Annotated in this window: 99 protein-coding genes and 1 tRNA gene (2 of these 100 running past the window's edge); 45 read left to right on the top strand and 55 right to left on the bottom strand. The window is 68.0% G+C overall.

The genetic code is table 11. The features are described from left to right. Nucleotides 1-396, top strand: the 3' end of a protein-coding gene (locus OG804_RS04915; protein WP_328394302.1) for a PucR family transcriptional regulator. It extends 729 nt beyond the left edge of the window; 396 of the gene's 1,125 nt are visible here — the last part of the coding sequence; its start codon lies beyond the left edge, outside the window; it ends in the stop codon at nucleotides 394-396. A gap of 113 nt (nucleotides 397-509) precedes the next feature. Here the strand turns inward: OG804_RS04915 and car are convergent, their stop codons facing one another. Then, the gene (car, locus tag OG804_RS04910; protein WP_328394300.1) at nucleotides 510-4,025 is read right to left on the bottom strand and encodes a carboxylic acid reductase; all 3,516 of its coding nucleotides are present in this window, start codon (nucleotides 4,023-4,025) and stop codon (nucleotides 510-512) included. A gap of 306 nt (nucleotides 4,026-4,331) precedes the next feature. Between car and OG804_RS04905 the strand changes: the two genes are divergently transcribed. Continuing rightward, complete coding sequence (locus OG804_RS04905) at nucleotides 4,332-5,180, top strand: LLM class F420-dependent oxidoreductase (RefSeq protein WP_328394298.1); 849 nt, start codon at nucleotides 4,332-4,334, stop codon at nucleotides 5,178-5,180. Between the two features lie 35 nt (nucleotides 5,181-5,215). On the opposite strand, the gene hydA is transcribed toward OG804_RS04905, so the two are convergent. The 4 genes from hydA to OG804_RS04885 are packed head-to-tail and all read right to left on the bottom strand — an operon-like array spanning nucleotide 5,216 to nucleotide 9,102. Then, nucleotides 5,216-6,604, bottom strand: a complete 1,389-nt coding sequence (gene hydA, locus OG804_RS04900; protein WP_328394296.1) for a dihydropyrimidinase — start codon at nucleotides 6,602-6,604, stop codon at nucleotides 5,216-5,218. Continuing rightward, nucleotides 6,601-6,987 carry an allophanate hydrolase-related protein gene (locus OG804_RS04895; RefSeq protein WP_328394294.1) on the bottom strand — a complete coding sequence of 129 codons (387 nt, stop codon included), beginning with the start codon at nucleotides 6,985-6,987 and terminating at the stop codon, nucleotides 6,601-6,603. Before OG804_RS04895 ends, hydA begins: the two co-directional genes overlap by 4 nt. A gap of 11 nt (nucleotides 6,988-6,998) precedes the next feature. Further along, on the bottom strand, nucleotides 6,999-8,147 hold the full coding sequence (locus OG804_RS04890) for an NAD(P)/FAD-dependent oxidoreductase (RefSeq protein WP_328394292.1): 1,149 nt from the start codon (nucleotides 8,145-8,147) through the stop codon (nucleotides 6,999-7,001). After that, entirely contained in the window at nucleotides 8,137-9,102 is a 966-nt protein-coding gene (locus OG804_RS04885; RefSeq protein ID WP_328394290.1) for a dihydrodipicolinate synthase family protein, read from the bottom strand. The genes OG804_RS04890 and OG804_RS04885 overlap by 11 nt, the downstream gene beginning before the upstream one ends. Nucleotides 9,103-9,279: 177 nt before the next feature. Between OG804_RS04885 and OG804_RS04880 the strand changes: the two genes are divergently transcribed. The 4 genes from OG804_RS04880 to OG804_RS04865 all read left to right on the top strand — a co-directional run bounded on the left by OG804_RS04880 (nucleotide 9,280) and on the right by OG804_RS04865 (nucleotide 12,884). Continuing rightward, nucleotides 9,280-10,326 carry a LacI family DNA-binding transcriptional regulator gene (locus OG804_RS04880; RefSeq protein ID WP_328394288.1) on the top strand — a complete coding sequence of 349 codons (1,047 nt, stop codon included), beginning with the start codon at nucleotides 9,280-9,282 and terminating at the stop codon, nucleotides 10,324-10,326. A 155-nt stretch (nucleotides 10,327-10,481) separates the two neighbouring features. Then, on the top strand, nucleotides 10,482-11,339 hold the full coding sequence (locus OG804_RS04875; protein WP_328394286.1) for an ABC transporter substrate-binding protein: 858 nt from the start codon (nucleotides 10,482-10,484) through the stop codon (nucleotides 11,337-11,339). Between the two features lie 28 nt (nucleotides 11,340-11,367). Next, nucleotides 11,368-12,108: an amino acid ABC transporter permease gene (locus OG804_RS04870; RefSeq protein ID WP_328394284.1), complete on the top strand. Its 741-nt coding sequence runs from the start codon at nucleotides 11,368-11,370 to the stop codon at nucleotides 12,106-12,108. A 26-nt stretch (nucleotides 12,109-12,134) separates the two neighbouring features. Then, entirely contained in the window at nucleotides 12,135-12,884 is a 750-nt protein-coding gene (locus tag OG804_RS04865; protein ID WP_328398239.1) for an amino acid ABC transporter ATP-binding protein, read from the top strand. Between the two features lie 25 nt (nucleotides 12,885-12,909). Here the strand turns inward: OG804_RS04865 and OG804_RS04860 are convergent, their stop codons facing one another. Continuing rightward, entirely contained in the window at nucleotides 12,910-13,800 is an 891-nt protein-coding gene (locus OG804_RS04860; RefSeq protein WP_328394282.1) for a hypothetical protein, read from the bottom strand. A gap of 473 nt (nucleotides 13,801-14,273) precedes the next feature. On the opposite strand from OG804_RS04860, the gene entS reads away from it, so the two are divergent. Then, nucleotides 14,274-15,557 (top strand): enterobactin transporter EntS, encoded by a 1,284-nt coding sequence (gene entS, locus OG804_RS04855; RefSeq protein WP_328394280.1) that lies wholly within the window; start codon nucleotides 14,274-14,276, stop codon nucleotides 15,555-15,557. Nucleotide 15,558: 1 nt separating this feature from the next. Here the strand turns inward: entS and OG804_RS04850 are convergent, their stop codons facing one another. The 4 genes from OG804_RS04850 to OG804_RS04835 are packed head-to-tail and all read right to left on the bottom strand — an operon-like array spanning nucleotide 15,559 to nucleotide 19,508. Further along, nucleotides 15,559-16,533, bottom strand: a complete 975-nt coding sequence (locus OG804_RS04850; RefSeq protein WP_328394278.1) for an ABC transporter substrate-binding protein — start codon at nucleotides 16,531-16,533, stop codon at nucleotides 15,559-15,561. A 37-nt stretch (nucleotides 16,534-16,570) separates the two neighbouring features. Further along, a complete protein-coding gene (locus tag OG804_RS04845; protein WP_328394276.1) occupies nucleotides 16,571-17,401 on the bottom strand; it encodes an ABC transporter ATP-binding protein in 831 nt (276 codons plus the stop codon). Next, complete coding sequence (locus OG804_RS04840) at nucleotides 17,398-18,492, bottom strand: FecCD family ABC transporter permease (protein WP_328394274.1); 1,095 nt, start codon at nucleotides 18,490-18,492, stop codon at nucleotides 17,398-17,400. Before OG804_RS04840 ends, OG804_RS04845 begins: the two co-directional genes overlap by 4 nt. Beyond that, nucleotides 18,489-19,508 (bottom strand): FecCD family ABC transporter permease, encoded by a 1,020-nt coding sequence (locus OG804_RS04835; RefSeq protein WP_328394272.1) that lies wholly within the window; start codon nucleotides 19,506-19,508, stop codon nucleotides 18,489-18,491. Before OG804_RS04835 ends, OG804_RS04840 begins: the two co-directional genes overlap by 4 nt. Before the next feature lie 194 nt (nucleotides 19,509-19,702). Between OG804_RS04835 and OG804_RS04830 the strand changes: the two genes are divergently transcribed. Next, entirely contained in the window at nucleotides 19,703-21,079 is a 1,377-nt protein-coding gene (locus OG804_RS04830; protein WP_328394270.1) for an NAD-dependent succinate-semialdehyde dehydrogenase, read from the top strand. 8 nt (nucleotides 21,080-21,087) lie between these two features. On the opposite strand, the gene OG804_RS04825 is transcribed toward OG804_RS04830, so the two are convergent. Continuing rightward, nucleotides 21,088-21,996 (bottom strand): IS5 family transposase, encoded by a 909-nt coding sequence (locus tag OG804_RS04825; RefSeq protein WP_328391131.1) that lies wholly within the window; start codon nucleotides 21,994-21,996, stop codon nucleotides 21,088-21,090. Between the two features lie 283 nt (nucleotides 21,997-22,279). On the opposite strand from OG804_RS04825, the gene OG804_RS04820 reads away from it, so the two are divergent. Together OG804_RS04820 and OG804_RS04815 are read left to right on the top strand one after the other, a co-directional pair. Then, the gene (locus OG804_RS04820; RefSeq protein ID WP_328394268.1) at nucleotides 22,280-23,014 is read left to right on the top strand and encodes a DUF7873 family protein; all 735 of its coding nucleotides are present in this window, start codon (nucleotides 22,280-22,282) and stop codon (nucleotides 23,012-23,014) included. Between the two features lie 281 nt (nucleotides 23,015-23,295). Continuing rightward, a tRNA-OTHER gene (locus tag OG804_RS04815) sits at nucleotides 23,296-23,369 on the top strand. Nucleotides 23,370-23,516: 147 nt separating this feature from the next. Here the strand turns inward: OG804_RS04815 and OG804_RS04810 are convergent. Continuing rightward, nucleotides 23,517-24,125, bottom strand: a complete 609-nt coding sequence (locus OG804_RS04810) for a TetR/AcrR family transcriptional regulator (RefSeq protein WP_328394267.1) — start codon at nucleotides 24,123-24,125, stop codon at nucleotides 23,517-23,519. A 95-nt stretch (nucleotides 24,126-24,220) separates the two neighbouring features. Here OG804_RS04810 and OG804_RS04805 point away from each other — a divergent pair, with 95 nt between their 5' ends. Both OG804_RS04805 and OG804_RS04800 read left to right on the top strand, forming a co-directional pair. Beyond that, nucleotides 24,221-25,048 (top strand): SDR family oxidoreductase, encoded by an 828-nt coding sequence (locus OG804_RS04805; protein ID WP_328394265.1) that lies wholly within the window; start codon nucleotides 24,221-24,223, stop codon nucleotides 25,046-25,048. A 71-nt stretch (nucleotides 25,049-25,119) separates the two neighbouring features. Further along, nucleotides 25,120-26,145 (top strand): NAD(P)H-dependent amine dehydrogenase family protein, encoded by a 1,026-nt coding sequence (locus tag OG804_RS04800; protein WP_328398237.1) that lies wholly within the window; start codon nucleotides 25,120-25,122, stop codon nucleotides 26,143-26,145. 207 nt (nucleotides 26,146-26,352) lie between these two features. On the opposite strand, the gene OG804_RS04795 is transcribed toward OG804_RS04800, so the two are convergent. The 3 genes from OG804_RS04795 to OG804_RS04785 form a co-directional block, all read right to left on the bottom strand. After that, entirely contained in the window at nucleotides 26,353-27,096 is a 744-nt protein-coding gene (locus OG804_RS04795; RefSeq protein WP_328394263.1) for a hypothetical protein, read from the bottom strand. A 255-nt stretch (nucleotides 27,097-27,351) separates the two neighbouring features. Next, complete coding sequence (locus tag OG804_RS04790; RefSeq protein ID WP_328394261.1) at nucleotides 27,352-28,572, bottom strand: Dyp-type peroxidase; 1,221 nt, start codon at nucleotides 28,570-28,572, stop codon at nucleotides 27,352-27,354. Continuing rightward, nucleotides 28,565-29,119 carry a copper chaperone PCu(A)C gene (locus OG804_RS04785; protein WP_328394259.1) on the bottom strand — a complete coding sequence of 185 codons (555 nt, stop codon included), beginning with the start codon at nucleotides 29,117-29,119 and terminating at the stop codon, nucleotides 28,565-28,567. The genes OG804_RS04790 and OG804_RS04785 overlap by 8 nt, the downstream gene beginning before the upstream one ends. 293 nt (nucleotides 29,120-29,412) lie before the next feature. On the opposite strand from OG804_RS04785, the gene OG804_RS04780 reads away from it, so the two are divergent. The 3 genes from OG804_RS04780 (at nucleotide 29,413) to OG804_RS04770 (ending at nucleotide 31,724) form a co-directional block, all read left to right on the top strand. Continuing rightward, nucleotides 29,413-30,006 carry a hypothetical protein gene (locus OG804_RS04780; protein WP_328394257.1) on the top strand — a complete coding sequence of 198 codons (594 nt, stop codon included), beginning with the start codon at nucleotides 29,413-29,415 and terminating at the stop codon, nucleotides 30,004-30,006. Nucleotides 30,007-30,301: 295 nt separating this feature from the next. Further along, on the top strand, nucleotides 30,302-30,928 hold the full coding sequence (locus OG804_RS04775; protein WP_328394255.1) for a sigma-70 family RNA polymerase sigma factor: 627 nt from the start codon (nucleotides 30,302-30,304) through the stop codon (nucleotides 30,926-30,928). Between the two features lie 103 nt (nucleotides 30,929-31,031). Then, nucleotides 31,032-31,724 carry a PhzF family phenazine biosynthesis protein gene (locus OG804_RS04770; protein WP_328394253.1) on the top strand — a complete coding sequence of 231 codons (693 nt, stop codon included), beginning with the start codon at nucleotides 31,032-31,034 and terminating at the stop codon, nucleotides 31,722-31,724. A gap of 879 nt (nucleotides 31,725-32,603) precedes the next feature. On the opposite strand, the gene OG804_RS04765 is transcribed toward OG804_RS04770, so the two are convergent. The 7 genes from OG804_RS04765 to OG804_RS04735 all read right to left on the bottom strand — a co-directional run bounded on the left by OG804_RS04765 (nucleotide 32,604) and on the right by OG804_RS04735 (nucleotide 38,495). Next, nucleotides 32,604-34,184 carry an MFS transporter gene (locus OG804_RS04765; RefSeq protein ID WP_328394251.1) on the bottom strand — a complete coding sequence of 527 codons (1,581 nt, stop codon included), beginning with the start codon at nucleotides 34,182-34,184 and terminating at the stop codon, nucleotides 32,604-32,606. Next, nucleotides 34,181-35,254: an ABC transporter substrate-binding protein gene (locus tag OG804_RS04760; RefSeq protein WP_328394249.1), complete on the bottom strand. Its 1,074-nt coding sequence runs from the start codon at nucleotides 35,252-35,254 to the stop codon at nucleotides 34,181-34,183. The genes OG804_RS04765 and OG804_RS04760 overlap by 4 nt, the downstream gene beginning before the upstream one ends. 29 nt (nucleotides 35,255-35,283) lie before the next feature. After that, nucleotides 35,284-36,012: an ABC transporter ATP-binding protein gene (locus OG804_RS04755; protein ID WP_328394247.1), complete on the bottom strand. Its 729-nt coding sequence runs from the start codon at nucleotides 36,010-36,012 to the stop codon at nucleotides 35,284-35,286. Then, nucleotides 36,009-36,755 (bottom strand): ABC transporter permease, encoded by a 747-nt coding sequence (locus OG804_RS04750; protein WP_328394245.1) that lies wholly within the window; start codon nucleotides 36,753-36,755, stop codon nucleotides 36,009-36,011. The genes OG804_RS04755 and OG804_RS04750 overlap by 4 nt, the downstream gene beginning before the upstream one ends. Before the next feature lie 254 nt (nucleotides 36,756-37,009). Further along, the gene (locus OG804_RS04745; protein WP_328394243.1) at nucleotides 37,010-37,474 is read right to left on the bottom strand and encodes a MarR family winged helix-turn-helix transcriptional regulator; all 465 of its coding nucleotides are present in this window, start codon (nucleotides 37,472-37,474) and stop codon (nucleotides 37,010-37,012) included. A gap of 320 nt (nucleotides 37,475-37,794) precedes the next feature. Continuing rightward, on the bottom strand, nucleotides 37,795-37,998 hold the full coding sequence (locus tag OG804_RS04740; RefSeq protein WP_328394241.1) for a hypothetical protein: 204 nt from the start codon (nucleotides 37,996-37,998) through the stop codon (nucleotides 37,795-37,797). A 128-nt stretch (nucleotides 37,999-38,126) separates the two neighbouring features. After that, nucleotides 38,127-38,495 carry a MerR family transcriptional regulator gene (locus tag OG804_RS04735; RefSeq protein WP_328394239.1) on the bottom strand — a complete coding sequence of 123 codons (369 nt, stop codon included), beginning with the start codon at nucleotides 38,493-38,495 and terminating at the stop codon, nucleotides 38,127-38,129. A 112-nt stretch (nucleotides 38,496-38,607) separates the two neighbouring features. On the opposite strand from OG804_RS04735, the gene OG804_RS04730 reads away from it, so the two are divergent. Continuing rightward, entirely contained in the window at nucleotides 38,608-39,681 is a 1,074-nt protein-coding gene (locus OG804_RS04730) for an alkene reductase (RefSeq protein ID WP_328394237.1), read from the top strand. Between the two features lie 35 nt (nucleotides 39,682-39,716). Here OG804_RS04730 and OG804_RS04725 read toward each other — a convergent pair whose 3' ends face one another. Further along, nucleotides 39,717-40,256 (bottom strand): GtrA family protein, encoded by a 540-nt coding sequence (locus OG804_RS04725; protein ID WP_442941740.1) that lies wholly within the window; start codon nucleotides 40,254-40,256, stop codon nucleotides 39,717-39,719. A gap of 176 nt (nucleotides 40,257-40,432) precedes the next feature. Here OG804_RS04725 and OG804_RS04720 point away from each other — a divergent pair, with 176 nt between their 5' ends. Continuing rightward, complete coding sequence (locus tag OG804_RS04720) at nucleotides 40,433-41,086, top strand: TetR family transcriptional regulator (RefSeq protein WP_328394235.1); 654 nt, start codon at nucleotides 40,433-40,435, stop codon at nucleotides 41,084-41,086. Nucleotides 41,087-41,225: 139 nt separating this feature from the next. Here the strand turns inward: OG804_RS04720 and OG804_RS04715 are convergent, their stop codons facing one another. Further along, nucleotides 41,226-42,098, bottom strand: coding sequence for a TIGR03619 family F420-dependent LLM class oxidoreductase (locus tag OG804_RS04715; protein WP_328394233.1), 873 nt, complete (start codon nucleotides 42,096-42,098; stop codon nucleotides 41,226-41,228). 112 nt (nucleotides 42,099-42,210) lie between these two features. Between OG804_RS04715 and OG804_RS04710 the strand changes: the two genes are divergently transcribed. From OG804_RS04710 to OG804_RS04690, 5 genes are all read left to right on the top strand, one after another. Then, nucleotides 42,211-42,885 carry a hypothetical protein gene (locus OG804_RS04710; protein WP_328394231.1) on the top strand — a complete coding sequence of 225 codons (675 nt, stop codon included), beginning with the start codon at nucleotides 42,211-42,213 and terminating at the stop codon, nucleotides 42,883-42,885. 171 nt (nucleotides 42,886-43,056) lie between these two features. After that, nucleotides 43,057-43,878 (top strand): class I SAM-dependent methyltransferase, encoded by an 822-nt coding sequence (locus OG804_RS04705; RefSeq protein WP_328398233.1) that lies wholly within the window; start codon nucleotides 43,057-43,059, stop codon nucleotides 43,876-43,878. A 422-nt stretch (nucleotides 43,879-44,300) separates the two neighbouring features. Further along, entirely contained in the window at nucleotides 44,301-55,184 is a 10,884-nt protein-coding gene (locus OG804_RS04700) for a non-ribosomal peptide synthetase (protein WP_328398231.1), read from the top strand. Between the two features lie 216 nt (nucleotides 55,185-55,400). Continuing rightward, the gene (locus OG804_RS04695; protein WP_328394230.1) at nucleotides 55,401-55,817 is read left to right on the top strand and encodes a DUF7144 family membrane protein; all 417 of its coding nucleotides are present in this window, start codon (nucleotides 55,401-55,403) and stop codon (nucleotides 55,815-55,817) included. A gap of 74 nt (nucleotides 55,818-55,891) precedes the next feature. Further along, nucleotides 55,892-57,100 carry a cytochrome P450 family protein gene (locus OG804_RS04690; protein WP_328394228.1) on the top strand — a complete coding sequence of 403 codons (1,209 nt, stop codon included), beginning with the start codon at nucleotides 55,892-55,894 and terminating at the stop codon, nucleotides 57,098-57,100. 8 nt (nucleotides 57,101-57,108) lie between these two features. On the opposite strand, the gene OG804_RS04685 is transcribed toward OG804_RS04690, so the two are convergent. Then, nucleotides 57,109-57,828: an MBL fold metallo-hydrolase gene (locus OG804_RS04685; RefSeq protein WP_328394226.1), complete on the bottom strand. Its 720-nt coding sequence runs from the start codon at nucleotides 57,826-57,828 to the stop codon at nucleotides 57,109-57,111. A 118-nt stretch (nucleotides 57,829-57,946) separates the two neighbouring features. On the opposite strand from OG804_RS04685, the gene OG804_RS04680 reads away from it, so the two are divergent. Then, nucleotides 57,947-58,555, top strand: coding sequence for a DUF4126 domain-containing protein (locus OG804_RS04680; RefSeq protein ID WP_328394224.1), 609 nt, complete (start codon nucleotides 57,947-57,949; stop codon nucleotides 58,553-58,555). A gap of 63 nt (nucleotides 58,556-58,618) precedes the next feature. Here OG804_RS04680 and OG804_RS04675 read toward each other — a convergent pair whose 3' ends face one another. After that, nucleotides 58,619-59,581 (bottom strand): zinc-binding dehydrogenase, encoded by a 963-nt coding sequence (locus OG804_RS04675; protein ID WP_328394222.1) that lies wholly within the window; start codon nucleotides 59,579-59,581, stop codon nucleotides 58,619-58,621. An 84-nt stretch (nucleotides 59,582-59,665) separates the two neighbouring features. Here OG804_RS04675 and OG804_RS04670 point away from each other — a divergent pair, with 84 nt between their 5' ends. Both OG804_RS04670 and OG804_RS04665 read left to right on the top strand, forming a co-directional pair. Then, a complete protein-coding gene (locus tag OG804_RS04670) occupies nucleotides 59,666-60,301 on the top strand; it encodes a TetR/AcrR family transcriptional regulator (RefSeq protein ID WP_328394220.1) in 636 nt (211 codons plus the stop codon). A 10-nt stretch (nucleotides 60,302-60,311) separates the two neighbouring features. Further along, a complete protein-coding gene (locus OG804_RS04665; protein ID WP_328394218.1) occupies nucleotides 60,312-60,794 on the top strand; it encodes an NUDIX hydrolase in 483 nt (160 codons plus the stop codon). Between the two features lie 37 nt (nucleotides 60,795-60,831). Here OG804_RS04665 and OG804_RS04660 read toward each other — a convergent pair whose 3' ends face one another. The 6 genes from OG804_RS04660 to OG804_RS04635 all read right to left on the bottom strand — a co-directional run bounded on the left by OG804_RS04660 (nucleotide 60,832) and on the right by OG804_RS04635 (nucleotide 68,801). Next, nucleotides 60,832-61,746, bottom strand: a complete 915-nt coding sequence (locus tag OG804_RS04660; RefSeq protein ID WP_328394216.1) for a D-alanyl-D-alanine carboxypeptidase family protein — start codon at nucleotides 61,744-61,746, stop codon at nucleotides 60,832-60,834. A gap of 149 nt (nucleotides 61,747-61,895) precedes the next feature. Continuing rightward, complete coding sequence (locus OG804_RS04655) at nucleotides 61,896-62,942, bottom strand: hypothetical protein (RefSeq protein WP_328394214.1); 1,047 nt, start codon at nucleotides 62,940-62,942, stop codon at nucleotides 61,896-61,898. Beyond that, entirely contained in the window at nucleotides 62,939-65,245 is a 2,307-nt protein-coding gene (locus tag OG804_RS04650; protein WP_328394212.1) for a hypothetical protein, read from the bottom strand. The genes OG804_RS04655 and OG804_RS04650 overlap by 4 nt, the downstream gene beginning before the upstream one ends. Nucleotides 65,246-65,315: 70 nt before the next feature. Next, entirely contained in the window at nucleotides 65,316-66,212 is an 897-nt protein-coding gene (locus OG804_RS04645; protein WP_328394210.1) for a hypothetical protein, read from the bottom strand. 252 nt (nucleotides 66,213-66,464) lie between these two features. Beyond that, nucleotides 66,465-68,276: an MFS transporter gene (locus tag OG804_RS04640; RefSeq protein ID WP_328394208.1), complete on the bottom strand. Its 1,812-nt coding sequence runs from the start codon at nucleotides 68,274-68,276 to the stop codon at nucleotides 66,465-66,467. A gap of 75 nt (nucleotides 68,277-68,351) precedes the next feature. Continuing rightward, entirely contained in the window at nucleotides 68,352-68,801 is a 450-nt protein-coding gene (locus OG804_RS04635) for a MarR family winged helix-turn-helix transcriptional regulator (protein ID WP_328394206.1), read from the bottom strand. A 389-nt stretch (nucleotides 68,802-69,190) separates the two neighbouring features. Between OG804_RS04635 and hrpB the strand changes: the two genes are divergently transcribed. After that, the gene (gene hrpB / locus OG804_RS04630; RefSeq protein ID WP_328394204.1) at nucleotides 69,191-71,647 is read left to right on the top strand and encodes an ATP-dependent helicase HrpB; all 2,457 of its coding nucleotides are present in this window, start codon (nucleotides 69,191-69,193) and stop codon (nucleotides 71,645-71,647) included. 277 nt (nucleotides 71,648-71,924) lie between these two features. Further along, a complete protein-coding gene (locus OG804_RS04625; protein WP_328394202.1) occupies nucleotides 71,925-72,617 on the top strand; it encodes a GTP pyrophosphokinase in 693 nt (230 codons plus the stop codon). 26 nt (nucleotides 72,618-72,643) lie between these two features. On the opposite strand, the gene OG804_RS04620 is transcribed toward OG804_RS04625, so the two are convergent. From OG804_RS04620 to OG804_RS04610, 3 genes are read right to left on the bottom strand one after another with little or no spacing between them, the layout of a single operon-like run. After that, complete coding sequence (locus OG804_RS04620) at nucleotides 72,644-73,909, bottom strand: saccharopine dehydrogenase family protein (RefSeq protein ID WP_328398229.1); 1,266 nt, start codon at nucleotides 73,907-73,909, stop codon at nucleotides 72,644-72,646. A 60-nt stretch (nucleotides 73,910-73,969) separates the two neighbouring features. Further along, nucleotides 73,970-75,304 carry an FtsX-like permease family protein gene (locus OG804_RS04615; RefSeq protein ID WP_328394200.1) on the bottom strand — a complete coding sequence of 445 codons (1,335 nt, stop codon included), beginning with the start codon at nucleotides 75,302-75,304 and terminating at the stop codon, nucleotides 73,970-73,972. After that, the gene (locus OG804_RS04610) at nucleotides 75,301-76,089 is read right to left on the bottom strand and encodes an ABC transporter ATP-binding protein (RefSeq protein WP_328394198.1); all 789 of its coding nucleotides are present in this window, start codon (nucleotides 76,087-76,089) and stop codon (nucleotides 75,301-75,303) included. The genes OG804_RS04615 and OG804_RS04610 overlap by 4 nt, the downstream gene beginning before the upstream one ends. 350 nt (nucleotides 76,090-76,439) lie before the next feature. On the opposite strand from OG804_RS04610, the gene OG804_RS04605 reads away from it, so the two are divergent. From OG804_RS04605 to OG804_RS04575, 7 genes are all read left to right on the top strand, one after another. Further along, a complete protein-coding gene (locus OG804_RS04605) occupies nucleotides 76,440-77,075 on the top strand; it encodes a TetR/AcrR family transcriptional regulator (protein WP_328394196.1) in 636 nt (211 codons plus the stop codon). A 282-nt stretch (nucleotides 77,076-77,357) separates the two neighbouring features. Further along, nucleotides 77,358-78,602 (top strand): cytochrome P450, encoded by a 1,245-nt coding sequence (locus OG804_RS04600; RefSeq protein WP_442941739.1) that lies wholly within the window; start codon nucleotides 77,358-77,360, stop codon nucleotides 78,600-78,602. A gap of 106 nt (nucleotides 78,603-78,708) precedes the next feature. Continuing rightward, on the top strand, nucleotides 78,709-79,227 hold the full coding sequence (locus tag OG804_RS04595; RefSeq protein WP_328394194.1) for a DUF4232 domain-containing protein: 519 nt from the start codon (nucleotides 78,709-78,711) through the stop codon (nucleotides 79,225-79,227). 116 nt (nucleotides 79,228-79,343) lie between these two features. Beyond that, on the top strand, nucleotides 79,344-81,080 hold the full coding sequence (poxB, locus tag OG804_RS04590) for a ubiquinone-dependent pyruvate dehydrogenase (protein WP_328394192.1): 1,737 nt from the start codon (nucleotides 79,344-79,346) through the stop codon (nucleotides 81,078-81,080). A 177-nt stretch (nucleotides 81,081-81,257) separates the two neighbouring features. Next, a complete protein-coding gene (locus OG804_RS04585) occupies nucleotides 81,258-82,064 on the top strand; it encodes an alpha/beta fold hydrolase (RefSeq protein ID WP_328394190.1) in 807 nt (268 codons plus the stop codon). 93 nt (nucleotides 82,065-82,157) lie between these two features. Beyond that, on the top strand, nucleotides 82,158-83,909 hold the full coding sequence (locus OG804_RS04580) for a non-ribosomal peptide synthetase (RefSeq protein WP_328398225.1): 1,752 nt from the start codon (nucleotides 82,158-82,160) through the stop codon (nucleotides 83,907-83,909). After that, nucleotides 83,906-85,126: a cytochrome P450 gene (locus OG804_RS04575; RefSeq protein WP_328394188.1), complete on the top strand. Its 1,221-nt coding sequence runs from the start codon at nucleotides 83,906-83,908 to the stop codon at nucleotides 85,124-85,126. Before OG804_RS04580 ends, OG804_RS04575 begins: the two co-directional genes overlap by 4 nt. Before the next feature lie 60 nt (nucleotides 85,127-85,186). On the opposite strand, the gene OG804_RS04570 is transcribed toward OG804_RS04575, so the two are convergent. Continuing rightward, a complete protein-coding gene (locus OG804_RS04570; RefSeq protein ID WP_328394186.1) occupies nucleotides 85,187-85,537 on the bottom strand; it encodes an ArsR/SmtB family transcription factor in 351 nt (116 codons plus the stop codon). Nucleotides 85,538-85,597: 60 nt separating this feature from the next. On the opposite strand from OG804_RS04570, the gene OG804_RS04565 reads away from it, so the two are divergent. After that, nucleotides 85,598-85,945 (top strand): putative quinol monooxygenase, encoded by a 348-nt coding sequence (locus OG804_RS04565; protein ID WP_328394184.1) that lies wholly within the window; start codon nucleotides 85,598-85,600, stop codon nucleotides 85,943-85,945. A 68-nt stretch (nucleotides 85,946-86,013) separates the two neighbouring features. Further along, on the top strand, nucleotides 86,014-86,472 hold the full coding sequence (locus OG804_RS04560) for a hypothetical protein (protein WP_328394182.1): 459 nt from the start codon (nucleotides 86,014-86,016) through the stop codon (nucleotides 86,470-86,472). A gap of 70 nt (nucleotides 86,473-86,542) precedes the next feature. Here OG804_RS04560 and OG804_RS04555 read toward each other — a convergent pair whose 3' ends face one another. Continuing rightward, nucleotides 86,543-87,646: a GGDEF domain-containing protein gene (locus OG804_RS04555; RefSeq protein ID WP_328394180.1), complete on the bottom strand. Its 1,104-nt coding sequence runs from the start codon at nucleotides 87,644-87,646 to the stop codon at nucleotides 86,543-86,545. 396 nt (nucleotides 87,647-88,042) lie between these two features. Here OG804_RS04555 and OG804_RS04550 point away from each other — a divergent pair, with 396 nt between their 5' ends. Further along, a complete protein-coding gene (locus tag OG804_RS04550; RefSeq protein ID WP_328394179.1) occupies nucleotides 88,043-90,823 on the top strand; it encodes an AAA family ATPase in 2,781 nt (926 codons plus the stop codon). 105 nt (nucleotides 90,824-90,928) lie between these two features. Here OG804_RS04550 and OG804_RS04545 read toward each other — a convergent pair whose 3' ends face one another. The 8 genes from OG804_RS04545 to OG804_RS04510 all read right to left on the bottom strand — a co-directional run bounded on the left by OG804_RS04545 (nucleotide 90,929) and on the right by OG804_RS04510 (nucleotide 98,967). Then, entirely contained in the window at nucleotides 90,929-91,828 is a 900-nt protein-coding gene (locus OG804_RS04545) for an ATP-grasp domain-containing protein (protein ID WP_328394178.1), read from the bottom strand. A 205-nt stretch (nucleotides 91,829-92,033) separates the two neighbouring features. Beyond that, entirely contained in the window at nucleotides 92,034-93,338 is a 1,305-nt protein-coding gene (locus OG804_RS04540) for a DUF1254 domain-containing protein (protein WP_328394176.1), read from the bottom strand. A gap of 106 nt (nucleotides 93,339-93,444) precedes the next feature. After that, nucleotides 93,445-93,714: a chorismate mutase gene (locus OG804_RS04535; RefSeq protein ID WP_328394174.1), complete on the bottom strand. Its 270-nt coding sequence runs from the start codon at nucleotides 93,712-93,714 to the stop codon at nucleotides 93,445-93,447. Beyond that, nucleotides 93,683-95,074: an FAD-binding oxidoreductase gene (locus OG804_RS04530; RefSeq protein ID WP_328394172.1), complete on the bottom strand. Its 1,392-nt coding sequence runs from the start codon at nucleotides 95,072-95,074 to the stop codon at nucleotides 93,683-93,685. Before OG804_RS04530 ends, OG804_RS04535 begins: the two co-directional genes overlap by 32 nt. Nucleotides 95,075-95,076: 2 nt before the next feature. Beyond that, nucleotides 95,077-96,069, bottom strand: coding sequence for a class I SAM-dependent methyltransferase (locus tag OG804_RS04525; protein WP_328394170.1), 993 nt, complete (start codon nucleotides 96,067-96,069; stop codon nucleotides 95,077-95,079). Beyond that, the gene (locus OG804_RS04520) at nucleotides 96,066-96,440 is read right to left on the bottom strand and encodes a RidA family protein (protein ID WP_328394168.1); all 375 of its coding nucleotides are present in this window, start codon (nucleotides 96,438-96,440) and stop codon (nucleotides 96,066-96,068) included. The genes OG804_RS04525 and OG804_RS04520 overlap by 4 nt, the downstream gene beginning before the upstream one ends. Then, nucleotides 96,437-97,528: an alpha-hydroxy acid oxidase gene (locus OG804_RS04515; RefSeq protein WP_328394166.1), complete on the bottom strand. Its 1,092-nt coding sequence runs from the start codon at nucleotides 97,526-97,528 to the stop codon at nucleotides 96,437-96,439. The genes OG804_RS04520 and OG804_RS04515 overlap by 4 nt, the downstream gene beginning before the upstream one ends. Continuing rightward, on the bottom strand, nucleotides 97,525-98,967 hold the full coding sequence (locus OG804_RS04510) for an amino acid permease (protein ID WP_328394164.1): 1,443 nt from the start codon (nucleotides 98,965-98,967) through the stop codon (nucleotides 97,525-97,527). Before OG804_RS04510 ends, OG804_RS04515 begins: the two co-directional genes overlap by 4 nt. Before the next feature lie 160 nt (nucleotides 98,968-99,127). Between OG804_RS04510 and OG804_RS04505 the strand changes: the two genes are divergently transcribed. Continuing rightward, nucleotides 99,128-99,712, top strand: a complete 585-nt coding sequence (locus tag OG804_RS04505; protein WP_328394162.1) for a TetR/AcrR family transcriptional regulator — start codon at nucleotides 99,128-99,130, stop codon at nucleotides 99,710-99,712. Here the strand turns inward: OG804_RS04505 and OG804_RS04500 are convergent. From OG804_RS04500 to OG804_RS04490, 3 genes are all read right to left on the bottom strand, one after another. Further along, complete coding sequence (locus OG804_RS04500; protein ID WP_328394160.1) at nucleotides 99,680-100,882, bottom strand: hypothetical protein; 1,203 nt, start codon at nucleotides 100,880-100,882, stop codon at nucleotides 99,680-99,682. The genes OG804_RS04505 and OG804_RS04500 overlap by 33 nt on opposite strands. A gap of 223 nt (nucleotides 100,883-101,105) precedes the next feature. Further along, nucleotides 101,106-101,660, bottom strand: coding sequence for an oleate hydratase (locus OG804_RS04495; protein WP_328394158.1), 555 nt, complete (start codon nucleotides 101,658-101,660; stop codon nucleotides 101,106-101,108). Between the two features lie 61 nt (nucleotides 101,661-101,721). Beyond that, the gene (locus OG804_RS04490; protein ID WP_328394156.1) at nucleotides 101,722-102,387 is read right to left on the bottom strand and encodes a TetR/AcrR family transcriptional regulator; all 666 of its coding nucleotides are present in this window, start codon (nucleotides 102,385-102,387) and stop codon (nucleotides 101,722-101,724) included. 104 nt (nucleotides 102,388-102,491) lie between these two features. Here OG804_RS04490 and OG804_RS04485 point away from each other — a divergent pair, with 104 nt between their 5' ends. From OG804_RS04485 to OG804_RS04475, 3 genes are all read left to right on the top strand, one after another. Next, nucleotides 102,492-103,367 (top strand): NmrA/HSCARG family protein, encoded by an 876-nt coding sequence (locus tag OG804_RS04485; RefSeq protein WP_328394154.1) that lies wholly within the window; start codon nucleotides 102,492-102,494, stop codon nucleotides 103,365-103,367. Between the two features lie 121 nt (nucleotides 103,368-103,488). After that, nucleotides 103,489-103,971: a hypothetical protein gene (locus tag OG804_RS04480; RefSeq protein WP_328394152.1), complete on the top strand. Its 483-nt coding sequence runs from the start codon at nucleotides 103,489-103,491 to the stop codon at nucleotides 103,969-103,971. Between the two features lie 51 nt (nucleotides 103,972-104,022). Next, a complete protein-coding gene (locus OG804_RS04475; RefSeq protein WP_328394150.1) occupies nucleotides 104,023-104,493 on the top strand; it encodes a site-specific integrase in 471 nt (156 codons plus the stop codon). Between the two features lie 159 nt (nucleotides 104,494-104,652). Here the strand turns inward: OG804_RS04475 and OG804_RS04470 are convergent, their stop codons facing one another. The 4 genes from OG804_RS04470 to OG804_RS04455 all read right to left on the bottom strand — a co-directional run bounded on the left by OG804_RS04470 (nucleotide 104,653) and on the right by OG804_RS04455 (nucleotide 109,152). Beyond that, on the bottom strand, nucleotides 104,653-104,850 hold the full coding sequence (locus tag OG804_RS04470) for an oleate hydratase (RefSeq protein ID WP_328394148.1): 198 nt from the start codon (nucleotides 104,848-104,850) through the stop codon (nucleotides 104,653-104,655). A 175-nt stretch (nucleotides 104,851-105,025) separates the two neighbouring features. Next, complete coding sequence (locus OG804_RS04465; RefSeq protein ID WP_328394146.1) at nucleotides 105,026-106,696, bottom strand: bifunctional 3'-5' exonuclease/DNA polymerase; 1,671 nt, start codon at nucleotides 106,694-106,696, stop codon at nucleotides 105,026-105,028. A gap of 190 nt (nucleotides 106,697-106,886) precedes the next feature. Continuing rightward, nucleotides 106,887-107,828, bottom strand: coding sequence for a hypothetical protein (locus OG804_RS04460; protein WP_328394144.1), 942 nt, complete (start codon nucleotides 107,826-107,828; stop codon nucleotides 106,887-106,889). A 184-nt stretch (nucleotides 107,829-108,012) separates the two neighbouring features. Further along, nucleotides 108,013-109,152: an acyl-CoA dehydrogenase family protein gene (locus OG804_RS04455; protein WP_328394142.1), complete on the bottom strand. Its 1,140-nt coding sequence runs from the start codon at nucleotides 109,150-109,152 to the stop codon at nucleotides 108,013-108,015. Between the two features lie 99 nt (nucleotides 109,153-109,251). On the opposite strand from OG804_RS04455, the gene OG804_RS04450 reads away from it, so the two are divergent. Further along, complete coding sequence (locus OG804_RS04450; RefSeq protein ID WP_328394140.1) at nucleotides 109,252-109,830, top strand: TetR/AcrR family transcriptional regulator; 579 nt, start codon at nucleotides 109,252-109,254, stop codon at nucleotides 109,828-109,830. Between the two features lie 183 nt (nucleotides 109,831-110,013). Here the strand turns inward: OG804_RS04450 and OG804_RS04445 are convergent, their stop codons facing one another. Next, nucleotides 110,014-110,349: a cupin domain-containing protein gene (locus tag OG804_RS04445; RefSeq protein WP_328394138.1), complete on the bottom strand. Its 336-nt coding sequence runs from the start codon at nucleotides 110,347-110,349 to the stop codon at nucleotides 110,014-110,016. Between the two features lie 71 nt (nucleotides 110,350-110,420). On the opposite strand from OG804_RS04445, the gene OG804_RS04440 reads away from it, so the two are divergent. Continuing rightward, nucleotides 110,421-111,356: a GlxA family transcriptional regulator gene (locus tag OG804_RS04440; protein ID WP_328394136.1), complete on the top strand. Its 936-nt coding sequence runs from the start codon at nucleotides 110,421-110,423 to the stop codon at nucleotides 111,354-111,356. A 116-nt stretch (nucleotides 111,357-111,472) separates the two neighbouring features. Here OG804_RS04440 and OG804_RS04435 read toward each other — a convergent pair whose 3' ends face one another. Beyond that, nucleotides 111,473-112,201: a TetR/AcrR family transcriptional regulator gene (locus tag OG804_RS04435; protein WP_328394134.1), complete on the bottom strand. Its 729-nt coding sequence runs from the start codon at nucleotides 112,199-112,201 to the stop codon at nucleotides 111,473-111,475. A gap of 97 nt (nucleotides 112,202-112,298) precedes the next feature. On the opposite strand from OG804_RS04435, the gene OG804_RS04430 reads away from it, so the two are divergent. Then, nucleotides 112,299-113,270, top strand: coding sequence for an alpha/beta hydrolase (locus OG804_RS04430; RefSeq protein ID WP_328394132.1), 972 nt, complete (start codon nucleotides 112,299-112,301; stop codon nucleotides 113,268-113,270). Then, a complete protein-coding gene (locus OG804_RS04425) occupies nucleotides 113,267-114,835 on the top strand; it encodes a carboxylesterase/lipase family protein (protein WP_328394130.1) in 1,569 nt (522 codons plus the stop codon). The genes OG804_RS04430 and OG804_RS04425 overlap by 4 nt, the downstream gene beginning before the upstream one ends. Nucleotides 114,836-115,063: 228 nt before the next feature. On the opposite strand, the gene OG804_RS04420 is transcribed toward OG804_RS04425, so the two are convergent. After that, on the bottom strand, nucleotides 115,064-115,343 hold the final stretch of the coding sequence (locus OG804_RS04420) for a phosphotransferase family protein (protein ID WP_328394128.1). The gene runs 746 nt beyond the window's last position; only the last 280 of its 1,026 coding nucleotides appear in the window; the start codon falls outside the window, past its right edge; its stop codon occupies nucleotides 115,064-115,066.

Here is a 115,343-nt window from a genome sequence, read left to right as displayed (position 1 = left end):
GCACCCGCCGCGCTGGACCAGGCACGCCTCGCGTTCCGGTGCCTGAGCCCGGCGGATACCGGAATCCATACCTACGCTTGCGCGCCCGAGCGTGCGCTCATCGCGGCCGACCCCGCACTCGCCGCCGACGTCTTCGCCGATGTACTCGCCGCTTTCGACCGGCTCCCGCCCGACGAGGCCGACCTTCTCGTGCACACCGCCCTGGCCTGGTACGAACTGGCCGGATCCACGTCGGCGGTGGGGAGACGCCTGCACCTGCATCGCAACACCGTCCTGCACCGCCTCAAACGAATAGAGCGGCTCACGGGCGCGGCCTTCGCGGTGCCCGCCGACGCGGCGCGGCTGTATCTGGCGCTGCACACGCGGTTGCTCCGGTCGGCCGACGGTTCCTCGTGACCGATCTCGGCGCTGTCGGCCGCCTCGGCTCGTCCACTCGCTCCGGAGGCGCCGCGTCACCTCCCCGTGCCACCCCGGACGTCAACGGCGAGGCGGAATGGACTCGAGCCGTCTCAGTCCGATGAAGCGGGATCCACGGTAACCAGACCCATTTCACGCATATCGGTGAGGTACTTTTCCAACAGCGCGCGGGAGATCTGCGGAATCGTGCCGGATCGACCGAGCCCGGCGGTGCGGACGGCCGCCGCGGTGTCGATGGTCGCCGCCGGGGAGCCGGGGACCAGCAGCGCCGGTGTCCGGTAGGCATCGAGTACCGGGAACGCCGAACGCTGCCGTTGCCGTTCGGGGAGGGCGTGCAATGCGATGCCGAAGCGGTTCAGCCAGTCGTCGTAGTCGTCGATTCGGCGCATCGGGTAACCCGCTTCGGTGAGCCAGTCGACGACGGTGTCGAGTGAGATCCCGTCGTCGTGCGGGTTCACGACGTGGTAAGTGGTGTAACCGGCGGCCCGGTTGCCGAGTCCGGCGACCGCCGCCGCGACGAAATCGACCGGCAGTCCGTCGTAGTGGGCCGCCGCGCCCTCGGCTCCGGCGCGGTAGAAGGAACGCGGCGCCAGGCCGGTCACCGCCAGGCTGATCACCAGACGTGTGAACATATCCGAGGCATTGAGCTGACCGGGAAAAGCGCTGTGCGCGAGGATCATGCTCGGGCGCAGCACGGTCACCGGCAGCCCGCAGGTGGCGTGCGCATCGCGCAGCAGCACCTCCCCCGCCCATTTGCTCGTCGCGTATCCACTGGCATATCCGGCGTGCAGCGGCCGTATCGGGCCGCTCGACCGCACATCGGCCTGCTCGTCGGCGAGCGAGGCCGGATCGGCGGCGGCCACGGTGGAGACGTAGGTGAACCGTTTCAACCGCTGCGACACCGCGAGCCCGATCAGTTCGGCGGTGCCCGCCACATTCGGTTCGAACAGTTCGCCATAGGGAAGGACGTGGTTGACCAGAGCGCCGACGTGCACGACAGCGTCGGCCTCGGCCGCGAGCCGCCGCCAACGACGCTCCGTCAGTCCCAGGCGCGGCGCGGTGATATCAGCGGCCACCACCTCCAGCCGGCCCGCCGCGAGTTCCCGGTACCGCGCCGTGAGTTCGGTTGCGCCGCCGAATACTTCGTCCAGTCGCTGCGCCGCGGTCGCGTCGTCGCCACCACGGACGAGGCATATCACTGTGCCGTCTTCGGGCAGCTGAGCGAGCAGTTCCAACAGGACGAAGCGGCCGAGGTAGCCGGTCGCTCCGGTGAGCACCACGGTCTGTACGCGCTCGGCGACAGTGCCGGGATCGGCCGCGAACGTGCTCACGTCGTCCCCCAGCACCCGCGCAACAGTGATATCGGCTGCTCGGACCTCGGCGGCGTTCGCACCGTGCACATCGGCGCAGCCGGGCCGCGACGAGTGTTCGCCGCGCCGGGCGTCGAGGTATCCGGCCAGCGCGCGCAGATCGGTATCGGGTGACACGATGACGTGCACCGGTACCGTCACGTCGAAGATCTCGTGCAGGAGTTCGGCGAACAGCACAGCCGTCAGGGAATCACCGCCCAGTTCGCCGAAACCGGACTCGGCTGTCACCGCCAGGTCCGCGCGGGCGAACTGCAATTGCACGGCCCGCACCAGGGTGTCCAGGGTCGGCCCCGCCGATTCGTGCAGTTCCCGCAGTCGCTCGGACCGCCGCGCCGACGCATCCGCGTAGAGTTGCGCGAACCGGTGCGCGTAGCGCCGTTCGAGGTTGGGCCGCAATACTTTCCGCGAGTCGGACAGCAGCCCGTTGGCCGGACTGAACGGCTCCGGTTCGACTAGGAAGTCCCCGGGCACCTCGTAGTTCTGCAGGTCGGCCTGCTCGGCGGCGGCGCGGAGTTCACCGGCCAGCCGCGCGCGCAGCGCCGGTTCATCCGCCGCCTCGCGCAGGGCGTGCGCGGTCGGCACGATCGCGGCCACGAGATAGGACCGTGCCGAATCGCCGTGCAGGAAGATCTGATGGATCGACCGGCACCCCGTGAAGACGGACTCCAAGTGTGCCACCGCCACGAATTCGCCGTTGGCCAGCTTGCGCACGTTCGATCGGCGGTCGAGATAGGCGATCTGCCGGGGTCCGAGCTCGGCCACGATATCGCCGGTCCGGAAGAATCCGTCCGCGTCGAACATGGTCGCGTTCAGTTCCGGACGTTGGTAATAGCCCGGGATGATATTCGCGGTCAGCAGCAACAATTCGCCGCGTGGATGCGGTAGATCGGTGCCGAAATACCCCAGCTCGGGCATATCGACGAGTTTGTAGTCGACAACCGGGGGCAGCAGCCGGGTGTCGATCATGATGCCACCGGCTTCCGTGGAGGCGTAACCGTCGTGCAACTCGAGGTCGAGACACGCTTCCATGAAGGAGGCGGTCTCGGCGGCCAGCGGCGCTGTCCCGCATACCGCGCGCACGACCCGCCCGCCCAGCACTTCCTCGCGCAGGCGCGTCCGCACCCGGTCGGCCGCCTCGGATTCCGCCGTCCCGCCGACCGATCCACCCACCTCGCTCTGGTAGAGCTGATAGAGCATGTCGCAGATACGCGGAACCAGATTCAGTTCGGTGGGCCGAGCGGATGCCAGATCATCGAAGAGGGTCGACAGATCGCTCGCGGTGGCGAAGTAGCCGGTGCCGCCGCGAGCGAGGGTGCCGATGAGCGACACGTGCCCGGCCAGATGGCTCATCGGAAGATAGTTGAACCCGATCACCGGAATCCGGTTCACACTGGACTGGAATCCCCGCCACAGTGCCGCGACCAGCCGCTGCGGGTACATCGCGCCCTTGGGCGTACCCGTACTCCCGGAGGTGTAGATCAACATCGTCAGCGCGTCATCGGATCCCGTGTAATACGGCATCGGGGTGCGCGCGGCGGATCGCGCGGACGCCTCGGCGAGCGTCTCCACCGTGACCGGATGCGGCACGTCCGACAGCTGGGCGCGCGCCCGGGCGAGGGCTGCGCGATCGGCGTCGTGATCCGGGTGGTGATCGAATACGACGATCCGGCGCAGGGTCGGCGAGATCGCCGCGACGCCGGCGGCGATCGCGAGGTACTCGGTACTGGTGGCCAGCACCCTCATCTCCGTCTCGGCCACCACCGGCTGTAGCTGCGCGGCCGGCGCACCGCACTGGAGCGGTACGGCGACCACCCCCGAGTACACACACGAAAGCACGAGTGTCGCGTATTCGATGCTGGTGAACCCGAGCAGACCGAGAAAATCGCCGGGGCGCAGCGGGTCGTCGGCGCACGCCCAACCGGTCGCGACGGCAGCCGCCCGATCCCACAACTGGCGGTAACTCACCGTGTCGAAGTGTTCGAGCGGATGCAGTGCGGTCCGGCCCGTCCGCTCATCGGTGACCAGTTCATGTGCGCGCCGCGCGAGCGCCGGACGGTCGGCGTAGCCGTCCATGACGGCGGCCACCACCTCGGCCAGTGGCATACCCTGCCGTTCGAGCACCGCGGTGACCTCGTCCAATGGTGCGGCATCCCGGAATTGACGGTCGCGTTCGAACAACTCCGCTATTCGGCGCTCCTGGCGTGTGGGGAACGGCCGCTGCGTCTGTTCTGTTGTCACGCTGCCTCTTTCGGGTCGGCGCCGGACAAGTGCTGCCGTCGCAGTGCAGCGTCTCACTGGCGATGTGGTCCGTTGTGCCCGCGAGGCAAGTCCTCGGGACAGCGATGCTAGCCAGAGCCGACATCGGCGACAAACAGCGCGCTGCCCACCGATGGCAACGCCGACGAACCGGCTTGCCGAACATCGGAAGCCTTGTCCTCGGTTCCCGGTCCACCCACCTGAGTCGGACGGGGCCGGTCGCGACCCGAGGCGACACGCCGAGATTCGACTTGACCTGGAGTGCACTCCAACTTCTAGCCTGTCGTCATGCGATTCGCATTCAAAACCTCACCGCAGGAAACCACCTGGGCCGATATGCTCGCGGTCTGGCGGGCCGCCGACGATATCGAGATCTACGAATCCGGATGGACCTTCGACCATTTCTACCCGATCTTCTCCGACTCCACCGGACCGTGCCTGGAGGGCTGGACCACCCTGACCGCGCTGGCACAGGCTACCGAGCGCCTGCGGCTGGGCACGATGGTGACCGGCGCGCACTACCGGCATCCGGCGGTGCTGGCCAATATGGCCGCCGCCCTCGACATCATCTCCGGCGGCCGTCTCGAACTCGGGATCGGCGCCGGATGGAACGAGGAGGAATCCGGGGCGTACGGCATCCCACTCGGCAGTGTCACCGAACGCCTCGACCGATTCGAGGAGGCCTGTCAGGTACTCATCGGACTGTTGAGCCAGGAGACGACGGATTTCGACGGCAAGTTCTATCAATTGACCGGCGCGCGCAACGAACCCAAGGGCCCGCAACGCCCGCATCCCCCGATCTGCATCGGCGGCAATGGCGAGAAACGCACCCTCCGCATCACCGCCCGCTACGCCCAGCACTGGAACTTCGTCGCCGGAACCCGCGCGGAATTCGCCCGGAAGCGCGATGTGCTGGCAGCCCACTGCGCCGATATCGGCCGGGACCCGAAGGAGATCACGCTCTCGGCGCAGACCAGGCTGGACCCGCTGGCCGGCTACGGGCAGGTCGTCGATTGGGCGGCCGGGCTGGGCGAGGAGGGTTTGGACCTCGCGATCATCTACCTGCCGACCCCGCACGACCCGGCCGTACTGGAGCCGCTGGCCGAGGCCATTCGGGATTCCGGGCTCGCATCATGAGCCCCGCCCGGCGAACAACCCGGGCGACCGCGGACTCACATGCGGAACGCACCGCTGAAGTCCAGGGGGGCCGCCGGTAGGTGCCGGCCGTGCGGCGTCGGATCGATGAGTCGCCCACCGTCGACGACAACGCGCCCGCCCACCAGGACAGTCACCGGTTTACCCCGGAGACGTCGTCCTTCGTACGGGGTGTAGTCGGTGGCCATGTGCAGCTCATCGGAGGTGACCGTCCACTCGAGTTCAGGATCCCAGATCGCGATATCCGCATCGGATCCCGGCATCAGCGAGCCCTTCCGGGGGTACAGGCCGTTGGTGCGCGCGGGGTTCGTCGCGGTGAGCTCGACGAATCGGCTGGGCGCCAATCCCGAACCGGCTACGTAGTGGGAGAACACGACGGGGAGCCGTGTTTCGACGCCAGGCAGCCCGTTGGGCATATGCCGTACGTCGTGCCGGTGTGATCGCTTCTGCGCGGTGTCGTAGCAGCAGTGATCGGACCCGATCGTGGTGATGTTCCCGGTGAACAGCTGACGGCCGAGACCTTCGACGATCCCCGCCGGGCGCAGCGGCGGGCAGCAGACGAAACGTTCCGGTTCCGCGCCGGCGTACGCGGTGTCATCGAGCGTGAGATGGTGGGCGACCGCCTCGGTGAACGCGACCACTCCGCGTTTGCGTGCGTCGACCACCAGTTCGACTGCGGCCGAGGTGGACTGATGCACGAAGTAGACCGGTGCGTCCTGTGATTCCGCGATGGCGAGTATCGCTGCGACGGAAGCGGTCTCGGCGAGCTCCGGTCGAGTGCGCGACATATGGGAGGCATCGATGTCGTCGGTCGCCGCCGCGCTGTTCTGCGCATCGGCGACGATGGCGTCGGATTCACAGTGGATGATGACCATCCCGCCGAGATCCCGGGTGGCCTGCATGGTGTTCAAGATCGTGTGTTCATTCGCCATCGTCTCGCCGGCGTAGGTGGTGAACATTTTCACCGTCCGAATTCCGGCGGCGGCCATGGTCGCCAGTTGCCCGCCGGTCGTCTCGTCCCATTCGACGACACAGGCGTGCAGAGCCGAGTCGCACAACCCCTCCCCCGCTTTGGCGCGCTGCTTCTCCGCGGCGTCGAGCGGAGACTGGCCCGGGCGCGGTATGGCGAAGTCGACGATGGTGGTGGTCCCACCGAAAACGGCGGCGGTGGTGCATTCGAGATAGGAATCCAGCGAGGTGAACTCGCCGGAGGTGAAGCCGACGTGGCAGTGCGGATCCACGCCACCGGGCATCACGAGTTTTCCGGTGGCGTCGATGACTTCGGCGGATTCGTCGACGCTGGTCCCCGGTGCGAGCAGGGCCACGACCTTGCCGTCATCGATCACGAGGTCGGCCGGCGCGGACCAGTTCGATTCCACGACGGTACCTCCGCGCACGATTCTCATCGGGTGCCCTCCAGGTAGGCGAGCCAGCCGCCCCGGTCACTGATATCGGTGACATCGGGTGCGCCGAGCGCGGTCTCACGCATTCGCATGGACAGCGATCCACTGCCGTCGGCCAGTTCGATGACACCGAGTTCGAGTTCGGCCGGTTCGCGTGGCAGCAGTTCCTCACGCAGGACGTCGTACTCGACTTCGTACAGTTCACCCGGTATCGCGGCACCGCCCTCGGCGACGGGGTGCAGGCCGGGAAATTCGTCACGGACGGAGTAGAACCGGTATCGGGGGGCGGTTGTCACTCTGCCGAGGAATCGCGCGTTGTCCAATGCGTCGTTGAGAGTGCCACCGGACATTGCCTGTCCATTGACGAACATGGTGACCAGAGCCATGAGAAGAACCTTTACTGTGTCGGAAGTCGAACGAGGCGGGAGGGAGAGAAGGCCGATACGTCGAGCCCGGTGGCTTTCCCGAGTACCAGCGCCGTGAGCAGTTCTGCCCACAGTGGAGCGAAAGTGAACGAATACGTACCGCCCGCGACGAAAAGCCCCGGCGCCCGGTCGAGTTCACCGATGACCGGCATTTCGTCGGGTGTCGTGACGACCGGCCCGGTCCACGTCTCGAGCAGTCGCCCACCCGACAGCGGCGGCAGCAGCCGGGCCACCTGCGCGAGGTTGCCGGTGGTGCTGTCCGCGAGGATCGGCGCGCTACCGCTCGGGTGGAACGGTCCCGCGGGCCATCCGCCCCCGAGTACGAGGCGGTCACGATGGTCCTGCTTGATCGACATGCCTTCACCGACGTGCTGCACCAATACGTCGAGGGTGCGCGGGGCAGCGGCAAGGGAATGCATCTGCAGCGACATCGGCGTCAGATCGAGTCGAACCCCGGCCAGTGCGGCGATATCGGCCATCCACGGGCCGGCGGCGTCGATCACCGCAGGCGTATGCCACCTGCCGGCAGGAGTCACGACCTCCCACTTCTCATCCGCTCGGCGCAGGGCGGTCACCGGCGTATTCGAGTGCAGGGCCGCGCCTTCGGCGACAGCTCGACGCAACACCGCCGGGGCCGCCGCGGCGGGCTCGGCGAAGCCGTCCCAGGCACACCAGGTGGCGCCTTCGATCGTCGGACCCAGCAGTGGTAGCGCGCGACGCGCCTCATCCCCGGTCAGCACCTCCGTCGGTATTCCGGCGGCGCGTTCCCATTCGTATTTGGCCCGCAGCCGGAGTACTTGCTCCTCGGTCTCGGCGACCATGAATCCGCCGCACCGGGTGAGACCGAGATCGGGCACGGAGTCGGCCAGCACGTCCCACAACCCACTGGTGGCCTTCTGCAGCGGGAGCAGGCGTTCGACATCGACCGCGACGCCCTGGCCCGGGCGGCGCGCGTGGATGGTCTGGATGTGCAGGTTGCCGGCGGTCGTGCCAGAGCCCGCCGTGTTCGGTGTCGTCCGGTCCAGCACGGCCACTCGGGATCCCGCTCGGGTGAGGGCCAGTGCCGCTGCGGCGCCGACGATTCCGGCGCCGATGACCACTGCGTCGACCTCAGCATGCACGGTCGGCTCCCAGGGTCCGCGCCGACGCTTCGGCGATGCCGGAGTCGTCGATGATGTTCTGGAGCGCCGCCAGGGCCGCCGCATCCGTCACCGGGAGCAGGGGTTCACGCACGGTGCCGCCGGGCTGGCCCAGCAGGTTCATCACCGCTTTCAGTTGCGGAATGGGTGAGGCGAACACGCCGCTGTAGTCGCCGCCGATCAGGCGTCCGGAGAACGCGCGGTACTTGTCGGCCCAGCCGCGCGCGGATTCGACGTCACCTGCCGCGACCGCACGATAGAACGGTACGGCGAACGGCGCTCCGACGCCGCCGCCGTCGATATTGCCGTCTCCACCCAGTTCGAGCAGCGCCGCCAGTCCGCGCCGGTGCAGAAAACTCCCGAACACCCGGACCCGGCCCGCCACCGCTTCGACGGTGTCCAGCATCGACAGCCAGTTTCCGGTGCTGTCCTTGATCGCGACGACATTGTCGAGATCGGCCAACCGGGAGAACAGACCCGGACTGGTGCCGATATCGACGGAAACACCCCGCGGCCAGTTGTAGACCATGAACGGCAGCGATGTCGCGGTGGAGACGGTGTCGTAGAACCGCAGCGTCTCGTCCGGCGAGGTGTGGACGTAGGGCGGAGGTGTGGCCAGCACGCCGTCGGCTCCGGCGGAGTGGGCGTGCACCGCCAATGCCGACGATTGCTGCGCGGTGTACGCACTGATGCCGACGACGACGGGGAATCGGCCGGCGACCGCATCGACCGCCACCTCTGTCACCGTTCGGCGCTCGTCCTCGGTCTGGCTGAACCATTCACCGGTACTGCCGTTGACGAGTACCCCGTCCACACCCATACCGGCGTACAGATCCATCAACGATCCGAGCGCGTCCGTATCGAGAGCGCCCGACGCAGTGAACGGTGTGGGGGCCGCGGGCCAGTATCCGGACCACGAGACGTCATCGCGATTCATGTGGTGATGCCTTTCGAGCGGAAATCCACCGGAGATGGTCATTTTCCCAACGATGATGGGATCGATTGCATACACTGCCGTCAGGCAGCCACCGCCGTCAAGCCGGAAACCTGGTCGTAACGCCGGCGGTGTCGAATATCGGTTGCCCGGATATTGGAATCGAGACAAGAGGGGTCGATGGCGGTCACTTTGATCGATGTGGCGGTCGCCGCGGGGGTTTCCCGCAGTACTGCGTCGCGCGCATTGAGTGGATCCAGGTTGATCTCGGCGGAGACGCGGGCCGCGGTGGAAACCGCGGCCCGCACACTCGGGTATCGACCGAACCGCGCGGCGAGCGCACTCCGTTCCAACCGATCGCACCTGGTCGGGCTGGTGATGAACAACCTCCTGAACGCGACATTTCACACTGTCGCGGAGGTGGTGCAGAAAAGGGCCTCGGCCAGCGGGTTCCAGGTGATCCTGTGCATCACCGACGCGGATCCCACGCGGGAGAACGACGTCTTGGCGATGCTCGGCGAGCATGCGGTGGACGGGACGATCATCATCGGGAGCGGTCGCAGCGCAACTGCCTCCAACGCGCTGCTGACACAGGGTCGAGCGGTGGTGAACCTCATCCGGTCGGTGCACGGCAGCAAGGCCTCCACCGTGCTCGCCGACGACCTCGACGGCGCCCGGGACGCGACGGCGCATCTGCTGAGGCTGGGACACCGCCGCATCGGATATATCGGCGGCACCGCGGACGCGACCTCCGGCCGGGAGCGATTCGAGGGTTACCGGCTCGCGCTCGCGGAGGCGGGGATCGAGGTCGACCACGAACTCGTTCGCAAAGGACCGTTCACCACCGAGTTCGGCGCCCAGGCGGTGAACTCCCTGCTCGACGAGCCGGAGCCGATGACCGCGCTGTACGCGGCCAATCACGAGGCGGTGTTCGGAATCCTGCCCACACTGTCGGGGCGGGGTGTATCCCTACCCGATGAACTGTCCCTCGTCTGCCATGAGGACATGCCCTGGCTGGCACTGTGGAAGCCGGCGATCACCGTCGTGGACAACGGCGCCGGCCAGCTGGCGAATGTGGCGATGGATCTGCTCTTCCAGCAGATCAACGAGGCGGCCGAACCGGACGGCCGGACCTACCGGATCGGCGCGCGATTGATCGAACGGGAATCGTGCCGCGCCCGCCACGGCGTCCACACGAGTTCGTCGACCGATCCGCCGTCTCGTTAACAGTTGATGACCCCGGTGCCGGATGTGTAAACGGCGTTGACGGTCCTCTCCGGTTTTGCCACTCTGTATGCAATCGATCCCACAACACGGGCGAATCGATTTCGACTTTTCCGAAACCTCGGCTGCGGGTGCAGTTCATCTCGAAAGGCTCGTCAATGCGCAAGATCATCGGATTCGCGGCAGCGGTCGTCGTTGCCGCCGCCGTCACAGGGTGCAGTTCATCCGAGGAGGTCGCCGCCCCGACGAATTGTTCACCGACCCTCGGCGCCGCCGATCTCGCGCAGGAGGGCGCGCTGACCATGGCCACCAACGCCACGCTTCCGCCGATGCAATATGTCGATGCCGACGGCGACGTCATCGGCATGCGGGTCGATCTCGGCAAGGAGATCGCCGCGCGCCTGTGTCTCGCGCCGAAGTTCGTCAACATCGACTTCGACGCCCAGATTCCGGGTGTTCAGAGCGGTCGATGGGACATGATCGACACCGGGATGTTCTACACGCCGGCCCGCGCGGAAACGATCGACCTCGTGCCCTACGAGGTCCAGGCGGTGTCCATCTCGGTGCCGTCGGGCAATCCCGAATCGATCTCCACTGTCGACGACCTGGCGGGCAAAACGATCGGAGTCGAAGCGCCCGGATACGAATTCGACACTCTCACCGCGCTCGCTCAGCGATTCGCCGACACGGGCAAACCCGCGCTGAAGGTTCAGACGTTCAAGACGAACGCCGACGCCTACCAGGCATTGTCCGCGGGTCAACTCGACGGGACCTCCATCGTGGAGTCGGTCACGTCCTTCTACCAGAAGGACGGCCGTTTCGAGACCGCGGTCGGCGGTATCAACGAAGCACCCCTGGCCATGGGCTTCGCCAAGGACAGCAAGGCCGCGACCGAAGTGGCCCGCGTTCTCTCCGAGATGCGCGCCGACGGCTACCTCGCGAATCTGTTCGACCAGTACGGCGTCACCGGTTACGAGGGCGACATCACCGTGAGCACGGGTCCGCTGGACAGCTGATCCGCAGCTCTATCCGAAAGGCATTCCCATGTGGTCTTGGGACGCATTCTTCTCCATCCTGACGAGTCGGCAGTTACTCGAAGGCGCGTGGGTCACGATCTGGCTCACCGTCGTCAGCATGATCCTCGGGCTGATACTCGCGGTGCTGGTCGCCGCCGCCCGCTCTTCGCGATTCATTCCGCTGCGCGCAGTATCCGGGTTCTACGTCTGGTTGATGCGCGGCACCCCGCTGCTGGTTCAACTCGTCATCATCTATACCGGGCTGCCGCAGGTCGGGATCAAACTCGGGGTGATCGAAGCCGCACTCCTCGGATTGGTGCTCAACGAGGCGGCCTACCTCTCCGAGATCGTGCGTTCGGGGATCATGTCGGTCCCCGCCGGTCAGACCGAAGCCGCACGGGCACTCGGAATGTCTCCGGCCAAGGTGTTCCGGGTGGTCGTGCTGCCGCAGGCGCTTCGCGTGATGATTCCCCCGCTGGGGAACAGCTTCAACGGGCTCCTGAAAACCACGACACTGGTGTCGGTGATTTCTGTTCAGGAACTGCTCCGGCGGACACAGTTCCTGGTACAGGTCAATTTCCGAGTGCTCGAAGGACTGTGCGCGGCCGCGTTGTACTTCCTGGTGTTGACCACCCTGTGGGGCTTGATCCAGCGGCTGCTCGAGGCCCGGGTCGGCAGAGGTTACGACCGGAACTACACACACAAGAGCTCTCGGGAGTCGCAGATTCCGGACGAGAGCGCACTCGAGGCAGAGGCGGTGAATCGATGACCGGTGTCACGGAGAAATCTCCGATGATGGTCGAAGTTCGGAACATGACCAAAGCGTTCAACGACCTGGTCGTGCTCGACGGAATCGACTTCTGTGTGGCCAAGGGAGAGGTAGTTCTCCTGCTGGGGCCGTCGGGCAGCGGAAAGAGCACACTACTGCGAACGTTGAACTGCCTCGAGACGATCGAATCGGGCACCGTGCGCGTCTGCGGCGAGATGATCGGGTTCACCGACGACGGGCGGCGGCGCCCCCTCTCGGAAGCCCAGATCGCGAAACAGCGCCATCACACCGGAATGGTGTTCCAGAGCTTCAATCTCTTTCCCATGATGAGTGCCCTGGACAACGTCGCGTCGGGTCCGCGGCATGTACTGGGCACCCCGAAGGAGGCCGCTCGCCGGCAGGCTCGGGAACTGCTCGAACTGGTGGGTCTGGGAAACAAGGGAGAGAACTATCCTTCCCAGTTGTCGGGCGGGCAACAGCAACGGGTAGCCATCGCCCGGGCCCTCGCGATGAAACCGAAGGTCATGCTGTTCGACGAGCCCACGTCGGCACTCGACCCCGAAATGGTCAAAGAGGTGCTCGAGGTGATGGTCCGCTTGCGCGACGAGGGTATGACCATGGTCGTCGTCAGCCATGAGATGGGCTTCGCCAAGGCGGCAGCCGACCGCATCGTTTTCATGAGTGAGGGAAAAATAGTCGAGGACGCGGATCCGGATCAGTTCTTCGATAATCCGCAGAGTCCCCGGACTCGACAGTTCCTGCGTCAGGTCCTCTGACTCCGCGCACGGGCAGGCCCGGGAGCTAGACCACCCGGTGCACCACCGCCTGTTCGAAAAGTCCCCCACTACACCATCCTTCGCCACCGAGCAGGATGAAATCGTCGTACACGCCGAGGACGGGTCCCGCGGTGTCGACCCGGCCCGCGGGTACCCAGAATCCGCCGACTCGTGAACGCATCGATACCGTGTGGGCGGTGTCGTCGGCCAATTCCAGCCGAGCCCAGCGGAACTGCGCGGCGGCGTCACGGGCGAAGGTGATATCGGTGATCGCTGTCGACCCCCGGGCGTCGATCACGTGGCCCTCGACCTTCAGTGCACCGTCGGGACCGCGGAATTTGGTGGCGGAAACGAATCGCGACGAATCCACCGAGGACAGGGCGGCGAACTCGACCCAGCGCGCCGCCGCGGAACGGAAACCCCAGGTACGGTCACGCACACCGTGCCCCACCGTGGCGATGGTCTCGCCGTCCAGCCGCACCACCCCCTCGACGACACACGCCTGCTGACTGTGCCCACCCGGCCGGCCGGACGGAATGAGGAGCGGGTTCGGCGCGTACTCGACGGGCAGGAACAGCGGGATACCGGCGAGATCGGCCTGCACGGCCGGATGATCGATCACCACCCGCCCGGCGAGGTCGAAGTGGACAGCGGCACCGGTGAACGTTCCTTCCGCCAACGGTTCGACGATCTCGACGACCCGGCCCCCGACCGAGATGCTGACGCGGGCTCGCCGGGAATCGGGCCCGTTGGGCGAGGTGCACACGTGCACGGTCCCGAACACCTCGGCGAGCGGGTCCCAGAACGAGAGGCACGCAGTGTCCTGCCAGACCGGATCACCCGCGCCGGTGGCGGCGGTACGAATCGGCTCGGCCAACGCGCCCCACTCGAGCTCGGCCGACATGGCAGATGACATCGAGGTCCCTCCGGGTCGGTGACCGCCGTGCACCACTGCGGTGCCGGCATCGGAGCAAGTTTCCGACGCCCACCGCGCACGGCACAACACCTGCGGGCCGCTCCTGCCCCCTACCGGAATTCGGCCGGCACCAAAACATAAGTTTTCGCCTGTTTCCCGGCTCGGGCCGACCGCCGGCGCGCTGCGACAGGCCTCGGTCCGCGCCGCGGCGCTCACCGTAACGCCCGCCGCCGCGAGTCCGCACCGCCGCTCTGTTCTGCTGTGGGAAGACCCGCGCGTGGGGTGACGGCGGCGCTGAAGCGCGCCTGGCGGGCCGGTCGCCGCGCGCGGGGTCGATCATGCCCCGAACCCGGCAAGCCTGGCCGATACGGTCCGACCTGCACCGCATCGATCGGGCCCACCCGGCGCTCGGTACCCTCGACCAGCCGTGACCGTGCCCGACCGGCCAGGCAGAGCACAGACAGGAGCCGCCCGTGCCCGGGGGAGAACACAGCCGCCGTCGCATCGGGACGGCGAGATCGTCGAACAAGATCGCCATCGACCTGGCCCCGCTGCGGACCAGTCGTGACTTCCGCACGCTGTTCCTGGCCCGCACCATCTCGGTGTTCGGTATCGGATTCCTGGTGGTCGCGCTCCCGATCCAGGTCTATCAGCGCACCGGGTCGACCGCCATGGTCGCGGCGGTCGCCACGGTCATCGGAATCTCGGCCTTCGCGGGCACCTTGCTCGGCGGTACGGCGGCAGACCACTACGACCGGCGGGCGGTGATCGTGGCCTCCCGTGCCGCCGCGACCCTCGGATTCGCCCTGCTCGCGGTGAACGCGATGCTCCCCGACCCGCGGCTCTGGATCATCTTCGGCTGCGCGGTGATCGACGGACTGACCGGAGGAATCTCCGAAACCGCGCTGGTCGCGGCCGTGCCGGGGCTGATCCCGCCCGATAAGCTCGCCGCCGGAGCCGCGCTGATGGCCTTGACGGCCGACCTCGGTTCCATGGCGGCGCCCGCGCTCGCGGGTCTGCTCATCGCGTGGGTCGATATCGCCGCAAATTACTGGCTGGCCGCGGGAGCGAGCCTGGTGACGACCGTGCTCATCGCCCGGCTCGGCCCGATGATCGCCGAACGCGGCCACGACGAATCACCGATCCGGGCCGCGCTGTCCGGCTTCCGCTTCGCCGCCGGGCACCGGATCGTCGGCGCGACGCTGCTGGTCGGCTGCGTGACCATGCTGCTGTCCGGGTGGAACGTACTGGTCCCGGAATACGTGACCGAGGTACTGCACGGCGGGGAGGCGACCGCGGGCCTGCTGTTCGCCGCGCCCGCGGTCGGCGCGGTGCTCGGCTCGCTCACCTCGGGCTGGACCGGGTCGATCCGGCGCGGCGGTCGGGTGATCTTCGTGGCGACGCTCGTCTCGGCCGCCGGGATCGTCGGCGCCGGTCTCGTCGGCGCCACCGTGGCGGTCTTCGCCGGCCTGGCCGCGCACGGCGCCGGCCGGGTGGTGAGTGACATCGCGCGGTTCGCGGTGGTGCAGGCCGGCACCCCGGACGCGTTCCGCGGCCGGGTCTCGGGTCTGTGGACCGCGCAGCTCACCCTCGCACTGTCACTGGGCTCGGTGGTCGCGGGCGTGGTGTCGAGCGCGGTCCCGACCCGGGCGGTCTTCCTCGTCTACGGCGCGGGCGGCTGCCTGCTGGCCGTCCTCCTGTGGTGCGTGCTCGCCACCCTGCGCAACCTCGACGACAGCGCAACCGTTGCGCGGTGACTCACCGCGCCGCCGCGACCAGCTGCGGGGTGATGCGGTCCAGCGCGAAACTCAGGGAATTCGGTGTGCCCGCGGACAAGGCCAGAACGACCGGATCGTTCTCGGGCAGCCGCACGGCGTGACCGTCGCGCACCACGGCCAGCGAGTTGATCAAGGTGTCGTTCTCGAGGTCGGTGAACGGCAGTCCGATGGTGGTGAAGACGGCGACCTGCGCATCCAGGTCCCCCACCCGCTCCACCGGGACCTGCGCGAAGAATCCCGAACTCTGCAGCCGGGTGACCGGCGGATTCTGCACGAAACCCAGGTCGGCGAAGAAGTCGAACCGGGCATCGCCCGCCAGGTAGGCGCCATAGGCGGTGCCGTACTTCGCGGCGTAGACGAACGTCTTGCCCGCGAACTCCGGGTGCTCGCCGGCGACGGTCCGCTGCCGGTCCGTGGTCGCGGCGATGATCGTGTCGGCCGCGTCGCGCTCACCCAGGGCAGCGCCGATGATCTCGGCCTGGGTCTGCCAGTTCACCGCGTAGTCGCCGGTCCCCTCGGGCGCGGTGACCACCGGTGCGATCTTGCGCAGGTTGTCGGTGACAGCGCTGTCCGCTTTGGCCCGCACGTTGAGGATCAGGTCGGGGGCGAGTTCCTCGATCTGCTGCATGTTGAACTCACCGGCGCTCTGCGCGGACAACAGCTCGGGCGTACTGTCGCCGAACGCCGCCACATCCCATTCACCGACTCCTTTGGTGGTCTCGCCCAGGCTCATCCAGTCATAGATCGCCACCGGTTTCACCCCCAGCTCCACCGCGACCGCGCCGTCGGACCAGCCGAGCGCCACCACGCGCGGCTGATCCGGCAGCGAGTAGCCGGGCGTGCCGTCGGGATCGTCGAAGACCTCGTATGTGGTGTCATCGGACTTCACACAGGCCGCCGCCAGGATCACGCTCGCGAGTACCGCCACGACCACCCGGATACGCCGTCTCGACATGGTTCTCCCTCTCGGTTGGGTGCCCGATGGGCACGGTTCACGCGCTGTCGACCCGGACCGCGCCCCGCGCGAGCGGCACCACCAGCGGCGTTCCGGTCTGCGGATCATCGATGACCTGCGTGTACACGCCGAAGACCCGGTCGACCAGCTCGGCGGTGATGATCCGTCCGGGCGGACCGACGGCGACGATCTCACCACCGCGCATGGCGATGATGTGCGACGCGTAGCGGGCGGCCTGATTGAGGTCGTGCAGCACCGCGACGAGCGTGGTGCCCCGCCGATTGAGTTCGCCGCACAGTTCGAGCACTTCTATCTGGTGACCGAGGTCGAGGTAGGTCGTCGGCTCGTCCAGCAGCAGGATCGGCGTCTCCTGAGCCAGCGCCATCGCGATCCACACCCGCTGTCGCTGACCGCCCGACAGCGCCTCCACCGGCCGCGTCGACAGCTCGGTGAGCCGGGTGACCTGGAGTGCGAAATCGACGGCGCGCTGGTCCTCCTCGGTCCATTGCCGGAACATCTTCTGGTAGGGGAACCGACCGCGGGAGACCAGGTCGATGATCGTGATCCCCTCCGGCGCGATCGACTGCTGCGGCAGCAGCCCCACCTCCCTGGCGAACTCCTTGCCGCCGTAGCCGGCCACATCGCGCCCGTCGAGCAGCACCGCACCGCGCTGCGGTCGCAGTAGTCGCGACAACGTCCGCAGCAGCGTCGATTTGCCGCACGCGTTCGGTCCGACGATCACGGTGAACGAGCCGTCGGGCACGACGACATCGAGATCGGCGAGCACGGTGCGCTCGCCGTAGCCGACCCGCAGATCCGTGCCGGTGAGCCGCCCGGCGCCGTCCCCGGAAATGGCGTTGCTGGTCACGGGCGGGCCTTTCGGGACTGGGCGAGCAGCAGGAACAGCAGGTAGACACCGCCCAGCGAGGTGGTGACCACACCGACCGGGAGCTGGGTCTGCGGCGCGAGGATCGTGCGGGCCACCACTTCGCTGGAGACCAGCAGGGTGGCGCCGACGGCCGCCGAGGTGACCAGCGGGATCCCCGCGCTCGGGGTGATCCGCGCCGCGACCTGTGGCGCGACGAGTGCGACGAAGGCGATGGGCCCGGCGATCGCGGTCGTCGCCGCGGCGAACCCGACGCCGATCACCAGCAGCAGTATCTGGGTTCGTCCGGTATCGACACCTTTGCTGCGGGCCGAATCGGTGCCGAGCTCGAACATCCGCATCCGGGGCGCCACCGCCATCAGTGCGGGGACGAGCACGGCCAGCGTGACGAACACCGGAATGGTGTCGGCCATCGTCAGATCGCGCAGATTGCCCATCCCCCAGGCGGCGGCCGCGCCCGCGTTCTGCACATCGGCGGTGGCGACCAGATAGCCGTTGAACGACAACAGCATCGCCGACACGCCGATGCCCACGATGATGAACCGGAAATTACCGGTGCCGCCGCGCATCCCGAGGAAATACACGGCCACGGCAGTGAGCAGACAACCGGTCAACGCGCCGACTGTGGCGCCGCCCGACCCGAGCCCGAACACCAGCATGGCCACCAGCGCGCCGGTATTGGCTCCGGTGGTGAAGCCGATGATGTCGGGGCTGCCCAGCGGATTACGGGTGATGGTCTGAAAGATCGCACCCGACAACGCGAGCGACGCCCCACCGAGCACCGCGGTGACGACGACCGGCAGCCAGGTCGCGACATGGTTGGCCGGCGCACCGCCGATCCGGCCGGTGAGCACCTCGACGACCTCGACGAACCCGAGCCCCGGCGTGCGGGTGGTACTCGCACCCAGCGACCGGATGCCGACCACCGCGGTGATCACCAGCAGCATGAGGGTGATCGCCAGCGAGACGATGTCGACGCGCAGGCTCAGCCCGATCGCGGACACCCGCAGGAACCGCACCCGGCGGGGCCAGCGAGCCGACGGGACCGGTATTGCGCCTGCGCCCGGGGTCACCACTGCGCCCCTTCCTCCCGGCGGGCGAGCCAGATCAGCACCGGCGCTCCGAGGAACGCGGTGACCATTCCCACCGGCAGTTCGCTGGCGGTGGCAACGCGGGCGATGAGGTCCGAGCCGACCAGCACGATCGGTCCGACCAGCAGACACAAGGGAATCATCCACCGGTGATCCGGCCCCACCACCATGCGTACCGCGTGCGGCACCATCAGTCCGACGAAAGTGATGGGCCCGACTGCCGCGGTAGCCGCGCCACACAGCACGGTGACCACCACGAAGCCGACAGCGCGCACCGCGGTCACCGGCACACCGAGTGCATTGGCGCGGTCGTCGCCCAGCGCGAGCGCGTTGAGATAGCCGGCCAGCGCGACCGCACCGGCCGACCCGAGCAGCACCAGCGGCCAGGTGGCCGACAGTTGCGGCCAACCGCGCCCGTCGAGCGTTCCGATCAGCAGTCCACGGATGGCGTCGAACGTTCGCGGATGAATCATGGTGAGGCCGAACGCGAGTCCGCTGAGCATCGAGGCGATCGCGACACCGGTGAGCACGAGCTTGGCCGGACTCGCCCCGCCGATCCCGCGGGAGCCGACGAAATAGACCAGCACCGACGCGGCGAACGCACCGCCCAGCGACCACCAGAGATAGTCGCTGCCCCCGGCCCCGGCCACCACGGAGCCGAGCACCATCGCGAAATAAGCACCGGAGTTCACGCCGAGGATGCCGGGGTCGGCCAGCGGGTTACGGGTCAATCCCTGCATCACCGCACCTGCCACCCCGAGCGCCGCGCCGACCAGCGCGGCCAACAGTGTGCGGGGTATTCGCTGGTTTCGGATCACGCCCAGGGCGGTGGGGTCGCCTTCGTCGAACAGCGCGAGCCGGACATCGTTCGCCGAGAAGTCGCCGCTGCCGACGAAGAGGCCACCGGCCAGCAACGCCGCCAGCAGAGCCGCCAGTATCAGCAGCACGACAGCCCGCGACAGTGACGTCCGCGGCGGAGTCAGGGTGGCTGTGGACACAGCGGTCGATCCTCGATTCGCGACGATCCGGTCGATGGCCGAGAAGTTGCTGACATCACCTGGAGGTTAGTTTAGCCTCGGGTTACCCGAGGATGGCGGAGCCGCGCTGGGGCACCTCGACACGGCTCGGCGGTGAGTGGACTCTTCGACAGACGACCACTGCCTGCGCCGTCCTGAATCCGTAGCATTACGTCATGAGTACTTATGTGACGACGAACCCGGCCACAGGTACTACTGAACACGAATTCCCGGGACTGGCCGACGACCAGCTTTCCGGCATCGCCGAACGTTCCGCCGCGGGGTACGCGATATGGCGACCGACCCCGGTGGCGGACCGTGCCGGCGCGCTGGCGCGAACCGCGGATCTGTACGAGAAACGGTCGGCGGAACTCGCCGCCGCCATTACGACGGAAATGGGCAAGCCAACTAAGCAGGCGGCCGGGGAGGTGCAGCTCGCCGCCGATATCTATCGCTGGTACGCCGAGAACGGACCCGATCTGCTGACGACCGAGCACCTCGATCCCCAGGGCGCCGACGAGTCGGTGGTCCAGAAATTACCGATCGGACCGCTCATCGGAGTGATGCCGTGGAACTATCCCTACTACCAGGTGGCTCGTTTCGTCGCGCCGAACCTGTTGCTCGGCAATACGATAATTCTCAAACACGCCTCGATCTGTGCGGCGTCGTCGAACCTCATGGCCGACATCTTGCACGACGCGGGGGTTCCGCAGGACGCGTATATCAATGTGTACGCGAGTTCCGCTCAGATCGCCGAACTGCTGGCGCATCCCGCGATCCGCGGTGTGTCCTTGACCGGTAGCGAACGAGCGGGCGCCGCGGTCGCCGCGGAGGCCGCCAAGAATCTCAAGAAGTCCGTTCTCGAACTCGGCGGTTCCGATCCGTTCATCCTGCTGGACACCGACGATATGGCGAAAACGGTGCGGCGCGCCGCGCAGGCGCGGCTGTCGAATGCGGGCCAGGCGTGCAACTCGCCGAAACGCTTCATCGTCCTCGACGATCTGTACGACGACTTCGTCCGAGGTCTGGTGGACGAATTCGATCGCGCGGTCATCGGCGATCCGGCGGACCCCGAGACAGAAGTGGGGCCATTGTCGTCCGTCTCCGCACGAGACACCGTCGCCGGCCAGATCAGCACCGCCGTACGACAGGGAGCGACGCTGCACACGGGCGGCTCGCCCATGGACGGTGCCGGAGCGTTCCTCCGACCTGCCGTTCTCACCGGGATCACGCCGGAGATGGATGCCTACTCAGAGGAGATCTTCGGTCCGGCCGCGATGGTCTACCGGGTGTCCTCCGCCGACGAAGCGGTGCGACTGGCCAATGACGTCGACTTCGGCCTGAGCGGGTCGGTGTGGAGCGCCGATACCGCACGAGCCGCGGAGATCGCCGACCGTCTGGAAGTCGGAATGGCCTACATCAACGAACACGGGACGACATTGCCCGGCTTGCCCTTCGGTGGTGTCAACCACTCCGGGTACGGACGTGAACTGGGGCGCTGGGGGATGGGCGAGTTCGTCAACAACAAACTCCGGCGGACCTCGGCACACTAGGCCGCGTTTCATAAGTCGTGGCCGGATAACCACAGGTTGATTGCGGCGACGCGGACCGTGGCCAGGTAGCGGACAGCGAGTTTGTCATAGCGGGTGGCGACTGCGCGGTGCTGTTTGAGGCGGCTGATCGTGCATTCCACGGCGTGGCGCAGTTTGTAGAGGTTCGGGTCGAACGCTGGCGGCCGGCCGCCAGCGTTTCCTTTGGCCACGCGATGCGCTGCCTGGTCCGCCTTGATCGGGATGGTTGCCTTGATCCCGCGTTGCCGCAGGTAAGCACGGTTGGCCGCCGAGGAATAGGCTTTGTCGGCCAGGACCCGATCCGGTCGCGACCGGGTGCCACCGACCCCGAGTCGCGGCACCCGTATTTCGCCGAGCACCGTCGTGAACTGCGGGCAATCGGCCCACTGACCAGGTGTGATCACCAGAGCCAACGGCCGCTGGCCCTGGTCGGCGGCCAGATGCAGCTTCGTGGTGAACCCACCCCGCGACCGTCCCAGACCGTGGTCAGCGGGTTCGTCGTCGAAACCACCCGCCGGTTCGACCTGACCGTCGAAGTCGCGGCGGGCACCCGCCGCATGCTGGTGCGCACGGGCGATCGTGGAGTCCACGCTCACCGTCCACTCGATCTCGCCGCCCGCGTCGGCGTGGGCTTGCAGCGCGGTCAGTATCGATTCCCACGTGCCGTCACGCTGCCAGCGGCGGAACAACCCGTACACCGTCTGCCACGGCCCATACGTTGTCGGAATATCACGCCACGGGCTGCCGGTCCGGATCCGCCACCGGATCCCGTCGATCAACCGGCGTTTCGACCACCGCGGTGGCCGACCCGGCTTCATACCAGCAGGTAGTAGCGGTTTCAGTTTCGCCCACTGAGCATCAGTCAGATCCGCACGGCACGTTGCCGTTACGCTGTTCACGAGGTCTCCGGTTGGTTTCCGGTTGTGCTTGGTCGTTCAACCAACTACCGGAGACCTCGCCACATCACCAACTTCTCAACCCGGACAACGGGTTCCATCCCACACCATCGGGCTTATGAAACGCGGCCTAGACGGCCGGGCTCCTCGGCGGAACCGATCCCGCTCTGCCCGAACGACTTCCGCCCCCGAACGGCTTCGACGGTGGATATTTCGGTGGCGGGCTGCCGCCCTGCCCGGTTACGGTGACTCCGGTCGCGACGAGGTGACCGAAGGAGGAAAACCCGTGTCCACCAAGCTGAATCAGCTCATCGCCATCGAGAAGGGCGCGAAGTCGCAGGCGACCGCGGATGTGACAGCCGCTTACCAGCGGGTGGGCAAGGTCGACCTGCTGGCGGGCATCTCGCGCACGTACCGGCCGCTCGACGATATGGGCGAAGAGTTGCCGTCGGAGTCGAAGCGGGTCCAGGTGCGAGCGCGCGAGGTGATCGCCGATGTGAAGAACACCCTGACCCGGCTGTTCGATGTGACCGCGACGAAGGACACCGCGAACTGCTCGGCGAAGGCCGACCTTGTCGTCGACGGCGTCACCGTCGCCCGCGACCTGCCGGTCACCTACCTGCTCTTCCTCGAGAAGCAGCTCAGCGAGCTGAAAAAGTTCGTCGCCAAGTTGCCGACGCTGGATCCGGCCGAGTCGTGGTCGTTCGACGAGGTCACCGACTGCTACGCCACCCAGCCGTCGCAGACGGTGCGGACCAAGAAGGTGCCGCGCAATCACGTGCTGGCGCCGGCCACCGAAAAGCACCCGGCTCAGGTGGAGGTGTACCACGAGGACGTCGTGGTGGGTCGTTGGACCACCACGAAGTTCTCCGGCGCGCTGCCCGCGAAGGAAGTCGGCGATCTCGCGGAGCGACTCGGCAAGCTGCTCGACGCGGTGCGCTACGCTCGTGAAACAGCGAATTCGACGCCGATATCGGATGTCGAGCCGGGTCAGGCCATTCTCGGCTACCTCTTCGGTTAGCCGGGAACACAGACTCCCCCTGCGGGGGGATGGAGCACAAACTGAGACTGAAGTTCACACTGACACACGGGCGGGCACTGCCAGGGCCTGCCGACAAATTCAGCTTCTTGCTCCAAGCTCACAACTCCATCGATCGCACGACGTGTGGGTGTGCTGCGACGCACCCCCGAGATCCGGGTTCAAGTCCCGGTGGCGGCTCTACCTGCCGCTGTGGCGTAACGGCAACGCGCGGGGTTACTCACGATGACTCACGCCCGCGCACTCGGCGATCACAGGTGGGGCAGACGATAGCTCATCTGGTAGAGCATCGGACTTCATTCCGACGGTAGTGGGTTCGAATCCCACTCGTTGACCAGGAGGGGCCGGGAAGGGTATTCCCGGCCCCTCCGCCTGTCTCATCCGGGCGAGCTCCCGGCACCCGAACCGCGACCGGCGCCGGTGTGAGGTGTCCGTCCCACCCGATGCGGCCGTGCCCGTCCGCCCACCGACGCCGCGGCCTCGTTCAGTGACTTTCGAGTTCGTCTTCGCCGCGGCCGCCGGGCTCGCCATTTCTCCCCACGATGCCGTAGAGCACCAACTCCTCCAGCGATCCGGCGAAACCGTCCAGATCGTCGATATCACGGATGCACATGGCGAACAGGGCCGCTCCCGCGATGGTGTCCAGCAGCGTGTTCGCATCCGGTCCCGCGGCAGTGCGCGACGACAGGTAGTCCGTCAACTCGTCCCGGGTGGGCGAGTCCAGCCGCGACGAAAGTTTGCGGTAAAGACTGGGATCCGCTCGCATATCCGCCATCAGACCGGGCATGGCCGCGCGTGCCTCTGCCGAGCCGAACAGCTCGATCGTCCCGCGGATCACCTTGCGCACCTCGGTGACCAGATCGGGGGCGACCTCTTCGGTGCCGACGTCGGGGAACACGGCTTTCGCGATCAGATGCGCCTTGGAGGGCCAGCGCCGGTAGATCGCGGGCCGGCTGACGCCCGCGCGCGTGGCGATCGCGTCGATGGATGTCGCGCCGTAGCCTCGCTCGACCAGGAGTTCACGGGCGGCCTCGAGCACAGCCCGGTCCACCGCGGGGTCGCGGTGCGGGCCCAGGCGATGGCGTGCGGTCACGAAATCCGTCCTTGTCCAGGCGAGCAGGAGTCGTTACAGTCTGTCACAACAAAGCCGTTACACCGTGTAACCGCTGGCTGCTCGGAGGAGGAGACGTGCCCGCTGACCCCGCTGTCGCCACGCCCGATCGGACCTATCGGCCGGTACCGCTGCTCCAGGACAAAGTCGTCGTGATCTCCGGCGTCGGCCCGGGCCTGGGTACCGCGCTCGCCACGGAGGCGGCCGGGATGGGCGCTCATCTGGCACTGGTGAGCCGTACCGAACGGAAGCTCGAGCGGCTGGCCGAGAAGATCCGTCCGGTGGGCTGCACGGTGCTGCCGGTCCCCGCCGACATCACCGACGAGGAGCAGCGCGCCGGGCTGGTCGAACGGGTGCTGGCCGAATTCGGCCGGGTCGACTGCCTGATCAACAACGCCTTCGCCATTCCGCCGATGGACCCGATCACCGGAATCGACCTCGCCGCGTTGCGCACCGCGAACGAGACGAATGTCTTCGCACCCTTGCGTCTTTCGGCCCTGTTCGCGGACGCGCTGGCAGCGGCGCAGGGCTCGATCATCATGCTCAACTCGTGCGTGTCCTACAGTTCGCAACCCGAGTACTCCGGATACAAGCTGTCGAAAGGCGCACTGGCGCATCTGGCCTCATCGCTGGCGACCGAACTCGGCCCGCGTGGCATCCGGGTCAACAGTGTCGCACCGTCCTACGTGTACGAGGACATCAACAAGGCGTACTTCGACTGGCTCGCGTCGCAGGCCGGCGTCACCCACGACGATATCTATCGTGAGAAGGCCGCACCCACGGATCTGCGGCGGCTCGCCGGACCGGAAGAAGTCGCGCGCGCCACGCTCTTCCTCGCCAGCGACCTCGCCACCGCGGTCACCGGGCAGATGCTGACCGTCGACTGCGGCGAATTCCACCGTTGACCCACCGAGGAGGAACCGTGACATACGACCGGAAGCGAATCGTTGTCTGGGGCACCGGCACCGTCGGATCGATGGTGCTGACCGAAATCCTGCGCCACCCGCTGTTCGAGCTGGTCGGGGTCGGCGTGAGCAACCCGGCGAAGGCCGGTCTCGATGCCGGCGACCTGTGCGGCGGCGCGAAGACAGGGATAACGGCAACCGACTCGACAGCGGAGCTGATCGCCCTCCGCCCCGACGCGGTGGTGCACTACGGACCCACCGCCCAGTTCGCCGACGAGAACATCCGGGTCATCGGTGAGTTCCTGCGCGCCGGGATCGATGTGTGTTCCACCGCCATGACCCCGTGGGTCTGGCCGACCATGGACAAGATCCCCGACGTGTGGCGCGATCCCATCTCCGAAGCCTGCGCGGCCGGTGGGGCGTCCTGTTTCACCACCGGTATCGATCCCGGATTCGCCAACGACTTGTTCCCGATGACCCTGATGGGACTGTGCGGCGAGGTGCGGTCGGTGCGCGCGTCGGAGTTGCTGGACTACACGGACTACGAGGGCGACTACGAATTCGAGATGGGCATCGGGAAACCGCCGGAGTTCACGGCCCTGCTCGAGCACTCCGATCTGCTGATCATGGCGTGGGGTCCCACCGTCCCGATGATCGCCGAGGCCGCCGGGATACAGCTGGATCGCATCACCACCACCTGGGACAAATGGGTGACGCCGGAGGATCGGCCGTCGGCGAAGGGTACGGTCCGGGCGGGCACGGTCGCGGCGATCCGCTTCTCCGTCAACGGCGTCTATCGCGACCGCGAGGTGATCACCCTCGAACACGTCAACCGGATCGGGCTCGACGCGGCGCCGGACTGGCCGGCGGGCACCCGTGACGACGTGTACCGGGTGGATATCCTCGGCACGCCATCGATATCGCAGGAGACCTCGTTCCGCTTCACGGACGGCTCGGGTCGCACCCCGGCGATCGCGGGATGCCTGGCGACCGGCATGCGCGCCCTCAACGCCGTCCCGGCGGTGAACGCACTCCCGCCCGGCTGGGTCACCCCCCTCGATCTTCCGCTGATCCCCGGGACCGGCACGATTCGCTGACCGGCCGGGCGCTTCGATCTCCGCCCGCCCGCGGCCCCGGGCGTCATCGTCACGACGGCCGAGGAGCCGGGCCGAACGCTACCGGCGGTTGTCCCGACGCGGGCCGGATCGTCGCGCCGCATCACCGGCCCAGTCGATGCCGCGGATCCGCATCGGGCGGATCGCCCCTCCGGCGATCCACCCGATCGTGGTGCGGTACAGCGACTGTCAGGCCGCCGCGGGCGCATTGATCCGGTTGAAGTACTCGACGGCGACAGCGATTCCGGCGACACCGCCGACCGTGACCAGACCGGCCGCGGCGCCCAGCGGAGCACCGATGGCCGCACCGCTCAGGCAGCCGCCGATCCAGCCCGGGATCACCAGGAAGGGCGTGCCCGCGATAGCACCCAGCACGCAGCCGCCGGCCAGGCCGATCACGGTCCCCACGAGCGTGCCGACCCCGGTGGCGAGCGCGAACTCGGTGCTGGCGTTCGACAGCGCGTTGTCCGTATCCTCCTGCGAGGCGACGTCGTGCAGCATCGGCGCCGGAGCCGCGGCCGCCGGGTCCACACTCGGGGTCAGAGTCACCGCATTGGCCCCGTCGGCTACCGCCGCGATCGGATATTCGAGGCCGTCACGCAAATAGCTCAGCGGAAACCCGGCCACGACGTTTCCGTAGTTGTCGCGAACCTGAAGTTGATCGTTCTCTGTTGTCAGTGAACCGGAATCGGTCCGCACCACCACGGACTTGTCCACCACATCGGCGGTGTAGTGGATATCCGGATTGTCGACGGCCGCGGGCTGCGCGTAAGACGTACCGGCGCCGACTCCCATAGCCACGGCGACCAGTGCGGATACCGCGGCGAACTTCCTTAATTTCATATCCTTCGAAACTTTCTCCAGCAGGTGCGTCACCAGCCTCCGGCGCGCAGGCTCCTCGAAGAACCCGCTAGTAGGATCATCCCGGATCATTACCGATATGTAACAGATTCATAAATGACTACTCGAGTCACAGAAAATCGGTTAACAGTTGGCTAACCCGCTTTGAAGAGCCCCCGCTAGAACACGGAAAAGTGGATCGTAACTATTTGGTGTGATGTGCGTTATTGCAGCATCTGACCTGCTCATGTCATATGACCGAGGTTTCACGAGTCTCGACCGTTATCCCGGAAGCTCCGCTACAGGCACGCAGTAAGCGCGGCTCGAGCAGGGCTTGTCACTGGCCGACTAGCCGCCGAGCAACCCTTCACCGATATAACTGTCCGAGCCGATTCCCGGCGGAACGGCGAATACAGCCGAGCCCACCGGAGTTGTCCACTCGTTCAGTGCATCAAATTCGTTGAGGCGCTTCTGAACGGGCAGAAATTGGCGTGCGACATCACGCTGGAATGATACGAACAACAATCCTGAATTCGACACCGATCCGCGGAGCGGTGGGTCGTCGTAGTTGTAGACACGACGGAAGATTCGTTCGCCTTCGTGTGTGTGCCGGGCACGTGCGATATGCGCGCCGGGCGCGATGATCGGTATGCCGTCTGGGTCGACGGCGGCGAAGTCGGGTTCGTCGGTTTCGCCGGTCCCGGTGAGCGGTGCTCCGCTGTCGAGTGCGCGGCCCACGCTGATCTCCCGTCCGGGTCGGTCGAGTCCGTCCCAGGAGTCGAGATCTATTTCGATGCGCCGCAACACCATCGAGGTACCGCCGCTCAGCCACGGCAGATCGGCGCCGTCGTCCCACACCAGGGAGTCGAAATCCCCGGTACCGGGAACCGGGTTGGCCGTACCGTCGACCTGCCCCATCAGATTGCGCATCGTGGTGCCCGGGGCCTCGGTCCCCCGGGAACGCCGAAATCCCCGCTGGGTCCACTTCACCGTGACCAGCGAGCGGACGTTCTTCACCATCACCCGTACCGTGTGCGCAACGGTCACCGGATCGTCGGAGCACACCTGAAGGACCAGGTCACCGCCGGTGAAGGCCGGGTCCAGCCGGTCGATGGCGAAGGGCGGCAGCGGTCCGAGCCACACCGGCGCCGATTCCGGTCTGCCGATCGCGGTGAAGACACCCGGCCCGTAGCCGATGGTGACGGTCGATCGCGCCGGCGATACGGCGAGCTCGGGCTCGGTGTCGGCGAGCGCGGGAAGTCCCCGGGTCAGCCTGGCGATGTCGTCGGTCCAGACCTTCATGATGCCGACCATCTCGGCGCGTCCGACTCGGGGAAGCAGGTCGAGCCCGACGAATACCGCGTGTGCCTGTGGTGGCGCGGTCGCGATTCCGGCCTGGTGCGGGCCGTTCCAGGCGACGATATCGGCTCCGGCAGCGCCACTGCCCGCACCCTGTGCACGGACCGCGGCGCCGACTCCCACGGCCCCCGCGACACCGAGCGCGGCGGCGCTCGACCCGAACAGCCGCCGTCGGCTCAACCCTCCTCGATCGGGTGGCAGGTCAGCCATCGTGCGCCATGGTCGTAGAAGCAGCTGGGACGGTGGAGGCGTCGCCGCCTGCCGGTTCGTAGTGTTCCTGTGCACCGGCGAAGTCGCGCACCTGCGCGGTGAACGTTTTCGTCGATCCGTCCGCGAACTCGAGGGTTATCTCGGTTTCGGCGCCGGGTGTGAGCGGCGCGGCGACGTCCATGAGCATCAGATGATCTGTCCCGGGGGCCAGAACACAGGTGGCGCCGGCGGGTACGAAGAACCCACCGGCTTTCGGCCGCATGACAGTCGAACCTCCGTCGCTCGGGGCGATTTCGTGGAGCTCGGTCCGGCGCGCCGCGGGCGAAGATGCGGCGACGATACGGACGTCGCCCGCGGCGGAGTTCCGGATCTCGGCGAAGGCAGCGGTCATCCCCGAATCGGTGGCCTTGACCCATTGCTCGTGCACGACCACCGAATCGGCCTGCCGCCCGGTGGATTCGTGCGCGGCCTGCGAACAGGCTCCCGACAACACCGCGGCGGTGAGCACGGACGCGGCGAGAGCGGTGCGGCACGGTGCGGTTCTCATGATGATCACTCTCGAATCGAATAGGCGTGTTTCGCGGCGTCTCGCCGGTCCCGCGACCCCGAGCGCCCTCCGGGGCGACGGGGTCGCACGAGTCCACCGGACTCCCCGACCTTCGGGTTTCGGGTAGCGAGCCCCTCGTCGGCCCGCTACCCACCCCACAAGTCGCCTCCGCCGTCCCGACAGTTCCCGTGGCGTACCTCACAGCGAGCGTCGTCTCCGGCTCGAGCGTCCCCATGGCGGGGTTACCGGCCTGTTGCCCAGCGGAATTCGGGGGTGCGACCATGGACGGTGCGATGAGATCACTGCACCCGCCCGCCGCCGTCAGGGTGACCCGTGCGCTGGTCTTCGCGTTCGTCTGCGTGCTGGTTTCCGCGGCGGGACACACGACCGTCTCCGGTCACTCTCTTTCGCCGTCGGCCATAACGCTCGCCACCGCGGCCGTCACCGCGATCGTGTGGGCCACCGCGGCCCGCCAATGGAACCTGCTCACCATCACCTCTGGCCTGATCGCCGCCCAAGGGCTCCTGCACCTGTGGTTCACCATTGCCCCGGCACCCGGCACACCGCACCCTGATCATTCCCACGCGCTGTCGGATTCCCGGTCGCCGGCCATGCTGGCGGCTCACTGTGCGGCGGCGATTGCCTGCTCACTGTGGTTGTGGTGCGGGGAACGCGCTGTTTTCGCGCTGATGCGCGCGGTCTACGGCCAGATCCTGCTCCCGTTCCTGCTGCTGATGACCGCTCGACCGGTCACCGCGGCCGAACGGTCGGGCCTCGACCGCCGAGGCGGCGTTCCTCTCGTCGGCCCCGGCAACACCCTCCTGAAATATTCGATGGCCCGCCGCGGTCCGCCGCTCTGCTCGGCGAGTTTTCCGACAATCCGCTGACCCGACTACGTGCCGAACGCTTCCGAGGAAACGGGCGTGATCGGCGCCGGTCCGGCGGACACACGCCCTCGTCACCACTTCTCCGAGTGACCAGGGTGTCGCAATCCGACGTTGTCGAATCGGCGACCGTCCCGACCGGCACGCCCGCGACACGTCGACATTCCGCTGCGCCCCGCGCATCCCGAACCCCGAGAAACGACTATGAACTGCATATCTTCCCCACGGCGAGAATTTCGCCCCACCGCTGCGGCGGCCGCCGAGCGGCTCCGGCCCGTAGCCGACCGAATGGCCGCCGATGTCGGATGAACGCCTCACCGCCCTGGCGCTGGCCGCGGGCGCCGGCGACCGCGGCGCCCTCGAGGAGTTCATCCGCGGCACCCAGCACGATGTGTGGCGGTTCGTCGCCCACCTGACCGATGTGCAATCCGCGGACGACCTCACCCAGGAGACCTTCCTCCGCGCCCTCGGCAGCCTGCCGCGGTTCGCCGGGCGATCCCCGGCTCGTGTCTGGTTGCTCTCGATCGCGCGCCGCGCGGTCGTAGACCGGCTCCGGCACACGGCGGCCCGTCCCGCGATCTGCCGGACCGACGACTGGCAGCACGCAGCCGAACAGAGCCGCGCGCGCCATGATGTCGATCCGGGAGAGGAGATCGTGGTGGCGCATATGCTGCGCCACCTGTCCAGGGAACGGCGGGAAGCCTTCGTGCTGACCCAATTGCTCGGGCTCTCCTACGACGAGGCCGCACGCACGGCCGCCTGCCCGGTGGGCACCATCCGATCGCGGGTCGCGCGGGCCCGCACGGACCTGATCGCGCTGTGGCGCCACACCGAGGAGGAATCCCGGATCGGGCGCGGCAGACCCATCCGACCGGCCGCACAACACACGGCGGCGCCGCCCCGCGTCGCGGCTGCCGGCGTGTGAGAACAGGCGGGGCGGGCCTCGACGCGGCCCGCCCCGCATCCGCCCTTCCGGCGGTGATCGTCACTGCGGCCCGGCAGGTGGACACCCCGGTAGGCTGGCCCCCGTGAACGCTCCCGAGGACGACGGTGCGCAGGTCGAGGTGGTTCGAGTATTCACCGATGCCGTCGGGCGGTGGGGTAACCCACTCGGCATCGCCCGCGCCGGCGATGTGGTCGGCGTCGATCATCAGGCGCTGGCGGCGCGCCTCGGTTACAGCGAGACGGTGGTCGTCGAGCCCCGCGACGGCGCCACCGCCCGGATGCGCATCTACACACCCGCTGTCGAACTCCCCTTCGCCGGTCATCCCACCGTCGGGGCGGCCTGGTGGCTGGCCGATCAGGGCACGCCGGTCGACGTGCTCCAGGTACCCGCCGGGCCGGTGGCCGTCGACGCGGCCGACGGACTCACCTGGGTGCTGGCCAGCGCCGCATGGACACCCGATTTCACTTTCCACGAATTCGAGGACGTCGATTTCCTCGGCACCGTGCATCCCACCGACTTCGACAGCGGCCGGCACTATCTCTGGGCCTGGACGGACCGAGACCGCGGCGCGGTACGTTCCCGGATGTTCGCACCCGCCATGGGCATCGCGGAAGACGAGGCCACCGGCGCCGCCGCCGTCGCCCTGACCGCTCGTCTCGACCGGAGCCTGGTCATCACCCAGGGGCAGGGCTCACAACTGTTCACCCACAGCCGTCCCGACGGCTGGGTCCGGCTGGGCGGACGCGTGGTCCCCGATCATCCGGTGGTGCTGTAGCCGAGGTCGGCGAACCCGGTCACCGTGCGACCGGGAGTGGTGCAGCCCGCGCTCACACCACTCCCGATGTCCTCGGATCAGGAAGACAACGCTCGGTTGTCGACCAGCTTCTTGAAGTCCGAGCCCGGCTCGATCAGCCCCCATTTGAGCAGCCAACGGTAGGTCTGGTCGAACTGTTCGGGCGCGTAGGGCTGCGGGTCGGCGAAGCGCAGCCGCCAGGTGCTGATATCGGACTCGTCCAGGGTTCCCAATTCCTCCGGAATCTCCTCGGTGAAGTAGTGCAGGTACGGCGTGACGTCGGAGTTGATATCGGCGACCGCCCGGCGGACGCCGCGGTCTATCGCCGCGTAGACATCGGGATCGACCTTCTCGTCGGCGATCTCGGCGCCGGTGTAGAACGCCTCCGCGATCAATCGATAACCCTGTTTCAATGCCAGGCTGATGTAGGGCTCCATCAGTGCCGCGGCATCGACAGTGCCGTCGCGCAGTGCCTTGAACCGATCGGCCGGACCTCCGACGTGCACGACCTCGAGCTCGTCGGGCTCGACGAACCCCTCGAGTGTCTGGATCGCGAGGTAATGGGAGCCGTGGTGGAAGTTCACGGCCACCTGCTTGTTGCGGAGGCTCTGCGGGTGGAGGACCTCGGAGTCGGGGCGCACGAAGATCGCCTGGCTGGCGATCGCCGCGCGCTGGGTCACGATCTGGCCGCCGCGGCACGAATCCTGCGCACGCCGGACCTGTCCCCATTCGCAGGCGCGGTACAGCGAGACCGCGCCGTCCTCGAAGCCGCGGGATATTCCGCCGAACGAGCTCACCAGGTGGTGGTCTTCGATCGGCTTGACACTCACGTTGTAGGCGCCGGGCGCGACGAGCTCCAGATCAACGCCCTCGTCGAGAAAGTAGCCCTTCTCGAGGCCGACCAGGTACGGGAGTGTGAAGATCGCTCCGGTCCGGACGCTGGTGATCTTCGGCAGGGGCGCCGTCGTGTCGTTGGTGGTCATCTGATTGTTCCTTTCGTCGAGTGCCGTCGAGCACTGGTTCGAACGTTTTCCGGTGTGCCGGAAAGCAGCGATTCGCGGCGAGCAGGGCGAGTACGGCCACGACCGCGGTGGCCGCGTAGGCAATTCGCATTCCGGAGGTGAAGTCGTGCGCCGAGACAGGGTCCGGCCGGGCGAGAAATCCGGCGATGGACACGGTCACCGCGCCGAGAGTCGCCGTGCCCAGGTTCATTCCGACCTGCCGGGAAGTGCTGGTGATCGCGCTCGCCGACCCGGCGCGTTCCCGCGGCAGCGCGGCGACGGCCGAGGACGTGGCGGGCGGGTTCGCCATACCCATTCCGATGCCCAGCAGGGCGAAGGCCACCAGTACCCAGGCGATCGACGACGTCGTCGACGCCGCGACCGCGAGCGATGCCATGGCGGTGGCCAGGAAGAGGTACGCGACGAGTATCGGTTTCCGCGGGCCGTGCCGGCCCAGCAGACGCCCGGACGTCTTCGCGGCGACGAGGGTTCCGACCGTGAGGGGCAGCGCCATCAGTCCGGCCTCCCACGCGGTGTATCCGCGCACTTGCTGGAGGTAGAGCGTGTTGACGAAGTTCATTCCGGTGAGGCAGAAGTAGGAGAATCCCGCCGTCAGCACGGCGCCGCGCAGCTGCGGGCGGCGGAACACCGTCAGATCGAGGATCGGATCGGCGGCCCGGCTCTCGACCCGTACCACGATCACCGCCGACAGCACGGTCGCGACCAGCGCGAGGATCGTCGTCGCCGACATCCAGCCGTCGCGCGCACCGCCGGACAGTGTGAAGGTGACGAAGAACAATGTCGCGGCGATCGACACGTGACCGGCCGAATCGATATGCCGACGCAACCGGGGCACCGGAGACTCGGGGACCCACCGCAGGCTGAACACGACGAGTGCCGCGAACGGCAGACAGAGCAGGAAGACACTGCGCCACCCCACGGTCGCGACGAGCACGCCACCGATGACCGGCCCGAGTGCCGTCGACACGCCGGCCGTCGCGCTCCAGGAGCCCAGTGCCCTGCTCCGTGCGATCGGATCCTGGAAAGTCCCGGTCAGCAGTGAGATCGACGCGGGAGTCATCAGCGACCCGCCGATGCCCTGCAGTACCCGCCAGACGATCAGTTCGACGAAGCCGGACGAGAGGAAGCACAGCAGGGAGGCGGCGCCGAACAGGACGACACCGATCCGGAAGATCCGCCGCGGACCGTAGCGGTCGGCCAGCGAGCCCGCGAGGAACAGCGTGCTGCCGCGGGCCAGTGCGTTGGCCACCACGACCCATTGCAGCCCCGCGACGTCCAGACCGAGATCTGCCTGCAGCGTGGGAAGCGCCACCACGAGCGCCGACGTGTCCAGCGAGGTGAGGAACAGGCTGGCGCAGCAGGCCAGCAGGGCCGTACGCGGGTGCCGCACGGTCGGCGAAGCCGCCTCCCCGACGCTCAACTCAGGCTTTCGTAGACCGGCCGCTGCGCGGTGCGCGAGAGCAGGCCGATATCGAGTGCGACCTGAATCTGCTTGTCCATGTTGGCGAACACGCTCTGGTCCCAGGCCGACGGGTAGATGTCACGCAGCCGCTCGGGCAGCAGCGCGATCGCGGCCTCTTCGTCCGCCGGGACGCCGAATGCCTCGTAATGCTCGGCCAGCAAGGCGGGATCGGCGGTGATGAGCGCATTCGCTTCCGAACGCAGTGCCACGAATCGAGCCGCGGTGTCGCGGTTCTGGTCCAGCCACCGCCGATTGAACGCCGCGCCGTTGAGGAACAACGGATTCGAATCGCCGGTGCCCTTCTGCCACAGCTCCGAGACCGTGGCCACCTGCCGGTTGCCCTGCGCGACCAGGCGGGTGGCGTTGGGTTCGATGGCGATGACCGCGTCGAGATCCCCGCGCTCGTACAGTGCGAGGTTGGCGATCGGCTGCCCGGGGAAGATCTGGAACTCGCGTTCGAAATCGATGCCGTTGACCGCCGAGCCCAGTGCGGCCGCTTTATAGGTGTCCGAGCCGGCCGGCTGGACACCGATACGTTTCCCGCGCAGGTCCTGAACCGAGGTGACGTCACTGTCCGCGGGTACGAGCCAGCGGCCGTGATTCCAGAGCTGCGGCCCCACTATCACCACATCGTGGCCGGAGACATTGGCCTCCGTGGCGCCGAGCGGTCCGAACGCGAAGGTGTCGAGCAGGCCGGTCAGCAAATTCTCCTGCCCGGTTCCGACACCGCCGCCACCGTCGCGGATCAGGTCGAGCCCATGTTTCGTGCCCAGGCCGAACTGGTCGGTGATCGGATCGATCACCGACCCCGCGGTTCCCGGTTGCACGACACCGATCTTGATCGGTCGCAGCGGATTGCCGTTCGCGTCGACGGCAGCCCGCCCGGCGTCGGCGCCGCACGCGACGAGGAACGCGCCGAGACCGAGTCCGCCGAACAACGCGGCACCGGCACGGAGGGCCTGCCGGCGATTCACGGCCGGCCCCAGAGTGGATTCTCGAGTGAAGATGTTGCCACGTGTGGTGGACACGGGGGCTCCGTTTCTGGATCGATTCGGTGTCAGGCGATGTGGGCGATGATGTCGCGATGCAGATCGAACAAGGTGGAGTCCTCGGTGGATCGCGGGCGCGCGAGGGTGATGTCGATGTCCTGCACGATGCGGGCCGGACGGTCGGCGAGCACGACGACCCGGTCGGAGAGGAAGGCCGCTTCGAGCGCGTTGTGGGTGACCAGCAGTCCGGTCACCGAGCGCTCGGTCAGCAGGGTCTGCAACAGCAGTCGGAGCTTTCGGCCGGTGAGTTCGTCGAGCGCGCTGAACGGTTCGTCGAACAGGACGATATCCGGGTCGACGGCGAAGGCCCTCGCCACAGCCACCCGCTGTCGCTGCCCGCCGGACAGGACCGAGGGGTAGGCATCGGCGTATTCGCTCAAGCCGACGGCGGCGATCAGTTCCCCGACAACCGAAAGGCTCTGTCCCGCCGATTTCGCGGCGATCTCGATGTTCTTCGCCACGCTTGCCCAGTCCAGGAGCCGCGGTTGCTGGAAGACCATTCCCGTCCTGGTCGGGGCGGCGTTCGCGCCCACCCGGATCACACCGGCATCCGGTTTCTCGAGTCCCGCCACCAAATGCAAGAGGGTGGTTTTGCCGGTACCCGAGGCTCCTACGAGTGATACGAGCTCACCGGCGGCCACGTCGAGCGAGAAGTCCTCGAAAACAGTTTGGACGGTGCCGTCCTTCTTGCTCACGAAGGATTTGGAGATACCGCGCAATTCGATGCCGGCGCTCATACCGAGGACTCCTTACGCCAGCGCGAGGCTCGCCGTTCCAGTATCTGCAGGATGCCGTACTCGATCGCCGTCATGACCAGTGCGAAGGCAACCGTCCAGGCGAGAACTCCCGCCACATTGTGATTGGAGAACTCGAGGTTGAGTTGATATCCGACCCCGCTGGACATTCCGAAGATCTCGACCAGGACGATCACTTTCCACGCCATGGCAATTCCCAGCCGCGCGCCGGTGAACAGCGACGGAGCCAGTGCGGGCAGCCATATTCGCCGCAGGCGGGTCCATCCGTTGAACTTGTAGACATGGGCCATCTCGTGCAACTGCGGATCGACCTCGCGCACGCCCTGGGTGATATTGACGATGAGTGCGGGTGCGGCCGCCAGGGCCACGGCCAGGATCGGGTTCACCACGCTTATTCCGAACCAGATGACGCACAGCAACGCCTTTACCAGGCCCGGCGTCACCAATCCGAGGAGTACCGCGGGCTCGAGGAAGCGCCGGATGTATTTGTTGCGCCCCATGGCGATTCCGAGCACTACCGCGACGAGGAACGCCACCACGAATCCCAGGAGTACGCGCGTCAACGTCACCTGCAGATTCGTCCACAGCGAACCATCGCCGGCCAGCGTCAGCAACTCGTCGGCGACGGAGCCGAGTGACGGGACCAGCGGGCTGTCCATCCGCGCGGCCATGACGTTCCACCCCACCGCGAGCAGGATGATCAGCGCCAGCGGCGGCGCCGTCACTCCGAGAAAGGAGGTGACACGGGAGCCGTTGGCCGGGCGGCGAATCGGAGGTGTCCGACCCGTCCGTTCGGCTGTGGGCTCTGCGCTCAGCACGGTCATAGGGATCCGTTCGATCGGCCGACGGCACAGTTGTGCCGTCGGCGGAGAGGGGTGCGACATTGTGGGAGCCGATCCACGGCCCCGGATAGATCAGGGGGTCGGATCGACGAGACGCGCAGGCGGCGGTGCGGTTCGGCACCGCCGGCGTGGAATCGCTACGACGAGTGCGGGCCCGTCGCCGACACCAGCAGTTCCAGCCCATCGCTGAGGGAGACGATCGCGGCTATCTGCTCCGGCGCGAGATTCGAGATCCTGCCCAGAATGATTTCGGACAGCTGTCGGCGGCTGCGCAGGAACAGTTCGCGGCCGGATTCGGTCACTTCGATCAAGTTGACGCGTCCGTCCGCATCCGAGGTACGGCGAACGACTTCCCCGGACTCCTCGAGCTTGCGGACCGTTCGCGAGACACTCGCCGGATCCACACCCTCGTGCGCGGCGAGATCGGACATCGACAGCGGCCCGAACTTGACGATCGCCGCGAGTGCGCTGCGCGCGGACTGGTTGATGCCCGCTCGATCCATCGTCCGGAATTGCCGGGCAGCCTGGATCAACGCGACCTGCATCCGCTCGACCGCTGCCACCAACTCCTCGCTGGTTGTCGACGGGTCGGGCAGTGTCATCGGCAGATCCTTCACACGTCGTCCTGGGTGGGGTGACCTGACACAGTGTCGTCATCGCCCAGGTTCCCTTCGCTCGCAGGTGCCGGTCGCTCGACTCGAACCGACGAGAAAAGGTTAACAACCGTCAAGTAAATAGCCGTGCGGCCGACCTGCTACCGACGACGCCCGATCACCGCGGATCACTGTTGCGACGCCGCGTTCAACCAGCTCACGACCGTCTTCCGCGGAGCGGGCCGCACCGCTCACACTTTGCAATCTCGACGATCCGAATGTTCGGTGCGGCGGCCGCACCCGGCCGCCGCACCCGGCCGGTAACGGGCTCAGCGGCGGATACGCCGCCAGTTCCAGGAGCGACCCCCCGAACCCACCCGCGCGCCGGTGCCGACGCCCGCGAGATGCAGGGCTGTCAACAACAGTCCCACGGTGACGAGGGTGCCGGCGGTGACGAGGGTGCCGAGGGCGGCATCCGCCAGATCGAAGACGAGCGCGAGACCGAACGCTACCGCGGCGGCTTTGGCGAGCATGAGAACCTCCTGATGTTCCACCGGAAACGATGACACCCGAACGGGTTCATCGAGTTCCTGTCTCGCACATACCCGCAAACCGCCCTCACACACGGTCGCGATGGGAATCAGACGGCCGGGTCCACCTGTTACGCGCCCGGCAGGGTCGCACGGTGCGCCCGGTTCACGGCCATCAGCCGATCGAGTGCCGCACGGGTACGGATCAGATCGTCGATATGCGCGGACAGCCGGTCGCGTTCCTGCGCCATCCGTTCCAGCGCGGCGTCGGAAGTCTCCTCGCTCGGAGCTTCGACACAGGGCAGCAACTCGGCGACGGTCCGACTGGACAGGCCGGCGGCATACATCCGCTGGATGAATTCGACCCGCTCGATCTCCTCGGCCGTGTAATGCCGCTGCCCACTGGCACTGCGGGTACTGGTGAGCAGCCCGTGTTCTTCGTAATAGCGCAGGGACCGGATACTGACCCCGGTTCGTGCCGCCAACTCTCCGATTCGCATCGCGTCCTCCCGCGTGACCCGCGCCACAGACCTTGCCTCTGACATCGACGTGAGGTTTTACGGTAACTGTCGCGTCCGAGAGGGACGCAGCGGACCATGAAGGAGTCCCGAGGTGACAACTCTTTTCGACAGCTACCGGCTCGGCCGGCTGGCATTGCCCAACCGCACGGTGATGGCCCCGATGACCCGGGTCCGTGCCGCCGCCGGTGGCCTGGCGACCCCCGCGATGGCGACCTACTACGCCCAGCGAGCGACAGCCGGGCTGATCGTGACCGAAGGGGTGCAACCGAACGCGATCGGCCAGTCCAATCCCGGCACACCGGGCCTGTACACCGCCGCACACGTCGCTTCCTGGCGTCCGGTGACCACCGCTGTGCACGCCAACGGCGGGCGAATCTTCGCGCAGATCATGCACGGCGGACGGGTCTCCCACCCCGACACCACCGGAATGCAGCCGGTCGGCCCCTCAGCCGTGGCCGCCGTCGGCGATGTCTTCGCCCCGACCGGGCGTATCCCCGCTCCCGTCCCCCGCGCCCTGGACACCGCCGAGATCCCCGGACAGGCCGAATCGTATGCCGACGCGGCGAGGCGCGCGGTCGACGCCGGTTTCGACGGCGTCGAACTGCACGGCGCCAACGGTTACCTGATCTCGCAGTTCCTCTCCTCGAACGCCAACCTGCGCACGGACCGCTACGGCGGCTCGGTGCGCAACCGGATCCGGTTCGCCGTGGAGGCGGCATCCGCGACCGTGGCATCCATCGGCGGCGCCAGAACCGGTATCCGGCTCTCGCCGGGCGGCGGGTTCTGGGGCGTAGCGGAGACCGACACCGCCGAACTGTACGCGGCGCTGCTGCCCGAGCTGGCCGCCCTCGATCTCGCCTACATTCATCTGGAGGCCACCATCGACGACGAGGTGCTGCTCGACCTCCGCCGGGCGTGGCCGGGCACTCTCGTGATGAACCCCGTGCACCCGTCGGGCCCCGCCCCGGCCGGACAGAGCGACGCCGACCGTTGGCTCGGACTGGGCGCCGACCTCATCAGTTTCGGCCGCGCCTTCCTCGCCAACCCCGACCTCGTCGAGCGGCTGCGCAACGCGCTCCCGATCGCACCCGCCGACGAGAACACCTACTTCCAGGGCGGTGACACCGGCTACCTGACCTATCCGGCGTACCGGTACCCGGCCTGACACCGGCGCGCCGCATCCGACGACCGGATCGCCGTTCAGAAGACGAAACCGCGCAGTGCCAGGAACCGCATACCCCCGACCCCCGCCATGAGGGCGATCACGGCGCCCGTCTGCCCGGCCGCGCCGAGGCCGGGTGCCCAGGACTCGAGACCGGCCAGCGCCACCGTGCTGATCAGCAGGCCGATCAGCGCCAGCCCACCGCCTTCCCACTGCGCGGCGAACCAGCCGACTCGTCCGGCCGCGTGGAAGGTGAGCCGCCGGTGCAATTCGTTCGCGATCACCGTGCTCACGATCGAACCCACGACATTGGCGACCAACGGACCGGTCCCGTTCATGATCGTGAACAGTAGGACGTAGGCCATGTTGCTGGAGCCGCCGACCAGAGCGAAGCGGATCAGCTGGGCGAACGTGTGATCAGTGCGCAGATACCGCGTCACGCGGACGAGTCGGTCCGGCCATTGCGCGCGCGGCATCGTATAGGGCCGGGCGGCGAGGGCCGGCTCGATGCCACCGTGGATCGTCATGACTCCGTACGCCCCCCGCATCCCGGAGACGGCCATCGCTGCGCTGTTCACCTGCCAACTGTCGCGAGCCCCGCTGACACCGATCTGACGCCGGCCTGACACGTCCATGCACGCGGTGGTCGCCCGCGGGCCCGCCGCCCTGTGCGGGGCCGGACCGGGCGACGGCCCCGCACAGGGCCGGTCGTGTCACCCTGAACCAGGACCGCGTCCTTTTATGCTGAATCGCTGTGAGCCGTGGTGAGCAGGCAAGGGCCGATATTCTCGACGCCGCCGAGCAGCTGATCGCCGAGGCGGGGGTGCAGGTGCCGCTGCGCGAGATCGCGATCGCCGCCGGACAGCGCAACAACTCCGCGGTCAACTATCACTTCGGCGACCGGCGCGAGCTGATCCGTGCCGTGATCGAACGGCGCCTGGAACCGATGGAACGCGAACGCGCCGACATGCTGGCGGCCCTCGCCCCGGACGCCCGCCACGATGTCGAGGCGCTGCTGCGGATTCTCGTGATTCCGCTGACCACGGTCGACAGTGACTACTACTCGAGGTTCCTGCAGTCGGCCGCGCGGTATCTGCCGACCGATCTCGACGGAACCCAGGGGACGGTGTGGCCGCGAGTACTGGACGAACTCGCCTCCGCGATCCCGACCGCCGACCCCGCCGCCGAGCGCCGACGGATCACCGCGGTCGCCACCGCGATGTTCGCGCTGCTGGCCGAGTGGGAACGCAAGGCCCGTCCCGAGGCGGCCCCCGCGGACTTCCTCGCGGAAATCGTCACAATGCTGGGGGCGATGCTCACCGCACCGGTTCGCACATCCAGCGATTCCACTGCGGCGGCCGCTGGTCCGGGTGCTCCCGAGGTACCGCGACCGGATCGCGCTCTATGAGTCGCGCGCGGCGGGAGCGCTATCGCGGCGGATCGGGCGATTCGTCGCTCAGCGCACCCAGACACCGGTCACCAGTGCCACTTTGTCGGACAGACCGGTCATTTCGACTCCCCTAGCTCTGTGGTCCCGGCGGAGGCGCTCAGTGCGCGCGAGCGATGACGCGGTCGGCGAACCGGGAGAGATCGGCTATCTTGGCGTCCAGACTCTCGGTGTCGCGCTCGCGGGTGTAGGGATTGCGGAAGCCGACGATGACATCGGTCACGCCCTTGTCCTCCAGACGCTTCACGCCGTCCACGGTGAAACCGTCGATCGAGATGACGTGCACCTCGAAGTCCGCGCGGGTGCCGTACTCGGCGCGCAGGGTCGCGAGTTCGGCGAGCAGGAGGTCGAGTTCGGCCGGATCGCCGCCCGCGTGCATCCAGCCGTCACCGCGCTGCGCGGCGCGGCGCAGCGCCGGCGTGCTGTGTCCGCCGATGAGCAGCGGGATCGGTTCGGTGGGCACCGGCGAGATCTTGATCGGCGGCAGATCGTAGAACTCGCCGTGGAATTCGAAGTACCCGCCCGCGGTGAGACCGCGAACGATAGCGAGGCATTCGTCCATCCGCTTGCCGCGCTTGCCGAACGGCACGTCGAAGATCTCGAAATCGTCGGGCCACGGACTGATTCCGACACCCAGCCCGAGCCGGTTGCCGCTCAGCGCCGCCACCGATGCCGCCTGCTTCGCCACCAGCACCGGCGGCCGGATCGGCAGTTTCAGCACGAACGGAGTGAAGCGCAGCGTGGTGGTCGCCGCGGCCAGCGCGGCGGCGAGGACGAAGGTTTCGACGAACGGCTTGTCCTCCAAAAACTCCCGGCTGCCGTCCGGGGTGTAGGGGTAGGTGGCATCGGAGTCCCGCGGATAGGCGATGCTGTCGGCGATCACCATGGAGGTGTATCCGGCGGCCTCCGCCGCCTGCGCCAACGGCACGTAGAAGGCGGGGTCGATCATGGTCTCGGCGTAGGTGAACCTCATCGTTCGGCCTTTCTGCGCGTGGGCTCCGAGTGCGCGGCGACGGCCCGCTCACATTAAGCACTATTGCTTAATTATTCGATCGGGGAGGTAGAACGCGTGCTATTTTTCCGCCATGACGAAGGTGATCCTCGCACTGCACGGCACCGGCCTCGGAGCCCGCCTCACGGCTCCGGCGTTTCGGACAGCGCTGGCCGCCGCGGGAGTCGGTGCGGTCCAGGTGAACCTCGACGACGCGGACGTGGCACCCGCGATCATGCGGTTCGGCCCCGCCGAGCCGATCACCGCGCTCGTCTCGGTGTGGACCGACGGCGACCCGGCCGCCGTCGTCCGCACGGTGGCCGACAGTGCGGACGAATCCACGCCACACGCCTACCTCGTCCGCGAGCGCGTGCGCCTCGACCCGGTGCCGGTGCCGGACGGCGTCCGCTGCGACGCCATGGTCAATATCGCCCTACTCCGCAGACCCGGATCGATGACCCGGGAAGAATACTTGCGGTACTGGCTGATCCAGCACACCCCGATCGCCATCCGCACCCAGAACACCGTCGCCTACATTCAGAACGTCGTCGAGGAAGTGCTGACCCCGTCGGCACCGGAGATAGCGGCCATCGTCGAGGAACACTTCCCCATGGGGGCGATGACCGACCCCCACCTGTTCTACGGCAGTCGCGGCGACGAGTCGGAACTCGATCGCCGAGTCACCGAACTCATGGCCAGCGTCGCCCGATTCGGTGCCGGCACCGGCCTGGATCTGGTGCCCACCAGCCGTTACCACTGGAACATCTGACGTAGATGCGACGCCCACGGTGCCGCGGGCGCGCGGCACGGCCGCTATCCGATCGAACAGCCGGTCACTCGGTGCGTATCCAGTACAGTTCTGCTGCCCGTTCTTCACCCGGGAATATCGCGAGGAGTTCGTACCGCGGTGGATCGACCGCCGCACGACCAGGAGGCGACCGTGACCCGAGCGGACAAGATCGATTTCAGTGCGGTCCGATGGGGTTCGGTGGAGTGGACCAACCTCGGCACACTGTATCTGCGGGCCTGCGACAGCCGCTCCCCACGACCGATTCTCGGTGACGTCGCCGCCGCCGATGCAGTGAACCGGATCGACTACGACTGGGCCCGCATGCACCGTGCGGTGCCGCCCGGACTGAACCGGTGGCTGGTCGCCCTGCGGGCCGTGCGGCTCGATACCTGGTCCACCGGCTTCCTCCGCGACCATCCGGACGCTGCCGTGCTCCACCTCGGATGCGGAATGGATACTCGGGCGTTCCGGCTGCATCCACCGCACGGGGTGCGGTGGTTCGACGTCGACCAGCCGAACGTCATCGAGTTGCGGCGCAAACTGTACGACGATCACGACGGCTACCGGATGATCGGCTCCTCGGTGACCGACCCCGACTGGCTCGAAGAGATTCCTGCCGACCGGCCCGCGTTGATCATCGCCGAAGGATTGCTCATGTACCTGCGTGAGCCGCAAGTCCGCACCCTGTTGCAGCGCCTCACCGATCGTTTCACCGGCGGGGAGCTTCTCTTCGATACCTTGTCGCCGCTGGGGCCGCGCCTTTCGAAGATCTTCCGCAAAGGCATTGTCACCTGGGGTGTCCGCGACGGACGGGAACTCGAAAGCTGGAACCCTCGGCTGCGCTTCCTCGAAGGCGCCTCCGCGCTGGCCGGTTCCGAGCGGATTCCCGATACGACACCGCGCCTGCTGTGCCGACTGCTGTGCGCGACCCCGGCCGGGAAATACGACGTACTCAACCGCTTCGCGTTCTGAACCGTCCTCGCCCACCACGAGCGAGCGGCCGGCACACCCGCGGATCCGGCCGGCGATCGCCTGCGCCGGCACGAGCACCGATATCCGATAACCCGATCTCACTGTCGTCGAAACTGACCGCCACCCATCCGACCTCACCTCGTCGTCCGCGAGCGTTGTCACGCGCAGGAGCCCATCGCCCGCGTTGATTCAGGGGCCCCACCCGTAGCGGCCACCCACTGTGGCGGGTATCCGTATGCCCCCGATCCTGGGGGCAAACGGAATCGGGGCAGATCATTTCACGGTTCCGCCATAGGATTTCACACAGTACGACGGTCGACGGAACCGAAACCGCCGGAATGATATTCGGCGTCCAGCATCTGTGAGCAGCAAGGCGAATGCCCGTACTTCGGGTTCATTCCGAACGGAATTTTGGTGGTGTGATGGAAGAAGGATGGTTTCCGCTGTCCTCGGCACAGTCCGCGATGTGGCAGATGCAGCAGTTCCACTCCGATGTTCCGATCAACATCGCGATGTATGTGGATATCCAGGCCGATATCGAGCCGGCCGTGCTACGTCGAGCCAGTATCGCCGCAGGGCGGGAACTGGGGTCGGGGTACATACGGATCGCGGATACCGGGGACGGCCTGCGTCAACGGGTGGATCCGGACCAGGACTCGACCCTCTACCTGGTCGATACGCGGGACACGAGCGATCCGGCGGCCGCAGCGCACGAGTGGATGCGCGCCGATCTCACCCGACCGCTGAACATCCTGCGCGACCGGCTGATTCGCGCCGCGCTGATCAGGATCGCCGACTCGCGCTGGTTCTGGTATCTGCGGGCCCACCATATCGTTCTGGACGGTTACGGCGCGCTCATGCTGATCGAACGGATCGCACAGCAGTATTCGGCGCTGGTGTCGGGGCAGGCCCCCGAACCCGCGCGGGCCGCGGCGCTCCCCGGCCTGGTGGCGGCCGACGCGGCCTACCGGGACGGACCGCGCGCGGCGGCGGACCGCGCCTACTGGGCCGAGCGGATGAACGGATACACCGCCGGGCCCGGTCTTTCCGAACGCGCGGGAGCGCCGTCCGCGGTGGGTTACACCGTGCGAGGTGAACTGTCCGAACAGGTCAGCGATCTGCTGGCGGCAGCGGCGCAGCGGCTGGGCTGCTCGGATACCGACCTCACCATCAGCGCGTTCGTGGCCTACCTCGCCCGGATGACCGGAACCCGCGATGTGCTGGTGAATCTGACCGTCGCCGCCCGCACCACGGCCGAGCTGCGCAGATCGGCCGGAGCGGCATCCAACGTCGTGCCGCTGCGCATCGCCGTCGGCGCGGAGGCGACCGTAGCCGACCTCATACGTTCGGTCCGGCTGGCCGTCGTCGGCGCGGTGCGTCATCAGCATTATCCGTACGCCGAAATCCGCCGGAACGCGGGGACAGAAGCACAGGATATCGCCGGCGTGCTGGGTCCCCGAATCAATATCATGCCTTTCTTCGCAGACATCCGGTTGGGCTCCGCGACGGGCCGTCTACATACTTTGTCCGCCGGAATCGTCGACGATATCGCGGTCGAGGTCCATCCGTCGGGAAACGGCAGCCGCTATCGAATCAATCTCGAGTTCAACCCATTTCGATATTCCGCGGACCGGGCACACGAACACCATCTGCGTTTCATGGAGTTTCTGAGGGAGGTATTGTCCGCCGACCCGGATCTACCCGTCGACGAGCTCGACGTCCTCGGCGCGAACGAGCGGAAACTGATCCTGGCCGAGTGGAACTCCACTGATCACCCGGTCGAGCCGGAGCTGCTGCACTCCGGATTCGCCAGGGCCGCGGCCGCATACCCGGACCGGGTGGCGGTCGCCGCCGAGGGCGTGTCCTGGACGTATCGGGAATTCGGCGCCCGAGTCGACCGCCTGGCCCGATCGCTGGTCGCCATGGGGGCAGGGCCCGAGTCCTTTGTGGCGGTGGCGGCACGCCGCTCGCCCGATCTGGTTGTCGGACTCTACGCGGCCCTCACCGCGGGTGCCGCCTACGTGCCGCTGGATCCGGAGCATCCGCGCGAACGCATCGAATATGTGCTGGACACGGTCCGTCCGATCTGTGTCCTCACCGCGGGCGAATACCCGGTTCCGGTGCCCGCGGATATCCCGGTGTTGCGTATCGATGCGACGGCACCGGGCGAACTCGAACCCGCTCCGGCGCGTCCGGTCGAACTCCGGCGGCCGGTGCGGCCGGAGAACCCGGCATACGTGATCTTCACCTCCGGATCGACAGGAAGACCCAAAGGGGTGGTGGTATCGCACGCCGCGATCAACAACCAGCTCGCCTGGATGCAGTCCGAGTACCGGATGAGCGCGGACGATATCTATCTCCAGAAGACAGCGACCACGTTCGATGTGTCGGTATGGGGCTATTTCCTGCCGTTGCGGGCCGGCGCGACGCTGTTCGTGGCCACCCCCGACGGACATCGTGATCCCGGCTACCTCGCGGAAACGATCGCGGCGCACAGGGTGACAGTCACCGATTTCGTGCCGTCGATGCTGGGCGCGTTCGCCGCGCATACCCCGCCCGGAGCCGTGCCGACGCTGCGGGACGTATTCGTGATCGGCGAACCGCTGCCGCCGGAAACCGCGGCGGCGCTCTCGGCGGTGTCCGATGCGCAGGCGCACAATCTGTACGGCCCGACCGAGGCTGCCGTATCAGTGACCTCCTGGCCCGTCGCCGACCTCGAGGACACGGGAGTGCCCATCGGTGTTCCGGCATGGAACACCCGGGTCTACGTCCTGGATTCACGGCTGCGGCCGGTACCTCCAGGGGTGGTGGGCGAGCTGTATCTGGGGGGAGTCCAGCTGGCCCGCGGCTATGCGGCGCGGCCGGATCTGACAGCGGACCGATTCGTCGCCGATCCGTTCGACGCCGGACTTCGCATGTATCGCACCGGCGATCTGGTGCGCTGGCGTACGCTCGACGGTCGCGGCGCGCTCGACTATGTGGGCCGCGCCGACTTCCAGATCAAGCTTCGCGGTCAACGTATCGAACTCGGCGAGATCGAGTCGGCGTTGCTGGTGCAGCCGACGGTGCGCCAGGCGGTGGTGGTGCTGACACCGTCGGAGTCGGGTGGTCGGCTGGTGGCCTATGTGGTTCGCAGTGCCGGCACCGGAATCGATCGGACCGAACTGTTGGACGCTGTGCGCGAGACGCTGCCCGCGTACATGGTGCCGGCGGCCGTGGTGGTGCTCGACGAGCTGCCGTTGACGCCGAACGGCAAATTGGACCGCCGGGCGCTACCCGATCCCGCGTTCGTTCCGCGGAAGTTCCGCGTACCCAGCGGTGAGTCCGAGGAGGTCATCGCGCAGATCTACGTCGAGGTGCTGGGGGTCGCACAGGTCGGCGCGGACGACGATTTCTTCGCACTGGGCGGCGACAGCCTGGGATCCGTGCAGGTGGTGGCCCGGGCCCATCAGCGGGGGCTGCGGTTCACCGGGCGGGATGTGTTCGAAGCCCGGACGGTGGCGGGCCTCGCCCGGCGGGCCTCGCCGGTCGAGCCCGCGGCGGCGACCCTCTCGGATGCCGAACCGATTCCGGCAGGTCGTCGGCCGGTCCTGGCTCCCGGGCCGCGTCCGGAGAACCTGCCGCTGTCGCCCGCGCAACGGCGGATGTGGTTCCTGAACCGGTTCGACGCCGACTCCGCCGTCGACAACATCGCGGCGGCCGTACGGCTGTCCGGATATTTGGATTCGAGGCGGCTGCAGCAGGCGGTGGCCGATGTGATCGGCCGGCACGAGGTACTCCGGACGGTCTACCCCGAACGCGACGGAATCGCCTGTCAGGAGCTCGTACCCGCAGACCGTGCCGTCCCGGATCTCACACCGGTTCCCGTGTCCGAGGACGAGCTCAGGTCGCAGGTCACCGCCGTGATCTCGGCGGGTTTCGACCTGACCGTCGCGGTGCCGCTGCGCGCAGTGCTGTACCAGCTCGTGGGGACGGACAGCGACGTCCCGGAACATGTGCTGGTGTTCGTGGTGCACCACATCAGTGCCGACGGCTGGTCGATGGCACCGTTGACCCGGGATGTGATGGTGGCCTACGAGGCCAGGCGGGCCGGCACGGCTCCGGCGTGGTCGCCGCTGCCGGTGCAGTACGCCGATTACACACTGTGGCAGCAGAAGTCGCTGGGCTCGGACGACGATCCCAACAGCCGGGGATCCCAGCAGGCCGACTACTGGCGGGCGGTGCTGGCCGGGATGCCCGACGAGCTGAACCTGCCCGCAGATCGGACGCGTCCGGCGGTTCGCTCGTTCACGGGTGGCCGGGTGAACTTCTCGATCGACGCCGATCTGCGTCACTCGCTCGGTGGGCTGGCCCAGGACAACGAAGCGACACTGTTCATGGTGGTGCACACCGCGTTCGCGGTGCTCCTGGCGCGTTTATCGGGCAGCGGCGATATCGTCGTCGGCACTCCGATCGCGGGGCGCGGGGCGGCCGAACTCGACGATCTCATCGGCATGTTCGTCAACACCGTGGTGCTGCGTTCCCGGATCACGGGCACATCGAGCTTCGTGGACGTGCTGAGCGCGACCCGGGAGGCCGATCTCGACGCGTTCGCGCATGCCGACCTACCGTTCGAACGGCTGGTGGAGCTGCTGAGCCCGCCCCGGTCCACCGCTCGGCATCCGTTGTTCCAGGTGGCACTGTCGTTCGAGAACATGCCGCGCCGGGATTTCGAGTTGCCCGGACTGCGGGTGCGGCCCCTCGATATCGATGCCGGTCACGCCCAATTCGATCTCATGCTGACCGTCCGGGAGCGGGATCGCCGCGACGGCGGTCTGGCCGCGGAATTCTCCTTCGCTCGTGACCTTTTCGACGCACCAACCGTCACCGGATTCGCGCGACGGTTCGTACGGCTGCTCACCGCGATCACCGTGTCGCCGCGGGTTCCGGTCGGTGACCTGCCGTTGCTCGACGAGGCCGAGGCGGCCCGGCTGACCCGGGTGCACGATCGTCGAGCGGTGCCCGCAACGCTGTTGCCGGACTTCCTGGCCCGCGGTGCGCGTCTGGACCCGGCGCAGGTGGCGGTCCGCTCTCGGGGCCGGTCGATCACCTACCGGGAGCTGGACGAGTATTCCTCGCGGCTGGCCCGCGTACTGATCGCCCACGGAGCCGGCCCGGAACGAGTGGTGGCGCTGGCGTTCCCGCGATCGTTCGAGACGGTGGCGGCCTTCTGGGCGGTGACCAAGACCGGTGCGGCGCATGTTCCGGTGGACCCGGCCTACCCACCGGACCGCGTCCGCTACCTGATCTCCGACTCCGGGGCGCTGGTCGGTCTCACCCTGCGGGCGATCGTGGATCGACTGCCGGGCAACACGCAATGGCTCGTTCTCGACGATCCGGTGCTCGACGAGCGGATCGCGACCCGCTCGCCTGCCTCGGTCACCGATACCGACCGGATCGCACCACTGGATCCGCGCCATCCGGCGTACGTCATCTACACCTCGGGGTCCACGGGCCTGCCGAAGGGAGTGGCCGTCACCCACAGCGGTTTCGGCAGTATCGTCGCGGAGGCCACCGAACGCTACCGGTTACAGCCACAGCATCGGTTCCTGCACATCTGCTCGCCCAGCTTCGACCCGTCGATACTGGAATGGGTGTGTGCGGCCGCCGTGGGCGCGACGTCGGTGATCGCGCCCGCGGACATCCAGGGCGGCCCGGCGCTGGCCGAGTTCCTGCGCTCCGAGCAGGTCACCCATGCCGTGATCACCCCCGGGGTGCTCGGCACTATGGACCCGTCCGGGCTCACGGATCTGGAAGTCGTATCCGTGGGCGGTGATGTCACCACCCAGGAGCTGCTGGCCGAGTGGGCGCCCGGCCGTCGGTATCTCAATAGCTACGGTCCCACCGAAGCCACGATCGTCTCCTCGTACGCACCGCTCACCCCCGGTAGGCGCATCACTGTCGGCACCCCGGTGCGCGGGGTTTCGGCCCTGGTGCTCGACGAACGTCTCCACCCGGTCCCGCCGGGGGTCGCGGGTGAGCTCTACCTGGCCGGCCCGGGGCTGGCACGTGGCTACCACCACCGGCCGGACCTCACCGCGCACCGGTTCGTCGCCAACCCCTGGGCCAAGCCGGGTGGCCTGATGTATCGCACCGGGGATGTGGTGCGCTGGTATGCCGAGCCCGAACCGGCGGGTGACGGCACAGCCGCGTCGGCGGGCCACGCCCTCGAATACAGCCACGCCCTCGAATACATCGGCCGCTCCGACTTCCAGGTCAAGATCCGCGGCTTCCGGATCGAACTCGGCGAAGTCGACGCCGCGCTGGGCAGACACCCCGCGATTGCGTTCGCCGTCACCGTCGGCAAGAAGACCACGACCGGCGAGACCGCGCTCGTCGCGTACCTGGTCGCCGCCCCGGGTCATCTCATCGATATCGGGGACGTGACCCGATTCGCCGCCGGCACGCTCCCGTCGTACATGGTGCCCGGCACGATCATGGTGCTGGACGAGATCCCGTTGACTCCGGTCGGCAAACTCGACCGGTCGGCACTGCCGGAACCCGCGCTCGGCGGGCGCGAATTCCGCGCCCCGGGAAGCCCTGTCGAATCGACGATCGCCGGCGTGTTCGCCGAACTCCTGGGCGTCACACGGGTGGGCGCCGACGACGACTTCTTCGATCTCGGCGGCAATTCGCTCAGTGCCCTCCGCCTGGTGGCGCGGCTCAACGACGCGCTCGCCATGGATTTCACGATCCGCGACCTGTTCGAGACATCCACGGTGGCCGAGCTGGCCACCCTGGCCGATCACCGTAGGGGTCCCGTCGACAGCACCGCGTCGTCCGGCGACGCGCGGCCGGTCCGTATTCCACTATCGCCCGCGCAGCAGCGGATGTGGCTCCTCAACCAGTCCGACCGCGATTCCGCGGCGTACAACATTCCCATCGCGATCAGGCTGACCGGTGAACTCGATGTCACGGCGTTGCGGGCAGCGATATCCGATGTCGTGGCCCGCCACCGACCGCTGCGCACCCGCTACCCAGAGGACGCGCACGGACCCGTTCAGGAGGTGCTGACGCCACTCGACGGAGCCCTACCCCTGGTCGCAGTGGCCGACGAAGCAGGACTACACGCAGGGATACACGCGGCCACCACCGCCGGTTTCGACGTCGCCGGTGAGGTACCGGTCCGCATCACCCTGTTCCGGCGCACCGGAGATTCCGAAACGGGTCCGGCGGGGGGCGACCATGTCCTGCTCCTCGTCGCCCATCACATAGCCGTCGACGGATGGTCGACGGTACCGCTGGCCCGCGATGTGGTGACGGCGTACACGGCCCGAGCGGGCGGCACCCGGCCCGGGTGGAGCCCGCTGCCGATGGATTACGCGGACTACACGCTGCGGCACCGCAAGCAGCTCGGCGACGATGACGATCCCGGTTCGCTCGCGGCCACCCAGCTGGCATATTGGCGCGCGGAGCTGGCCGAACTGCCGGAACAGCCTGGCTTCCCCGGCGACCGGCGCCGCCCGCCCGCCCCGTCCGCGGGGTGCGGAACCGTCGAGTTCACTGTCGGTTCCGACATCGTGACGGAACTGCGGTCGCTGGCACGCGCCCATCGCGCGACGGCTTTCATGGTGGTGCACACCGCCCTGGCGGTATTGCTGGCCCGATTGTCGAACACCGACGACGTGGCCATCGGGGTGCCGGTCGCGGGACGCGGCGACGCCGCTCTCGACGATCTGGTGGGGATGTTCGTCAACACTCTGGTCCTGCGCAGTCATATCGATCCGGCCGAGCGTTTCACCACGCTGCTGGAACGGCAACGCCGCACCGATCTGGCGGCGTTCGCGCACGCGGACGTACCGCTGGACAGCGTGCTGGACATGCTGCGCGCGAACCGCCCGAACCACCGAGCGCCGCTCTTCCGGGTGGCCCTGGCCTACCAGAACCTGCCCGCCGTCGAGGTCGAACTGCCCGGCCTGCGCGTCACGGCCTTGGACCTGCCGGCACACGCCGCGATGTTCGACCTCACGGTCACCGTTGTCGACGACGCGCCCAGCGGTGAGCTGCGCGGGCGCATCTCCTACGACACCGATCTGTTCGACGGCTCCACGGTGCACCGCATCGCCGCGCGGCTGGTGCGCATCCTGTCGACGGTGGTGGCGGACCCCGCAGTCCCCCTGGGTGATATCGATCTGATTCTCGATACCGAACGCACCGAAATTCTGCGGGACCGCGGTCGGATCGGCGTCGATACGGCGGCTACCACCCTGGTCGATCTCGTCGACGCGAGCGTATCCGCCCATCCCGACGCCATCGCCGTCACCGACGGCGCCACGACCCTGACCTACACCGAGCTCTCCCGGCGCGCGGATCTCGTCGCGGCGCGGCTGAACCGTTCGGGCGTCGGGCCCGGCACACTGGTCGCGGTCGCCCTCGAGCGCACCGCGCAGATGCCGGTCGCGCTGCTGGGGGTTCTGCGCGCGGGAGCCGGTTACCTTCCGCTCGACCCGCACTGGCCCAGCCGCCGACTGGAATTCGTGCTGTCCACGGCCGGTCCGGCAGTCGTGATCACCAGTACCGACCTGGTCCCGGAACTTCCGGTCGGCGACTGGACCGTACTACTCGTGGACTCCGACCTATCGACCGCGGCGGATCTCCCCACGCCGCCTCCGGTGCGCGCCACCGCGGCCCGAGCCGATGATCTGGCCTACGTCATCTTCACCTCTGGCTCCACCGGCACCCCGAAAGGCGTTGCCGTCACCCACCGCAACGCGGTGCAGCTGTTCGCGAACGCGCTGCCGAACTTCGACCTCGACCACACCGACGTGTGGACAGTGTTCCACTCGTTCGCTTTCGATTTCGCGGTCTGGGAACTGTGGGGTGCGCTCGTCACCGGCGCAACCGCGGTGATCGTCGACCACGCGACCTCGCGATCGCCGGACAAGCTGTGGGAACTGATCTTCCGGGAGCGGGTGACCGTTCTGGCCCAGACCCCGACGGCGTTCTACCAACTGGCCGACTCCGATCACGGTGTGGAAACGAGAGCCTCGCTGCTGCCGCGCTACCTCATTTTCGGTGGGGAAGCGCTGGATACGGACCGCTTGGCCGACTGGTACGACCGGCACGACGAAAACCGGCCACGGCTGGTGAACATGTACGGAATCACCGAGACCACCGTGCATGTCACGGTGCAGTCGCTGGCCCGGGGCACGGTCGACGAGCGGGCGCGGGGCAGTCTCATCGGCCGCGGACTGTCCGGCCTCACCACCCACATCCTGGATGGTCGGCTGCGACCGACGCCGAGCGGAAGCACCGGGGAGATCTATGTGGCGGGCGGGCAGGTCGCGCGGGGGTATCTCGGCCGTCCCGGCCTCACCGCGACACGGTTCGTCGCCGATCCCGCCGGCCCTCCCGGCGCACGCATGTACCGATCCGGAGACCTCGGCAGCTGGTCGCGGGGGCGGCTCCACTATGTGGGCCGCGGCGACCAGCAGGTTCAATTGCGCGGGTTCCGCATCGAGACGGGCGAAATCGAATCGGTGCTGTCCGCACACCACGGTGTCGGCGATGCGCGGGTGATCGTCCGGGACGGCAGGTTGCTCGCCTATGTGCGCGACACCGACCCCGCCGTGGTCCCGGGACTCCGGGACGAGCTGGCGCAGCAGTTGCCGGAACATATGATTCCGGCGGCGATCATCCGCGTCGAGGCATGGCCGACCACCGTCAACGGAAAGCTCGACGCGCGGGCGCTTCCCGAGCCCGACTTCATCGCCGGGGCAGCCCGCCGACCGCCGCGCACGGATCGAGAGAAGGCCCTGGCCGCGGCGTTTGCGGAAGTACTGGAACTACCCGCGGTCGGCATCGACGACGACTTCTTCCGGATGGGGGGCGATTCCGTGCGGGCTGTCCGGCTGCGCTCCCGGGTACGCACGATTCTCCGCACCGAGATCAGTGTGCAGGATGTGTTCGAAGCGCGCACGGTGGCGGCGCTCGCCGCCATATCGGCGCGCCCGATCGGGTTGCCCGCCCGCGGTGACGCCGTCCGTCCCGATACCGTCGCGCTGTCCTTCCCACAGCAGCGGCTCGCCGAACTCAACGAACATGAGCGGCTCGAGCCCGGCCCCGGTCGTGCCTACGCGTTCGCGCTCCGGCTCAGTGAACACATGGAACCGGAGACTGTTTCGGCGGCCCTCCTCGATCTGACCACGCGCCACGAGGTGCTGCGCACCGTTTTCCCGGGACAGCAACGGATACTTCCGCCGGGTTCGATCGACTTCGCCGTCATGACCGGCCAGGAGCTGCCGAGTCTCCTCGCGCGGCCGTTCGACGTGCGCAGCGAAGTACCGCTCCGAGTCCGGCTGATACCGGACCCCGACGAGGGAACGGCCCGCCTGCTGATAGTCCTGCACCATATCGCCGCCGACGGTTGGTCGATCGCGCCACTGGTGCAGGATTTCGCCGCCGCGTTATCGGCCCGCGCGGCCGGGGCGCGACCCGATCAGGAACCGCTGCAGATCCAGTACGCCCACCATTCGACCTGGCAGCACGACCTGCTCTCGGATCTGGGCCACGGCACCGAGATCGACCGGCAACTGTCCTATTGGACGGAAAGGCTCACCGCCCTGCCGGCGCCTCCCCCGATGCTCGTCCGCCGCCCCGGTGCGCCGCAGCCCACCGCCGGGGTGCGCCACACCTACCTCGACCCGAACCTGTATCGCGCGCTTCGCGGCTTCGCGGATCACCATGAGACGAGCGTCTTCACCGTCGTGCACACCGCCTTCGCGCTCACGCTGCGCGAAACCGGCTTCGGAGACGATCTCGCCATCTGCGCACCCACCGCGGGACGCACCGAAACCGCACTCGAGGCCGCGATCGGCAGGTTCACCAACTTCCTCGTACTGCGCTGCGATCTCTCCGCGAACACGGAGTTCACGAAACTGGTGGACACACTCGGCGGAATCAGGGTCGCGGCCCTGGACCATCAGGATATTCCGTTCGAATTCCTGGTCGATCGTTTCGACATCCGCGACCGTCTCCGTATCCGGCTGGCCTTCCAGAACATTCCGACCGCCGATCTGCGCGGCTCCGGACTGGCCGCGAGGTGGGAGCCGATCACCGTCTCGGCTCCCGCCGATTTCGATCTGTCGCTGATCCTGTCCGAACAGAAGAACGACCATGATCGAGCGGAGGCATTGTTCGGATCGGTGGAGTACGCCACCGACGTCGTCGACGCGGACCTGGCGGACCGGATCGCGAGGCGATTCGAGGAGATCCTCGCCGCGGGCATCGCGGGATACGGCCAGAACCCCGCTCTCAGATCAGCGTGAGCCTTCGTTCCGATCCGCGACCCCGGCGGCGGCAGCGTGCCGAGTTCGGCAACGAACGGGACGGGTACGTGGAGGAGGGCCGCACGATCGGTCTGCACCGGTAAGCGCTGGCCGGAGCTTCGGGCCGCCGGGTTCATCCGTTCCAGGTGAAGCGTCGGTCCGGGCACCCGGCGTAGGTGTTGTCCAGGAGGTCTATCCACTCAGGGAAGGCGAGAAATGACGGCCTACAGGACAGAACCCGAGCGTCCTTCGGTCAGCCGGGGCGTGGCGGCGGTGACCTCGATCGCCGCAGCGGTGCTGCTGCTCGCGGTGGGAGTGCTGTCGATCCTCGCGGGTGTGTCGGCGGTAGCGTCCGACGAGTTGTTCGTGACCGGCCCGGACTACATCCTGCAGTTCTCCACGACCACATGGGGCTGGGTCCATATCGTTCTCGGCGCGTTGCTGGTGATCGCCGCGATCGGCCTGATGACCGGCGCGATGTGGGCGCGCATCACCGCGGTGTTCCTGGCGGGGTTGTCGATCATCGCGAACTTCCTGTGGATCCCGTACTACCCGTGGTGGTCGATCGTGGTCATCGCCTTGGACATCGTGGTCATCTGGGCGGTGTCCACCTGGCAACCCGACAGGATGTGAGCCACCCACGGGCGCGTCGCGCCCACCTGTGCAAGCCTGGAGGCGTACCCGCCGCCGACTTCCCAGGACGGACGATGACCACCAGCCAGGACGCGCAACCGCTGCAACTCGACCGTTCGTTCTTCGACGACCCGGCCGCGCTCTATCGTGGCCTTCGAGTGGAGCGACCGGTGGTCCGCGCGATCGGGCCGAGCGGCCTGCAGTTCTGGATGATCACCCGCTACGCGGACGCGCGCGCCGCGCTCAACGACGCGCGAATGATCAAGGATGCCGATCGGATCCCGGGGTCCTTCACCCGCGACGGCGAGGCGCCCCAGGCGCGGGTCGTCACAGAGTCGCTGGTGCGGCACATGCTCAACGCCGACCCGCCGGACCACACCAGGTTGCGCAAGCTGGTCGGGAAGGCCTTCACCATGCGGGCGATCGCCCGGCTGCGTCCGCGGATCGAGGAGATCGCCACCGAACTCGCCGACGGTATGGACGCGGCGGGCCCCACGGTCGACCTGCTCGATCATTTCGCGTTCCCCCTGCCGATGACCGTGATCTGCGAGATCCTCGGCGTCCCGCAGGATCGCCGCGACGAGTTCCGGACGTGGTCGAACACGTTGCTCTCCGGTGGCCCCGACCACGAGCGCGCCGGCGCCGCACGCGCCATGTCGACATTTTTCGCCGAGCTGATCGACGACAAGTCCGCTCACCCCGGCGAGGACATGCTCTCCGATATCGTGCGGGCAGCCGAGGACGGTGACTCGCTCAGCCGCTCCGAAACGATGGCGATGGCGTTTCTGCTGCTCGTGGCGGGCCACGAGACGACGGTCAACCTGATCGGCAACGGGATGCTCGCACTGCTGCGCAACCCGGAACAGCGCTCCCGACTGCACAGCGACCCGGATCTGGTGCCGAACGCGGTGGAGGAATTCCTCCGCTACGACGGTCCGGTCAATCTGGCGACCATCCGGTTCACCACGGAACCGGTCGAGTTCTCCGGCACCACCATCCCGGCCGGCCAGTTCGTGCTCGTATCGCTGATCGGCGCGAACCGCGATCCCGAACGCTACGCCGACGCCGACCGCCTCGATATCGAGCGGGACGCGTCCGGCCACCTCGCCTTCGGCTACGGCATCCACCACTGTCTCGGGGCGCCGCTGGCTCGGCTGGAGGGCGAGATCGCCTTTCGCACACTGCTGGCGCGGTTTCCCGCCATGGCGCTCGACGACGAGCCCGGCCCACACCGCGAGAGCACACTGATCCACGGCCTGACCCGGCTGCCGGTCCGGCTCTGACCGGTCACTCACCCACCGAAGCGAGCCGCCAGCGCATCACGCTGCCTCCGCACGAAGCCGGCGTCCACCACCGCGCCGTGACCGGGCACGTACAGCGCGTCCGGCCCACCCAGCTCGAGCAACCGGTCGAGCGCGGCGGGCCAGCGCGACGGTACCGCGTCGGGCCCGGCCTGCGGCTCCCCCGATTCCTCGACGAGGTCGCCGCAGAACATCACGGTGGGATCACCGGACACGACGACCGCGAGGTCGTGCCCGGTATGCCCCGGCCCGATATGGACCAACGAGATTTCGCGGCCGGCGCTCGGCTGCAGCGTGGTCACCTCCCGGACGTACTCCTGGGGCGGCGCCAAGGCGTCCGCGGCCTGCTGAGCAGCGGTCGCGTCGAGACCGTTGCGGACCGCGTCGTCGCGCGACTCGTCGCGCCCGTCCCGGTACGCCCACTGCGCGCCGTCCGCGGCGAAGACCGGGGCGGGCGCGAACGCCGCCGCGCCGAACACATGGTCGAAGTGATGATGGGTGAGCGCGACGGCAGTGATATCGCGGCCCGCCAGCGCCTGTGCCTGCGCCCGCAGCCGCGCCCCCTCACCGAGACTCGACCCGGCGTCGACCAGCAGCGCGAAATCATCCCCGATGATCAAGCCGACCGTACAGTCCCACACCGGCAACCGGCACCGGCCCACTCCGTCCGCGAGCCGCTCCCAGCCCAACTCTTCCCACCGCACCGTCATACCGAAACGCTAGCGGCGCTCCGGAGTCCGATCGCCGCCGGCAGCGACCGGACCGCGTTTCACGGCGCGATATGCCGTCCCCGATCCACCGCGGAGCGCGCCACTTACACTCGAAACCATGAGTAGCTGGGTGCTTCCCGCATTTCTGGGACTGGGACTCGCGGCCGCGTGCGGATTCCGGGCTTTCCTGCCATTGCTCATCCTCAGCGCCGCCGCGCATTTCGGGGTGCTCGGTCTGCACCTCAACGAATCCTTCGCCTGGATCGGCTCCACCGGAGCCCTTCTCGCACTGTCGATCGCGGCCGCTGCCGAGATGTTGGGCGACCTGATCCCGTTCATCGACAACGCCTTGTCGATCATCGGCAACGTCAGCGGTCCGATCGCGGGGGCGATAGCGGCCGGGTCGGTGTTCGAGGCGGCAGACCCGGCCACCGCCGCGATCGCGGGAATCATCGTCGGCGCCCCTACTGCCCTCACCTTCAGCGCGACCCAGACCGGTGTCCGCGCGGCCAGTACCGCCACCACGGGCGGCCTCGCGAACCCGGTGGTCTCGGTCGTCGAGGACGTATTGGCGTTCGTCCTGGTCGCGTTGGCGATCGTGCTCCCGCTTCTTGTTCCGGTCGCACTGGGCGCGCTGCTGTTCATCGCGTGGCGCGCGGTGCGCAGATTCCGCCGCCGTGCCCGATCTACGCGGGCCGCGGCGACGCCGTTCGCACGATCCGGGTAGATCCGTGCTCACCGACGCGCCGATCCGGAAGCCTCGGTGGAGGTCCGCCGATCCGGCGGCAGCTCAGGGAGTGAGGACGATCCGCCCGAACACGCTGCCCAGATCCATCCGGCGGTGCGCTTCGGCCGCCAGTTCCAGGGGCAGGACCTCGTGGACGACGGCGTGCAGTTCGCCGCGCGCCGCGGCCGCGAAATGCTCGGCCCGAACCGCGTCCCGGGCCGGAACCGGGACCGTGTCAAGGCTGAAGGTGGCGAACGAGCGGGACTGCTGGAACGCACCGATGAGTCGCATGCCGAAATCCGCCGGCGGAAGACCGGCCACCACACCGACGACGACCATGCGTCCGTTCGGCGCGAGCCGGTCGACGAACGCGGGCATCTCCGCCCCGCCGACGATATCGATGATCACGTCGAACGATATCGGCGCTGCCGGATCACCCGCTCCGGCCCGGTCGAGCACATGCGTCGCCCCGAGGTCACGGAGTCGTCTGCCGCGTTCCGGCGACGATGTCGTGACCGCGACCGCGCTCGCCCCGCCGCGCGCGGCGAGCTCCACCGTGGCGATGCCGATGCTGCCCGCCGCACCGCGCACGAGCACGGACTCACCGGGTAGGAAATGTGCGTGGGCGAGCGCGAAATGCGCGACGGGAGCGGAGCTCCCGAGCGTCACCGCGTCGATCGAGGACAGAGCGGCCGGGAGTGCGACGATATCGGCGATCGGGGCCACCGCCCGCTCGACGTAGCCGCCACTGGTACCGGTGAACGCCCACACTCGCCGACCCGCCCACGACTCGTCGACGCCGGCGCCGACCGCTGTCACCACGCCGGCGACCTCGCTGCCGGGGACCATCCCCTCGGTGAACCCGTACCCGCCGAGTGTCCCGCGACGGATTACGGCGTCGACGCCGCCGACGCCGATCGCCTCGGTCTCGATGACCACCTGGCCGGAGGCCGGCGCCGGAGGCGGCGCCTCGATCACGGCCATGCCGCTCGGGTCACCGAATCGCTGGATCGCCACTGCTCGCACCGTCGTCTCCCTCTCGAACCTCGTCGGTCGCGTACCGTGGCGACAGTAACGGACGCCCCCGTCCACTTTCGCGAAGTGAGAACCATGACCGACCGATTGCCTCAAATGCTCCGCGCCGATGCGCGGGACAACCGCGAGCGAGTCCTCGAGGTCGCGCGAACGCTCTTCTCCGAAAAGGGGATCGATGTGACGATGCGCGAGATCGCTCGCCGTGCCGAAGTCGGGCCCGCCACGCTCTATCGACGGTTCCCGACGAAGCAGATGCTGATCGACGCGGCGTTCGCGGACGAACTGCGCCTGTGCCGGGAGATCGTGGACGACGGCTGCGCCGACCCCGACCCATGGCGCGGGTTCTGCTCGGTCATCGAACGGATCAGCGTGCTCAACGGCCGGAACCAGGGCTTCGTGGACGCGTTCGGCGCCGCGAACCCGGAACTCGGCAGTTTCGCCGAACACCGCGGCGCGCTGCTGCGCAAACTGGCGGACCTGGCCGGGCGCGCCAAGGCCGCTGGGCTGCGCCGCGACTTCGTCATCGACGACCTCGTACTCGTCCTGATGGCGGGGCGCGGGTTGTCATCGGCCCCGCCTTCCGGCCGGGAGGCGGCCGCCCGGCGGTTCGCCGCCCTCGCCATCGACGCCTTCCGGGATTCGCCCGCCAACGCGGATCTGCCCCGCCCCGCGCGACTCGTCGCCGGCGTGGTGCGTCCCACGGCCGTTTAGGGTCGGTGCCATGCCCACTCCGGATTTCATCCGCCACCTCCGTGCCACCGTCGGACAGCAGTTGCTGTGGCTGCCGGGCGTCAGCGCCGTCGTCTTGGACGACGAGAAACGGATCCTGCTCCAGCACCGGGTGGACGACCGGAGGTGGGCGCTGATCTCCGGCATCCTGGATCCGGGCGAACAGCCCGCCGCCGCCGTCGTGCGGGAGGTGAACGAGGAGACGGGCGTCGAGTGCGTAGTCGAGCGGCTGCTCGCGGTGCACTCCGAGCAGCCGATGACCTACTCCAACGGCGACGTCTGCCAGTTCATGAACCTCTGCTTCCAGGCGCGCGCCGTGGGCGGCACGGCCCGCGTGAACGACGACGAGTCCCTGGAGGTCGGCTGGTTCACGCCGGACGCGCTGCCCGAGGACATGGCCGATCACCATATGCTCCGGATCGAGCAGGCCCTGGCCGACGAACCCACCTGGTTCGCGACAACGAGTGCCGACTGAGGCGGTGGTACGCGGCGGGCATTTGTCCGGTGCCCGGTCAGCCGACCGGCAGCGCGCTGAGGATCGGGAGGAAACCCCAGTCCATGACGCGTCGGGCGTCGGCTGTCGCGGCGGCCAGGTCGTCGGGTGAGCTGTTCAGGACCACACCGATCAGCCGCTGTCCGCCCCGGGAGGCTTCGAAGAGCAGGCAGACCCCGGCGGCGTCCGTGGATCCGGTCTTGATTCCCGTGGTGCCCGCATACTCACGGAGTAGCCCGTTGGTGGTTTCCCAGACGTGGTCCCGGTTCGCGGGACCGGCCGGCTGGTGGAAGGTCGGCGATTTGACGATCTCTCGGAAAACCGGCTGGGCCATCGCGTGCCGGCCCAGCCTCACCAATTCCGCGGGTGTGGAGTACGTGGCGTAATCGTCCGGAACGGGGAGGCCGCTGGCGTCGCTGAAATGAGTATTCGGCATGCCCAGTCGCTGCGCGGTGGCGTTCATCCGGGCGATGAAGGCGTCCTGGCCGGGCCCGTAGGCCTCGGCCAGGGCGTAGGCGGCGTCACAGCCGGAGGGGAGCATCATCGCGTACAGCAATTGGCGCGCGGTGAGCACCTCGCCGGGAGCCAGGTCGGCGGTGCTCCCGCCGTAGGCGGCGGCATAGTCGACGGCCGCCCGCGACACCGTGATCGGGCGCTCGAGATCGCCCGACTCGAGCACCACCACCGCCGTCATGACCTTGGTGATACTGGCGATCGGGACACGGGTGTCCGGCTGGCGTGACCACATGATCACCCCGGTATTGGCCTCCGCGAGCGCCGCCGCGGGCGCCCGCACTCCGTCCGGTTGCAGACTCAGCGGAAACGGGAGCTGAGCGTGTGCGACGCCCGGGAACGGGGCGGCCACGGCGGTGGGAGCGAATACGACGAGTAGTCCGGTCACGGCGGCCAGCAGTACACGGGCATAGGTTCGCATCGCCATATTGTGTCGGCCGACCTCGTCGAACAGTGGGATTTCCGACCGGGGGCGTGGCCGCTTCCTTGCTGGTCAGGATGGTATCCGGCCGCTGGGCACCGAGGTAGGGCGTACGCACGGGGCACGAACTCGACACCGGGAGCCCGAACTCACCGCGGGGTGGGCCGGTGCGCCATCCAGCGTGACGTGCTGGGCAGAAAAGCCAGGACCAGCATCACCACCGTGAACGCGGTGCCCACGATGCCGAGTGCGGAAGGCACGATCTGCGGCGCGGCCGAGTCACTGGTGGTGGCACCGCTGAGGGCGGTATTCACGATGATCGAAAAGAGCAGGGAGCCTGCCCCGCCCACTCCGAGTAAGGCGAGCCCGGCCATTTTTCGGAGCAGTACGAGGATCCCGCCGATGAGCAGCACCAGTGCGAATATCGATGCCACGACCAGCAGGAGCTGGATCCTGCGCCAGACGCCGGTCGGATCGTAGTAGGGGTCGGTATCGATGAGCGGAATCGCCAGCATCCCCAGCAGGCCGCGAAATCCTCCGATGATCGCGAGCACCGCGGCGATGACCGCAGTAGCGGCCGAAGGCGCCGGGGCCGGCCGCGGATACGGTGGCGCGAGTGTCGGATCCCATGTCCATGGTCCCTGACCTTGCGCGGCGACGCCGGGGGCCGCGTGAACGGGAGCCGCCGGCGGCCGGTACGGCGGAGGCCCGCTTGATCGGCGTTGCCGCTGCTGCCGGGTTCTACGGAAGTAGGCGCGCGCGGCCGGCGTAGCCTGCAACACCACTGTCGCTGTCGACAGCAGCAAGACCGCGACGGCGACAATGCGGCTCGAGACCGCGAACCACGCGACCGAACTGAAAGCCCCGGCGCCGAGAAGCCCCAGGATGAATCCGATCGCCGATCCTGTTATGGCCCAGGCCAGTACGCGGGCCGAGGGCACGCCGCGACCGGACAGCACAGCAAGCCACACACAGAGGGCGCTGTACGCGATCGCCACCACTACGAACGCCACCAGCCCTGCTGCCGCCGCGCGTCCGGCGGCGCTGTCACCGGCGCGTTCGCTGTGCAGAGCGCTGGCCTCGTGCATCGCGAACAACGCGCCGATCGCGCTGACGAGGGCACCCGCGGCCGCCCCCGCGTACAGGTAGCCCGCCACCCATACCGCCGTCGGCTGCCGTACACCCACCGTTGTCATAGGTTCGGCTTTCGCAGCGAATTCCGCGCGCGGCGTCGCCACACCAGTAACGCGCCCGCGGCGAGCCAGACGGCCACCGGCAGTAGGGTGACCGGGTAGAACCAGGGGTTGGCGGTCGCCGACGTGGGTCTGCTGAACGCGGCCGTCGGCGGCTGCGAGGTGGTCAGGCCACCCAGCCAGACTTCGCTGTCCCCACCGACCGGACCATAGCGGGCGTTACCGGCGGACGGTGCCATCGACGGGTGTTCCCGGGCGAATTCGTCGGTGCCGATCCCGTGTCGATCGATTCGGGTGAAGTCGACGCCGCCGTACACGAAGGTGGTGGTGTACAGGATGTCACCACTGGTGGTCGTGTGGGTGATGTTGAACTCGCCGTTCTTGTACGACTCGACGTAGCGGTCGAAGACCTCTCGCGGTGTCCACGGCTCCCGGGATCGCCACGGGCCGATATCGCCCGAATCGATCAGGTCGGAGTACGCGGTTTCCTTCGTCTCGCTACGATCGCGGAACCATTCGGCGGCGACCCGGCTGGCGTAGACCCGGCGCAGGTCGGCGTATTCGGGTGAATGGTTGATCGCATCCTGGACCTGGGGCAGGACCATCGTGCGGTATACCGACTCGTTGTGCCGAGTGGTGGCCTCGTCCTGCCCGGGGCAACCGCCGATGCCGCCGACTCCCTCGGTTGCTATGACGTCCGACTCCATCTTGACCTCGAGTGGGGCGTCGAGGATGTAGAGCTCGTTGCCCGCGTCCCGGACTGTCGCCGTATCGGGAACTATCCACTGGCGCATGGTTACGCACTTCGTGTCGCCACGAAGGGCCGTCCAATAATTCTGGCCACCCGGTGTGTCCGGGTGGATGAAACGGGCGACCAGCTTTTTCATACTCAGATCGGCCTCGAGCAGTACCCGGCCCGCGTCGGTCCGGCCGAATTCGGAGTCGATTATCCGGTCGGGCTCGTCCGGATTCAGGTTCACGGTGAAGGCGGACGGCGGCAGCGCCAGCCAGACGAAGAACGAATCCGAGGCGAGCTGCGCGGCACGGCGCCCACCGAAGGACTGCTGGTCCGCGGTGGGCAGCGTATCGGCCTGGAACGCGTACTGCGCGCTCGAACCGTTGTGATAGGTATCGGAGACGTAGCGCAGTTCCAGGGTGGCGAAGTCCACCCCTCCCAGATCATCGGCGACAGCGGCGTCCGGAGCGGCGGCCCGCCCGGGTTCCGCCGCGTATTCGTCGCTGATCCGGCGATCGAGCTCGTCGTTCTCCACGGCCTCGGCCGGCGACCCCGGCGAATTCGTGACGGCCGCGCCCAGCCCGCCCGGCATTCCGTATTGACCGGGCATCACGAGGGGGGCAGTCGCGGACGGCACGCCGACGCCGGCCGGAGCACCGGCAGGAGACGCCGTCGCTCCCCCACTCGGCGGCGGTCCCCACTCCGGCCGCGGCGGGGCGTGCGCGTCCTCGGGAACGGGAATCGGCACCGAGGTCGCCGGATAGTAGCGGGCCACCACGACCACCCGGTTGAGCGGACGGCCCGGCGCCAGTCCGGAATTCTCGGGTAGCGCCCTGTTGACCTTGTCGATGAGGTCCAGCGCTTTTTTCGACGGCGGCTTGGCGAACAGGTACTGGAAGACCTTGCCCTTCGCCTGGGCGATGGTGACGAACCCGTTCAACTGCCCGACGCGGAGGTTGTTGGTGAACTTGAGCTCGAAGGCGTCGACTTCCGTGTCGGCGTACATGTCCGGCTTCTCGTCGGCGCCCGAACCGGGAACGGGCTGCCCGAACTGCCAGTGGCTTCCGCTGAACAGCGACTCCCGCCCGCGCAGAAACGGCTCGAACGCCCATCCGGCGTGACGGTTGTTGGTGATGTTGACATACCGCGCGCGGTATTTCTCGAAGGAGCTCTTCCCGCCCTCCGCCTGATAGGCCTTCCAGCGTGCGTAGAAGTGCGCCGGACTTCCGGCCGTGTAGGCCTGGGGTTTGTCCAGGGAGTCGAGGTATCGCTGAAAGGCACGGAATTCGGCGGGGGACTGCCGGCGGTCCGGGGGCGCCGGGAGCCGCAGGACGTCGTCCGCGGACGGGAAAGTGAACGTCGGCGCAGTATTCTGCGCGGGCAGCGGTGCGGCGGGGTCGAATCCGAGCAGGTGCTTCGGTCCCGCTACGGAGCTCGCGGGCACCGAACTCGGCTGTGCCACGCCGAATGGTGTCGATACCAGGCCCAAGAGCGCGCCGGCCATGGCGATGACGAGGACTCGGTGAAAATACGACGCTCGCCGGGCCGGTTTCGCCAGAGGATCGATCACGGCAACGGCCTCCTCCCCCATGAGCCGGTTCCGAAACCTCGCTCAGTATAGGCCGTTTCGCATCACTGCGTCACCCGCTGCTGCGAGAATGCCTGGCGCGCAACGTCCCTCGCCGTCCGGTCGCGACGAATTCGTCGATGGCCAGAATCGGCATCACGATGTCGCCGTCCCGGCCGGCCTGCTGCACGTAGGGATCGCCGGCGTAGACGTTGTCGGGAGCCGCCGGGTCCTCGCTCCGATAGACCCACACCCCGCCCCTGATCCGGCGCACTGTCTCCCCGAAGTACCACACCGCACCGTCGACCAGCTCGCGATGTTCCGGCGCGTACAGGTCCCGGGACGTCGGCGTGTAGCGCGCCAGCAGGCCTTCCAGCGCATCCAGCGAAGCCGGCCCGAAATCCCAGTCGGAGCCGGTGCCGAAGGTGGCGCGCCACCGGCCGAACCCGGCCCTGCGCCCGGACACCCAGGTATCGATGTGCCGGGCGTCGGATTCGGTCATTTCGAAGGGGTCGACGCCCGGGGTGTGTTTCTTGCTGGGTGCCCACATCGGGTCGGCGGCCCGCACACGCGTGACAGCCTGCTCCCACTCGGAGAACACCGTCGCGAAGACCCGCTCGGTTCGTTCGCCGATAGCCCGGCCGACCGTCCGGCGTGGGTACGCCTCGCCGAGTCCGAGCGCGTTGTCGGCGTGCACAACCGGTTCGCTCCCGCGCCAGCCCCATTCGCCACCGGCCAGCCGGAGCAGCACCTCACCGAGATATCCGGCGGCCCCGTCGGCGAGATCACGCCGTGCCGGATCGTCGATCTCCTCGGGTTCGCCGAAGTACTCGAGAAGCCGGGCCTCCAGGGCGCCCAGCGACCCGGCGGAGAAATCCAGGCGGAATCCGCCCTGCTCCTCGAGTTCCTCCAGCCCCAGCAGGTTGAGGCTGATTCCGTCCACCCAGTCGGTGAGGCGCTGATCGGTCACGGGGTCTCCTGATCGGTCTGCCGGTGTCGGACCCGAATGACGCCCGAACCCCTGCGGACCGCCCAGGGAAGGAACCGGGACCCGCGTACCGACGCGGATCGCGGGTACGCCGTACTCACCGTAGCCAACTCGACAGAACGCACACCAGCGACGCGGGCGGCACCCGCACCGGTTCGGTGTTCCAGGGCGTCCTGCATACCCGTCGAATGCAACGAGGTGGAGGCACGCGCGGAAACCGAGCCGGGACCGTCCTCAGCGTCGTACGGGTTCGTCGATCAGTTCGGAGGGCGCCTCCCCCGACGCGAACGCGGCGACCGCGGCCAACTCTTCGCCGACCGATTCGCGGCTCTCGTCGCCGCCGTCCCCGGCCGGCTTCCCCTTCCCGCCTTCGTCGGTGAGGAACGAGAAGATCGCACCGAGCACACAGCAGACGAGCGCGAAGGTGAAGGCGGCGGTGAGGCCGTCGGCGAACGGGTCGCTGATCAAATGGGGGAAGAACTCCAGCCCGGTCAGGTGATCGACGCTGGACTGCGACAACCCTTGCAGCGCATCGCCACCGACCTGCTGGATGGGGTTGTAGCCGAGGAACGCCGCGAACAGGATGCCGACCGTCGGCAGCTGGGCGATCCCCTGGGCGGGCGCTTCCGGCATACCGCCCGCGGTCAATCCGTCGAACATCGCGGCCGGCAGATGCGCACTCAGACCGGCGATCATCAGCGAGAAGAACAGCCCGATCGAGAGCACCATCGCCGCGTTCTGGAAGGTCGTCATCATGCCGGCGCCCGACCCGCGGGAGGTGGCCGGCAGTGAGTTCATCACCAGGGCGCGGTTCGGCGAGGAGAACAAACCCATGCCGATGCCGTTGATGAGCAGGATCACCGCGAACACCCAGTAGGTGAAGTCGACCGGGATGGCGATCAGGGCGCCGAAGGTCCCTGCCGTGATGAGCATTCCGATGGTCGTGAACCATCTCGTGCCGAACCGGTCCGACAATGCGCCGGAGAGCGGGGCGCTGAGCAAGAATCCGATCGTCATGGGCACCATGTAGATACCTGCCCACAGCGGGGTGCGGGAGTAGTCGTAGCCGTGCTGGGGCAACCAGATGCCCTGCAACCAGATGATCAGGATGAACTGCAGGCCGCCGCGGCCGATCGACCCCATCAAGTTGGCCGCGTTGCCGAACGCGAACGAGCGGTTCTTGAACAACGACAATTCGAAGAGCGGGCTCTCGACCTTCGTCTCGATGTAGGCGAACACGCCCAGCACGATGAGACCGCCGATGATCGCGGTCAGCACCCACGGGTTGGTCCACCCCATGTTCGAGCTGCCGTAGGGCTGGATGCCGTAGGTGATGCCGACCAGGATCGCGATCAGGCCGACCGCGAATGTCAGGTTGCCCCACCAGTCCATCTTCGCCTTCGTGCGGACCCCGGTGTCGCGGAGTTTCAGATACGCCCAGACGGTGCCGACGACCCCGAACGGGACCGACACGAGGAAGATGTAGTGCCACTGGATCGGCGCCAGCACACCGCCGACCAGCAGGCCCAGGAACGAGCCCGCGATGGCGGCGACACCGTTGATCCCCATGGCGAGTCCGCGCTGGTGGGCGGGAAACGCGTCGGTGAGGATGGCGGAGCTGTTCGCCATGAGGAAGGCGCCGCCGACACCCTGGACGACCCGCCAGGCGATCAGCCAGATCGCCGCTTCGGAACCGTCGAACCAGGTGATCGCCAGGAAGATGGAGGAGATCGTGAAGATGGCGAAGCCCATGTTGTACATGCGGGCTCGGCCGAACATGTCACCGAGGCGACCGAAGCTGACCACGAGCACGGCGGTGACGACCAGGAACCCCATCATCATCCACAGCAGGTAGCTGGTGTTCCCGGACTCCAGGGGATTGAGGTCGATCCCCTTGAAGATATCGGGCAGTGCGATCAGCACGATGGACGAGTTGATCGTGGCGATCAGCATGCCGAGGGTGGTGTTGGAGAGCGCGATCCACTTGTAGTGCGGTCCCAGGTCGGCGGAATCCGCAGTGGATGCTCGGGTGGCGAGCGAGGTCATGGGTGGTTCCTTCGAGCAGGTAGTGCAGACAATGGCTACGATGCGCGACGCCATTGTCGGCACGTATCGGGCGAGCTAGGTCGTCCCGAGTGCGTCGGCGAGGATGGTGAGTCCCCGGCTGACCGTGACCCGGTCGTCCGGGTCGAGACCGTCGATGGCCTCGGCGAGCAACTGCGCTTTCTCGGTCCGGGCATTGGCGATCAATTCGATCCCGACCGGTGTCGGAATCAGCAGGCGGGCGCGCCCGTCGTCGGGGTCGGGGGTGCGCTCGATGCACCCCTGATCCTCGAGGACTGCCACGATGCGCGACATCGTCGGCGCGGAGACCGATTCCCGCTCGGCGAGGGCGGACAACCGGATCGGGGCGTGATTGATGATCGTCCACAGCGCCGCGGCCACGCCCGCGCTGAGTTTCCGGCTCGGACCGCGGGTACGCAGCGTTCGGTTGATCCGGGTGAGCAGGTGATACAGGGTCGCGACATCGTCCGGGGCGCCCGGCTCGTCAGTTGTGGAGATGCTCTGCATCGCGCCCATCTTTCATCTTTTCGATCGCAAGTGAAAATTATTCGTGCAGGTAGATTAGTTGTTTACTGCGAACTAAGTAAATCGTACGCGATCGCGACCGTCACCCCCGAACGGAATTCGACGCCGGATCGGCGCGGGTTCGGTGCGCCTGCCCGACCTCACGGACGGCGGCAGCGGACAGCCGACCTGGAGAAATACAGGGACTACCGACTCGGGACCGGGAGGCGGCGGGAGCCCCGGCGGGGGGTGACAAAGGTCTCCCCGCTGACCGGCCGTCCCCCGCGAGGGCGCGCTCGGCCGTGCGCCACGCGTGGGACCGAAACCCGGTCGCCCGGCCCCGAGGGCGGTGGGTGTCGACCCTCGGAGCGGAGGCCTCAGACTGGTCGGTGATGAAACTGCCCGAGCTTCCCGATCTACCGGTCCGTGGCGTTCTCGATCGCCTCGTCGAGACCCTGGCCGAACACGGGACCACCGTGCTGGTCGCCCCAGCGGGCACCGGGAAGACGACTCTGGTGCCGTTGGCGCTGGCGGCCGGTGTCGCGGGGCGGGTGCTCGTGGCCGAGCCGCGGCGATTGGCGGCTCGCGCGGCTGCCGCACGGATGGCCGCGCTGCTGGGCGAGTCGGTGGGCGCGACCGTGGGCTACGCAGTCCGGGGAGATCGGCGAGTGAGCCGGGAAACCAGGGTCGAGGTCGTCACGTCGGGGTTGCTGGTACGACGGCTCCAGGCCGACCCCGAGTTGGCGGGTGTCGACGTCGTGCTGCTCGACGAGTGTCACGAGCGGCACCTCGACGCGGATCTGCTGTTGACGTTGCTACTCGATGCTCGGGCCGGACTGCGGCCGGACCTGCGGGTGCTCGCCACATCGGCGACTGTCGCCGCTGAACGCCTTGCCACGCTCCTGGGCGGGAACCACACCGCGCCGGTGATCGAGGTCCAGGGCCGGACCTATCCGGTGGACACGACATACGTCGCATCGTTGCCACGGGAACGGGTCGAAGCGCAGGTGGCGCGCGCCACCCGGGCCGCACTCGCCGCAACCGCGGGCGACGTGCTGGTGTTCCTGCCCGGGGCAGCCGAAATCCGCCGGACGACAGCGCTTCTGACCGACCTGGACAACGTGGATGTCGTTCCGTTGCACGGCAGACTCTCCGCCACGGGGCAGGATGCGGCGTTACGGCCCGGGCCGCGGCGGCGCGTGGTGTTGTCCACGGCCGTGGCGGAATCGAGTTTGACGGTGCCCGGGGTACGGGCCGTGGTGGATTCGGGGCTCGCCCGGGTCCCCCGCATCGATCGGGCGCGCGGGCTGTCCGGGCTCGCGACGGTCCGAGTCTCGGCGGCAGTGGCCGAGCAGCGGGCCGGGCGGGCCGGACGTGAGGGTCCGGGGCGGGTGTGGCGCTGCTGGCCCGAATACGAGCACGCCACGCTGCCCGCCTATCCGGAGCCGGAGATCCGGACGGCGGACCTGACGCGGTTGGCGTTGGAGCTGGCGTGCTGGGGCACGGCCGACGGGCAGGGTCTGGCGTGGTGGGATGTTCCGCCGCCCAGCGGGTTGGCGGCCGGCCGGGATGTACTGCACGCGTTGGGGGCTGTGCGCGGAGACGGTGAGGTGACCGACCGTGGGCGGCGCATGGCCCGGATCGGGCTGCATCCGCGACTGGCGCGCGCGTTGCTCGACGGGGCGGCCGAGGTCGGTGCGCGGGCGGCCGCGGAAGTGGTCACCGTCCTCGACGACGACAGCCATACGTCCGGTGTCGATCTCGCGGCCGGTCTGCGGGTGCTGCGGCGCGAGCGGCCGGTGCGCTGGCGACGCGAGGTCGAGCGACTGGCGCGGCTGGTCGAGGGGCCGGACGGAGTCGACGATCCGGCTTACGTTGTCGCGCTGGCTCATCCGGAGCGGCTCGCCCGACGGCGCGGCCCGGATTCGACGAGCTATCTCATGGTGGGCGGCACGGCCGTGACACTGCCGCCCGGTTCCGGAACAGGTGATCCGGAGTGGCTCGCGATCGGCGTGGCGACACGTGATCCCGGTCGTTCCGAGGGGTACATACGGTTGGCCGCGGTCGCCGATGAACGACTCGCCCGCCGTGCCGCTGCCAGCCTGCTGACCGTCGTCGACGAAATAGATTGGGTCGACGGCGATGTGGTCGCCCGGCGAATCGAGCGACTCGGTGCGATCACACTTTCGGAGAAACCGATTCGCGACCCCGATCGCCGGTTGCTCGGCGCGGCGGTGCGCCGCGGACTGAACTCCGCCGGTCTCGGCCTGCTGTCCTGGACTCCCGAGGCAGTCGCCTTACGCCAGCGCCTCGATTTCCTGCACCGCACCCTCGGCGCCCCCTGGCCGCCGGTCGACGACGAATCCCTACTCGCCGCGGCCGACACCTGGCTCGGCCCCGAACTCGCCGCCGCCCGTCGCCGCGCCGACCTCGAACGGGTCGACGCCGGACACGCACTGCGCCGCCTACTGCCCTGGCCGGACGCCGCCCGGATGGACGAAGTGGCGCCGGAACGCCTGGAGGTTCCTTCCGGGAGCCGACCCCGCCTCGACTACTCCGCCGACCCGCCGGTGCTCGCTGTCAAAGTGCAGGAGATCTTCGGATGGACGGATGCGCCACGCCTGGCCCACGGCCGCGTCCCGATCGTGCTGCATCTGCTCTCACCGGCGCAGCGTCCGGTCGCGGTCACGGCGGATCTGGCATCCTTCTGGCACACCGGCTGGCCCCGGGTCCGCGCCGACCTGCGTGGCCGCTACCCCAAGCACGCGTGGCCGGAAGACCCCACCACCGTCCCCGCCCACCGGGGCACCGCGCGCAACGCCGGTCGCGACCTGCCGCGCTCACGCTGACCTGCGTCGCAGAACATCTGCCTGCGCCGCATAGCCACCGGCGAGACACCGCGACCGGGCAGTCACAGCGCCCGCGACTCCGCATACCGATTCGACCACCGTCGACCTTGCGATCCGGCCGCGTACCGTGGTCGATGCAGGTAGAGGCCCGGTCGCGTACCCGATGCCCCCGCTGCTGGGACCGGAACGACATCGAAAGGCCGAGATGGCGGCAGAAGAGGACAGGCGAGATCACCACGACCGACACGGGTCGGGCGACGAAGCGCGGATCGCCTTCATGATCCGTATGCGCGAGGATATGACCCGCTTCGTCATGGAGTACCAGTTCGCCGTGCGGGAACTGCTCACGAAGGTCACGATTCTGCGTGAGGAGTTCCTGCATCTGCACCACTACAACCCCATCGAGCACGTCACATCCCGAGTGAAGTCACCGACGAGCATCCTGCAGAAGGCAATACGGAAGAACATCCGACCCGACCTGCCCGCTCTCCGTGAACACATCACCGATATCGCGGGCGTCCGGATCACCTGCAGCTTCATCACCGACGCCTACCGTGTGCTCGACGCGCTCACCTCACAGGACGACGTTCGCGTCCGCACCGTCAAGGACTACATCGCGCACCCCAAGCCGAACGGCTACAAGAGCCTGCACGCCATACTTGAGATCCCCGTGTTCCTGTCCACCGGGCCGGTGAATGTGACCATCGAACTCCAGGTGCGAACCGTCGCCATGGACTTCTGGGCGACCCTCGAACACAAGATCTTCTACAAATACGACGGGCACGTGCCGCAGCACCTCATCGACGACCTGGCCGGCGCCGCCGCGACGGCCATGGAACTCGACCATCGGATGGAGCGGTTGCACACGGAGATACACGGGGCGGACGGCCGCACCCGCGGACCACAGTCGGATATCGACGACGGGGTCCTCGAGTATCTCTGGCAACTCGCCCGGGACACCCGGTCCTGACGTCGCCCGCAACATCCACAACAGCGTCAGCTCCGGTGTGGTCGTGCGACGACGTCGATGACCATCCCGGTGGCACGCAGCCGGTCCGTGAGCGCTTCACCCATTGCTGTTGCGGGAGTGAGGATTCCAGCACTCTCGGAGAGTCGGGCGCCGTCGAAGGCCAAGCACAGGCCGCTCTCGCCGAGCATCACCGCGGTGGCCTGATATCCGGGGTCCCCCTGCCCAGCGAAGGTTGCCAGGTATTCCGCGCCCGTAGAGGTGCGGGTGTGTGTCGTCATCCGGAACCACCCCTGGGCGCGTGCTTTCTCATCCGGTCCGGTACCCGGCGCGGGCAGCACCCGATCCAGCAGCCTGCGGCCCGGCGACGACCTCGACAGCACCGCGACCGTGCGCATTCCGGCGACGACACCGCCCGCGGCCGCGGCCGCGATCAACGGGGCCGCGGGCGAGGTCCCCGCGTCCATCACCTCTCGGTAGCGGAAGTTCGCACCATAGACCCACCCGAGCAGCCCGTTGCTGCGGCGCACGATCTTCGTATTGTGCGGTGCCATGACAAATGTGCCGACCCAGCCCCGCAAGCTCGGGGTGATGGCGGCCGCGCGCCCGAATGCGTGATCGGACTGGCGGCCGACGCGCGGTTCCCTCGATTTGTCCGGGCTCAGCGAATAGGGATCCGAGATCTGCATTTCCGCGGCGGGGTCCGCGGCGATGGTTTCCCACATGGCACGTGCGGAGTCGATGGTGCCGCCGCTGACACCACCTTTCACCGTCGCGACGAGGGTTGTGTCCTCGAGTTCACCGGCGCCGTCCGCGACGACAGCACGATACAGCTGGTAGACGCTCAGGTCCGAAGGAATCGAGTCGAAGCCGCAGGATGTCACGATCTTGGCCCCGGTGGCGACCGCCCGCGAGTGGTATCGGTCGATCACGTCCCTGGTGAATATCGATTCCCCGGTGAGGTCGGCGTAGTGCGTCCCGGCCTCCGCGCAGGCGGCCACCAGCGGTAGACCGTACCGTTGATAAGGACCGACGGTGGTGATCACGACCGCGGTCCGTGCCGCGAGGGTGTCGAGGGTGTCCTGATCCGCCGCGTCGGCCACGATCAGTCGCCAGTTCGCGGCGCCCGGTCCCAGGCTGTCGCGTAGTGCGCGCAGTTTCTCCGGTGAACGCCCGGCCAGCGCGATGCGCGCGGAATCTCCAGCGGCGCCGGCGAGGTACCGGGCGGTGGTTTCCCCGACGAACCCTGTTGCACCGAAGAGGGTGAGGTCGAACTCCCGACGCTCGGCCATGATTGCCTACTTTCTGTACCTACTGGACGCGGATTCGCTGCGGAGGTCGTTCCGGTGCGGAGTTCACGGTGTGGTCAGGGCGATGACCGGCCGCATGCGGGTGGCGCGGACCGTCGTCGACGACGTCGCGGCAAGGGCGATCGATAAACCGCCCACGACGATGGCGGGGTACATCCACCATGGACCGCCCGGAATCGGTGACCCGGTTTTGACGATGCTGTAGGGAGCGACGGTGGCTGCCGCCGCCATCGTGCCGAGAACGACTGCGATAGCGGCCGCGACCGCGCTTTCGACAACGACCATGCCCAGCACTTGATTCCGCGTCGAGGAGGTCAACTGGAGCAGGCCGAACTCCCTGCGGCGCTGCCAGGTCGCCGCGATCAGCGAGTTGCCGACCGCAATCGAGCAGAAGGCGATGATCATCGCGACGACAAGGTAGTTCGCTGCCGCGAACTGCGGGCCGATGTCATTCGGTGCACGACCGGCGATACTGTCCTCGGTGCTCTGCATGTAGAGAGTGCCGGCGGCGATGCCGACGAGCAGGGTCAGTGTGCCGACGACCGTGCTCGCGTCCGCGGCGCGGGCGTGCAGGTTACGCACGGCCAACCGACCTACGCTGCTCGGAATCAGGGGCGCGATCCGCCCAACCGCCGTGACGACGAGAGGGCTCAACAGCGCCAGGCCGACGGCGACTCCGATACACGCGGGCCCGGCTACCGCGGCGAGTAGCGGTCCGTCGGCTGTGCACAGCGTGGCCGCCCCGGAGCCGATGCCGATCAACACAAACGTCACGCCCACGATCGCCTTGAACCGCGACAACGCGCGGACCTCCGCACCCGATGCGCCGGCCAACGCCAGAACCGGGGCGACCGCCGCCGCGCGCCGCCCCGCGAGCACTGCCGCCGCCACCGCGGACAGCAACGAGACCGTCGCGCCCACAATGAGGGTCGTCGCGTTCACGGTAAACCCGATCGACGCATCGACCACGCCGACCGCGACCATTCGGCCGAGCAGGAATGCGCCCAGCGCGATTCCCGGCACGAGACCGACCACCACCGCGGGCAGCGCCACGGCAGTCGTCTCCACCAGCACCATCGCGCGCACCTGACGGGGCTCCGCTCCGATCAACCGGACCAGAGCCAGTTCCCTTCTGCGCTGCTGGATTCCGAGAGTGACCGTGGAAGCGATCCCGAACGCCACGACAACGACGGTCCAGCCACCCATGATCGCCGCCAGGATGGCCAACGATTCTCCGCTGTCCCCGGGGGCGGCCATACCGGTCTCGACCAGCGCGGCGAACGCCGTGAGCAACGCCGTTCCGGCCCCGATCACACACGCGGAAGCGATATACGCCGACACGCGCGCGGATACCGTGCGCAGAGCGAAACGCCACATCATCGGGCGCCGCCTCGCGCGGCGACGCCGTCGGTCAGCCGCGTCATCTGCGCGGCCACCTCGGCGGCGCTGGGGTGGGGGACTACGTCAGCCACTTGCCCGTCCGCGAAGAAGACGACGGCATCGGCCACGGCCGCGGCGACCGGGTCGTGGGTGACCATCACGATGGTTCGCCCCCAGCTGTCGACCGCCTCGCGCAGCAGAGTGAGCACTTCGGCGGCGGAACGGCTGTCCAGAGCACCGGTCGGCTCGTCGGCGAAGATCACGGCGGGAGCACTCAGCAGTGCTCGGGCGATCGCCACCCGCTGTTGCTGACCGCCCGAGAGCGCCGCCGGCCGCGTCTGCGCGTACTGCTCCAGGCCGAGCCGCGCCAAGATCTCACGCACCGCACCTTTCGGTATCGGCCGGGAGGCGAATTCCATGGGCAGCGTGACATTCTGTGCCACAGTCAGGGTCGGGACCAGGTTGTAGGACTGGAAGATGAAGCCGAACCGGTCGCGGCGGAGGCGGGACGATTCGGGCTCGCCGAGGGTCGTCAGTTCGGTTCCCTCGATCCGAACCGACCCCGATGTCGGCTGGTCCAACCCTGCCGCGCATTGCAGCAGCGTGCTCTTTCCCGAGCCGGACGGTCCCATCACCGCCGTGAACGTCCCCCGCGGGAATCCCAGGCTCACACCGTCGAGGACCCTGGCAGCGCCAGGGCCTTCCCCGTACACCTTCACCACCTGACGCAACTCCACGCTGTAGCGCGCGGGCGCAGCTGGCTGCGACCTATTCTGTGTGTACATCGTACGAGTCATAAATACACCGTACCCGAATGATCGGGAAGCCATAGAGTTCGACAGATATTCCCCTTTTAAACTGCACTTTCATGGATGGAATCCATTAATTTTCGACACACATCACCTTTTCCGGGTAGGCTTTCGTCACCGAACCGCCATCGTGACGAAAAGAGGTCCGGATGCCCACCTGTCAAATTTGCGGCCGCGAACTGCCCCCCGGAGTCCGCGGCCGACCCGCGAAGTACTGCTCCCGCGCATGCCGGGCGCGCGCGTACCGGGAGCGTGTCGCGGAGAAACAGCGAAGAGCCACCGAACCCACGGAGGCTCCGGGCGCCGCGCTCTCCGTTGATCGCATCGTGCGGGCCGGGATCGATCTGATCGACCGCGAAGGCGGCGCCGGCCCTTCTATGCGCCGCACCGCCGCCGAACTCGGCGTCGGCGTGATGTCGCTCTACCGCTACGTTTCCGGGAAAGAGGAGCTCGGGCGACTCATGATCGACGTGGTCTTCGGCGAGCATCCATTACCGGAACCCGGCCCGCCGGGCTGGCGCGCCAAACTGGAACTCTCCGCCCGCAACGAATGGCAGATCTATCGCGAACACCCTTGGGTCCCGCAGCTTTTCGCACTGACGACCCGGCCTCCGATCGCCCCGCAACTGATGTCGTACACCGACTGGCGGATCCGCGCTGTCGACAACCTCGGCCTCGAATTCCCCACCATGGTCCGGATCGCGATCATGGTTTCCACCCATACACAGAGCTCCGCCTATCCACTGGCGGTGGAGCAGTTCGCGCACGACACCCGCGAGGAGTGGCTCGGCGCGCGGAGCGGAAGAATCCAGGAAGCGTTCACCTCGGGCGCGCTGCCGATGATCGCGCGGTTCGGCGCCGACGCCATCGAAGCCTCACAGCCGCACAGCATCTTCGAGTTCGGGCTACGGTGCCTACTCGACGGGGTCGAGAAAATCATCTCCTCCCGAGATGCCGGCTGAGGCCGAGCTCGCAGGCGGATGACCGGGAAGCCGGTGCTACGGCCGACCGCGGCCCCGCACCCGGGTACCCGCCCTGAACCCCGCCTGTCCACGAATGACGGCCGCCCCGATTCACGGGCCCACCAGCGCCGATCCGATCCGGCATCCTCCCATTTCGAGCCGGTGTCGAACCGCTTTGGGCCACACCGTATTACATCCACCCCTACCGTAGGGTCCTACCGTGTGCCGAGTATCCGATCGGAATCTCTCGGCACACGTCACGCACTACTATGGAGACCCGTTTTGACGACCACACCACACACCACCCCCGGCGCCCGCCTCGTCAACAGTTCGCCTTTCACCGAGGCCGGCCCGCGGTTCCCGCTGTACGAACCCGAGTTCGCCGCGGACCCCCAGTCGGTGTTCGCGAGGATGCGCCGCGAACATCGGGCGATGGTGCCCGTCGAGCTGGCCCCCGGCGTCCCCGCGACCTTGGTGATCGAGCACAGCACCGCGGTACGCATCCTCAATGATCACGAACATTTCCCGGGAGACCCGCGCACGTGGCAGCAGGGCGTCGCCGCCGACTGCCCGGTCCTGCCGGTCATGGAGTGGCGGCCGATCCCCGGACGCAGCACCGGGACGGACTTCCAGCGCTACCGGGCGGCCCAGCTCACCACACTGGCCGATGTGGACCTGCACTGGCTACGCGCGACCGTGGAAAAGCTGTCCGTGCAGTTGATCGGGTCTTTCTGTGAGGCAGGGACCGCCGATCTCCTCCTCCAGTACACGTTCCCGCTCATATTCGGCGTCTGCAACGCACTCCTGGGCTGCCCGCCGGAGATCGGACAGCGGGTTGCCGACGGCATGGCCGCCATGCTCGAAGGTGTCGACGCCGACACCGGCAACCAGATGCTTCATTCCGCCCTGGCAGAACTGACCGCGTCCAAACGCGCCGACCCCGCCGACGATGTGACGTCGCGGCTGCTGCAGCATCCCGCCCAGCTCGACGACTACGAGATGGCCCACCAGCTGACCGGTATATACGGTGCGACGATCGAGCCCCAGCAGAACCTCATCGCCAATGCGCTGCTGCTGATCCTCGGCGACGGCCGCTTCGGCGGCAGCGTCCTCGGTGGCAGCCTGTCCACACGGGACGCACTCGACGAGGCGCTCTTCGACAACCCGCCGATGGCGAACCTGCTCATCACCTACCCCCGGCAGCCGATTCTGATCGGCGACGTCTGGCTGCCCGCCCACCAACCGGTCGTCATCAGCATCGCCGCCTGCAACAACGATCCCGCGATCCGTTCCGACGACCACCGGGGCAATCGTTCCCACCTGTCCTGGGGCCTCGGCCAGCGCAGCTGCCCCGCGCAGACACCGGCCTACCTGGTGGCCCAGGAAGCGATCGATCAGCTACTGGACGCGCTACCGGAGATGGAGCTGGATTTCCCCGACGGGCCCGTCTGGCGCCCCGGCCCCTTCCATCGCTCCCTGACCGCGCTGCCGGTCAAGTTCCCGCCGTCACCACCGCTCGTCAGCTGACGGCAAGAGACGCGAACGAGCCCGGGACTCAGCGCTACGACCCTGCCCACCCGGATGACGTATCTGTTCCAATGGCATGGTGATGTATCGCAATTCGAAAGGAACCATGACGTCGATGAAGTCGCGGGTCGCGGGAACGGCTGTTGCCGCGACGGCAGCCCTGGCGGCGATGTTCATCCCGGCGGCGACCAGCGCGGCCACACCGGTCCTGTGCACCGCGGAAACACTGAACCCGAGCACCCGTGACCGGCCGTCCGACTCACCCGGCCAGCGCCGGCTGGAGATCGTCCTGACCAACACCTCCGCGCAAAGCTGCGCGGTACAGGGATTCCCGGGCGTCGACCTGGTGGGCCCAGCGGATCCGGCCTTCGGCCCGACCTATCAGCTGCCCCGTCAGGACGTGGATTTCGCACCGGTGACGGTGGCGCCGGGCGCCGCGGTGAGCAGCCTGCTCACCTACCTGCCGGGCGGCCCGGGCGGCTGGGTCCCCGCGACGATCGTCCTCACCCCGCCCGATACCACCACCCCACTGCAGGCGCCGTGGCCGGCGGGCGTGAGCGTGCAGCGCCAGGACGCCGCCACCCACCCGGGCACCTATATCGGCCCGCTGCAACCCGCGTCCTGAATCATCGCCGCCGCGCCGACCCGATCGGCGCGGCGGCGTCATGTCACAGGTCCTGCGGCGCGGCGGCCTCGCCTCGCCTCGCCGGAGATCGCATTCGGCGCGCGTAGGGTCGGGCCATGGCGACGGTTGCTCAACACATGATCTCTGCGTTGCAGGTCAGCGGTGTCAGCCGTGTTTACGGGTTGCCCGGTGACAGTCTGAACGGGTTCACCGACGCGATACGGCGATCGGACGGCATCACGTGGGAGCATGTGCGGCACGAAGAGGCCGCCGCGTTCGCCGCGACCGCGGACGCCGCACTGACGGGCCGCCTCGCCGTATGCGCCGGCAGCTGCGGGCCGGGCAACCTTCATCTCGTCAACGGACTCTACGACGCGCAGCGGACCAGGGTTCCGGTACTCGCCGTCGCCGCGCACATCCCGATCGGCGAGATCGGATCCGGATATTTCCAGGAGACTCATCCCGAGGAGTTGTTCCGCGAGTGCAGTGTGTACTGCGAACTCATCGCCGGCCCGCAGTCGGCCCCACGTGTCGTGGAGATGGCGATGCGGGCGGCGGTCGAGGAGAACGGGGTGGCTGTCGTGGTGATTCCCGGCGAGGTGTTCCAGAGCCGCTTGTCCGATGAGCGGTGGGGTGGCCGTCCGGTATTGCCCACCCGGTCGGTGGTGCGGCCGGACGACTCCACACTGCGCCGTGCGGCGGACATCCTCAACGCCGGGTCGCGGGTGACGATTCTCGGCGGGGCCGGGACCGGCGGCGCCCACGCCGAGGTCATGGCCTTGGCCGATACTCTGTGCTCGCCGATCGTGCACGCGTTCCGCGGCAAGGAACATCTGGAGTACGACAACCCGTACGACGTGGGGATGACGGGACTGCTCGGGTACGCCTCGGGCTACAAGGCGATCAAAGAAGCCGACGTGCTGCTGATGCTGGGCACCGACTTCCCGTATACGCAGTTCTATCCCGAGGACGCCGCGGTCGTCCAGGTCGATATCCGCGGCAGCCACCTCGGTCGGCGCACCCCGATCGACGTGGGCATGGTCGGCAGCGTCGAGGACACGATCGACGCACTACTGCCGCTGCTGACGCGGAAGACCGACCGGACGCACCTGGACCGGTCGCTGAGGCACTACCGCCGCACTCGTCGATCACTCGACGCGCTGGCGGTCGACGACCGGAACCGCACACCCATCCGGCCGGAATACGTCGCCGGCGTGGTGAATCGACTGGCCGCCGACGACGCGGTGTTCACCTTCGACGTCGGATCGCCGACGATCTGGGCGGCACGCTATCTGAGCATGAACGGCCGGCGGCGGCTGACCGGCTCTTTCACCCACGGCACGATGGCCTGCGCACTGCCGCATGCGATCGGCGCGCAAACGGCCTACCGGGGACGCCAGGTGGTAGCACTCGCCGGGGACGGCGGATTGACGATGCTGTTCGGCGAGCTGATCACGCTGTTGCAGAACGACTTGCCGGTCAAGGTGATCGTGTTCAACAACTCGTCGCTGAATTTCGTGGAACTGGAGATGAAGGCGGCCGGGGTGGTGAACTTCGGCACCGACCTGGAGAACCCCGACTTCGGCGCCGTAGCCCGAGCGATGGGGATCTGGGGGCGCCGTGTGGAACAGCCCGGTGACCTGGAGCCGGCCATCGAGGAAGCCTTCGCGCACGAAGGGCCGGCGCTGGTCGACGTCGTCGTCGCGCGGCAGGAACTGGCGATTCCCCCGGCCGTCTCGGCGGAGCAGGCCAAGGGCTTCACCGTCTACGCCATCCGCACCATCCTCGCCGGCCGCGCCGACGAACTTCTCGACCTGGTCACCACCAACGTCGCCCGGCGAATCCTGGACTAGTCACGCCGCGACGCCTCCTGGGTACGCGGACGTCCACGCCTGCGGCATTCGACACTCCCCGCACCTGATCCCACCCCTGGGAATGCAGTGCGGGCGGGCGGCGCGCGCACTGCTAATTTCTGCGTCGAAGGCTCGGCGGCAAGTCGAGGGTACGGAACCGGGCGGAACCTCAACACCATGTCGACAGTGCTCATCAACGGTATCCAGTTGAGTTACCAGGAAGCCGGTGCCGGGCCGCTGGTGTTGCTGATCATGGGCAGCGGCAATCCCGGCAGGGTGTGGCGGACCTATCAGGTACCGGCCCTGGTGCGCGCCGGATTCCGCGTCGCTACCTTCGACAATCGAGGAATCACCCCTGCCGAGGAGAGTTCCGCCGAGATCACCCTGGAAGATCTGGTGGCCGATTCGGCCGCCTTGATCGAATATCTGGGCGCGCCCGCCCATATCGTGGGCACCTCGCTGGGCGCACTGGTGGCGCAGGAGCTGGCTCTGGCCCATCCGGGCCTCATCGATCATGCGGTGCTGCTGGCCACGGCGGGCCGACCGCACCCGATGCTGCTCGCGACCACAGCCGGTCGAGCCGCGCTCCACGACAGCGGCGTCCGACTTCCGGCCCAGTACAGCGCCGCCGTCGAGGCGGCCCTGCACCTGTCGCCGCGGACGTTGGCAGATTCGGCGCAGGCCCAGCAGTGGCTCGACACCTTCGAATTCGCGGCGTCCGTGCCGACGACAGCCGGTGTGCGGGCGCAACTCGGAATCGACCACTCTCGCAATCGACTGGCCGATTACGAGCGAATCACCAGACCCAGCTTGATCATCGGCTTCTCCGACGATCAGCTGGCACCACCGCTGTATTGCCGCGAAGTTGCGGCGGCGATTCCCGGCGCCCGCTACGTCGAAATAGAAGGGTGCGGCCATCTGGGTTACCTCGAGCGCCCCGCGGAGGTCAATCGCGTGCTCATCGACTTCCTGTCCGGCCGGTGAATCCGGATCACCGAGCAACCCCGCGCTGTTCCCAATGTTGGTGATCATGTAACACGCCGGTCGAACAGCTCAATTACAGTCACCAGCGTGCAAATGCCTGATGAGGTGCCGCTACAACCGCCGAATCGGGTCTGGTTGCAGAGGTTGGAAGAACGAATTCCCGGTATCGCGCACGAAGTCGCGCTGACAAATAGCCAATTGACATTGACCTACCGGGAACTCGATCAATGGATCGACCGGATATGCGCCGAATTGGTCGAAACCGGTGTCACCGAATCGGAGTCGATCGCGGTGGTGACGCCGCCGCGGCGCACGCCCCATACGACCGCGGCAATGCTCGCCATCTGGCGTCTCAGTGCGGTGTATGTGCCGCTCGCGGCCGATCAGCCACGAGACCGCACAGCCGATGTCCTCGCGGCCTGCCCGATCCGGCTGGCGTTGCTGGACCCCGAAGCCGCGAAACCCGCACTCCCCGGCGAGATCCTCACAATCACCGTTCCGCCGCCCGGAGCGGCGGTAGCGGACCACCCGACGTATCCGGCCATCGAGCCGGACAGCCTCGCCTACGTTATCTTCACCTCCGGTTCCTCGGGCACGCCGAAGGGCGTGGCGGTGCCGCATCGAGGCATTCTCGCGATGGCCGATGCCACCGCCGCGGCGCTGGAACTGAGGCCCGGCTCTCGTATGCTGCAATTCGCCCCCGCATCCTTCGACGCCTCGCTCGCGGAGATCACCTCGACGCTCGGTGCCGGGGCCACGGCGGTTTTCGCCGGGCACGATCAGCTGACCGACGGCCTCGCGATCGCCGAGACGATCGTCGCGCAGCGGATCACCCACGCCATCATGGTGCCGTCTGTGCTCGCGGCGATTCCCGAGGACCGGATGCCCGCCGGACTGAGCCTCGTCATCGCCGGTGAAGCGGCGAATGCGGCGGTGGTCGACGAATGGACGGTCCGGCACCGACTCGTCAACTCCTACGGGCCGACCGAAACCACCGTGTGCGCCACCATCAGCGATCCGCTGACCGGATCCGCGCGACCTCTCGCGATCGGGCACGCCATCGCGGGCACCACCTTGCGGGTCGTCGGTGCAGACGGCGCTCCGGCGGAGCCCGGCACGGCGGGCGAACTGTGGATCGGGGGACTCGGCGTGGCGCGCGGCTACCTCGGAATGCCGCAGGAGACCGCGGAAGCGTTCGTCGCGGATCCGGTGACCGGAGACAGGTTCTACCGCTCCGGTGATCTGGTCCGCCGATTGCCCGACGGCCAGCTCGAATTCCTCGGACGGATGGACCGGCGTATCAAATTGCGCGGCCGCCGCATCGAGCCGGCCGATATCGAAACCGTCGCACTGCGCTGTCGCGGGGTGCGTCAGTCCGCGGTTGTCGCGACCGATACCCAACTCGTCTGCTGTGTCGTGGTCGACGCCGGGATCAGGGCGGATGATGTTCGCGGCTTTCTCGTCGGGCACCTGCCCGGCCATCTCCTGCCCGACCGGGTGGAGATCGTCACCGAAATGCCGCGTACACCACACGGGAAGACCGATTTCGCGGCCGTAGCGGATCTGGTTCGCACCCCCCGTTCGACGCGCACAGCCCCGGAACCGGCGACCGCGGCCGAACGGGTGCTCTGTGCGCTGTTCGCGGAGATCCTGGCTCTGCCCGAATACCATCCGGCGGACAGTTTCTTCGATCTCGGCGGCGAATCCATGGAAGCCGCGCGGCTCACCCGCAGTATCCGTCAGACGCTCGGTGTGGAGATGACGATGCGAATGCTGCTCGACGCGCCCTCGCCCGCGCAATTGGCCCCGCTGCTGTCGATTCCGGACCTGGTGAGCGGCGGATGACCACAATATTGCCCGCGGCGAACCGCGAGGATACGCGGTCCCGGGATCTCACCGAGCCGAGGACGCACGCGCGAGCGGATATGGCGGAATTCTGGCGCGACCGCCGGCAACGACAGCCGATCTCCTGGCACGAGGCTTCCGCCGCCCATCCCGGGTTCTGGGTCGTGTGCGCCCACGACCCGGCGGTGCGGATCTATCGCGACAGCAAACAGTTCACCTCGCAGCGCGGCAATGTCCTGCTCACGCTGCTCGCCGGCCGAGACAATGCCGCGGGCAGAATGCTGGCGGTCACCGACCCGCCGCGGCATGACCGGCTGCGTCGGCTGATGACCCCCGCACTCACCCGGGAAGCGGTGCGGTCACTGGCATCTCGAATTCGTGAGCGCACCGCACGATTGCTGGCGGGGCGGTCGGGTTCGGGTGGATTCGACTTCGCGGACGAGATCGCCTCCCGCATTCCCATCTGGACCATCTGCGATCTGCTGGGCATTCCGGACAGCGAACACGATCTGCTGGTCTCGTCGACCAAACAAGCGCTCAGCTCCGACGATGCCGAGCAGTCCGCCGTCTCGGCACTCGCCGCGCGCCAGGAGATACTGCTCTGCCTGCTCGACCAGGTACAGGCCCAGCGAAAACGTCCGGGCGACGGACTGATCGCCGGCTTGATCGGCTCGGAGTTCGAGGAAGCGCCGCTGACCGACGAGCAGATCGTCACCAACTGCTACAGCATCATTCTCGGCGGCGATGAGACGGCCCGGCTGACCATGATCAACGCGGTGCACGCGTTCGCGGAAGATCCGGCCCTGTGGCAACGATTCGGCGCGGTCGACGAGCTCGGCACCGCGGTCGAGGAGATCATCCGATGCTTCGCCCCCACCATGCATTTCGGCCGGGTCGCGGGAGCCGACGTCGATATCGACGGGGTGCGCATCGCGGCGGGAGACATCGTCACGCTGTGGAACGTCTCCGCGAATCGGGACGAGAACCGATTCGCCGATCCGGACACGGTGTGCTTCGAGCGCAAGCCCAACCCTCATCTGGCCTTCGGCTACGGCCCGCATTTCTGTATCGGCGCGCCGCTGGCCCGCTTGGAGATCGCCACCGTGCTCGACGAACTGCGCCGCAGCGCACGGACCATCGTCGCAACGGGTACCCCGCAACCGCTGTATTCGAATTTCCTGCACGGGTACGCCACCCTGCCGGTCGCACTCGGATAACGACCTCCAGCGAAGAGTGCCACCGCTCGCACCCGGTGGCACTCCGGTAGATCGAGCGATCTATATCCGGCCGAGATCGGACTCCGAACGGCCCGGCCCGGCCCGGCGCTCGTTCTCCGCCGCGAGCAGCATGATCAATCCAGGGAATCGCCGCGCCAGCTCAGCGCGCCGCAGTTGCGCCATATTGCTGTTCCCGCGATCGACCTGCCGAATGAGACCCGCCTGCCGTAGGACCCGGAAGTGATGGGTCCGAGTGGCTTTCGAAACCGGCAGGCCGAACGAACTGCAATGCCGCTCCGCTCCCTCGGCGTCGGCCAGCAGGGCCAGGACCACCTCGAGCCGGTTCTTGTCCGCCAGCGCGGCCAGCACCGCCCGAAGGTCCATCTCCGCCTCATCCGGTTGGTCGTCCATCTCCACCCTCCACTAGGTACGGTTTGAATCATACCTAGGAGGAGGCTACCGTCCCTAGGTATGACATCATTCGTACCTACCGCCGCACGTCCCTACGCCCTCATGGGCTTCGCTCGCCCCAAAGCGAACCGCGCCGCGGAATTGAAGGAACTCCTGCTGTCCTTCGTCGCACCCACCCGGGAGGAGGAGGGCGCCCTCGAATACCATTTCCACGAGGACGCCGCCGATCCGAACACCTTCGCCTTCTACGAAGTCTGGCGGTCCAAGGAAGACCTCGACCGGCATCTCGAACTTCCGCACATGCGCGCCTTCTGGGAACGTCGAATGGAATACCTCGAACAGGATCTCGAGATCCACATCCTGTCCATGCAGAGTTCGTACCCGCGACCGATCGCCACCCAGCAATAACGGGCGCAAACACCACGCCGAGCCCGGTCACAGACGCAGATTGCCACCGTCGAGCACGAGGAGCACCCATGGCAACTCTCCACTTCACCGCGACCACGACGGCGACACCCGAACAGTTCGTCGCGGCACTCACCGACTTCGGTCCCAGCCGCGAGCAACTGTTCGGAAACAGCACCGAGCAGTACCTCGAAGTACACCACCGCGGCCCCACCGAAGCCGACGTCACCGAGGGATCACGCGGCATCTGGGAGCGCCTGCACTACGACTGGTCCGACCCCGCCCGCGTGGTCATGACGACCACCGACTCCAACCTGTGGGGCGGCAGCTCGGGCCATACCTACACCTTCACGGTGCGGCCCGACGGCAAGACCGACATCGACGTCGTCGTGGTGCGCGAGGGCAAGAACCTCCGGGGCCGAGCAGTCGGAGCCGTGGTCGGCACCATCGGCACAGGCGTCCTGCGAAAGGCGTTCCGGAAGACGGTCGCGGCCGTCGAGGCCCGCAACAGCGGCACGAACGAGACCTGAGACCGGGCCTTGATGTCGGCCGAGTGGCAAAGCCCGTACCCGGTGCGAGCCAGCGCTGACCGCAGGCGCGTTATCCGGGAACCGGGTGGCGGTGATCGCGCGGCGGGGTGAGTTCGTCGACCACCACCAGATTCCCGCCGGACTGTTTGGCCCGGTACATGGCGGCGTCCGCGGCGTGCAGCAGCTCGTCCGGGGTCGGGCGCGGACATCGGGGACAGACCGTCGCGTCGAAGACCGCGGCGCCGACGCTGGCGGTGACCTCCACCGAGGTCTCCGGCGGTTCGGCCACCGCACGCCGCAGGCGTTCGGCCTCGGCCCGCGCGGCAACGGCGGCGATCGGCGCGGCCACCACGAACTCCTCGCCGCCGGTGCGCGCCACGACCGCTGTTTCCCTCGCGGCGTCGTGCAGGCGTCGGGCGGTCCGTACCAGAACGGTGTCGCCGACAGGGTGGCCCCAGGCGTCGTTGACGCTCTTGAACCGGTCGAGATCGAAGGTCATGACGCAGATCGCGGGGTACCGGTCCACCAACAGCGGCAGCCGGATCTCCAGGCCGCGGCGGTTCAGCAGTTCGGTCAGCGGGTCCGACAGCGATTCGGTGCGCAGCAGCCAGTACAGGAGCTGCAACGCGGGCAGCGCGCTGACGACCGACACGAACAACAGAAGCGCGACCGCGAGAGCCAGCCGGATATCACCGCCGCCCGTGGCGATACGCACCGAGAACACGATCACCGTCAACAGCGACCACGCCGAATGCGCGGCCAGCGCCCGCGCGCTGTGGAAGAAGCCCAGGTAACTGCCGGTGACCACGAGCAGCAACGCGCCCATCGCCCCGAACAGCCGGTCCGGCAGCTGGAGGAACTCCAGCGTGAACAGCACATCGGCGCAGCCGATCAGTATCAGCGACTCGGTCCGGCTCGGCCAGGGCAGCAGCCACCAGCGCAGCGCCCACAGCGTCCCGGACAGCACCCCGACGGTCGACGCGATATCAGGACTGCCGACCGGTCCCACCGGCGTGCCCGCGATCACCGCGCCCATCACCGCGATCGCCGCGCCCGCGACGCCGATCAGCGCCTTCAGCGGACCCAGTGCCGATCGAGCCGCCAAGGTGCGCACCAGCCAGCGGTAGTCGACCGGATCGTTCCACCAGGCCCGCAGCGTCTTGCCGTCATTCATCGACTCACCCTTGGTTCCGACCGCGTCGCCCACCGTCGCTCGTACCGAGTGCGAAAATTCCAGGGAATCTCACCAGCTCATCCGCAGCAGTCTAGACCGGACGTATTCATACCCGATGCCCGAGTATGTGTCCCATCCCACTGCCGACGTGTCGGACGGATCGTCGCTGATCACCCGACGGCCCCGACCGCATCTCGGCGGGAAGATGCGGACGCCTTCATCCCGAGCGGGACACGACAGCGCTGGTTACGCTGAACCCATGACGCCGACAGCGCCGGTCACCGGACTCCCATGACCCTTGGTTCGGCCGGTGACGCTTCCGGCCGGTTCGGCCGTTCTCGCGGGTCGAGCCGAAGCCGTCGGGCGCAGGGGCGGGCCGCCGCCGCGGAAGACGCCGTGCACTCGTTCGACTCATCGGGCGGTCCGCTCTCGCCGTCGCGAGTTCCGGGCCGACAGCCCGAATGCGAACAGCTCGACCAGTTGCTCCAGACCGTTCGGGGTGGGCAGAGCCGGACACTGGTGCTCCGGGGGGAACCGGGAGTGGGCAAAACCCGGCTGCTCGAGTATCTGGCCGACAGCGCGCGAGGTTTCCGGATCGCCCGGGTCACCGGAGTGCAGTCGGAAATGGAGCTGGCGTTCGCCGGTGTGCACCAGCTGTGCGCGCCCATGATGGGCGAACTCGCCGCCCTGCCCGCGCCGCAGCGCGCCGCCGTGAGCGCGGCGGTCGGCCTGGGCGGCGAACCCGCGCCCGACGGGTTCCTCGTCGCACTCGGCGTCCTGGGCCTGTTGGCCGAGGCCGCCCGGAAGCGGCCGCTGCTGTGCCTCGTCGACGATGCGCAATGGCTCGACCGGGCGTCGGTGCAGGCGCTGTCCTTCACCGCCCGCCGCCTCGTCGCCGAATCGGTCGCCCTTGTTTTCGCGGTGCGGGCACCCGAGAGCGCCGATGCCGACCCCGCCGAGCCCGCCGGCCTGCCGGAACTGCTGATCGAGGGTTTGCCCGACGAGGACGCCCGCGCACTGCTGCGCACGACCATCCAGGGTCCGTGGGACGAGCACGTCCTCGGCCGGATCGTCGCGGAAACCCGGGGCAATCCGCTCGCCCTTCTCGAACTGCCGAAGATCTCGAGTCCGGTGGAGCTGGCAGGCGGCTTCGGCCTGCCGATCACGCGGCAGATCGACACGCGGATCCGGACCGCGTATCTGCGGCGCATAGCCGAACTCCCCGCCGATACCCAACAGTTACTGCTGGTCGCGGCGGCCGAACCGACCGGCGAACCCGCCTTGCTGTGGTCGGCGGCCGAATACCTCGGGGTGCACGTCGCGGCGGCCGAACCCGCCGTCACCGCCGGTCTGGTGACGATCGGCCGACGCGTCGGGTTCGCTCACCCGATCGTGCGGTCGGCCGTCTACTGGGCAGCCGGCCCCGACGACCGGCGCGGCGCGCACCGCGCGCTCGCCGCGGCCACCGATCCCGCCGCCGACCCCGACCGTCGTGCCTGGCACGCCGCGCACGGCGCGTCCGGTCCCGACGAGAGCATCGCGGCGGAACTCGAGCGATCGGCCGCGCGGGCCCGGATCCGCGGCGGTGTCGCGGCGGCCGCGGCCTTCCTGGCCCGCGCGGCCGAACTGACACCCGACCCGGGACGCCGCCGGGAGCGCGCGCTGATCGCCGCACGAGTGACACACGAGGCGGGAAATCCCGATACGGCTCTGAAATTGGTGTCGCTGGCCGAAGCCGGACCGATCGACGACCGGTTACGCGCCGAAACCGAGCTGGTACGCGCCCGGATCGCCTTCACCACCCATCGGGGTATGGCGGCGCCGCTGCTGCTGCTCGAGGCCGCGCGGCGGCTCGCCGCCCATGACGGCGCCCGCGCCCGCGAGGCGTATCTGGAGGTGATCGAGGCGTCGATGTTCGCCGGTCCCCGCGCGTATCGCCGGGGGCAGCAAGATGCCGCCCGGGCGGCGCGCGACACGCTCGCTCCGGCCGAGCCGCGGGCGGCCGGTCTCCTGCTCGACGCCTTGTCCACCCGGATCCTCGAAGGCCACACTGCCGCCGTGCCCGACCTGCGCGCGGCGCTGCGCGCGATGCGGGAACCCGACCTGCCGCCCAACGAAGCGTTGCGCTGGTTATGGCTGACCTGTGTCACGGCCATCGGTCTCTGGGATCACGATGCCTTGTCCGAACTGAGTATCCGCAATCTCGACCTGGTCCGGGTGACCGGTCGGGCCTCGGCACTTCCCATCGCCCTCATGCTGCGCTGTATCGTGCACGTCCTCGACGGTGAACTGCCCGAAGCCGAATCGTCGGCCACCGAGATCCTGACGGTCTCCGAAGCGGTCGGCGCCGCGGCGCCGCTGCACGCCGCGCTGTTCGTGGCCGCGTGGCGCGGCCGGGAAGCGGAATGCCTCGACCTGTCCCGCCGCGTGGACGAGGGCGCGGTAGACCGCGGCGAAGGCATCGGACCGGTCGTTGCAGGTTGGGCCCGGGCCGTGCTCTACAACAGTCTGGGCCGTTACGACGAGGCGGCCGAGGCGGCACGGTCGGCCAACGAGGAATACGTTCAGCTCGACGTCGGCATACCCACCTGGGCGCTCGTCGAATTCATCGAGGCCGCATCCCATATCGAGGCGACCGACCGGGCCTTCGACGCGCTGGTCCGGCTCACCGAGGTCACCCGGCCCACCGGCACCGACTGGGCCGCCGGTATCGAGGCCCGCTCTCATGCCCTGCTGAGCGACGGCTCGGAAGCCGAAGATCTCTACCTCGAAGCGATATCGCGTCTCGGCCGCACCAGTCTGCGCGGCGAACTGGCCCGCGCCCACCTCCTCTACGGCGAATGGTTGCGCCGTGCCCGGAAGGTCCCGCAAGCCCGTGAACATCTGCGCACCGCCTACGAACTGTTCACCAGCATGGGTATGCACGGTTTCGCCCACCGGACGGCCGGCGAACTGACCGCCACCGGCGAGCGCATCCGCGTCGCCGCCGCACCCGCCGGAAACGATCTCACCGCCCAGGAGACGCAGGTCGTCAGGCTGGTCCGGGACGGGCTCACCGATCGCGAGATCGGCGCCAGACTCCTGCTCAGTCCACGCACGGTCGAATGGCAGCTGCGCCGGATATTCGCCGAACTCGGCATCCGGACCCGCGGACAGCTCCGGTCGCCGCCGGAGTGACAGCCGGCCTGCCGTAGCCCGGGCTACGGTAGTTCCGACGCCGGTGTCCCGGAGACCCGGACTACGCACTCCAGCGGACCCTGTGCGAACGATCCGGCAGCCGGGTCAGTTCGGGGATACCGTCCGCCGATCGGGGGTGCCGAGCAGTGCGCCGACGATCAGCTCGGGCGCGGTCCCCGCGGGGAGGTCGGATACCTGGCCGTCGCCGACTTCCACCACCCGCCAGACATCGTCCTCGCGCACCGCGAGATCCGTTGTGACGAAACGGGCGTCGAGTCGCGCGACGCACGCGGCGACCCGGTCCAACGGCGGCACCGGACGTTCGTCCGGTGTGTCCGGGTGCGCGCCGACCAGCAACGGCACCCCGTCCAGCCACCACACCCTCGCCTCCGCCGCCCGGCGCGCACCGGCGCCGAACGATTCGAATGCCCGCAGCACGATTCCACCCGCGAGGTAGCGGTCCTGCTCGGCGACGAAAGCGGCCACGATCCGGTGCAGGCCGGCGCTATCGGTGAGGTCCGGGATGTAGCAGGCGGTATCCCAGACGTGCTTGGCGGATTTCACGAAGTCCTTGACGATGCCCGCGCCGCCACCGAGCGGGGTGGCCAGGCGCGCCAGCGTCGCGGTGTCCGGGACCTGCCCCGGCGGACCGGACAGCCACCGGCTCGCTGGAGTCACCGCCTCGAATGTCTCGTACCAGCCGGGTAACTCGTGCGCCGTGCGATAGGCCGCGGCACCGATCATCAGTGGTGTTCCGCGGGCCGCGAGGGCGTCGGCCAATGCCGAGTACGCGGCCGAGGGGATCATCCAGCCTCGGTACCACGCCGGCCCGGCGGCGCGGGGGACTTTCCGAACCGCCGCCGCGATATCGCCGGCCAGCAGCCGGTCGTGGTCGATCAGCCCCACCGTCGCCCCGAGTTCGCGAGCAGCGGCGGTCTCGGCGGCGAAGTGCGGATCGGTCCGTCGTGGATCGAGCGGATCGGCGCACGACAGCAGGGTGGGCATCGGAACATGATCCGCCGCCCTACCGCCCGGAGTACACCGAATTCTCGCCGGCCACTTCCGAACCGGGGATCCCGGAGGTCGACTCGACCAGGACGCGGCAACCCGCTCATAGATCCGGTCTCGGCCGTTGGAAAGGGCCGCCGTGCCCGTGGTGGTCCGCGAGTAGTTCACCCAATGGACCTCGCGCACACGGCCGGCCGAACGGTCAATGCGCTCGGGTGACCGCCGGTAGCCGGTAGGTCCCGTCCAGAACTGTGGCATCGGGCCCGTACATGCGCATCGTGAGATTGAACGCGTCGGCCGGCGCCGGCAGCCAGTTCGCCGCCGCGTCCGGATCGGCGGGCCGGTCGTGCTGGATGTACAGAGTGAGGGCGCCGTCGGGGTCGGTGTGCAGGCCGTCGGTGGTGCTGCCGATGCTGTAGCGGTGCCGGCTGTTGGCGACGAAGAGCATATCGTCGCCGTAGAGGGCGAGATTCCAGAACACCGACACCGGCGGCGCCTGCCCGGCCGGAAAGCGCAGGGTGTAGTCGTTGCTGCCGTGCAAGGGCCGGCCGGCCGCGTCGACCGAGCAGGGCGGGTAGAGGACTTCCTCGGCAAGTTGGGCACCGAGTACGTATTTCACCAGTGCCGACCGCAGCGTGAAGTCGTGCCCCGCGCGCCCACCCGCGAAGTAGTAGCGCCACCCGTTGACCGTTTCCCCGACGCGTTCCCAGCAGGCGTCGATGATCGCCTCGGCCGCCGGCGCCGCGCGTTTGAGCCCGCGGACGATCGCCTCGTCGAGGGTGGCGGGTTCGAATCCGGCGGCCACAGTCAGCCCGATGTGACGGAACGAGGCGATCAGCGGCTCGTCTCGGTCGCCCGATGTCGGCAGGTACCACTGCATGGCCTGCCCGAGCTGATCGAACAGGCGCAGCGTCTCGTCGGTGGTGGCGGCCAGCTTCGGCGCCATGCCACCGTCGGGGCCGCGGTATCCGAGGCCTCGGGCCCGGAAGGCCGAGAGCGGGAGCAACCTGAACCCGCGCTGCGCCGCACCGGCAGCCGCGGTGTCGGCGTCGCCGTCGACGAAGACGCGCAACGCGGCGACAGCGGTGCGGGTTCGTAACCGGATCGGGATGATCCCGGCGGGCAGGTCGCCGTGAAAGTCGGGACCGCACAGGGCGTAGCCGCCCGGTTGCGGGCCTTTCGTGCCCCCGATATCGGCGATGACCTCATCGAACATATCGCCGATCTGCACGATGTACCAGCGCGAATCGGTCAGGACCGGCACATGCAGCACTACCGGTTCCTCGGTCAGGTCGAGGTTGGCGTAGCCGTCGAGGGTGACATTGTTCGGGGTCACCACGTAGCGATCGGCGGCGGTCTTGAGCTGATCGAACAGGCGGAACTCGTTGACGTAGGCAGCGCCCGCGCTGACGCTCGCTTCGTTGGTGGCCGCGTAGCAGATCAGCGGGTAACCCCAGGTCAGCGCCTGTACACCCGCGACGTATGCGAGCTCTTCCCGTGTGTCCATCTGCGGGGGTGTCCTTCCCGAAGCCGGTACCGGTCCGGCCATTCCCGCACACAGATCCCCGAGAGAGCATCACCCGCCGCGGGTGACCCGGACACACCTGAACAGGCTACTGAGGTTCCCGGCCCAGGTGGCCTCGCCCGAGGCGCAGCAGGAGCGCGGCCAGTTCGTCACCCTCCCTCCCCAGGCACTGTCGGTAACGCGCGAAGATCTCCAACTCACGCTGGTGCACCACCCGCGGCCCGCCCGACGCCCGGCGGGCCCGGCCGACCTGCCGGGACACCTCGGCACGGTGCTGGACCAGCCGCATGATCTCCGCATCCAGCGCGTCGATATTCCTGCGTAGCTCAGCGAAATTCAGCTCGGGCTCGGTGCCCATCGCCCACCCCTGTGACGTCGAGAATCTTGCCCGGGTTGAGCAGCCCTCGGGGATCGAGGGCGGTCTTGATCGCGGCCATCACCTCGACCGCGCCACCGTGTTCGGTGCGCAGATATTTCTTCTTGGCGACACCGATCCCGTGTTCTCCGGTCGCCGTCCCGCCGACCGCCAGCGCATGCTCGACGAGCCGGTCGGAGAAGGTATAGGCCCGCTCGGCATTGTCCGGGGTCACCGGCACGACGGTGTGCACGTTGCCGTCGGCGACATGTCCGGCGATCACGATCTCCAGACCCAGCGACGCCGCGGACTCCTCGGTGATCCGGACCATTTCCGGCACCTGCGATATCGGGACGGCGGTGTCGGTGATGTGGTATTGGCATCCCGGGTAGAGCGCCTTGATCGCGAAGAACAGAGCATGCCGGGCTCGCCAGATCTCGTTACGCTCGGCTTGCTGGTGGGCGGCCTCGACCTGAATCGCGCCGTTGTCATAGGCGATGGTGTCGATCTCCTTCGCCTCGGCGTCGATGGCGGCGGCCGACGAGGAGTGCAACTCGACGAACAGCGCCGGCCGCTCGGGATGCGCCGTGCCGAGATACTGATTGATCGCCCGCATGGACGACGCGTCGACCAGTTCGAGCCGCGCGACCGGGAGTGCGACGGCCATGATCTGGTATGCGGCGGCCACCGCCTGCTCGACCGTGGGGAAGAAGACGCGTTGTGCGTGCACGTGCTGGGGTACCGGATGCAGAGTGACGGTCAGTTCGGTGAACACCCCGAGTGTGCCCGCGGATCCGATGAACAGATCCTTGAGGTCGTAGCCGCTGCTGGTCTTGCGGACACCGCGCCCGAGCCGCACGAGGTCGCCGTTGGGCAGCACGACCTCGAGCGCGGCCACATTGGCGCGAATACCGCCGTATCGGACGGTCGTGGTGCCGCTGGCATTGGTGGCCGCCATCCCGCCGATGCTGGCGTCCGCGCCGGGGTCGACGGGAAAGAACAGTCCGGTGTCGGCCACCGCCTTGTTCAACGCTGTGCGGGTCAGGCCGGGCTGCACCGTGGCGAGGAAGTCGTTCGGCCGGACCGACAGCACACCGTTCAGCCCCGACATATCCAGCACGATCTCGTCGCCCAGCGGGACGATATGGCCCTCGGCGCTGGTGCCCGCGCCGAACGCGATCACCGGATGTCCCGCCTCCGCGGCCCAATTGAGGGTGGTCCGCACGTCGTCGGTGTGTGCGGCGTACACCACCGCGGCCGGTCTGCGCCGGCTGCGCCCGGTCTCGTCCCGGCTGTGTGCCTCCAGGTCCGCGGCACGCCGGCTGACCTTGCCCGGGAGCAGCCGGTCCAGTAGATCGATCATCGCTACCGCTCCGCGATCCAGACCATCATGGCCTCGTGGTCCTTGTCCAAGTGCTCGGCCACGCGGAAACCGAGCGAGGCGAAGGCGTCGGCGTACTCGTCGTCACGCCACACCCGGACACCGGTCAGCTCGTGGTAGATCTCGAACGTGGGTGCGAACCAGGGCTGCTCGTGCCACTGCACCCCCGCCGAGCGCACTACGTCCCCGATCACGAACCGGCGCACATTCGGAAACCAGTCGAGCCACGCGCCCAGCACCGCGTCGATACCGCCACCGTCGCTGGCCAGCTGGTGCATCAGATTGAACGACATCGCCGTGGTCACGTCCGACCGGATGCCCTCATCGAGCCACGCGGGCAGCTCGTCACCCGGTTGGACGGACCCGGCGCGCAGCCGGACGCGGTCGGCGAAACCGAGCCCGGCGAGGCGTTCCCTGGCGGTGTCGATGACCCCGGCCTCGATGTCCACGCCGATCAACTGTTCGGTGTGCCCGAACTCGCCGATGATCTGCAACCGGCCGCCGTCGGCGCAGCCGAGGTCGACGGTGCTGCCGGGTTCGGTGTCCTGCGCGACCCGCGCGGCGATCGCCTGCAGCGTCTCGGGGTGGCGCAGCGCGATATCGGTACAACCGCGGGCCACCGCGTCCGGGTCGGTCTGCGCCGGCACGATGTCGGCGGTGGCCGCGGCACTGCCGATCTGCCGGAAAGTGGGCTCCCACCCACGGGTGGTGACCCGGACGAAGCCGCGGTTGAACGCGATCTCGTGCCCGTCCTCGGTGAGCCGGTACCCGTCGCCGTCCGGTGCGAGCCAGCCGAAGCGGTGCAGAGCGCGGGCGAGCGCGCGCTGCAGCCCGGTCGTGGGGACGATCTTCTCCTCGCGTCGCATCAACTGTTGCCACCAGCCGAGATCGTCGGCCGCGACCACGAGGTGCGCCGCGGTCTGGCCCTCCAACAGGGCGGAGAGGGTGAGGCGCTCGGACGCTGCGATGCTGGTCATGGTGCACTGTTCCTTCTGTGGGAGGGAGAAATTGCAGCAATGGCTTGCACCTCGATGAGCAGGCCGTCCACCGGGAGTCCGCATACAAGGGTGGTGCGGGCCGGTGGGGTCGTTCCGAAATGGTCGGCGTAATGGGTGTTCCAGGCGCCGAACCATCGGCGTTCGGCGAGAAAGCATTCGACGCGCAGCAGGTCGCCGCGTCCTGCACCCGCGTCGCGGAGCACGATGTCGAGCTGTTCGAGGACCCACGATGCCTGCGCGTCGAAGTCCTCGAACAGTGGTGTCAGGGTGGAGGGTTCGATCGCCGCGATACCCGCGGTGGCCACGATCCCGTGGCCGGTACCGAATCGAGCGAAGGTCGGGGCATTCATCGCTCTCCCACCAGCGTCGCGTCGAAGCCGGCGATGCTCTGTACCCCGGCGAGGATCATGAGAGTCCGCAATTCCTCGGCGAGCAGCTCGATCGTCCGGCGTACGCCCGCTTCACCGCCGGCCGCCAGCCCGTACGCGGCCAGCCTGCCGATCACCACCACGTCCGCGCCGAGGGCGAGCGCGCAGAAGAGGTCGCTACCGGTACGTACTCCGCTGTCCAATGCGATCGGCACCCGGCCCGCGACCGCGGCGGCGACCTCGCCGAGCACGTCCAGACTCGCCGGGGCCGGGTCGATCTGCCGCCCACCGTGGTTGGACACCACGACCGCCGCGGCGCCCGCGTCTATCGCCTGGCACGCGGCGTCGGCGGTCAGTACGCCTTTCGCGATCCATGGCATGCCACAACGCTGCGTGACCTCGGCCAGCCGGTCCCAGTTCCAGGTCGGGGCCCCGTGTGTGACCAACTGGCCGAACATCTCGGCGACGTCCGGGGTGCCCTCGCCGAGCGTGTTCCCGGCGAAATAGGAAAGGTCCGGGTCGAATCGGTTGATCCGGTTACGAACGCGATAGCCGGCGGTCGGGCAATCCACCGTGACGCACAGAGCGCTGTATCCGGCCGCGCGGACCCGCTCGACACCCCGTTCGAAATGCTCGAACGGATGCAGCTGGGCGATCCGCGCCGCCTGCGGCGCCGTCTCGGCCACCTGTTCGTAGGAGTAGGTACCCGCCTCCGGCACGATCGAGGCGGTCCCGCATATCTCGTTGGCCCGGCCGACCGCCAGATGCCCCTGCGGATGGAACAGCGCGTCGCCGCCGAACGGAGCGGTCAGTACCGGAACCGACAGCGGGATCCCGAGGAACGTCGTATCGGTGCTCGGGGTGCTGACCCCGCTCATCGTCCGCGGCCGGATCACACGCCGCTCGAATGCGACGCGGTTCGCCCGCAACGTCGTCTCCCGCCCTGCGCCGCCCTCGAGGAAGTCCATGACCTCCCGTGGGAGCGATTGCAGTGCCGCCTCGCGGATTTCCTCCAGGGCGGCGAAATCCACGTCCTGCGGGTACATCGAGCTGATCGCGGATGTCGTCATCGAACCTCCTGTACGACGGACGGTGCGGGGGCCGGCAGCGATTCGGCCAGAAACGAGTGACGGCGCCCGTAGCACAAATAAACGGCGATACCGGCCACCAGCCAGACGACGAACCTTGCCCAGGTCAACGGCTCCAGCGTCGCGGCCAGCACCACGCAGCCGATCATCGCCAGCAGCGGAACCAGCGGAACCAGCGGCGTCCGGAACGGACGCTCGCGGTGCGGATCCACCTGGCGGAGCACCAGCACCCCCACGGATACGAGGGCGAACGCGAACAGCGCACCGACGTTCACCAGTTCGGCGACAACGCCGATGGGCACGAACCCGGCGATCAGCGCACCCACCACACCGAGCAATACCGCCAGGCGCACCGGTGTACCCCGCCGGCCCGTCGTGGCCAGCCCCGGGGGCAGCAACCGGTCGCGGCACATCGCGAACACCAGCCGTGTCTGCCCGTAGAGGATCATCAGCAGCCCCTTGGTCAGCGCGACCACCGAGGCGACCAGGATCAGGCTGCCGACCCAGCCCATCTGCAGCTTCTCGAAAACGGTGGCGACCGGCGCCTCGTTGTTCAGTGACCGATAGGGCGAGACCCCGGTCAGCACGGCGCTCACCGCGATGTACAGCACGGTCGCGACGAGCACCGAGCCGATGATCGCGAAGGGCAGGTCGCGCCGTGGATTACGGCTCTCCTCCGCGGACGTGGCGACAACGTCGAATCCCAGGAAGGCGAAGAACGCGACGGCCGCGCCACCGATCACGCCGCCGGTGCCGAACGGCGCGAAGGGCGCCCAGTTGCCGACCTGGATGTGCGGGATACCGACCGCGACGATCACCAGCAGCACCCCGATGGTCAGTACCACCAGCGCCTTGGTGACCCGGGCGGTCAGCCGGACCTCGCCGACGAGCACGGCCACGATCACCGCGATGATGAGGATCGCCGGCAGGTTCACGATCCCGCCGTCGGCCGGTGCGGCGGTGAGTGCGGTGGGCAGCGAGAGACCGAACAGCGATTCCACTGTGGCGCCGAACATCCCGGACCAGCCGATGGCGATCGCCGACCCGGCGACGACGAATTCGAGGAGGAGGTTCCAGCCCACCAGGAACGCGGGCGTCTCGCCGAGCGTGGCATAGGTGTAGGTGTAGGCACTTCCCGAGACGGGCACCATCGCGGCCAATTCGCTGTAGCACAGCGCCACGAGCGTGCAGATCACACCCGCCAGCAGGAAGGACAGCATGATCGCCGGACCCGCTTTGGTGGCCGCGGCGACCCCGGTGGTGACGAAGATTCCGGCGCCGACGATCGTTCCGATGCCCATGGCGGTCAGGTCGAGCCGGCCCAGGCTTCGCTTCAATCGGGCATCGCCGCCGGCGCTTGCGCCGACTACGTCCTCGGTCGCGCGGCGACGCCAGCGGCCGGGTGGGGAGATCGTTTGCATGCTTCAGTCCCTTCCGGAAGACACGCAGGTCAGCGATAGAGATGGGAGGAAGTTCTCATCTCTGCGAATCAGAATCAGGGACGGGCTCGGGCCGAGGCAAGGTAAAGATGAGAATTTATTCTCGCCTTAACATGACGCGCTAAGATGAAACCGATCTGACATGGAGAACCGGATGCGGCTGCGCCGCGACACCGCGCGAACACGCGACAAGTTGCTCGACTCCGCCGGAGAGCTGCTCGCCGAGAAGGGCGTCGGGTTCAGCCTGCCGGACCTGGCCCGCGCCAGCGGAGTCGCCACCGCCACCGTGTACCGGCATTTCGAGCACGTGCGCGACCTCCATCGCGCGTTCTACTACCGGTTGATCGACGAGCTGGTCGCCGAGCTGACCGCGGTCCCGGGCCGCGGGATGCCGCGGTTCGACAAGCTCGGCCAGCGCTGGGTCGACCTGGCCATCCACTGGGGTCGCGCGGCGACGCGCATCCGCGGCTCCGAGGGGTTCCTCGAGCGGGTCCGCGCGGGGGACCCGCCGACATCGGCGCTCTATGCCGCACTGAGCCCCGTGATCGAGGAACTGGTCGAGGACGGCGCCATCCCCGAACAGGACATCGACTACGCGGTCCTGCTGTGGATCACCGTTTTCGACGAGCGCGTCATCGTGGATCTGGCGGAACTGGGCTGGCCCCCACGGCGTGTCTCTCGCGCACTGTCCGCTTCACTCCACGCCGCCTGGCAGGCTCGCGACTGACCCGTCCGACACTGTCACGACGGCATGTTCGGCGAACAAGCGACGGGCGAGGACACCGAGGACGAGCGCCGCGGCGGCGAACAACACCGCGGCCCACCGAAAGGCGGTGTCCAGCCCGAGCCGACCGGTCAGCAGCCCCATGCCCAGAGTCGTGGCGGCGGCGCCGGCGTAGGCGAGCGCGCCGAACCGGGACGTCGCCGCGCCGTGCCGATCCGGCGCGGACAGGGTCAGCGCCGCGAACAGCCCGCCCCGGAACGCGAGCCCCTGCCCCACACCGGTCACCACGGCGCCGAGCAACAGCACCGCGGTCGAACGCACCGGCCCCGACAAAGCCGTCAGCACCAGGCCGACCGACATGAACGCGAGCGCCGCCGCCAACTCGACTCCCGGTGACCGCCGGCCCGCGACGATCGAGCCGAAGCAGGCCGCCGCCAGGTACAACGCCACCGGGCTCGTCGCGACGACCAGGTTGGTCGCACCGAGCAAGGCCGCCGCGTAGCTGGGCACCAGCGCGACCATCAGGCCCGCGGTCACCCACGCGCACACCCCCGTCGCCGACGCCACCGAGAACCGGCCCAGCGCGCTCTGCGGCACGACCCGCCCGCCGCCGTCCGCCCCACCGGCATCCGTCAGGCGGGGTTCGGCGAACTCTCGCACCGACCACAACAAGGCGATACAGATCAGACTCACCACGGCATGGACGAGATAGGACAGCATCCGCGGCAGCGGCAGATACTGGGCCAGCATCGCCGTCAGCACGGTGCCCGCCGCGGAACCGAGCAGCGCGCACAACGCGGTTGCCGACGCGGAACGCAGCGCGCCGTGATGGCGCAGCAGGACCGCGGTCGCCCCCGTCGCAAGCCCGACCGCGAACCCGGACAACACCCGTCCGGCGAGCACCCCGGCAAGCGTCGAGCCGCCACCGGCGAGGGATACATCGGAGGCGACCCCCAGCAGGAGCCCGAGCAGCAGAAGCGCGCGCGGCGAATTGCGGCCCGCCGCCCATCCGGCCGAGAGGAGCACGCCGACCAGCGCGATGAGATAACTGCTGAACAGCACGGTCAATCCGAAGGCGCCCAAGCCGAGACCCGCACGGTAACCGGGCAGCAGCGGCGTCGGAAGATTCGGCCCGGCCATCACGACGGTGAACGCCGCGATCAGCAGAACCACATGTAGGCGCAATACAGACCCCAATCAGAGAACTTCTTCTCATGTCTACGATGCGAACTGGGTAACGTCAAGTAGGTATGAGAATTCGTTCCCGACGAGAATCACCGCCGACCGGCTCCGGGGCCGAAACGACTACGACGTGGTTCCGGTGCGGAACCACGTCGCAGACACCGTCACGTGCACCATCGCGCGCCGCACCCGGAGAGTCTCGGGTGGCGCGGCGTCACGCCCTGGCGGACGCCTTGGGCTTGGTACCGCGCCGATGCAACGTCTCGAGCGCTTCGACGAGCACCTTCGGGTTGTGCTTGCCCTTGTAGACGGGCTGCGGCTGCGTGTCGAGCCCGAGCAATGTCGCGACCGCGACCTGGGCGGTGCGCACGGAGTACTCGACGGTGAAGACGACATCGTCGGGGGCCTCGGCATACTGGCCGATGAACGCGAGGTTGGTCGAGCCCGCCGGGACGACCTCGGGGCGGTCGCCCCGCGCACGCACCAGGAACTGGCTGGTGATGTAGGGCATCAACGCCGGAATCACGATCGAGTTCTCGATGATCCGCTCACGCTTGTCGATCGCCAGGTGCGAGAGCACTTCCTCGAGGATCTCGCGACCGGTGCAGGCCGCCATCGGCTTGTCCACCGTGTTGCCCGGCTTATCGGGAAACAAGGCGTAGCCCCACCAGACGAAGGTGTCCGACGGCTGCTCACGGAAGTGGGGCTGGTGGTTGAGGACGATCGTCGCCAGCCAGTTGGAATCCTTACCCTCAGCGGGTGAGGCCATCGGTCGAGGTGGGGCCGGGAGGCAGGGAGCGGCATATGTTCCAGTGCCGGGAAAGCCGCGCTCAGTGATCGGACATGGTCGGGACGACTGACGGGATCCGCGGTTGTGGGTCCTGTAACGCCGGTGATGGGACGCGAAGCCCGTCGAGCACGACTGTGATCAGCTGGTTCGGGGTGCTGCGCACTCGGGCGCGGCGCTCGGCTGTCGCCATACCTATGACCAGGTCCAACACGTCGGCGATATCGATATCAGGTCTTACCGCCCCTGCTTTTTTCGCTTGTGAAAGCAGGGTTTCGAACGACCGGATGAACTCGTCCCGGAGGTGGTCGGGGATCGTGATGGCAGTGGCGTTACCGTTGTCGAACGCTTCGCACAGCGCCTGGTTGAGGGCAACCTCGCCAACGAGATGCGCGAAGTACCCGCGAAATGCCTCCGCTGGTGCGGTACCGGCCGAAAGCATGCGTGCTCGCTCGGCGAACTTCTCGACGCGGCCGAGAACGACTGCCTCGAACAGTACGTTGCGAGTGGGGAAATGCCGGTACACGGTGCCGACACCAACCCCGGCGCGGCGCGCGATCTCGTCGAAGGACACCGACGAGCCGTCGACCGCCAGCATCTCCCGAGCGACGGCCAGCACCTGATCGCGGTTGCGGCGCGCGTCTGCGCGCAGCGGCTTGGCGACTGGCCCGGCGTTGTCATCCATCGCTCGATCGTAACGGCCGACCATTGCGAAATGGAGAAATGTCTCCGTATAGTTCGCAAACGGAGATTTCTCTCCGGTTATCGCGGCTTGTCGGCCCGATTACCCGGAAAACCGACCACGGAGGACACATGGACCAGGTTGTTTTCGTCACCGGCGCGACCGGGCAGCAGGGCGGGGCGGTCGCGGACCGCTTGCTCGCCGACGGATGGCAGGTGCGGGTACTGACTCGCCGTCCGAACAGCATCAGGGCTCGGGCGCTGGCGGCCGCGGGCGCGGAGGTGATCGAGGGCTCGCTGGAGGAACCCGCGACGATCGAGCGCTGCGTCGACGGTGTCTATGGGGTGTACAGCGTGCACCCCGGGCCGCTGGCCCCGGAACAGGACGAGGTGAAGGCCGGCAAGGCCATCACCGACGCCGCGCTGAAATACGATGTGACGCATCTGGTCTACAGCTCGGGACTGGGTGCCGACCGGGGCGGGCAGCCGACCAAATGGGAGATCGAGCAATACATCGCCACGTCAGGCGTCTCGGCCACCGTACTGCGGCCGAGTTCCTTCATGGAGAACCTGATCACGCAGTCCGCAACAGTCGGGATTCGAGACGGCGCGCTGCGCACCGCCGCCGCTGCCCACGTGTGCCAGCAGTTCATCGCGCTCGACGACATCGGCGCATTCGCCGCACTCGCGTTGCACGACCCGGATGACTACCGTGGCCGGACACTGGAGCTGGTCGGTGACGCACTGACACCACCCGAGGTCGCCGCCCAGGTCACCGCCGCCGTCGGGCAGCAGGTCCCCTACATCCAACGCCCGATCGAGGAACTGCGCCGCATCAACGAACGATTCGCTCGCGGTTACGAATTGATCAACAGCGGCGACGGCGGCGTCCCCGACGTCGATATCGACGAACTACGTGCACTACACCCAGGATTGATGAGCTTCCGGGACTGGCTCGACCGCAAGGGAGCTGAACTGATCCACCCAATGCTGGATCCTCGGCCCTGACCGCCGCGAACCCGCACACTACGCGGGTTGACCGCATTACTTGACGGATTCGGTTGCCACAGATAACACACTGTTATCTGTGGCACCATGAAACCCGGCCTGCGGCGACACCGCTCCGGCGGTGCGTGAAGCGGCCCTGTTATCTGCAGCAAGCCGGGTCGAGGAGGCGAACGCGGCGTCCGAGCCGATCACCGTCCGTACAGCCGGGGACAGTTTCCTCGACACGATCCGCGCGGCGAACACCCGCCGCGCCTATGCCACGGCTGTCGACAAGACCGCCGCCGCACTCGGGCAGACCCGACCGCTGGCCGATGTCGCCGACGACGAGATCGGCGAAACCCTCGAAACCCTGTGGGGTGAGGCGGCAGTCAACACCTGGAACGCCCGCCGCGCCGCCGTGGCGTCCTGGCTGACGTGGTGCCGCGAGCACGGCCACCGTGGCCCGGTCGTCCCAGCCTGGGTGAAACGCTCCACCCCACCGGACTCCGACACCCCGGTACGCTCACGCACCGCGATCGACCGGCTCATCGCCCGCCGCGACATCGACATCCGCGAGAAACCCCTGTGGCGGATGCTCTACGAAACCTGCGCCCGCACAGAGTAACTGCTGCAAATCAACATCGAGGAACTCGACCCGGCCGGGCGGTGCGTCCCGGTGAAATCCAAGGGAGCCAAGCCTCGCACCCGCCGCCGCGGCGCGACCCACGCCGAGTACGCGCTGGAGATCGTGTACTGGGACGCGGGCACCGCCCGGCTGCTACCCCGATTGATCAAGGGCCGCACCCGCGGGCCGGTATTCCTCGCCCACCGCCGCCCCGGCCCCGCCAAAGCACTCGACGACCGCGACATCTGCCCTGACACCGGACTGGCCCGGCTGTCCTACGGTCAAGCCCGCGCCCTGCTCGATTCCGCCACAGCCGCAAGCGACCCCGGCACCGGATGGGATCTGCACGAACTCCGGCACTCGGGCCTCACACATCTCGGTGAGGCCGGCGCGAGCCTGGTCGAACTGATGGCGAAATCGCGCCACCGCAAACCCGAGAACCTGCGCCGCTACTTCAAACCGTCACCGGCGGCCATGCGCGGCATCACCAGCCTCCTCGGACCGGGAATCGACCGGCGCTGACGTAGCGCGGTCGTTCGTGTACCTGGTGACATAAACCTCAACGGCGAGACGACCACAACCGTGAGTTCAGCCGCACTGAAGGAATCTCACCGGTGACTGACTCGAATTCACGCCTCCGACCTGGTCGATCAGCTTCATTTGCCGTTCCTGACACGATCCTTAAAGGCACCCCGACATGCGACCACCGCGCATCGTGTAACCGTTTTCGGGCGAACCCGCCGCGTCGAGACTGCCGCCGATGCGGCCCTGCTCTTCGAGAACAACGATGTCCGATCCGGCGAACCCGCCGTCCCGAAGCAGAAATGCCGCCGCGGACAGTGATGCGATTCCGCTGCCGACCAGATACGCCTTCGCCATGATCAACCTCTTTCCGGATATTCATCACCGTCAGGGGCATTCATTGCCGCTCCGCCTGCCTTCCGGGCAGACGAGCACCATGGGCCAAGATAGCCGAGAATTTGCCGTGCGCGGCCCGCGGCAGGTGACGTCCTACCGCGCCACCCGTCCACCGCTGGGCCGGTCCGGACCCTTACTAGGCGTCCCCGTAGCACTCCACCACCGCGGTGGTGAAGGGGAACCGCACCGGTGTCGACCCGAACACCAGTCGGCCGGCGGTATCGGCCGCGGTCGCGATCATCTCGGTGACCGTCGTCGCCTCCTCCGCGGGACAGTGCACGATCACCTCGTCGTGCTGGAAGAAAACCAGCTCGGCGCGCAGCCCCGCACGAGATATCGCATGACGCACGCCCGCCAGGACCAGCAGCGCCCAGTCGGCGGCGCTGCCCTGCACCACGAAGTTACGAGTGAAGCGGCCGCGGGCGCGCGCCGCGGCGGTGCTGCCGTACGCGCTGAGATCCTCCCGGGACGGGCCCTCCTGGTCCGGCGACGCGACCGACACCGGCGGGCACGTCCGGCCCAGCCAGGTGCGCACCAGCCGGCCCTCCTCACCAGCCCGCGCCGCCTCGTCGACATAGGCCACCGCGGCCGGGTAACGCCGGCGGAGACCGGCCAGATGGGTCAGGGCATCGCCGGAGGTCTGGCCGTAAATGGCCCCCAGGAGGGCGAGTTTGGCTTGCGCGCGGTCGCCGCCGAAGCCGCGGGCCGCCAGATCCGCGTACAGATCCGCACCTCGACCGGACACCTCCATCAACCCGGGATCGCGCGATACCGCGGCAAGTATCCGCGGCTCCATCTGGTCGGCGTCGGCGACCACCAGGGCCCAGCCCGGGTCGGCGCGTATCGCCCGGCGGATCACCTTCGGGATCTGCAGGGCACCGCCGCCATTGGTGGTCCAGCGGCCCGAAACCGTGCCGCCGGGCAGGTATTCGGGACGAAAGCGGCCGCCGTGCACCCACTGTTCGAGCCAGGACCAGCCGTGCGCGGTATGCAGGCGGTACAGCGTCTTGTAGGCCAGCAGTGGCGCGACCGCGGGATGATCGATCTGCTGGAGTTCCCATTTCCGCGTGGAGGACAACTCGATTCCGGCGCGGGCGAATGCCTTGACGATGTCGTGGGGCAGGTCGGGACGAACCCGTACGCCTTCCCCGAAAGCCCGCGACACCTCATCGGCCAGCTCCGCCATCCGGCGCGGTTCCGATCCACCCGGGAAGCGCCCGCCCAGCAGCGTGTCCAGCAACTCGCGGTGCACGTCCGCACGCCACGGGATCCCGGACCGCGACATCTCCGCGGCAACCAGCATGCCCGCCGATTCGGCCGCCAGCAGCAGCCGCATCCGCTCCGGATGCTCGGTGGCCGCCGTCCGGATGAGCTGCCCCGCGTAGACCTGCACCAGGGCGGTGAATTCGTCCGTGCCGGGCGGCAGCGGCACCGGGCCCGATTCGAACAACGACGGCTGGATCTCGGCGGCCCGGACGGGCGCGTCCGGCGGAACCGGCAGGTTGTGCAGGCGGGCCCAGGCGGCCGCTAGCGAACGGGGCTGGCCCGACTGACCTTCCTCATACCCGATCAGCAAGGCTTCCGCGGCCTGGACGTCGTAGCAGCGCTCCACCCGCACGCCGGCCGCCAGCAGGGATCGGTAGATCTCGGCGGTGGACCGCCACACCCATCGCTCGACCTCGGGGCGGGAGCGGACCGCCTCGGCGAGCGCGGGCTCGTAGACCACCGCCGCGGCGGGCCGTCCGTCCGGATCGAGTGGACACAGGTATGCACCCCCGTCACCCGATTCCGCCACCGCCCATCGCACGCTCCGAGTCTGGCACCGTGGTCCGACACCCGTCCCGTCGGTGTCGGGCAACCGGCCCGGAAGCCGATAGAGGGGCCGAGGACTCCCCCTCCACCGACGGCCACGTCGGGTTTCGCCGGCCGACCCTGCCTCCCCGGATCACGAACGGTGCGTTCGCCGGTGCACATCAGGTGCGGCGGCACTCGTGGCGTCAGGACGTTGTCGGCGACCCGAACTCGGCGAGCACCGTGCCGTGCCGCAGGACGCCGGAAAGCCCGGGGAGCTCGGCCGGGGCCGACCAGGTCCGGAACCCGTCGTGGCTGTCGCTGTAGAGATAGCGGCCCTCGGTATAGGCATCGAGATAGATCCGATGCCCGCCGTCGGGCAGTACCACCACCGACTGCCCTTCCTGCGGTCCGCCCCAGCCCGCCCAATCCCCTTTGGCCACAAAGCTGTACGGGCCCAGCGGGTTATCCGCCACCGCCAGCTCCACCAGCTTCGTGTCCTCGTTCTTCACGAACGCCCACACCCGCCCGCCCCACCGCACCAGTTCCGTATCGATATAGCCCAGAGAATCCGGACCGCCGGGACTCACACCGAGTAGCGGCATCGGCGGCGTCCATGCGGAAAGCCCCGTTCCGCGTGGTATCACCAGATGCGGGGTGAAGCCATGACCCCAGGTCAGCGACACGATGATCCCGACCCGCCCGGCCGCATCGGCATACCACTCCGGCGCCCACGCCCCCTCCAGGCGGCCGGGCACCAGCATCGGCACCGGCGCCATCGCCGTCCAGCTGATCCGATCCCGGCTGCGTGCCATACCGATCGAGGTCGCGTCGGCCGCCATGGTGTAGGTGAGGTAGTACCAACCATCGGTGTGCAGCAGCACGCTGGGGTCACGAACCAACCCCGTCGGCGGCGTGTACGCATGCTCGGCCACCGGCGTGAACCGCGTACCGTCTGCCGACTCGTACACCACCAAAGTGGTGTCACTGTCGGCGCGGAACGCCGTCATCGTGTACCGCGTGGGCACCCGGCCGGGATCGGCGCCGACCCCCGGTAGCACCGACTGTGCTCGTGCCGTCCCCGCTGCCAGCAACGGCAGCCCGGCCAGCATTCCGAGTGCGGACCTGCGCCCCACGGTGATCACCATGGTCAGCGATTCTGCGGTCCGCGCGAAGCGATCCACCGCAGGCGCGCCGGACCCGATTCTCGCTCGACCGTGCTGTCTCCATGTCGGACGACCGGCTACGCACTCCGGAATCGGTGTCGCCTCGGCGACGCCGAGCCGGCCGACAGCCGCGCCGACGCGCCTGACCGGCGGGCGGCGTGACGGCTCAGCGTGCGAGGTGGCGGCTGATGACCAGGCGTTGGATCTGGTTGGTGCCCTCGAAGATCTGGGTGATCTTGGCTTCGCGCATATAGCGCTCGACCCGGAAGTCGCGGGTGTAGCCGTAGCCGCCGAGCACCTGGACAGCGTCGGTGGTGACCTTCATCGCCGCGTCGGTGGCGACGAGTTTGGCCACCGAGGCATTACGCGAGTACGGCAGCCCCGCATCTCGCCGCCGGGCGGCGTCCAGGTAGGTCGCGCGGGCGGAATCCACCGCCGCCGCCATATCGGCGAGCAGGAATCCGAGGCCCTGGTGTTCGATGATCGTACGGCCGAACGCCGTTCGTTCCCGGGCGTAGGCGACGGCCTCGTCGAGCGCTGCCTGCGCGAGCCCGACCGCGACCGCGGCGATACCGAGCCGGCCGGAATCCAGTGCACTGAAAGCGATCTGCAGCCCCTGCCCCTCGGCGCCGATACGGCGTTCGGCGGGAATATGGGCGTTGTCGTAGTGCGCGGAGGTGGTCGGCACCGCGTGCAGGCCCATTTTCTCCTCCGGTTTGCCGAAACTCAGCCCGTCGGTGTCGCCGGGCACGAGGAAGCAGGAGATACCGCCCGAACCCTCGCCAGTGCGGGCGAAGAGGTTGTAGAAGTCGGCGATGCCGCCGTGGGTGATCCACGCCTTGGCGCCGTTGATCCGATATCCACCGGCGTCGGCGGTGGCCTTGCAGGTGAGCGCCGCGGCGTCGGACCCCGCCTGCGGTTCCGACAGGCTGTACGCGCCGATCGTATTGCCGCTCAACATGTCCGGCAGCCACCGCTGCTTCTGTTCGTCGGTGCCGAATGCGAGCAGCGGGTGACATGCCAGGCTGTGCACGCTCACCGCGACCGCCACCGCCGCCCAGCGGGCGGCGATCTCCTCGAGTACCTGCAGGTACACCTCGTAGGGCTGTCCCCCGCCACCCCACTCCACCGGATACGGCAGGCTCAGCAGTCCGGCCTCCCCCAGCGTGGCGAACACGCCCTCGGGGTAGGTCTCCGCCTTCTCGTGCTCGTCCACGATCGGCGCCAGTACCTTGTCGGCGATATCGCGGGTGAGCTGGATGAGATCCCGCGCCTCGCCGGTGGGCAGGAGTCGATCGACAGCCACAGGATTCTCCTCCTGGTTCGGGGCACAGTACTGGATTGGCGACTACAGTACTGCTGCCGCAACAGTACTGCAAGGGGTCCTGCAGTACTGTTTCGGTCCATGGAGCAACGTTCGGCCTTCGCGACGGCCCGCCGCACGAAACTGTTCGACGAGCTGGTCGAACTGTTCCTCACCGAGGGCTTCGCGCACCTCACCCTCGACGCGATCGCGGCGCGTCTCAAGTGTTCGAAGTCCACCCTCTACACCCTCGCCGACAGCAAGGAACAACTGGTCGCTGCGGCGACCGTGCACTTCTTCAAACACGCGACCGAGGCAGTCGAGGGGAGCGTCGCCGCGACAACGGGACCACGGGAGCGCATCGCCGCCTACCTCACCGCGGTCGGCGAGGCGCTCTCGGCGGCCTCGACCCGGTTCATGGCCGACCTGGATGCCTTCGCGCCCGCGCGCGCTGTCTACGACCGCAACACCCACATCGCGGCCCGGCGCGTCCAGGAACTGATCGACCAGGGCGTGGCCACCGGCGAATTCCGCGGCGTGCACGCGGCCTTCGCCGCCGACCTCGCGGCCACCATGATGGTGCGCATCCAGCAGGGCGGCCTGCGCGCGAGTATCGGCCTCGACGACGCCGCGGCCTACCGCGAACTCGCCGCTGTTCTCACCCACGGAATCAGCGCCTGAACGGCACGCCGCGGATCCGCCGGTGTCAGATCCGGAGCAGTGGTTCGTATTCGGAATCTCGAATTCGGCGACGAACCTCGGCGAGGAACCGGTCGAGTTCGATGTCGTTGCGCGCCGCGCATCGAACCCGTCGGGTGTGAGTACAGGGACCACACTTTGTGCGCACGATCGATGCCGATCGAACTAGCCTTCGGGGTAGAAGAGGAACAGCGTGCAGCCGGTCGTAGTCGCAGGCACGTGCCATGAGCCGGCCGGTGCGTGCAGAAATGTGCCTGCCGGGTAGTCGCGCGCGCCGTCGTTGAAGGTTCCCGCGACCACGTAGACCTCCTCCGGGCCGGGCTCGTGGACGTCTCGGTGCGGCCACGACGTGCCCGGGTCCATCTCCAGCACGTTGGCGTGCGCACCGGACGACCCTTTCCACAGCGGACGTACCCGGATCCCGGGGAAGAGCTCTCGGACAGGGGAGTCGGCGACGGAGGCGAAGATGTATCCCTCTTGGGCGAGGATCTCGGGGTGCATGCCGTCCACGCTGCCCGGTGCAGCGACGCCGCGACAGTGTCGAGTAAGACACCATAGGGTACTTTTCTGCCATGCATCGCGTGGTTGTCCTGGTTCAGCCGGTGCAGTCGACGTTCGAGCTCGGCTGCGCTGTCGAGGTGTTCGGCACGGTGCGTGCCGGGATACCGCAGTACTACGAGCTCGAGGTGTGCACCGAGACGCCCGGCCCGGTGCCGACGACGGCCGGGTATGCGATGTCGGTAACGCGAGGTCTCTCCGCGCTCGCCGCCGCGGACACCGTGCTCATCCCGGGCTGGTCTTCGGTGGAGGCGCCGCTGTCGGACCGTGTGCGCCGCGCGCTGCGCCGGGCACACGCCCGTGGGGCGCGACTGGTCACGATCTGCTCCGGAGTGTTCGCGCTGGCACGAACGGGCCTGCTGGACGGTCGCTCGGCGACAACACACTGGGCGCGCGCCGCACAACTGGCCGCGGATTTCCCCCAGGTGCGTGTGGAGCCCGACGTGCTCTATGTGGACCACGGCGATGTCGCCACGAGTGCTGGCGCCGGAGCAGGTATCGATCTGTGCCTGCACCTCGTCCGGCAGGACCACGGTGCCGCGCACGCTGCCCTCATCGCGCGGCACATGGTCATGCCCCTGCACCGCGAGGGCGGCCAGGCACAGTACGCGCCGCCCCCGCCGCCCGCGGACGCGCTGGACGGCCTGATCGAGTGGGCCGGCACGCATCTGGGGACACCGCTGTCGGTGGGCGATATGGCCGCGTATCTCAACGTCTCGCCCCGCACGCTGGCCCGGCGCTTCGCCGACCAGCTCGGTACGAGCCCGGGCATGTGGCTGCTATCGCGCCGAGTGACCGAAGCACGCACCCTGCTCGAGGAGACAGACCTACCGGTCGAGGCGATCGCGGCCCGCGTCGGCCTCACCTCGGCGGTCAACCTGCGCCGCCGCTTCCGCGCCCAGGTCGGCACCACCCCGGGCGCCTACCGACGAGCATTCCAGCTCTCCTGACGGAAGCTACCGGGTCGGGCAGCAGAGCAGACGACGAGCTACGGCGTCGCTGTCGGCTCGATCGAGGCCGCACCAGTTCGAGATCCCGTTGCCGCAGCCGGGTCGTGTTCGGGCGGCTATCCGACCGAGCCTGCGGGCCGGACAGCGCCGCGACGAGCGGCGGGTCGTTTCTCCCGCACGTCGATACGGCCTGCGCGTTCGGCGGTCCGGTCGCGGGCCGCCCGGTCCCGGATCCCGCCGAGCACGGCGTCGAGGAGCCGGTCGAATTCCGTGACAGAGCCGAAGTCACCCAGCTCGGGCGCGAGAGCCGCCATCGCGGGGTACAGCGCCGGGTCGATCGTCGGCACGGTTGCGGCTCGGTCGCCGCCACCACCGAGGACAGCCAGCAGATATCCGTTGAGGAAGCCGAACAGGATCATCGGCGCGTCGGCGATGACGTGGCCGGGCAGACCCGCCGCGCGCATCGCGGTGACCAGCCGTTCCAGCGCGGCGAGCGCCGGCGGTGAGGTTTGCGGCCGAGTTGCCAGCAGCCGGACCACATGCGGGTGGCGGTAGGCGATCTCGCGGTAGCGGTGCATCGTCGCGCGGGCGATCCCTTCCCAGGTCTCGGGTGCGTCCTCGATATCGACCGCCATCTCGGCGAGCACGGTTTCGGAGACCGCGTCCAGCAGCGCCGCTTTGCCCTTGATGTGGTTGTAGATCGACATCGGGTCGACCCCGAGCTCGTCGGCGAGCCGCCGTACCCCGAAGCGCTCCAGGCCGTCGCGGTCGACGAGTGCCACAGCGGCGGCCGCGATGCGCTCACGGCTGAGCCCTGCCGATGTGCCCTGGGTGCGCCTGACCACGTTCGTTCCCTTCCCTTGCCAAACCTACGTCGTAGGATATACCGTCGCCGAGCAAACCTACAACGTAGGTTTGATGATTTCCGACAGAGGAGCCGATATGAGCGAAGCCGTCCACATCGAACGACCGCGACAGCCGGACTATGCGACTGTCACGGCCGAGGACCTGGCCGCCTACCGTGCGGCGGAGAACCGATTCCGGGCGTCGGCGCCGGCGCGAGCGATCCTCGGGACCCCCGATCCCGGCGCCGCCATCACGTGGCAGAAGGTGCGGCTGCCCGGCCGCGAACTCCCCGTCCGGGTGTATCGGCCCTCGTCCGAGCGCGACAACACGAGGACCGCTCTGCCACTCGTCGTCCACGTGCACGGGGGCAGCTTCGTGGGCACGGCAGTGCAATGCGATTGGGCCAACAGCTATCTCGCCGCGCACCTGCCGGCTGTCGTCGTCTCGGTCGAGCATCGCCTCCTCGACCGGAATACGCCCATGTCGGCTGCCGCCGAGGACGGCTGGGACGTGCTCGGGCATGTGCTGCGGCACGCCGCGCACTGGGGCATCGACCCCGCGCGGACCGCCGTGTTCGGTGAAAGCTTCGGTGCGTTGATCAGCGCCCTGACGGCGATCCGCGCCACAGCGTCCGGGTTACGGCTGCAGGCGCAGGTGCTGGTCAATCCCGCTGTCGACGTCACCGGCACGATGTTCGACTACGCCTCGATGATCGAGTACGCCGACACCCCCACGGCCGTCACCGCGCAGCTGGAACTCTTCCAGCGGCTGGCGGTTCCACCGGGCACCGACGCGCGGGCGCTGTCGCCGCTGTATGCCGAAGATCTCGACGGGCTGGCTCCCGCACTCGTGGTGGTACCGACCCACGACGCGGTCGCCGATCAGGGCCGCCGCTACGCCGAACGGCTGCGGGCGGCCGGGACACCCACGCGGATCATCGAATACCCCGGAGCACCACACGCATTCCTCACCACGCCGGGCACGACGCCCGAGGCCGAGAACGCGCGAGCCGATATCCACGAATTCCTCCGAGCGTCCTTCGCGCGAAGAGAGGACGAAAACGCGTGAACCGCCGGAGATTTCTTCGCGGCACGACCGCGGCGTGCGCGCTTGCCGCGTCGACGGTCACCGGATGCGGTGCCGGCGGCACAGCCGAATCGGTCGTCGCGACGCGAGCCGGGCGGATACGGGGCAGCGTCACCGCAGGCGTCCACGCGTTCAAAGGCGTGCCCTACGCCGCGCCCCCGCAGGTTGTTGACCGCTATCGACCACCGCGCCCGGTCCAGCCGTGGACCGGCGTCCGCGAGGCACTGGCCTTCGGGCCCACGCCGCCGCAGCCGCCCACCCCGCCGCCGATGGACTTCTTCGCGCCACCGGTTCCCGGGCCGGAATACCTCAACCTGAACATCTGGACCCCGGAGCCGGGCTCGGCGCGCCTGCCGGTGCTGGTGTGGATCTTCGGCGGCGGTTTCGACACCGGAAGCAACGGCCTCTACGACGGCCGGGCCTTCGCCCGCGACGGCGTGGTATTCGTCGCGATCAACTACCGGCTCGGCGCCGAAGGATTCCTGTTCCTCGACGACGGCGTGGCCAATGTCGGCCTGCTGGACCAGATCATGGCGCTGGAATGGGTGCGCGACAATATCTCCGCCTTCGGCGGCGACCCCGGCAAGGTCACCATCTCCGGGCAGTCCGCCGGCGCGATGGCCGTCGCCACCCTGATGGCGATGCCGCGGGCCGACGGGCTGTTCCGGCGCGCAATCATGGAAAGCGGTGCGGGCAATCTCTGTCACTCCACCGAAACCGCCCGCGAGATCGGACACCGCCTCGCCGCGAAGCTGGGCACGCCGCCGAGCCGCGCCGCCGTTGCCGCGGCCGGTGTCGAGCGCGTGCTCGCCGCTCAGTCCGCGCTCATGAGAGATCTTGCGCGACAACCGGATCCGCAACGCTGGGGCGGCGAGCCGGGGTGCCGCGTCAACATGTGGCGGCCCACCCTCGACGACGCCACCCTGCCCGCCAAGCCCATCGACGCCGTCACCGCTGGAGCCGGCGCCGCGGTCGATGTGCTGCTCGGCCACAACAGCGAGGAGGGGCGCCTGTCGCTGGTGCCTTTCCGCAGCCTCGACTCGGTCACCGAAGCGGAATTGACCACCGCGATGAGTCTGTACCGGCTGCCCGTCGACCGGGCGCTGCCCGCCTACCGCACCGCCTACCCGGACGCCGATCCCGGTGCGTTGCTGGCAATCCTGCAGGCGGACTGGTTCTACACCGTCCCCGGCCTCCGGCTCGCCGACGCCCGGGCCGATGCTCCAGCAGCCACCTATATGTACGAATTCGCTTGGCGCTCGCCACAATTCGGTGGCAGTCTCGGAGCCTGCCATTTCCTCGAGGTTCCCTTCGTCTTCGACCAGTTGCACGACCGGCGAATGCAATGGATCACCGGGCCGAACCCGCCCCAGCAACTGGCCGACCTCGTACACAGCATGTGGGTGCAGTTCGCCGGCACCGGCCGAACGAACTGGCCGCGTTACGAGCACACCCGCAGGACCACCATGCGACTGGACCTGCAACCCGCCGTCGTCGACGACCCGTACCCGACCCGGAACCTGTGGGACGGAGTCGACCTGTACTGACCGCGGACGGACCCGCCTACGGCGAAGCACGTCCAGCGACAAGTGACTCGTCACGATGTCGCGACCGTCCGGCCCGGCGTCACGCACCGTCGGCAGTCGAAAGTGTCGCGCCGTCACGTGCGGCCCGCAGCGCGATCGCCAGACCGATGCCGAGGCTTCCCCGGACATCGGCGTTCAGTGTCGTCACGTCGAGACGTTCTGTGGTCTCTCATCGGATGTGCTTTGCGGTCAGGCGAATTCGGTGACCGCCGCATGACCGCGTTCGACCAGGGCGGGGACCAGCGCGCCGAGCCGGTCGAAGCCGTCTCCCACGGTCAGACCCTGCTGCGCGCGGTAGTGGATCCCCTCGAAGATCGCCGCGATCTTGTAGTAGGCGAATCCCAGATACCAGCCGAATTCGGTCAGGTCGCGGCCGGTCTCCCTGGCATACGTCGCGACCAGGGTGTCGCCGGCGGGATACCCGGGGACATCACCGGGGACCGCCGCGACCGGGCTGTCCAGCCCGCGG

This window comes from Nocardia sp. NBC_00416, from assembly GCF_036032445.1.
Lineage (GTDB): Bacteria > Actinomycetota > Actinomycetes > Mycobacteriales > Mycobacteriaceae > Nocardia.
The sequence above is the reverse complement of the archived record's forward strand: the minus strand, read 5'-3'. Positions and strand labels throughout refer to the sequence as shown.

What these genes read in the sequence shown, in the direction of transcription:
- OG804_RS04905 (WP_328394298.1), top strand. Translation starts at nt 4,332, where the DNA reads ATGCGATTCGCATTCAAAACCTCACCGCAGGAAACCACCTGGGCCGAT.
- hydA (WP_328394296.1), bottom strand. Translation starts at nt 6,604, where the DNA reads ATGAGAATCGTGCGCGGAGGTACCGTCGTGGAATCGAACTGGTCCGCG.
- OG804_RS04895 (WP_328394294.1), bottom strand. Translation starts at nt 6,987, where the DNA reads ATGGCTCTGGTCACCATGTTCGTCAATGGACAGGCAATGTCCGGTGGC.
- OG804_RS04885 (WP_328394290.1), bottom strand. Translation starts at nt 9,102, where the DNA reads ATGAATCGCGATGACGTCTCGTGGTCCGGATACTGGCCCGCGGCCCCC.
- OG804_RS04880 (WP_328394288.1), top strand. Translation starts at nt 9,280, where the DNA reads ATGGCGGTCACTTTGATCGATGTGGCGGTCGCCGCGGGGGTTTCCCGC.
- OG804_RS04875 (WP_328394286.1), top strand. Translation starts at nt 10,482, where the DNA reads ATGCGCAAGATCATCGGATTCGCGGCAGCGGTCGTCGTTGCCGCCGCC.
- OG804_RS04870 (WP_328394284.1), top strand. Translation starts at nt 11,368, where the DNA reads ATGTGGTCTTGGGACGCATTCTTCTCCATCCTGACGAGTCGGCAGTTA.
- OG804_RS04865 (WP_328398239.1), top strand. Translation starts at nt 12,135, where the DNA reads ATGGTCGAAGTTCGGAACATGACCAAAGCGTTCAACGACCTGGTCGTG.
- OG804_RS04860 (WP_328394282.1), bottom strand. Translation starts at nt 13,800, where the DNA reads ATGTCATCTGCCATGTCGGCCGAGCTCGAGTGGGGCGCGTTGGCCGAG.
- OG804_RS04850 (WP_328394278.1), bottom strand. Translation starts at nt 16,533, where the DNA reads ATGTCGAGACGGCGTATCCGGGTGGTCGTGGCGGTACTCGCGAGCGTG.
- OG804_RS04830 (WP_328394270.1), top strand. Translation starts at nt 19,703, where the DNA reads ATGAGTACTTATGTGACGACGAACCCGGCCACAGGTACTACTGAACAC.
- OG804_RS04800 (WP_328398237.1), top strand. Translation starts at nt 25,120, where the DNA reads ATGGTGCTGACCGAAATCCTGCGCCACCCGCTGTTCGAGCTGGTCGGG.
- OG804_RS04795 (WP_328394263.1), bottom strand. Translation starts at nt 27,096, where the DNA reads ATGATCCGGGATGATCCTACTAGCGGGTTCTTCGAGGAGCCTGCGCGC.
- OG804_RS04790 (WP_328394261.1), bottom strand. Translation starts at nt 28,572, where the DNA reads ATGGCTGACCTGCCACCCGATCGAGGAGGGTTGAGCCGACGGCGGCTG.
- OG804_RS04785 (WP_328394259.1), bottom strand. Translation starts at nt 29,119, where the DNA reads ATGAGAACCGCACCGTGCCGCACCGCTCTCGCCGCGTCCGTGCTCACC.
- OG804_RS04780 (WP_328394257.1), top strand. Translation starts at nt 29,413, where the DNA reads ATGAGATCACTGCACCCGCCCGCCGCCGTCAGGGTGACCCGTGCGCTG.
- OG804_RS04775 (WP_328394255.1), top strand. Translation starts at nt 30,302, where the DNA reads ATGTCGGATGAACGCCTCACCGCCCTGGCGCTGGCCGCGGGCGCCGGC.
- OG804_RS04755 (WP_328394247.1), bottom strand. Translation starts at nt 36,012, where the DNA reads ATGAGCGCCGGCATCGAATTGCGCGGTATCTCCAAATCCTTCGTGAGC.
- OG804_RS04745 (WP_328394243.1), bottom strand. Translation starts at nt 37,474, where the DNA reads ATGACACTGCCCGACCCGTCGACAACCAGCGAGGAGTTGGTGGCAGCG.
- OG804_RS04740 (WP_328394241.1), bottom strand. Translation starts at nt 37,998, where the DNA reads ATGCTCGCCAAAGCCGCCGCGGTAGCGTTCGGTCTCGCGCTCGTCTTC.
- OG804_RS04735 (WP_328394239.1), bottom strand. Translation starts at nt 38,495, where the DNA reads ATGCGAATCGGAGAGTTGGCGGCACGAACCGGGGTCAGTATCCGGTCC.
- OG804_RS04715 (WP_328394233.1), bottom strand. Translation starts at nt 42,098, where the DNA reads ATGAGGTTCACCTACGCCGAGACCATGATCGACCCCGCCTTCTACGTG.
- OG804_RS04710 (WP_328394231.1), top strand. Translation starts at nt 42,211, where the DNA reads ATGACGAAGGTGATCCTCGCACTGCACGGCACCGGCCTCGGAGCCCGC.
- OG804_RS04700 (WP_328398231.1), top strand. Translation starts at nt 44,301, where the DNA reads ATGGAAGAAGGATGGTTTCCGCTGTCCTCGGCACAGTCCGCGATGTGG.
- OG804_RS04695 (WP_328394230.1), top strand. Translation starts at nt 55,401, where the DNA reads ATGACGGCCTACAGGACAGAACCCGAGCGTCCTTCGGTCAGCCGGGGC.
- OG804_RS04690 (WP_328394228.1), top strand. Translation starts at nt 55,892, where the DNA reads ATGACCACCAGCCAGGACGCGCAACCGCTGCAACTCGACCGTTCGTTC.
- OG804_RS04685 (WP_328394226.1), bottom strand. Translation starts at nt 57,828, where the DNA reads ATGACGGTGCGGTGGGAAGAGTTGGGCTGGGAGCGGCTCGCGGACGGA.
- OG804_RS04680 (WP_328394224.1), top strand. Translation starts at nt 57,947, where the DNA reads ATGAGTAGCTGGGTGCTTCCCGCATTTCTGGGACTGGGACTCGCGGCC.
- OG804_RS04670 (WP_328394220.1), top strand. Translation starts at nt 59,666, where the DNA reads ATGACCGACCGATTGCCTCAAATGCTCCGCGCCGATGCGCGGGACAAC.
- OG804_RS04665 (WP_328394218.1), top strand. Translation starts at nt 60,312, where the DNA reads ATGCCCACTCCGGATTTCATCCGCCACCTCCGTGCCACCGTCGGACAG.
- OG804_RS04660 (WP_328394216.1), bottom strand. Translation starts at nt 61,746, where the DNA reads ATGCGAACCTATGCCCGTGTACTGCTGGCCGCCGTGACCGGACTACTC.
- OG804_RS04655 (WP_328394214.1), bottom strand. Translation starts at nt 62,942, where the DNA reads ATGACAACGGTGGGTGTACGGCAGCCGACGGCGGTATGGGTGGCGGGC.
- OG804_RS04640 (WP_328394208.1), bottom strand. Translation starts at nt 68,276, where the DNA reads ATGACCTCGCTCGCCACCCGAGCATCCACTGCGGATTCCGCCGACCTG.
- OG804_RS04635 (WP_328394206.1), bottom strand. Translation starts at nt 68,801, where the DNA reads ATGCAGAGCATCTCCACAACTGACGAGCCGGGCGCCCCGGACGATGTC.
- hrpB (WP_328394204.1), top strand. Translation starts at nt 69,191, where the DNA reads ATGAAACTGCCCGAGCTTCCCGATCTACCGGTCCGTGGCGTTCTCGAT.
- OG804_RS04625 (WP_328394202.1), top strand. Translation starts at nt 71,925, where the DNA reads ATGATCCGTATGCGCGAGGATATGACCCGCTTCGTCATGGAGTACCAG.
- OG804_RS04615 (WP_328394200.1), bottom strand. Translation starts at nt 75,304, where the DNA reads ATGATGTGGCGTTTCGCTCTGCGCACGGTATCCGCGCGCGTGTCGGCG.
- OG804_RS04610 (WP_328394198.1), bottom strand. Translation starts at nt 76,089, where the DNA reads ATGTACACACAGAATAGGTCGCAGCCAGCTGCGCCCGCGCGCTACAGC.
- OG804_RS04595 (WP_328394194.1), top strand. Translation starts at nt 78,709, where the DNA reads ATGACGTCGATGAAGTCGCGGGTCGCGGGAACGGCTGTTGCCGCGACG.
- poxB (WP_328394192.1), top strand. Translation starts at nt 79,344, where the DNA reads ATGGCGACGGTTGCTCAACACATGATCTCTGCGTTGCAGGTCAGCGGT.
- OG804_RS04585 (WP_328394190.1), top strand. Translation starts at nt 81,258, where the DNA reads ATGTCGACAGTGCTCATCAACGGTATCCAGTTGAGTTACCAGGAAGCC.
- OG804_RS04580 (WP_328398225.1), top strand. Translation starts at nt 82,158, where the DNA reads ATGCCTGATGAGGTGCCGCTACAACCGCCGAATCGGGTCTGGTTGCAG.
- OG804_RS04575 (WP_328394188.1), top strand. Translation starts at nt 83,906, where the DNA reads ATGACCACAATATTGCCCGCGGCGAACCGCGAGGATACGCGGTCCCGG.
- OG804_RS04570 (WP_328394186.1), bottom strand. Translation starts at nt 85,537, where the DNA reads ATGGACGACCAACCGGATGAGGCGGAGATGGACCTTCGGGCGGTGCTG.
- OG804_RS04565 (WP_328394184.1), top strand. Translation starts at nt 85,598, where the DNA reads ATGACATCATTCGTACCTACCGCCGCACGTCCCTACGCCCTCATGGGC.
- OG804_RS04560 (WP_328394182.1), top strand. Translation starts at nt 86,014, where the DNA reads ATGGCAACTCTCCACTTCACCGCGACCACGACGGCGACACCCGAACAG.
- OG804_RS04555 (WP_328394180.1), bottom strand. Translation starts at nt 87,646, where the DNA reads ATGAATGACGGCAAGACGCTGCGGGCCTGGTGGAACGATCCGGTCGAC.
- OG804_RS04545 (WP_328394178.1), bottom strand. Translation starts at nt 91,828, where the DNA reads ATGCCCACCCTGCTGTCGTGCGCCGATCCGCTCGATCCACGACGGACC.
- OG804_RS04540 (WP_328394176.1), bottom strand. Translation starts at nt 93,338, where the DNA reads ATGGACACACGGGAAGAGCTCGCATACGTCGCGGGTGTACAGGCGCTG.
- OG804_RS04535 (WP_328394174.1), bottom strand. Translation starts at nt 93,714, where the DNA reads ATGGGCACCGAGCCCGAGCTGAATTTCGCTGAGCTACGCAGGAATATC.
- OG804_RS04530 (WP_328394172.1), bottom strand. Translation starts at nt 95,074, where the DNA reads ATGATCGATCTACTGGACCGGCTGCTCCCGGGCAAGGTCAGCCGGCGT.
- OG804_RS04525 (WP_328394170.1), bottom strand. Translation starts at nt 96,069, where the DNA reads ATGACCAGCATCGCAGCGTCCGAGCGCCTCACCCTCTCCGCCCTGTTG.
- OG804_RS04520 (WP_328394168.1), bottom strand. Translation starts at nt 96,440, where the DNA reads ATGAATGCCCCGACCTTCGCTCGATTCGGTACCGGCCACGGGATCGTG.
- OG804_RS04515 (WP_328394166.1), bottom strand. Translation starts at nt 97,528, where the DNA reads ATGACGACATCCGCGATCAGCTCGATGTACCCGCAGGACGTGGATTTC.
- OG804_RS04510 (WP_328394164.1), bottom strand. Translation starts at nt 98,967, where the DNA reads ATGCAAACGATCTCCCCACCCGGCCGCTGGCGTCGCCGCGCGACCGAG.
- OG804_RS04505 (WP_328394162.1), top strand. Translation starts at nt 99,128, where the DNA reads ATGGAGAACCGGATGCGGCTGCGCCGCGACACCGCGCGAACACGCGAC.
- OG804_RS04495 (WP_328394158.1), bottom strand. Translation starts at nt 101,660, where the DNA reads ATGGCCTCACCCGCTGAGGGTAAGGATTCCAACTGGCTGGCGACGATC.
- OG804_RS04490 (WP_328394156.1), bottom strand. Translation starts at nt 102,387, where the DNA reads ATGGTCGGCCGTTACGATCGAGCGATGGATGACAACGCCGGGCCAGTC.
- OG804_RS04485 (WP_328394154.1), top strand. Translation starts at nt 102,492, where the DNA reads ATGGACCAGGTTGTTTTCGTCACCGGCGCGACCGGGCAGCAGGGCGGG.
- OG804_RS04470 (WP_328394148.1), bottom strand. Translation starts at nt 104,850, where the DNA reads ATGGCGAAGGCGTATCTGGTCGGCAGCGGAATCGCATCACTGTCCGCG.
- OG804_RS04460 (WP_328394144.1), bottom strand. Translation starts at nt 107,828, where the DNA reads ATGGTGATCACCGTGGGGCGCAGGTCCGCACTCGGAATGCTGGCCGGG.
- OG804_RS04450 (WP_328394140.1), top strand. Translation starts at nt 109,252, where the DNA reads ATGGAGCAACGTTCGGCCTTCGCGACGGCCCGCCGCACGAAACTGTTC.
- OG804_RS04445 (WP_328394138.1), bottom strand. Translation starts at nt 110,349, where the DNA reads ATGCACCCCGAGATCCTCGCCCAAGAGGGATACATCTTCGCCTCCGTC.
- OG804_RS04440 (WP_328394136.1), top strand. Translation starts at nt 110,421, where the DNA reads ATGCATCGCGTGGTTGTCCTGGTTCAGCCGGTGCAGTCGACGTTCGAG.
- OG804_RS04430 (WP_328394132.1), top strand. Translation starts at nt 112,299, where the DNA reads ATGAGCGAAGCCGTCCACATCGAACGACCGCGACAGCCGGACTATGCG.